The following is a 113,735-nucleotide window of genomic DNA, read 5'->3' on the forward strand; positions in this document are numbered from 1 at the left end:
CTCATGCTGCGGCCCCCTTCAGGTACGCGGTGAGACCCTGGCGCCCGCCTTCGCGGCCGTAGCCGGACTCCTTGTAACCGCCGAACGGGCTCGACGGGTCGAATCGATTGAACGTGTTGGCCCAGACGACGCCTGCGCGCAGACGGTCGGCGACCGCGAGGATGCGGGAGCCCTTGTCAGACCAGATCCCCGCCGACAGGCCGTACGGGGTGTTGTTCGCCTTCGCGATCGCCTCTGCCGGAGTGCGGAACGTGAGCACCGACAGCACGGGGCCGAAGACCTCGTCGCGAGCGATCCGGTGCGACGCCTCGACGCCCGTGAAGATCGTCGGCGCGAACCAGAATCCCTTCTGCGGGATCGCGCAGTCCGCGGTCCAGCGCTCCGCGCCCTCCGCCTCGCCGATGTCGCTGAGCTCCCGGATGCGGGCCAGCTGGGCCGCCGAGTTGATGGCCCCGATGTCGGTGTTCTTGTCGAGCGGGTCGCCGAGACGCAGGGTCGACAGGCGGTTCTTGAGCCGGTCGATCACCTCGTCATGGATCGACTCCTGCACGAGCAACCGGCTGCCCGCGCAGCACACGTGCCCCTGGTTGAAGAAGATGCCGTTGACGATCCCCTCGACGGCCTGGTCGATGGGGGCGTCGTCGAACACGATGTTCGCGGCCTTGCCGCCGAGCTCCAGCGTCAGCTTCTTGTTCGTGCCGGCGACGGCGCGCGCGATGTCGCGCCCCACCCCCGTCGAGCCCGTGAACGCGACCTTGTCGACGTCGGGGTGACGGACGAGCGCAGCGCCGGTGGCTCCGGCGCCGGTCACGATGTTCACGACACCGGCGGGGAGGTCGGCCTGCTGGAGGATCTCGGCGAAGATCAGCGCCGTGAGCGGCGTCGTCTCGGCCGGCTTCAGCACCACGGTGTTGCCGGCCGCGAGGGCGGGCGCGAGCTTCCACGCGAGCATGAGCAGCGGGAAGTTCCAGGGGATGACCTGGCCGGCCACGCCGAGCGCGCGCGGGTTCGCACCGAGGCCGGCGTAGTCGAGCTTGTCGGCCCAGCCCGCGTAGTAGAAGAACCAGGAGGCGACCAGCGGCACGTCGACGTCGCGGCTCTCCTTGATCGGCTTGCCGTTGTCGAGGCTCTCCGCGACGGCGAGCTCGCGAGCGCGCTCCTGCACGAGGCGCGCGATGCGGAAGAGGTACTTGCCGCGGTCGCGTCCACTCATGCGCGACCACGTCTTGTCATAGGCGCGGCGCGCGGCGGCGACCGCACGGTCGATGTCCTCGTCCGTGGCCGAGGCGATCTCGGCGATGCGGGACTCGTCGGCGGGAGAGATCGAGGTGAAGCTCGCGCCGGAGCCGTCGACGAACTCGCCGTCGATGAACAGGCCGTAGCTGTCCTTGAGGTTCAGCACGGCCTTCGACTCCGGTGCCGGAGCGTATTCCAGGAATGACATATCTCGTCCTCAGTCGATCGTGACGTAGTCGGGGCCGGAGTAGTGGCCGGTGGTGAGCTTCTGCCTCTGCAGCAGCACGTCGTTGAGCAGGCTCGACGCACCGAAGCGGAACAGGTGCGGCTGCAGCCACTCCTCCCCCACGGTCTCGGCGACGGTGACCAGGTACTTCACCGCGTCCTTCGACGCGCGGATGCCGCCGGCCGGCTTCACGCCGATGCGCTGCCCGGTGCCGCGGTACCAGTCGCGGACGGTCTCGAGCATGAGAAGCGTGGTCGGCAGGGTGGCCGCGGGCTGCACCTTGCCGGTCGACGTCTTGATGAAGTCGCCTCCGGCCAGGATGCTGAGCCACGACGCCCGCTTGATGTTGTCATAGGTGTTCAGCTCTCCCGTCTCGAGGATCACCTTGAGCGATGCGTAGGAGCCGTCAGCGCGGCGGCAGGCTTCCTTGACCTGCGCGATCTGGTCGAAGACGAGACCGTAACGGCCGGCCAGGAATGCGCCGCGGTCGATGACCATGTCGATCTCGTCGGCGCCGGCGGCCACGGCCTCGGCGGTGTCGGCCAGCTTGATGGCGAGCGACGAACGCCCGCTCGGGAAGGCCGTGGCGACGGCGGCGACGGAGATCAGGCCGTCGTCAGGGTCGCCGTGCATCGCTCCCAGCGCGTCGACGGCGTCCGGCACCATGTCTCCGTACACGCACACGGCGGCGACCTTCGGGGTGGTCTGGTCCGCGGCATCCGGGTTCTTGGCCTTCGCCACCAGCGACCGCACCTTGCCGGGCGTGTCAGCGCCCTCGAGCGTGGTGAGGTCGATCAGCCTGATGATCGTGTCGAGCGCCCATGCCTTCGAGGTCGTCTTGATCGACCGCGTCCCGAGTCCCGCTGCGCGCTGTTCGAGCCCGACGGCGACGCCGGGGAGTCCGTGCAGGAAGCGGCGGAGCGTCGCGTCGTCGGGTTCTCCGCCGAGCACGTCCACCGCCGATCTGCGGCTGAGTTCTTGGGTCGTCATCGTTCCTCCAACAATGCTCGTGCTGTGGTCTCGTCTGTCACCAGGACGCTGCACAGGCCGTTGGCCACGACCGTGCGCGCGATGTCGTGCTTGGCCTCGCCCGCGGTGACGAAGATGGCTCGCTCCGCCTCGCGTAGCCGTGCGAGGTCGACGCCGACCGTGCGCGAGTCGAGCTGCGGGTCGACGATGTTGCCGTCGGCGTCGATGTAGCGCCCGAGCAGGTCGCCGACGGCGCCGCGGCGGGCGAGCTCCTCGACGTCGGATGCCGTCAGGTAGCCGTTCTCGACGTGCGCGGAGCTGGCGTCGCACGGACCGGCGGTGAAGAGGAACGCCTGAGCCTGGCCGGCCTCCTCGAGCACGGTGGCGACGGTGCGGTCTGCTTCGATGGCCTGCTTCGTCTCGACGCGCTCGAGGATCGCGGGGCTCGGAAGCAGCGACACGTGCCCTGAGGCGCGCTGCGCGATCGTGACCGCGAGTCCGGCAGCGCCCCCGGAACGCCGGTTGAGGCTGACTCCCCCGTTGAGCTGCACGACCGTGACGCCGGTCGCCCAGCCGTCGGGCAGGGCCTCCGCGACCGCGCGGAGTGTGCGCCCCCAGCTCACGCCGAGCGTGCGGGGCACGGGGCGCATGGCGCTGAGGTAGTCGGCGGCGGCCTGCGCTACGCGCTCCAGGGTGCCGTCATCGCCGTCGGGTGCCGGGACGACGACGGCCGCGGACAGACCGTACCGCTCGACGAGGTCGCGCTCGAGACCGAGGCGACGGGCGCGCGGGTGGATGATCTCGATACGGACGATACCGCGCTCGCGCGCCTGCGTGAGCAGACGTCCGACCTTCCACCGGGAGAGCTTGAGGAGGGCGCCGATCTCGTCCTGCGTCTTGTCCTCGTCGTAGTACAGCTCGGCGACTCGCACCATGATCAGTTCATCTTCCACGGCATCCTCCTTCCCCGTCCAGGGTACGTCGGAATCACCGTTCGCGCATCCGCGTGCTCATATGAGCAGAAGTGTCGCACCGCTCCGCGCATCCGCAGGAACGAGAAGAGGACGCCGGCCCGTGGGCCGACGTCCTCTCGTGGACGACCGTGGTCAGGCGCGCTTGCGCGAACTGAGCACCTGGTCGACGATGCCGTACTCGTGAGCCTCGGCAGCCGACAGGATCTTGTCGCGGTCGATGTCACGGTTGACCTGCTCGACCGGCTTGCCGGTGTGGCGGGCCATGGTCTCCTCGAGCCAGGTGCGCATGCGAAGGATCTCCGCCGCCTGGATCTCGATGTCGGAGGCCTGTCCGTGGCCGGCCTCGCCCATCGCCGGCTGGTGCATGAGCACGCGGGCGTTGGGCAGCGCGAGGCGCTTACCAGGAGCGCCCGCCGCGAGAAGCACGGATGCCGCGGACGCGGCCTGGCCGAGCACGACCGTCTGGATCTGCGGCGCGACGTACTGCATGGTGTCGTAGATCGCGGTCATGGCCGTGAACGAGCCACCGGGCGAGTTGATGTACATGGTGATGTCGCGCTCGGCGTCCTGGCTCTCGAGCACGAGCAGCTGCGCCATGACGTCGTCGGCCGACGCGTCGTCGACCTGTACGCCCAGGAAGATCACACGGTCTTCGAACAGCTTGTTGTACGGGTCCTGACGCTTGAAGCCGTAGGCCGTGCGCTCCTCGAACTGCGGCAGGACGTAGCGGCTGGAAGGCAGGTCACCGGCGGAGCGGAAGGTGGGTGTGTACATGAAGATTCCTCTCGCTCTCTCAGTTGGCGTCCGTGCCGCCGCCGCCGACGACGTCGGTGGCGGACTCGCGGATGTGGTCGACGAAGCCGTACTCGAGGGCCTCATCGGCGGTGAACCAGCGGTCGCGGTCACCGTCTTCGTTGATCTGCTCGACCGACTTGCCGGTCTGCGCGGCGGTGATCTCGGCCAGGCGGTTCTTCATCGAGACGATGAGCTGGGCCTGGGTCTGGATGTCGCTCGACGTGCCGCCGAAGCCACCGTGCGGCTGGTGCAGGAGCACGCGGGCGTTCGGGGTGATGTAGCGCTTGCCCTTGGTGCCGGCGGTCAGCAGGAGCTGACCCATCGACGCGGCCATTCCGATGCCGACCGTGACGATGTCGTTCGGCACGAACTGCATCGTGTCGTAGATCGCCATTCCCGCGGTGATGGAGCCGCCGGGCGAGTTGATGTAGAGGTAGATGTCCTTTTCCGAGTCCTCTGCGGCGAGAAGTAGGATCTTCGCGCAGATCTCGTTGGCGTTCTCGTCACGCACCTCTGATCCCAGCCAGATGATGCGGTCCTTCAACAGCCTGTCGAAGACGCTCGTCGCGAGGAGGGGTTCTGCAGCCATGTCAGCTCCTGATTCCGTGTTTCAGTGATTCGAATCTACCGGCGACAACACGGCGCCCAGGCCGTGTTCGCCGTCGGCATATCAGGTGTCGAGATCCGCGATCTCATGGGCATAGGCCGTCATCGACCGGTGGTACCGCGGCAGGTGCGCCACCAGCGCGAGCAGCGCCACAGACAGCCCGGTAGCGGGCTTGCCACCACTGGCCAGGACGAGCGCGTGCACCGTCGCGACCGCGTCGCGATACGGGCTGTCTGCCGAGCGCTCCTCCTCGGCCGTGATGACCTCGAGCGCCTCGTCGTACCGGCCGAGGTTGCGCAGTGAGCTCGCGAGCTGGATCACGCACTGCGGACGGTGCTCCTCGTCCAGCCCGAGCTCGAGGGCCCGCCGGTACAGGGCGACCGCTTCCGCGGGGCGGCCGGCGGAGTCGCGCGCGCCGGCGCGCTCGAACTCCGCTCGGGCGTCATCGCTCCCCCGCTCCGCGGCGAGGGCGTCGATCCGGGCGATGGTGTCGTCGCCGACCTCCTCGCCGGATGCCTCGGCCCACACCTCGTCGATCCGCTCATCCCAGCTCTTCATGTCTCCTCCTCGGAAGGTCGTGTGTGACGAGAAAGGGGCGGATGCCGCAGCATCCGCCCCTTTCGAGATCGCGATCGATCACTCGCCCTTGTCGGCAGCCTTCTTGGCCGGAGCCTTCTTGGCGGCGGGCTTCTTGGCCGGCTTCTCGTCGGCCTCGGCGTCGTCGTCCTTCTTGGCGGCCTTCTTCGCGGGAGCCTTCTTGGCCGGAGCCTTCTTGGCCGGCTTCTCGTCGGCGGCCTCGGCTGCCTCGGCCTCGTCAGCGGCGTCGTCGTCGGTCACGATGAAGTCGGACAGGTCGACGGCCTTGCCGTTGGTGTCGACGACCTTCACCTTGCCGAGCGCGATCGCGAGGGCCTTGTTGCGCGCGACCTCGCCGACGAGGGCGGGGAGCTGGTTCGACGACTGCAGCGCCTCGACGAACTCCTGCGGAGCCATGCCGTACTGGGCGGCCGACTGGATGAGGTACTGCGAGAGCTCCTCCTGCGAGACCTGCACGTCGGCCTGCTCGGCGATCGTGTCGAGCAGCACCTGCGTGCGGAACTGCTTCTCGCTCGCCTCGGTGACCTCGGCGCGGTGCACGTCGTCCTCGAGACGCCCCTCGCCCTCGAGGTGGTTGTGCACCTCGTCCTCGATGAGCTGCGGCGGCACGGGGATCTCGATCTGCTCGAGCAGCGTCTCGACGAGCTTGTCGCGGGCGGCGGAGCCCTGCGTGAAGACGCCCTGCTGTGAGACGCGCTCGGCGAGGCTCTCACGGAGTTCGGCGATCGTGTCGAACTCGCTCGCGATCTGCGCGAAGTCGTCGTCGGCCTCGGGGAGCTCACGCTCCTTGACCGCCTTGACCGACACGGCGACCTCGGCCTCGGAGCCGGCGTGGTCGCCGCCGACGAGGGTCGAGCGGAACGTGGTGTCCTCACCGGCGGTCAGCGACTCGATCGCGTCGTCGATGCCCTCGAGCAGCTCGCCGGAGCCGACCTCGTACGAGACGCCCTCGGCGCGGTCGATCTCGGCGCCGTCGATCGTGGCGACCAGGTCGAGCTCGACGAAGTCGCCCTTCGCTGCGGGGCGGTCGACGGGGACGAGCGTGCCGAAGCGTGCGCGCATGTTCTCGAGCTCGGCGTCGAGCGCCGCGTCGTCCGCCTCGACGGCGTCGACGGTCAGCGTGATGCCCGCGTAGTCGGGGAGCTCGATGTCGGGGCGCACGTCCACCTCGATGTCGACGAGCAGGTCGCCCGAGAAGTCCTTCTCGCTCGGCCACTCGATGATCTCGGCCGACGGACGGCCGACGACGCGGAGCTTGTGCTCGGTGGTCGCGTCGCGGAAGAAGCGATCGAGGCCCTCGTTCACGGCGTGCTCGATGACGGCGCCGCGGCCGATGCGCTGATCGATGATCGGGGCGGGAACCTTGCCCTTGCGGAAGCCGGGGATCTGGACGTCCTGCGCGATGTGCTCGTAGGCGTGCGAGATGCTGGGCTTGAGGTCTTCGGGGGTGACCGTGATGCTGAGCTTGACCCGGGTCGGGGTCAGCTTCTCGACGGTGCTGTTCGCCATGCTGGTGTGTTCTCCTTGTGATTTCCGCGCTGAATCGCGGCTGCCAGGCTTTGTCGAGCCGTGTCGGGGCGACAGGAGTTGAACCTGCGACCTCCCGCTCCCAAAGCGGGCGCTCTACCAAACTGAGCTACGCCCCGGGGAATCCGCACGCAGATTCAGCCCCATCGAGTCTAACGGACGGGAGCACCCTCGACCGTCCGCTATGATCGAACAGTCGGTGCACGTCACCGATCGGTCCCGGAGCACGACGACGGGTCCGGGGGTGTAGCTCAATGGTAGAGTCTCAGTCTTCCAAACTGATTGCGCGGGTTCGATTCCCGTCACCCCCTCACTTCGAAGGCCTCCGCAGAGATGCGGAGGCCTTCTTGCTTTTGTTCCCTACCCGTGCGTGTTTCTCTGGCAGAGTCGATGTACGCCGCATCCCTCACCGGAGGTCCCACCGCATGACAGCCCCCCTCGGCAGCCCTGTCTCTCCGTGGGGCGGTCATGAGCTCCCCCAGCACATCGTGGGCGCCTCGCCGACGCGGGCACCGCGAAAGCGCCGTCCTGGGCTCTGGATCGGCCTGGCGGTCGGTGTCGTCGCGATCGGTGCTGTCGCGGCCCTGCAGACGACCGCGAATCTCGGCTACGACGACGCGGCGGCGAACTTCGAGTCCGCTCGCGACAGCGCTCAGGTCTCTGTCGCGAACCTGCAGCAGTCCAGCGATGCGCTGACGGCCACCTCCGAGATCGCGAACCAATTGCTGCAGAGCGACACCGGCGTGCTGACCGACCCCGCGGCGAAGGAATCGCTCGGTGCGGCTGTCACCGAGGCGGGCGACCTCGCCTCCGCCGCATCGGACCACGCCACGGTCTCGCTCCCGGATGCCGAACCGAAGCCGACCTTCTTCTGGGAGCTCTTCGGCGAGGCCGACGAGCTCGACCAGGACGCCGCCGACCTCGATCAGCTCGTCGGCGAGCTGGATGCCGAGGTGCCGGACCTCGCCGACGCCGGGGCCGCCGTGGAGGAGACCGGACTCGGATTTCTCGGCTCCGCTGCCACCGCGGCAGCCGCTTTCGAGGCCGCGCACATCTCCGCGAAGAACCTCGACGTCATCGCGCTCCGGGACGCCGCCTCCGACGCCTCCGCCACCTCTGCCCTGGACGACCTCACCGTGGCCACCTTCGTCTCGCTGCAGGATGCGGCCGCGCAGGTGGTCGCCTCGGAGCAGGCCGAGCTCGCCGAGAAGGCCGGTCCGCTGCAGGGTACGCGTCTGGAGATCGAGGCGTTCGCCCGCTCCCTGGCACCGGGGGTGCTGCTCGAGTTCGACTGGAACCCGATCGTGAACAACGCCGGCGACAACGGCAGCATGGGCGGCCTGACGACGTGGTGGTGGGACGAGCCCGACCGCGCAGTGATCGAGCTGTCGAACTCGGTTGCCGAGCAGTGGCCGGCCGATCGAAGCAAGGCGCTCGTCGCGCACGAGGTCGGCCATGCCATCAGCGTGAAGTGCGAGGACATGTACGACTCATCGACGCAGGACAGCATCGAGAAATGGGCGACCGCGTGGGCGATCGGCATGGGCTTCACCGACGATGCGAACGGCGTCTGGGCCTACGGCTACCCTCCGCAGTCCTACATCGACGCGTCGTACGCCTGTCGCTGACCTCACGCCCGCGCTGTGCACGACAGAGGCCGCCGCGAGGGAACGCGGCGGCCTCTGTGCGGATCAGACGGAGGTCACTGCCCCCGCCGCTCGCGCAGCTGCGCGAGGGCGTCCTCGAGGAGCTGGACAGCTTCCTCGTCGGTGCGACGCTCCTTCACGTAGGCGAGGTGCGTCTTGTACGGCTCGGTCTTCGCGAGAGCAGGAGGATTCTCCTTGTCGCGACCGGCCGGGAGCCCGGACTGCGGGTGGTCGATGATCTCGGGGATCTCGTCTTCAGGGAGACCCGCCGCGAAGTAGCGGACCGTCTCGTTGCCGAGACCGTCCCAGTACGACACGGCGATGCGGTCGGCGTGATAGCCGTGGTCCTGCTCGCCCATAGGTCCGGAACCCACGCGGGTTCCACGGATCGCGTTGCCGCCGGTAGCCATCAGATCACCTCGAACTTCGTGATGAGTCCGAGCGCAACGATCGCCACGAACCACGTCAGGGCGAGGATCACGGTGAAACGGTTGAGGTTGCGCTCGGCGAGGCCGGAGGAGCCGACCGCCGTCGACATGCCGCCGCCGAACATGTCGGACAGGCCGCCGCCGCGCCCCTTGTGGAGCAGGATGAGGAGGGTCAGCAGGACGCTGGTGATACCCAGCACGACCTGCAGGACGAACTCGAGAATTTCCACGAGGAAGAGCCTTTCGCTGGGGCACGACTGCCCCCGTAACGGTCAAGTATACGGTGCGGCGGGACCCGAGCCCCGCCGCACTCGCTCACACTCCGACGTGCTTCTCGAAGCGGATGATCGCGGCGAACTCATCGACGACGAGGCTCGCGCCCCCGACGAGCGCGCCGTCGACATCGGGCTCGCGCATGAAGCTGGCGATGTTCGCCGCCTTGACCGATCCGCCGTAGAGGATGCGCGTGCGTGCCGCCGCATCCTCGCCGAGCACCTTCGCGATCACGCCGCGCAGAGCCGCGCAGACGTCCTGCGCCTGTTGCGGCGTGGCGGCCTGTCCGGAGCCGATGGCCCAGACCGGCTCGTACGCCACGACGATGTCCGCGTCCTTCGAGAGACCCTGGAGAGCCGTTTCCAGCTGACCCACCGGAACGGCGCTCGCGCCGAACTTCTCGAGGTCCTCGGAGGTCTCCCCCACGCAGACGACCGGCACGAGACCGTGCTTCAGCGCCGCCTTGGTCTTCGCCGCCACGACCTCGTCGGACTCGGCGTGGTACTCACGACGCTCCGAATGGCCGATGATGACGTACTTCGCGTCGAGCTTGGACAGGAACGCACCGGACACCTCGCCGGTGTAGGCACCGGAGTCGTGGGCGGAGAGGTCCTGGGCGCCGAGCGCGAACGGGATCTTGTCGGCGTCGATGAGCGTCTGCACGCTGCGGATGTCGGTGAAGGGCGGGAACACCGCGACCTCCACGGATCCGTCCTCATGCTTCGCGTCCTTCAGCGTCCAGTGCAGCTTCTGCACGAACGCGACCGCCTGCAGGTGGTCGAGGTTCATCTTCCAGTTGCCCGCGATCAGCGGGGTCCGGGTGTTCACTGCCATCCGAGTACCTCCAGGCCGGGTAGTTTCTTGCCCTCGAGGAACTCGAGGCTGGCACCGCCGCCGGTCGAGATATGACCGAAGCTGTCATCGTCGAAGCCGAGCTGACGCACGGCCGCTGCGGAGTCTCCGCCCCCGACCACGCTGAGACCGTCGACCTCGGTGAGCGCCTGAGCGACCGCTTTGGTGCCGGCGGCGAACGCGGGGAACTCGAAAACGCCCATCGGCCCGTTCCAGAACACGGTCTTGGAGCTGCGGATGACTTCGGCGAATCGCGTGGCCGTCTCCGGTCCGATGTCGAGACCGATGCCCGAAGCGCCGAACGCCGTGTTCTCGATCGCATCGGCCTCGGCGACCTCGTGGTCGGCGTCGGCCGAGAACGCGGACGCCACGACGACGTCCGTCGGGAGGACGAGCTCGACGCCGCGCTCCTCCGCCTCCGCGATGTAGCCGCGGACCGTGTCGAGCTGGTCCTCTTCGAGGAGGCTGGAGGCCACGGCGTGGCCCTGCGCCTTCAGGAAGGTGAAGAGCATCCCGCCGCCGACGAGGATCCGGTCCACGCGCGGCAGCAGATGCGAGATCACGCCGAGCTTGTCGCTGACCTTCGAACCGCCGAGGACGACCGCGTACGGTCGCTCGGGGTTCTCGGTCAGGCGGTCCAGCACGTCGAGCTCGGCGGCGATCAGCAGTCCGGCGGCCGAAGGGATCCGCTCGGCGAGGTCGTACACGCTCGCCTGCTTGCGGTGCACCACGCCGAAGCCGTCGGAGACGAGCACGTCACCGAGCTCGGCGAGCTGCGCGGCGAACGTACCGCGCTCGGCGTCGTCCTTCGAGGTCTCCCCCGGGTTGAATCGCAGGTTCTCGATGACGACGACGCCGCCGTCCTCCAGCGAGGCGACGGCCTCGTGAGCCGACTCGCCGACCGTGTCGCGCGCGAACGCGACCGGCTTGCCGAGCAGCTCGGACAGACGCTGCGCGACCGGCTCGAGGCTGTACTGCGGGTCGGGCGCGCCGTCGGGACGACCGAGGTGCGAGCACACGACGACGCGGGCGCCCGCATTGATGAGGGCGTTGAGGGTCGGCAGCGAGGCGCGTACACGGCCATCGTCCGTTATGACCCCGTCCCGCAGGGGGACGTTCAGATCACAACGGACGATGACGCGCTTGCCCTCGAGCGGACCCAGTGAATCCAGGGTGCGCAGAGTCATGGGAGATGTCTCAGAGACGCTCGGCCACGTACTCGGTGAGGTCGACGAGACGGTTGGAGTAGCCCCACTCGTTGTCGTACCAGCTGGAGACCTTGACCAGGTTGCCGCTGACGTTGGTCAGCGTCGAGTCGAAGATCGACGAGTGCGGGTTGTGCACGATGTCGCTCGACACGATCGGGTCCGCGTTGTACTGCAGGTACCCGGCGAGGCGACCGTCGGCCGCGGCCTTCTTGTACGCCTCGTTGACCTCGTCGACCGTGAGGTTCTCGCGGTCGGTGATGAGGGTGAGGTCGACGATCGAGCCCGTGGGGACCGGAACGCGGTACGACGAGCCGCTCAGCTTGCCGTTCAGCTCCGGGAGCACCTCGCCGATGGCCTTAGCGGCACCGGTCGATGCGGGGGTGATGTTGATCGCGGCGGCGCGGGCACGACGGAGGTCGCTGTGCGGGCCGTCCTGCAGGTTCTGGTCGGCCGTGTAGGCGTGCGCGGTCATCATGAAGCCGCGGTCGATGCCGAACTCGTCGTTGAAGACCTTGGCGAGCGGTGCCAGGCAGTTCGTCGTGCACGACGCGTTCGAGATGATGTGGTGTGCGGCGGGGTCGTAGGTGTCCTCGTTCACACCCATGACGAAGGTCGCGTCGACGCCGGTGCCCGGAGCCGAGATGAGAACCTTCTTCGCGCCGGCGTCGATGTGCTTCTTCGCGGCCTCGGCCTTGGTGAAGAAGCCGGTGGACTCGATCACGATGTCGACGCCCAGCTCGCCCCACGGGAGGTTGGCGGGGTCGCGCTCAGCGAACGCCTTGATGGCCTTGCCGTTGACCGTGATGCTCTCGTCGTCGTAGCTGATCTCGGCGTCGAGGACGCCGCCGACCGAGTCGTACTTCAGCAGGTGCGCCAGGGTCTTGTTGTCGGTGAGGTCGTTGACCGCGACGATCTCGAGGTCAGCGCCCTGCGCGAGAGCCGCGCGGAAGTAGTTGCGTCCGATGCGGCCGAAGCCGTTGATACCGATCTTGACAGACACTCAGGTCTCCCTGTTTCTCGTGCGCTGTGCGCAGCAATCGTGCATGCGCGATGCGCGGGGGTTTTTGGCTGAGATGGCGTCCCGACGAGACCAGGCCCGTCGGGACGCGACCCGATTACGACAGTACCAGCAGGCCGTTCGTCTTCTCGCGGGCGACCTCGAGGCGCTGAGCGACGTTCTCCCAGTTGGCGATGTTCCACGCGGCCTTGACGTAGTCGGCCTTCACGTTGAGGTAGTCGAGGTAGAAGGCGTGCTCCCACATGTCGAGCTGGAACAGCGGGATCGTGCCCTGGGCGGTGTTCGCCTGCTGGTCGAACAGCTGCTGGATGATGAGGCGCTGGCCGATGGAGTCCCAGCTGAGCACGGCCCAGCCGGAGCCCTGGATGCCGGTGGCAGCGGCGGTGAAGTGGGCCTGGAACTTCTCGAACGAGCCGAAGTACTCGTCGATGGCCGCCTTCAGCTCGCCCTCGGGCTGGCCGCCGCCGTTCGGCGACAGGTTGGTCCAGAAGATGGAGTGGTTGACGTGACCGCCGAGGTTGAACGCGAGGTCCTTCTCGAGCTTGTTGACGTTGGCGAGGTTGCCGCTCTCGCGAGCCTCGGCGAGCTGCTCGAGCGCGGTGTTCGCGCCGGCGACGTAGGTGGCGTGGTGCTTATCGTGGTGCAGCTCCATGATCTTGCCGCTGATGTGCGGCTCGAGGGCTGCGAAGTCGTAGGGAAGGTCGGGGAGCGTATAGGTCGCCATGTCGCTTTCATCCAATCCGCGCCGCGCCGCGGCGCTTGCCGATCCTCCGCGCTGCCGAATGCGGTGCGGAGCAGACGTAACTCATCCTAGTGAGGACAACACATCGTCACCCCTGATCCTTCCGCCGTATGACGAAGAGAGGCGACCCCTTGACAGGGATCGCCTCTCTTCTCTTTCGCTCGGTCAGACGTCGAGTCCGGCGGGCACGGCGGCTTCGGTGCCGGGGATGCCCTCCTGCTGGGCGCGCTTGTCCGCCATCGCGAGGAGGCGGCGGATGCGGCCGGCGACGGCGTCCTTCGTCATGGGCGGATCGGCGTGATGGCCGAGCTCGTCGAGGCTCGCGTCGCGATGGGCGAGGCGCAGCTCTCCGGCGACCCGCAGGTGCTCCGGCACGTCGTCGGCGAGGATCTCGAGCGCGCGCTCGACGCGGGCGCAGGCGGCGACAGCGGCCTGCGCGGAGCGACGCAGGTTCGCGTCGTCGAAGTTCACGAGACGGTTCACACCGGCGCGGACCTCGCGACGCTGACGCATCTCCTCCCAGGCGACGGCGGTCTTCTTGGCGCCCATCTCGGCGAGGATCGTGCGGATGGCCTCGCCCTCGCGCACGACGACGCGGGGCATGCCACGGACCTCGCGGGCCTTCGCGGCGACACCGAGGCGGTGCGCGGCGCCGACCAGAGCCATCGCGGCCTCGGACGACGGGCAGGCGATCTCGAGCATCGCCGACCGGCCGGGCTCGCTGAGCGTTCCCGCGGCGAGGAAGGCTCCGCGCCAGAGACCTGCGACCTCGGCACGTGAGCCGGTGGTGAGGCGATTGGGCAGGCCCCGGACGGGGCGGCGGCGCTGATCGAGCAGGCCGGTCTGCCGGGCGAGGGTCTCCCCTGCAGCGATCACCCGCACGGCCCACCGGGCACCGTCGTTCGCAGTGCTCGATTGGACCTGGGCGATCTCGGGACGGACGCCGTAGATCTCCGCGAGGTCGCGTGCCACGCGTTGCGCCAGCACTTCGGCATCCACCTCCGCCTCGACGGCGACGCGCCCGGCGATCGAATGCAGCCCACCCGCGAATCGCAGGATGGATGTGACCTCCGCGACACGCACAGTGGGGGGTGCATTGCGGATGCTGACCAGCTCAGCCTTGACGTCGGTGGTTAGTGCCACGACACTCCTCTACGCTCACGCGCCGGATCGCGACGCAAACCTCCAGCCTACTCTGGCGGAGGTGCCTGCTATTCCCTGCCGAGGTCGCGATGACGGACGTTGACGGCCACGCCGGGCACCGCCGCGAGCCGGCGCGCCAGCTCCTCCACCATCGCGACCGACCGGTGCTTGCCGCCCGTGCAGCCGACCGCCACGGTCGAGTGGCTCTTGTTCTCGCGCTGATAGCCCTCGAGCACAGGGGTCAGCGCAGCCGTGTATGCGTCGAGGAACTCCGCGGCACCGTCGCGCGACAGCACGAAGTCCCTGACCTCTTCGTCCTTCCCCGTCAGTCCGCGCAGCTCCTCGTTCCAGAACGGGTTCGGGAGGAAGCGCATGTCGGCGACGAGGTCGACGTCGGTGGGGAGCCCGTACTTGAACCCGAAGCTCATGAGCGTCAGGCGGTGGCGAGGCGCACCCTCCTCGGCGAACAGCTCGGATACCTGGGTGGCCAGCTGGTGGATGTTCAAAGCCGACGTGTCGATCACGATGTCGGCGGCTTCGCGGATCGGGGCGAGACGCGACCGTTCGCCGCGGATGCCGTCGAGCAGCGTTCCGTCCTCCTGAAGCGGGTGCGGACGCCGCACCGACTCGAATCGCCTCACGAGCACGTCGTCGGAGGCGTCGAGGAACAGCACGCGCACGGAGCCGCGCGAACGCAGCGCTCTGGCCACGCCCGGGAAGTCGTCGAACAGATTGCGGCCGCGCACGTCGACCACGGCCGCCACCTTGGGGAGCGCGTTGCCGCCCATGTCGGTGAGGTCGAGCAGCGGGCGCAGGATCTGCGGCGGCAGGTTGTCGACCACGTACCAGCCCAAATCCTCCAGAGCATTGGCGACGGTCGTCCGACCGGCGCCAGACATGCCCGTGACGATGAGGAACTCGCCCTTGTCCCCGTCAGTCATCTTTACCCCTTCTCCCCGCCGCTTCCAGCCTAGCGAGAACGGGACTACCGGGTGGCGAGATGCGTGTGGATGTTCTGGGCCAGGACGGGACCGATGCCCTGCACCTGTTCGATCTCGCCGGGGGCTGCGGCGCGGAGCGCGGTGACCGAACCGAAGTGCTTGAGCAGCACCTTGATGCGCGAGGCTCCGAGCCCCGGCACTTCGGCGAGCACGGTGGTGATGTCGTTCTTGCGGCGCTTGCGCTGATGTGTGATCGCGAAGCGGTGCGCCTCGTCGCGGAGCCGCTGCAGGAGGTACAGCGCCTCGCTGGTGCGAGGAAGGATCACGGGGAAGTCGTCGCCGGGGAGCCAGATCTCCTCGAGCCGCTTGGCGATGCCGCAGACGGCGATCTCGGTGTGACCCGAGTCGCGCAGAGCGCGCGCCGCGGCCTCGACCTGAGGCTGGCCGCCGTCGACGAGCAGGAGCTGCGGGGGGTAGGCGAAGCGCGGCCGCCGCTTGACGGTGGCCTCGCCGACGTCCTCCCCCACGATCTCGTCGGTCGTCGGGTCGATGACCTCCGTCTCGTCGGGCTTGTCGAGGTAGGCGAGGCGGCGGGTGAGCACCTGGTACATGGAGTCGGTGTCGTCGGTCGTCTCCGCGATGTTGAACGAACGGTACTGGTCTTTTCGCGGCAGACCGTCTTCGAACACCACCATGGATGCGACGACGTTGGTGCCGCCGAGGTGCGAGATGTCGAAGCACTCGATGCGCAGCGGGGCCTCGGACATGCCGAGTGCCTCCTGCAGATCGGTCAGCGCCTGGGTGCGGGCGACGTAGTCGCTCGTACGACGGGTCTTGTGCCTGATGAGCGCCTGCTGCGCGTTGATCATCGCGGTGCGCATGAGGTCGGCCCGCTGTCCGCGCTGCGCGACAGCGATCTCGACCTTCCTCCCTCGTCGCTCGCGGAGCCACTCCTCGAGTTCGGCTGCGTCGTCGGGCAGTGTCGGCACGATGATGCGACGCGGCACGTCCTGCGCATCGCCGTAGGCGCGCTGCAGGACCTGGTCGACGAGGTCGGCCGAGGAGATGTCGATCTCCTTCTCGATCGTCAGCGCCCGCACACCGCGCACGCGCCCGCCGCGGATGACGAAGTGCTGCACCGCTGCGGCGAGCTCGTCTTCCGCGATGCCGAACAGATCGGCGTCTTCGTCGGCGGCGAGCACGAGCGCGCTCTTGCCCAGGACGGCTTCGATGGCCGACAGCTTGTCGCGGAACTTCGCGGCTGCCTCGTAATCCATCGCGGCCGATGCCGCCAGCATCCGCTTCCGCAGATCACGGGTGAACCGCTCGTCGCCACCGGCCATGAAGGCGACGAAGTCGTCGACCATCGCCCGGTGCTCCTCGATCGTGACCGTCATCGAGCAGGGTCCGCCGCACTTGCCGATCTGTCCGGGGAAGCAGGGTCGCCCCGTCTGCATGGCGCGCTTGTAGCTCGCGTCGCTGCAGGTCCTGATCGGGAACGCCTTGATCATCAGGTCGATGGTCTCGTGCACCGCCCAGACCTTCGGGTACGGGCCGAAGTACCGCGCGCCGGGGATCTTGCGATTTCGCGTCACGATCACGCGCGGGGCCTCGTCGCCGAGCGTCACCGCCATGAACGGGTAGGACTTGTCGTCGCGGTAGCGGACGTTGAAGGGCGGATCGAACTCCTTGATCCACATGTACTCGAGCTGCAGCGAATCGACGTCGGTCGGCACGACCGTCCACTCGACGGAGGCCGCCGTGGTGACCATCCGTCGAGTGCGCTCGTGCAGAGTGCGCAGCGGAGCGAAGTAGTTCGACAGCCGCTGGCGCAGGTTCTTCGCCTTGCCCACATACAGCACACGCCCATCGGCGTCGCGGAAGCGGTACACGCCGGGATCGGTGGGAATCTCACCGGTCCTCGGCTTGTACGGGAGGACGTCGGCCATCAGCTGGCCTTCCGCGCAGAGCGCCCCTCATCCAGGATCTCGGCGAGGAACTGTCCGGTGTGGCTCTCGGCGACGCGAGCGATCTGCTCGGGGGTGCCGGTCGCGAGGATCTCGCCACCGCCCGAACCGCCCTCCGGTCCGAGGTCGATCACCCAGTCGGCGGACTTGATCACGTCGAGGTTGTGCTCGATCACGATCACGGTGTTGCCTTTGTCGACCAATCCATTCAGCACCTCGAGCAGCTTGCGCACGTCTTCGAAGTGCAGACCCGTGGTCGGCTCGTCGAGCACGTAGATGCTGCGTCCGTTGCTGCGGCGCTGGAGCTCGGTGGCGAGCTTCACGCGCTGCGCCTCACCGCCGGAGAGCGTCGTCGCCGACTGACCGAGCCGAACGTACCCGAGGCCGACGTCGACGAGCGTCTTCATGTAGCGGTGGATCGCCTGGATGGGCTCGAAGAACTCCGCGGCCTCCGCGATCGGCATCTCGAGGACCTCGGCGATGTTCTTGCCCTTGTAGTGCACCGCCAGCGTGTCGCGGTTGTACCGCTTGCCGTGGCAGACCTCGCAGTCGACATACACGTCGGGCAGGAAGTTCATCTCGATCTTGATGGTGCCGTCGCCGGAGCACGCCTCGCAGCGGCCGCCCTTGACGTTGAAGCTGAAACGGCCGGGCTGGTATCCCCGCACCTTCGCCTCGGGCGTCTCACTGAACAGCGACCGGATCCGGTCGAACACCCCCGTGTAGGTGGCGGGGTTCGACCGTGGGGTGCGGCCGATCGGCGCCTGGTCGACGTGCACGACCTTGTCGAGGTTGTCGAGTCCGGAGACCCGCGTGTGCTTGCCCGGAACCGTCCTCGCCCCGTTGAGTCGCGAGGCGAGCACCTGGTAGAGGATGTCGTTCACGAGCGACGACTTGCCCGAGCCGCTCACGCCGGTGACGGCGGTGAGCACTCCGAGCGGGAAGTCCACGCTCACGTTCTTGAGGTTGTTCTCGCGCGCCCCGACGACGCTGACCTTGCGCTTCTTGTCGATCTTGCGGCGCTTCGTCGGCGTCGGGATCTCGCGGGCGCCGGACAGGTACTCGCCCGTCATCGAGTCCGACTCGTTCAGCAACGCCGAGTACGGGCCGGAGTGCACGACCTCGCCGCCGTTTACACCGGCACCGGGGCCGATGTCGACGACCCAGTCGGCGGCCTCGATCGTCTCTTCGTCGTGCTCGACGACGATGAGCGTGTTCCCGAGGTCGCGGAGCTTGAGGAGTGTGTTGATGAGCCGGCGGTTGTCGCGCTGATGGAGGCCGATCGACGGCTCGTCGAGCACGTACAGGACACCGGTGAGGCCGGAGCCGATCTGCGTGGCGAGCCGGATGCGCTGCGCCTCACCGCCCGAGAGCGACCCTGCCGAACGGCTGAGGTTCAGGTACGACAGACCCACCTGCAAGAGGAAGTCGAGACGCAGACGGATCTCGCGCAGCACCTGCGCGGCGATCTTGGCCTCGCGGTCGGTGAGCGTGAGGGTCTCCATGAAGGCGCGGGCGTCGGCGAGGCTCAGGTGCGAGACCTCGGCGATCGAGTGCCCGTGCACCTGCACCGCGAGCACTTCGGGCTTGAGACGGTCGCCGTTGCAGACAGGACACGGGACCTCGCGGAGGTACTCCCCCCAGCGGGCGCGCTGCGTGTCGGACTCGGCCTGGGCGTACTGCCGCTCGATGTAGGGCACGACGCCCTCGAATCCGGAGGCGTATCGCATCTCGCGGCCGTAGCGGTTCTTCCACTTGACGGTCACCTTGTAGTTGTCGCCGCGGAGGATCGCATCCTGCACGTCGACCCTGAGGTCCTGCCAGGGCGTGTCGAGCGAGAAGTTGAGGTCGGCGGCGAGCCCCTCGAGCAGGCGTTCGTAGTACTGGAACAGTCCCTTGCCCTGGGTGGTCCAAGGGATGATCGCGCCCTCGCGGATCGAGAGCTCCTCGTCGCCGAGCATGAGGTCGACGTCCACCGACATGCGCGTACCGAGACCCGAGCAGGCCGGGCAGGCGCCGAACGGGGCGTTGAACGAGAACGTGCGGGGCTCGATCTCGGTGAGGCTGAGCGGGTGCCCGTTGGGGCACGCGAGCTTCTCGGAGAACGACTGCCACGCGGCGTCGCCCTCCTCGTCGACGTAGTTGACCTGCACGACGCCGCCGGCAAGACCGAGGGCGGTCTCGACCGAGTCGGTCACGCGGCCCAGGATGTCGTCGGAGGCCACGAGGCGGTCGACCACCACCGCGATGTCGTGCTTGTAGCTCTTCTTCAGCGTCGGCGGTTCCGCCAGCTGAATGAGGTCGCCGTCGACGATCGCTCGCGAGTAGCCCTTGGCGCCGAGCTCGCGGAACAGGTCGACGAACTCGCCCTTCTTCTGCGACACGATCGGCGCGACGATCTGATAGCGCGTGCGCTCGGGAAGCGTCATGAGCTGATCGGCGATCTGCTGCACGGTCTGACGCTGGATTCGCTCGCCGCACTCGGGACAGTGCGGGACGCCGATGCGCGCCCACAGCAGTCGCATGTAGTCGTAGATCTCGGTGATCGTGCCGACGGTCGATCGCGGGTTGCGGTTCGTCGACTTCTGGTCGATCGACACCGCTGGGCTGAGGCCCTCGATGAAATCGACGTCAGGACGGTCGACCTGACCGAGGAACTGGCGCGCGTAGGCACTCAGCGATTCGACGTAGCGCCGCTGTCCTTCGGCGAAGATCGTGTCGAACGCGAGGCTCGACTTTCCCGACCCGGACAGGCCGGTGAACACGACGAGCGAATCACGCGGGATGTCGATGTCGACGTTCTTCAGATTGTGGACGCGAGCACCGCGAACACTGAGTTTTCCTGGGGATGCGACGGGGACGATTGGCACCGGTCAAGTCTACGAGGGGCCACGGACATTGGCTCCGCCGAGGGGGCCTGCGGGGCTGGGAAGCGACCGAGACTCGGCGTCCGCCCTCCTCAGAGCCGCCAGCGCCACAGCCAGTCCGACGGCGAGCGAACCGGCGGCCGCGGGGGCGAGCCAGCTCGCGGTCGCCCACCCCGATGCGCCGACGAGCAGCGGCACTCCAAACGCGGTGGGCTGGGCGATCAGCTGCACGACCGCGAACCGCAGGGCGCTCGGGCCGAGCACGAGAAGCGCGACCCGCGAGCGGGCCGGGATCACCAGCGCGAGCGACGCGACGACGTGGATCGCGTGCACGAGCAGCACCGCGAGGGCCGTGCGCGTGGCCGACGGCTCGGTCACCAGCAGCCCGAACGGGAGGCAGGCCGCCGCCGCCCAGGCCGCGAGCGACGCCGGGACGAAGACCGCCGCGACCGCCATGACGATCGCGATCCCCTGCCAGAGCGCGTACGGCATCAGCAGCAGCACCCCTGCGGCGACGAGGGCGACGACGAGGAGCCGGAGCGCGATGCCGGGCACCGCCGCCGGAACGCGGAGCGTATGCGAGCGCGCGGTCATCGCCGACCCGCCCTCTCCCGTCGTTGCCTCATCGCCGCGAGACGCATTCCCACCTCGCGGTCGGACGACGACCAGGGCACGACCTCGATGCCCGCGTGCTGCAGGTCGGCCAGCACCTCTGTGCGCTCGGCCAGCAGGGTCCGCATCGCCACGCGCTGCTCGACGGTGAGACGCGCGGTGTCGAGCTCGGGAAGCACGTCCACCGCCACCACTGCATGCCCGGCGGCTCGCCAGCGTGTCGCCTGCACGGCGGCGATCCCGTCGGAGAACGTGGAGAGCACGAAGACGATCGACCCGTTCGGCACGACCGGCGTCCGTCGCAGGTGGGCATCCTCTCCGCCGACCCCGGTCGCCGCCACGACACCGCGCAGGCGCGCGAGGTGACGGGAGCCACCGCCCGAGCGCAGGCTCCGGCCGCCGGGGGCGAGCGCGTGGAACGCGACCCGATCACCCGACCCGATCGCGGCTGCGGCGATCGAGAGCGCCGCCTCGCGCCCGAGGTCGAGCGAGGTCACGCCGGAGCGATCAGGGTCGGATCGCCCCCAGCTCGCCACCACCGCGCCGAGGTCGTCTGCCGTGTCGAGGGCGATCACGACCGAGGAATCGCTGAGCGAGTCGTACCGGCGGACCAGCAGATCGCCCCGCCTCCGCGCCGCGCGGGCCGTGGCGCGCCAGTCGATGCGCCGCAGTTGATCCCCCGGCGCGAACGGATGGATGTCGCGGAAGTCGCCGCCGTCGCCCGGACGCGACCCCTCATGCGTGCCATGGATCCCCCGAAGACGCCGACCGGTCGGCACGACCCCCGGCTCACGGATCTCCGGCGGCGTCCGCCAGCCGAGCGCGACACGCTCGCTCACATCCGACAGCCACGCGCCGTCCATCGTCACTGCGCGAGCCGTGACAGCGAGGAGCTCGACCGGGCCCGAATGCCGCAGCACGGCCGTCGATCGGGCGACCGCGCTCCCCCGACGGACCTCGGCGAGCGCGGAACGACGTCCGTCCTGATCGATCGCGAGCTGCATCCAGTCGGCCTCGGTGTCGACGTCGATCGAGCCCCGTGCAGCCGCCGTCGCCCCGCGCTTCCGCGATGCCGCGCGCAGGGCGATGAGCGCCGTGCCGTCGCTCGGCCGGCGAAGCAGCATCCAGGCCGCCCCGAGGGCGAGCGGGAGGCCGGTCGCGATCACATCGGGGCGCGAGAGCGCAAGACCGACCGCCGCCAGCAGAACGGCCCCCGCCACGGCGATCGCGAGCACGGGACCTCGTCGCCACCGCAGCGGCATCCGCAGGCTCGAGCGGGCGTCGTCGCTCATCGGGCGGCGGCGATGGTCGGGGGCACCGGCGTCTGGGCGACGGCCGTCTCGACCACTGCCGCAGGGTCGGCCCCCTGAGCCCATGCCTGCGGCGTCAGAGTGAGCCGGTGCGCGAGCACGGGCACCGCGATGCGCTTGATGTCGTCCGGTCGGACGTATCCGCGCCCGTCGAGCGCGGCGAGAGCACGGCCGAGCAGGACCAGCGCCTGCGATCCGCGCGGCGAGGCGCCGACCGCGACGTTGGCCGCTCGCCTGGTCGCGCGCGTCAGCTCGACGCAGTACGCGACGACATCCGGGTCGACGTGAATGCGCTCGACGGCAGCCTGGATGCCGCGCAGACGCGCCGCGTCGATCACCGGGGCGACGCGGGCGTCGGCGGTCTGTCGACGCATCCGCTCGATCACGATGCGCGACTCGTCCTCGGCCGCGGGGTACCCGACCGAGAGCCTCACCATGAATCGGTCGAGCTGCGCCTCGGGGAGCGCGTATGTGCCCTCGTACTCGATCGGGTTCGAGGTCGCGATGACGTGGAACGGCGAGGGAAGTGCGAAGCGGTTCCCCTCCACGGTCACCTGCGCCTCGGCCATCGCCTCGAGCATGGCCGACTGCGTCTTCGGCGTCGTCCGGTTGATCTCGTCGGCGAGCAGCAGGCCCGTGAACAGCGGGCCCGGGCGGAACTCGAACTCACCCGTCGCAGGCACGTACACGTACGACCCCGTGACGTCCCCGGGGAGCATGTCGGGCGTGCACTGCAGACGCCGCAACTCGAGCCCGAGCGCCGAGGCGAGGCTGCGCGCCGCCAGCGTCTTGCCGAGGCCGGGGACGTCTTCGAACAGCACATGCCCGCCGGCGAGGATCGTGGCCAGTGCGATGGTCAGGGGTTCGTCCATCCCCACGACGGCGGTGCGGACGCCGTCGAGGATGCGCTGCCCGGCCTCGGCGATGGTGGCGGTGTCGTCTGTCATCGGTTCGTCTCCTGAGGTCGAGTAGGTAGGTGATCCAGCGCGTCGAGCACGCGTTCGATGTCGGTGCGCCGCACTTCGCGACGCAGGAGGAGAGTGCGCACGTCCTCGCCGACCAGCAGGTCGATGCCGTCGTGATGGTCGGGATCGTCGGGGTCGAGACCCCACCGGGCGAGGCGTCGGCGGAGGACTCGGTCGATCCGTCTCACGACGGCATGGCCGGCGATCCCCGTCCGGGAGTTGATCGACCAGGCGAGGCGCGCGACCTCCGAGCCGCGCACGGGCTGCGACGGCGGCGGGGGCGGCCATGAGGCGCTCTCGTCCGTGAACGCCTGCCGCGTCACCGTGATCAGGACCACGACGATCAGCGCCCAGGAGAGCGCGAAGTCGAAGGGCACTCCGAACATCGACAGCAGCAGCGGCACCGACACCACGAGCAGGGCTGCGAGCCCGATGACGACAGCCCGCTTCCTCACCGCCACCCCTCCTCGATCGCCCGCAGGCAGCGGATCGCGGTACGCCGGTCCGCTTCGTCCGCCACGCGACCCCCGAAACGGACGTCCTCGAAGAGGCGCAGCAGCGTCGCGACCTCGCCCGACGTCGATGGACGATGCGCGAGGATCCGCACCGTGAACTCGGCGGCCGTCTCGCTGCGTGCTCGCACGACTCCCGCGTCGGCCGCGGTCTCTTCGAGCCCCTGCCAGGCCGCGGTGATGCTGTCGCCCGGCTCGGCTCCGTCACCGATCGCGTCGAGAGCCTGCGCCACGCCGCGGCGCACGACCTCCGCCTCGGGCTCCGACGACGGCGCCTCGGTCTCCGCAGCCCCCACGGCGACCACAGCGGCGACGCGGCGTGCGAGGGGCCGATCACGCCACAGGCCGCGCAAGGTGCGGACCAGAAGACGGATGCCGAAGAACAGCATCATCAGGATCGCGGCACCGATGATCACCGCCACCACGATCGCGATGGCCGTGAGAACCGGCGAATCCTCCTGCGGCGGGATCTCGGGAAGCGGTCCCTGCGTCATCTCGGGCTGCGGCTCGGGTGTGACGGTGACGGCGGGGCCCGACTCCTGCCCAGGCGCGAAGACCGGATACCCCTGCAGCGCGGAGGCGAACATCAGCAGGGCGAAGAAGCCGGCGATCGAGACGAGTCCGAGCAGGACACCGCCGAGCGGACGGCGCTGTCGCGTGGCCTCAGCCTCTTCTCGGACGGCGCGCAACATGCCTCCACCCTAGAGTGGGGGCACCGGTGGGGCGGGATGCCGAGAGGAATGTCCGGTGCGGGTCAGGCGTCGACCCGGCGCCCGGCGAACGGCGCGAGACCGTCGCGCAGATCGGCGATCCCCGCGGCATCCATCCCGACGGCCTCCATCACCTGGCGCGGCACATCGAGGGCGCGCTCGCGGAGCGCCCTCCCCGCGTCGGTCAGCGTGATGTCGAGGCGACGCTCGTCCTCCGCACTTCGGAGGCGCGCGATGAGACCGTCGGCCTCGAGACGCTTGACGAGCGGCGATGCGCTCGCGGGCTCGAGCGCAAGGTCCGACGCGAGGTCGTTCAGCGACCGCGGAGCGCGCTCCCACAGTGCGAGCATCACGAGGTACTGCGGGTGAGTGAGACCGAGCGGTTCGAGGATCGGCCGGTAGATCGCGACGACGTTGCGGGCCGCCGTGACGAGGGCGAAGCAGAGTTGGTTCTCGAGTCGCAGGAGGTCGTCGGAGGTCGCCATGCCGCCACTATACAAGACCACGAATAGTTAGTACACTAACGAACATGACGAACCCCGAGCGTGCTCCCCTCCGCGACCGCATCCGCGCCGCCGGCGGCCTCTACTCGTGGGTCAACTCGAACCTGATCCGCTTCGCCGGGCCGGCCTCGGTCGGCCCATACGAGAAGACTCCACCGCCGAGCGCGGCCGAGCGCGCCGAACGTGCCTGCCCGCTGTGCGGTGCCCCGATGAGCACTCACGTCATCGATCGATCCGGACCGAAGACCCTCGTGCACTGCCCCTGAACAGAACACTCGCCGTTCGGCCGCGGCCTCGGCCTCGGCATTCAGGGGCGCGCGCCAGTCACTCCTGTCGGTCGGCGTCCCCCCGCGCGACGTCCAGCCAGAACGCGAGCGCCTCGTCGTCGGCGGTCGCCTCGGGTGCCACGTCGAGCCAACCTGTCCCCATCGTGCGCGGTCCCATCACCGCGGTCGTCACACCGGGTCGCGCGACCAGCGCCGCGCCGGTCTCTTCGCGCACGCGGACTAGCAGCACTCCCGCCGAGCGCGCACCGACGAGGATATGGCCGTCGATGAGAAACGCACGGGTCCCGAACATCCGCTTCTCCTCGACGTCGCCGCCCAGCGTCAGCAGCGCCCGCACCCGGTCGGCGAGCTCTTCTCCGGCCGCATCCATCGTCAGACGCCCTTCGCTCAGGCGTGCCCGGCACGCTCCATGGCCCGCAGCTCCTTCTTCAGGTCCTGCACCTCGTCTCGCAGGCGCCCCGCGAGCTCGAACTTGAGCTCGGCGGCTGCGGCGAGCATCTGGTTCGACAGATCCTCGATCGTCGCCTCGAGCTGCTGAGCGCCCTCTGCGGCGATACCGGTGCGACGCAGGTTGGGCGTCGGCGACTTGCCCTTGCCCGATGCCTTGCCGCGCCCGGCCAGCATGTCGGCGGTGTCTGCGCCCTCTCGGGCCAGGACCTCGGTGATGTCGGCGATGCGCTTGCGCAGCGGCTGCGGATCGATGCCGTGTTCCTTGTTGTAGGCGATCTGCTTGTCTCGGCGCCGATCGGTCTCCTCGATGGCCTTGGCCATCGAATCCGTCATGTTGTCGGCGTACATGTGCACTTCGCCGGAGACGTTTCGCGCGGCACGACCGATCGTCTGGATCAGCGACGTGCCGGAACGCAGGAAGCCCTCCTTGTCAGCGTCGAGGATCGCCACCAAAGACACCTCCGGCAGGTCCAACCCCTCCCGCAGGAGATTGATGCCGACGAGTACGTCGTAGACGCCCGAGCGCAGCTCGCTCAGGAGCTCGACCCGGCGCAGGGTGTCGACATCGGAGTGCAGATAGCGCACCCGCACGCCGTGCTCACCGAGGAAGTCGGTGAGCTCCTCCGCCATCTTCTTCGTCAGTGTCGTGACGAGGACGCGCTCGTCGCGTTCGACACGGACTCGGATCTCTTCGAGCAGGTCGTCGATCTGTCCCTTCGACGGCTTGACGACGATGTGCGGGTCGACGAGGCCCGTCGGGCGGATGATCTGCTCCACCACCCCGTCGGCGATGCCCATCTCGTACTTGCCGGGCGTGGCCGACAGATACACGGTCTGCCCCACGCGGTTCTTGAACTCATCCCACCGCAGCGGCCGGTTGTCCATGGCGCTCGGCAGCCGGAACCCATGGTCGACAAGAGTGCGCTTGCGAGAGGCGTCACCTTCGTACATCGCGCCGATCTGCGGAACGGTCACATGCGACTCATCGATCACCAGCAGGAAGTCGTCGGGGAAGAAGTCGAGCAGCGTATGCGGGGGCTCACCCGGCATCCGACCGTCCATGTGCCGCGAGTAGTTCTCGATGCCCGAGCAGAACCCGAGCTGCTGCAGCATCTCGAGATCGAACGTGGTGCGCATGCGCAGGCGCTGCGCTTCGAGCAGCTTGCCCTGGCGCTCGAACTCGGCCAGACGCTCTTCGAGCTCGTGCTCGATCGTGCCGATGGAGCGCTGGATCACGTCGGTGCCCGCGACGTAGTGAGACGCAGGGAAGATCGGGACGGAGTCGAGCTTCTCGATCACCTCTCCGGTCAGCGGGTGCAGCGAGTAGAGGGCCTCGATCTCGTCCCCGAAGAGCTCGATGCGGATCGCATGCTCCTCGTACACCGGGATGATCTCGATGGTGTCGCCGCGCACGCGGAAGTTCCCGCGCGAGAAGTCCACGTCATTGCGGTTGTACTGCATCGCGATGAACTGCCGGATGAGGGCGTCGCGGTCGTACCGCTCCCCCACCTGGAGCGCGACCATGGCGCGCAGGTACTCCTCCGGCGCACCGAGTCCGTAGATGCACGACACGGTCGACACCACGACCACGTCTCGTCTGCTCAACAGAGAGTTGGTCGTCGAGTGCCGAAGGCGCTCGACCTCGGCGTTGATCGACGAGTCCTTCTCGATGAAGGTATCGGTCTGCGGGACGTACGCCTCGGGCTGGTAGTAGTCGTAGTACGAGACGAAGTACTCGACGGCGTTGTTCGGCATGAGCTCGCGGAACTCGTTCGCCAGCTGCGCGGCGAGGGTCTTGTTGTGGGCCAGGACGAGCGTCGGGCGCTGCACCTGTTCGACGAGCCAGGCGGTCGTCGCCGACTTTCCGGTACCGGTGGCTCCGAGCAGCACGACGTCGGTCTCGCCGGCGTTGATGCGCGACGCGAGTTCGGCGATCGCCTGCGGCTGGTCTCCGGCCGGGGCGTATTCGCTGACGACCTCGAAGGCGCGGACGCTGCGGGTGGTGTGCATACCTCCAGCGTAGGCCGGGCCACCGACATCGGGGTCGTAAAGGCCCAGGGAGGGCCGTTCCGGTCAGCGGTTCTCCTCGAAGGGCCGGGCGCCGGTCGTCCCGCTCAACGCGGTGGCCGCCAGAGCCACGGCGACCGCGCAGAGGGCGACCACGGCGATGACGAACCACGTCCAGTCCGCCGAGCCGAACACGATGCCGAGGGCCCAGCCGAACAGGCTCGACCCCGCGTAGTAGCCGAAGTAGTAGAGCGAGGAGGCCTGCGCGCGGGTCGTCGGGCCTGCCGCGACAGGCGCCCAACCCGACGCGACGGCATGCGCGGCGAAGAACCCGGCGGTGAACAGCAGGAGCCCGATCAGGACGACCCAGGCCATTCCCGCCAGCATGGTCAGAGCACCGGCCGCCATCAGCGCCGTCGCGCAGAGCAGCACCGGATAGCGCCCGATCCGCGAGGCCAGCGCGCCCGCCCACGGCGACGAGAGGGTACCGGCGAGGTAGGCGAGGAACAGCAGTGTCACGAGCCACGCCGGCAGCGCGAACGGCGGAGCAGCGAGGTGGAAGCCGAGGTAGTTGTAGACCGCCACGAAGGCGCCCATGAGCAGGAAGCCCTGGGCGTAGAGCGCGAGCTGGGCCCCTGATCGCAGCGGCGTCACCAATCGAACCAGGACTCCTGTGACATCCCCTCCCGCCCGGAGCCGACCGGGCACGAACCCCTGCGCCCTCGGCGTGAGCCAGAGGAACAGGACGGCGGCGATGACGCAGACGGCGGCGACGGTCCACAGCCCCGCCCGCCAGCCCGCCGGCTCGCCGACGATCCCCGACAGCACTCGTCCGACCAGTCCGCCCACGGTCGTGCCTGCGATGTAGCTGCCGGCGGCGGCCGCCGCACTGCGCGCCGTGACCTCCTCACTCAGGAACGCCAGAGCGACCGCGGGAATGGCTCCCAGCGCGATGCCCTCCAGCAGCCGCAGCAGAAGCAGCATCTCGAGAGCGGAACTCAGCGGGGCGAGCAGTCCGAACACCGTCGCGGCGATCACGCCGACCGCCATGGCCTGCACCCGGCCGACGCGGTCGGCGACGAGCGACCAGGGGACCACCGCAGCAGCGAGCCCCAGTGTCGCCGCCGAGACCGTGAGCGCCGCGGTCGCCGGCGACACCTCGAGGTCGGCCGCGAGCTGCGGCAGCACGGCCTGCGGAGAGTACAGCTGGGCGAAGGTCGCGATCCCCGCGAAGAACAACCCGACGATCAGCCGGCGGTACGAGGACGACCCCGGCGCGTGACCGGTGAAGCTCACCGCGCGCGGATCCGCTGCCAGAGGGCGTCCGTCTGCGCGACGGTCTCCTCCAGCGTGCCGGAGGTGTCGATCACCTCGTCCGCGATCGCCAGCCGTCGCTCGTCCGACACCTGCGCGTCGATGCGGTCCTGTGCTGCTTCGCGTTCCATGCCTCGGAGTTCGATGAGCCGCTCGAGACGGACGTCCGCGGGGGCGTGCGCCACGACGACCAGGTCCCAGGGGTCGTCGACCCTGGCCTCGACGAGGAGAGGCACGTCGTAGACGACGACCCCCTCGGGGTTCTGAGCGGATGCCGCGTCGAATCGCCGCTGGGACTCGGCGCGCACGGCGGGGTGCACGATGGCGTTGAGCCGCGCGAGCAGGTCGGCATCCGCGAAGACCCGGGCGCCGAGAGCCGCTCGATCGAGCGAACCGTCAGGAGCGATCACCTCGTCGCCGAAGACTTCGGCGATCTCCGTCAGCACCGGGCTCCCCGGCGCCTGCACGTCGCGGACGATCTGATCCGCGTCGACGATCGTCGCGCCGTGCTCCGCGAGCCTGCGGGCGATGGTCGACTTGCCCGAGGCGATGCCGCCGGTCAGCGCGATGAGAGGCATGCCGTCAGTCTAGGCTTCGCTGGTCGAGGCTCAGCGCGACAGCAGCTGCCGCCGCGAGCTGATCACACCGGTGTCGAAGCCGGCGAGATGCAGCCCGCCGTGGAACCGCGCGTGCTCGATCTTGACGCAGCGGTCCATCACGACGGAGAGACCTGCGCTCTGCGCCAGCGTTGCGGCATCCTCGTTCCAGGATCCGAGCTGCAGCCACAACGCCTTCGCGCCGACGTCGATCGCCTCCTGGGCGACGCCTGGCAGGTCTTCGTGACGGCGGAACACATCGACGAGGTCGGGCACCACGGGCAGGTCGGCGAGAGACGAGTACACCGGCTGGCCGAGGATCTCCGTCTCCCTCGGATTCACCAGGTAGACGTCGTACGGCGTGCTCGAGAGCAGGTACGTGGCGACGAAGTACGACGCGCGGGCCGGGTTGTTCGACGCGCCGACGATCGCGATGGACTTCGTACGGCGGAGGATCGCGAACCGCTCCTGCTGTCCTGGACCGATCCAGGTGCGCCCGGCAGGCTCGGGTGCGGCGCCGGGCAGCGCGCAGGCCGCCGCGTCCTGCGGGGCGGGAACGGCGCAGCTGTCGCCGGCCAGGGTCGTGTCGCTCATCGGTTCTCCCCCGTCGCGATCGTGAGGGCCTGGTCCAGGTCCCAGATGATGTCTTCGGCGTCTTCGAGGCCGACCGAGATGCGGATGAGATCCGAGCGCACGCCCGCCCCGACCAGCTGCTCGTCGGTGAGCTGCCGGTGCGTCGTCGACGCGGGGTGGATCACGAGGGTCCTCGCGTCTCCGATGTTCGCGAGGTGCGAGGCGAGCTGCAGGTTCTCGATGAGTCTCTCCCCCGCGACGCGGCCGTCGTCGGCTTTGACGCCGAAGGCGAAGACCGGCCCAGGGCCGAGCGGCAGGTACTTCGCGGCCCGCTCGTGATGCGGATGCTCCTCGAGCCCCGCCCAGGTCACGTAGGCGACCCGAGGGTCGGCGGCGAGCCATTCCGCGACGACCCTCGCGTTCGCGAGGTGGGCGTCGATGCGCTGCGGCAGGGTCTCGATGCCCTGCAGCAGGTTGAACGCGGCCTGCGGGCTCAGCGCCGGGCCGATGTCGCGGAGCTGCTCGGTGCGCAGCTTCGTCAGGAACCCGTACTCCCCGAAGTTGTCCCACCACTTGATGCCGCCGTACGAGGCGACCGGCTCGGTCATCTGCGGGAAGCGGCCGTTCCCCCAGTCGAACGTGCCCTTCTCGATCACGATGCCGCCGAGGGTCGTGCCGTGCCCGCCCAGGAACTTCGTGACCGAGTGGATGACGATGTCGGCGCCGTGCTCGAGCGGGCGCGCGAGGTACGGCGTGGCCAGGGTCGCGTCGACGACGAGCGGGACGCCCGCCGCATGGGCGACCTCGGCGAGACCCTCGATGTCGGCGATCTCACCGGAGGGGTTGCCGATCATCTCGACGTACACGACCTTGGTCTCCGGCCGGATCGCCGCCGCGAAGTCTGCCGGATCGGTCGAGGCGACGAACGTCGTGTCGACGCCGAAGCGGCGCAGGGTCACGTCGAGCTGAGTCACGGTGCCGCCATACAGTTGGGCGGCGGCGACGACGTGATCGCCGGCACCCACGAGCGCGGCGAACGTGATGAACTCGGCGCTCATGCCGGATGCCGTCGCGACGGCACCGATCCCGCCCTCGAGCGAGGCGAGGCGCTCCTCCAGCGCGGCGACCGTGGGGTTGCCGATGCGCGAGTAGATGTTCCCGTACTTCTGCAGGGCGAAGAGGTTGCCCGCGTCGGCGGCGTCGTCGAAGACGAATGACGTGGTCTGGTAGATCGGCACGGCGCGCGCGCCGGTCGACGCGTCCGGCGTGCCTCCGGCGTGCAGCGCTCTGGTGCGGAATCCGAATCGGTGCTCTTCCGTCATGCTGTCCTCAGTTCGACGTTCGTGAGCGCGGCGGCGATGTCGTCGACGGCCCAGGGGTTCTGCAGAGAAGTGGTGTCGCCGAGCGGCGGCGCCTCGCGGCCGGCTCGTCGGTCCTGCTCGGCCTCCCACAGCTGTGCGAGCAGGCGGCGCATGATCTTGCCGGAGCGGGTCTTGGGCAGGTCGGGTACCACGACCACATGCTTGGGTTTGGCGACCGGCCCGATGGCGCGCGCCACCTCGCTGCGGAGGTCGGCCGACGAGACCGCGGATCGCCCGGACGGCGTCACGAAGGCGACCACGGCCTGTCCGGTCACGGGGTCGGAGACTCCGGCTGTGCCCGCCTCCCCCACGGTGTCGTTGGCCACGAGCGCCGACTCGATCTCGATCGTCGAGAGGCGGTGCCCCGAGACGTTCACCACGTCGTCGAGGCGTCCGAGGATCCGGATGTATCCGTCGTCATCACGTGTGGCTCCGTCTCCCGCGACGTAGTAGCCGCCCCAGTCGCCGTGCCCCGCGTACGCCGCCCAGTACGCGGACCGGTACCGCGCCGGGTCACCCCACACCGTCCTGGCCATTCCCGGCCAGGGGCGGCGCACCACCAGGGTGCCCGAGCGGCCGGGTGCGACCTCGACGCCGTGCTCGTCCACGACGGTCGCGTCGATGCCGGGGAGCGGGACGGACGCCGAGCCGGGCTTGAGGGTGGTCACCCCCGGAAGCGGAGCGATCATGGCAGCGCCCGTCTCAGACTGCCACCAGGTGTCGACCACCGGGAGCTCGTCGCGTCCGAAGTTGCGACGGAACCACACCCACGCCTCCGGGTTGATCGCCTCGCCGACCGTGCCGAGCAGGCGCAGCGTCGAGAGGTCGTGCCCCGCCGGGAGGTCGGCCCCGAACCAGGTCATGAAGGTCCGGATGAGCGTGGGAGCCGTGTAGTAGACGGTGACGCCGTAGCGCTCGATGATCTCGAGGTGGCGTTCGCGGTGCGGCGTGTCCGGCGTTCCCTCGTAGATGACCTGCGTCAGCCCGTTGGAGAGCGGACCGTATATCTCGTACGTGTGGGCCGTCACCCAGGCGAGGTCGGCCGTGCACCAGTGCACATCGTCGGGCTTCGCATCGAAGTGCGCCCAGTGCGCCCAACTCGCGTGCGCGAGGTAGCCGCCCGACGTGTGCACGAGGCCCTTCGGCTTACCGGTCGTGCCGGAGGTGTAGATGATGAAGAGCGGATGCTCGGAATCGAACGCCTCTGCCACGTGGTCGGTCGACGCGGCCTCCACGACGTCGTGCCACCACACGTCGCGCCCTTCGGTCCAGGGCACGTACTGCCCGGTGCGCCGCAGGACGAGGACGTGCTCGAGGTCGGGGAGGTCGGCGGCCGCGACGTCCGCCGTGGTCTTGACCTCCGTCGCCGTGCCCCGACGGAACTGGCCGTCGCTCGTGACGAGGAGCTTGGCTCCCGTGTCGGCGAGGCGGAACCGGACGGCCTCGGCGGAGAAGCCTCCGAAGACGAGGGAGTGCACGGCGCCGATGCGCGCGCACGCGAGGGTGACGACGATCGTCTCGACGAGGACGGGCAGGTAGATCACCACGCGGTCACCCGCCCGGATGCCGAGCGCGATGAGTGCGTTCGCGGCCTGCGCCACCCGGCGCTGCAGGTCGGCGTAAGTGACCGCGGTGCGGTCGCCCGGCTCGCCCTCGAAATGCAGAGCGACCTTGTCGCCCCGCCCTGCGTCGACGTGGCGGTCGACGCAGTTGTAGGCGACGTTGAGTCGTCCACCCGTGAACCATCGCGCGGAGGGTCCCGCTTCTGCCGTCGGCGGCTGCCAGTCGAGCGGCGTCTCCCAGGGCTTCGCCCAGTCGAGTCGGCGCGCAGCCTGCTCCCAGAACGCGATCGGGTCGCTCTCCGCCTCCGCATAGGCCTCGGCCGTCACGTTCGCGGTGGCGGCGAGACGGGCCGGCGCCGGATAGGTCCGCTCCTCGACCAGTCGCGCCTCGTCCACCGTCACGCCCACCGCCGCAGCAGGTACTTCTCGACGAGCGCGAGGATGCCGTTCGTGATCGTCCCGAGCAGCGCGAGCAGGATGATCGACAGGATGATGCGGTCGACGCGACCATTGCTCTGCGAGTCGGTGAGGAGGAATCCGAGACCCATCGACGAGGCGATGAGCTCCGCAGCGACGAGGAAGAGCCAGGCCTGCGCGAGTGCGAGGCGAAGGCCCGCGACCACGGACGGCACGACCGCGGGGAGCTGCACGGTGCGGAACAGCGACCACCCTCGGAGGCTGAAGGATCGCCCTGCCTCCACGAGCTGCGGATCGACGTGCCGGAGCGCGGAGGCGACGGTCGTGTAGACCGGGAAGAACGCGCCGATCGCGATCAGAGTCACCTTCGACGACTCGCCGATCTGCATCCACAGGATCAGCAGCGGCACCCAGGCGAGCGAAGGCACCGCACGGACGGCGGCGAGAGTGGGGCTGAGCAGGATGTCGCCGAGCTGTGACAGCCCGACGATGCCTGCTGCCGCGAGACCGATGACCGAGCCGATCGCGAACCCCAGCAGCACCCGCTGGACGGAGATCGCGATGTGGGTGTACAGGGCGCCTCCCTCGGCGAGCTCGACACCCGCGGCGAAGACGGATGCCGGTGTGGGCAGCCGATAGGGCTCGACCATCCCGCTGGTCGTCGAGATCTGCCACGCCGCGACGATGAGGATCGGCAGCAGCACACCCCCCGCGATGCGCACCACCGGGCGCTCCCATCCGCGGCGGGCTCGCCGCTGGGAGGGGCGGTACTGCCCCTTCGCCGCATCGAGCGCGTCGCGTGCGTCTGCGGGCACGACCACGCGCTGGTCGAGGTCGGTCACTCTCCGCCGACCGCCTTCGTGGCGAACGTGTCGTTGACGATGGACTCCAGCGCCTTGTCGACGGACTCCTTGCCGCCCTGCACATCGCCCGAGTCCACCAGCACCGGAGCGATCTTCTCGAGGACCGCGATCTGGTCGTCGCCGGGGACGCCGCTCACGTCGAGGTTCGAACGCTCCTCGATCACGGTCGTCGCGACGGCGGGGTCGATGCCCGCGACCTCGGCGAGCAGTGCGGCGGTCTCCTCGGGGTTCTCCAGCGCCCACTCGCGGGCCTGCTCGTACGCGTCGACGACGGCTTGGGCGAGGTCGGCGTGATTCTCGATGAAGTCCTCGGTGGCGTTCAGGAAGCCGTAGGAGTTGAAGTCGACGTTGCGGTAGATCAGCTTGTCGCCGGATTCGACTTCGGCGGCGGCCATGATGGGGTCCAGCCCCGACCAGGCGGCCACCGATCCGCCGTCGAGGGCAGCGCGTCCGTCGGCGTGCTGCAGGTTCTGCACCTCGACGTCGTCGATCGACAGCCCTGCCTCCTCGAGCGCCTGCAGGAGGAAGAAGTAGGGGTCGGTGCCCTTGGTCGCGGCGACCGACTTGCCCGCGAGATCCTCGACCGAGGTGATGTCGCTGTCGGGTCCGACGACGATCGCCGCCCACTCCGGCTGCGAGTAGATGTCGATCACCTGGATCGGAGAGCCGTTGGCGCGCGCGAGCAGGGCGGCCGAACCCGCCGTCGATCCAACATCGATCGATCCGGAGCGCAGCAGCTCGTTGGCCTTGTTCGAACCGGCGGACTGCACCCACTCGACTGTGACGTCGTCGCCGAGGATCTCCTCGAGCAGTCCCTGGTCCTTCACGACGAGGCTGAGCGGGTTGTACGTGGCGAAGTCGAGGGAGATCGTGTCGGACGACCATTCGCCGGATGCGGCGGTGTCGGCCTCCGCGGTGTCGGCGGGGGCGTCCTCCCCTGCGACGCAGCCCGTGGCCACGAGCATCATCGTGCCCGCGATCGCGATCGCAGGGATGATTCGGCGGGTGATGGTGCTCATCGGTTCTCCTCGGGGGACGTGCGGTGGTGGGTGTCGACGCCGAGTCCTTCGAGGAGCTCGGCGCGGAGGTCTGCGAGGCCGCGGTCGGCGCGGTCCCGGGGACGCGCGCCCGGAACCGTGACGATGCGGGCGATGGATGGAGCCGCGGCATCCGTGTCGCTCGTGAGGGTGCGCAGCAGGAGGACGCGATCAGCCAGGTAGAGAGCCTCCTCGACGTCGTGCGTCACGAGGAGGACGGTGGTCGGCTCGGCGGCATGGATCTTCAGGAGCAGGTCGTGCATGCGCAGCCTGGTGAGGGCGTCGAGTGCGCCGAACGGCTCGTCGAGCAGCAGCACGCCGGGGTTCCTGGCGAGAGCGCGGGCGAGGGATGCGCGCTGCGCCATTCCGCCCGACACCTCGCGCGGGCGTTGCGCGGCCGCGTGCTCGAGGCCGACGAGGTGGAGCAGCTCGTCGACGCGCTCGCGGCTTTCACGGCGGGGCGTGCGCCGAGGGAGTCCGAGCTCGACGTTCTGGGCGAGGGTCCGCCACGGCAGCAGCCGGGGCTCCTGAAAGGCGACAGCGGTGCGCTCATCGGCATCGGCGACGGCCGCGCCGCCGAGTTCGATCCGGCCGCGGCTCGGGGTGTCCAATCCGCCGATCAGCCGCAGCAGTGTGGACTTCCCGCAGCCCGAGGGCCCGACGACGGCGACGATCTCCCCTGCGGCCACGTCGACATCGACGCCCCGCAGGACTTCCCGCCGCCCGGTCGCGAGCGGGAACGAGCGCTCGACCGCGTCCAGTCGCACGGATGCGGCGGCGCCGGGCGCCCCCGGAGCGCGCGACGCTGCGGGCGCGTTCAGCAGGGAGGTCATGCCTTCATGCTGTCCGAGAGCGTACCCGTGTCACGAACCGCTTCGTAATGTTCGGTCACGTAAGCCCGGGTCCGACTTCAACGCCCAATCCCCGGAGACGCGGAACGGGCCGCCACTCCGAAGAGTGACGGCCCGTTCCGGTGAGAATCGATGCTCAGGAGTTGCCGCCCGAGAGCTTCTCGCGCAGAGCCGCGAGAGCCTCGTCGTCCGCGAGCGTGCCCGCACCGGCGGCCTCGCTCGAGAAGGACTGACCACCGAAGTCGTCGCCGGCCGCAGCCTCGGCCTCGGCCGCCTTCGCGACCTGGGCCTTGTGCGCCTCCCAGCGAGCCTGGGCCGCAGCGTACTCCTGCTCCCATGCCTCGCGCTGGGCGTCGAAGCCTTCCTTCCAGGCACCCGTCTCGGCGTCGAAGCCCTCCGGGTACTTGTACTCGCCGTTCTCGTCGTACTCCGCGACCATGCCGTACAGGGCCGGGTCGAACTCGGTGCCGTTGGGGTCGACCGACTCGTTGGCCTGCTTCAGCGACAGCGAGATGCGACGACGCTCGAGGTCGATGTCGATGACCTTGACGAAGACCTCTTCGCCGACCGACACGACCTGCTCGGCGAGCTCGACGTGCTTGCTCGAGAGCTCCGAGATGTGCACGAGGCCCTCGATGCCGTCTGCAACGCGCACGAACGCGCCGAACGGAACGAGCTTGGTGACCTTACCCGGCGTGACCTGGCCGATCGCGTGGGTGCGGGCGAAGACCTGCCACGGGTCCTCCTGCGTCGCCTTCAGCGACAGCGAGACGCGCTCGCGGTCGAGGTCGACCTCGAGGATCTCGACGGTGACCTCCTGGCCCACCTCGACGACCTCGGAGGCGTGCTCGATGTGCTTCCAGGACAGCTCGGAGACGTGCACGAGACCGTCGACGCCGCCGAGGTCGACGAACGCACCGAAGTTGACGATCGACGAGACGACGCCCTTGCGGACCTGGCCCTTGTGCAGGTTGTTGAGGAACGTGGTGCGCGACTCGGACTGCGTCTGCTCGAGCAGGGCGCGGCGCGAGAGCACGACGTTGTTGCGGTTCTTGTCGAGCTCGAGGATCTTGGCCTCGATCTCCTGGCCGAGGTACGGCGTGAGGTCGCGGACGCGGCGCAGCTCGATGAGCGAGGCCGGCAGGAAGCCGCGGAGGCCGATGTCGACGATGAGTCCACCCTTGACGACCTCGATGACCGTACCGGTGACGACGCCGTCGTTCTCCTTGATCTTCTCGACGTCTCCCCAGGCGCGCTCGTACTGCGCACGCTTCTTGGAGAGGATCAGGCGGCCTTCCTTGTCCTCCTTCTGGAGAACGAGAGCCTCGACCTCGTCGCCGACCTTGACGACCTCGTTGGGGTCGACGTCGTGCTTGATGGAGAGCTCGCGCGAGGGGATGACACCCTCGGTCTTGTAACCGACGTCGAGCAGGACCTCATCGCGGTCGATCTTGACGATCGTGCCCTCGATGATGTCGCCGTCGTTGAAGAACTTCAGGGTCTTCTCGACCGCGGCCAGGAAGTCCTCAGCAGATCCGATGTCGTTGATGGCGACCTGCTTGGTGGCCGGGGCGGTCGTTGCGGTAGTCATGTAGTGGGTTGTCCTTGTTGAATGGGAACTCGGGCCGGAAGCCGCGACCGCGCACGGTCATGTGCATGCTTCACAGCGGTTGGATTGTGATTTCTGTCACGAGGGCATGCGAGACACGCCACGAGTGACAGTTGAGACTATCAGACCGGGAGCCCGACCGCTTCCCCCGAATATCGGTCGGCAGGCGACTCCCCTGCCAGACTGTCCCCATGCCAGATCGCGCCGACAAGCTGCTCCTGCTCGACACCGCCAGCCTCTACTTCCGCGCCTTCTACGGCGTGCCGGACAAGGTGACGGCCCCCGACGGCTCGCCCATCAACGCGGCTCGCGGCCTGCTCGACATCATCGCCAAGCTCGTCGCGCTGTACGAGCCGACGCATGTCGTGGCCTGCTGGGATGACGACTGGCGCCCGCAGTGGCGCGTCGACCTGATCCCGAGTTACAAAGCTCACCGCGTGGTCGAGGTCGTTCCGGCGGGGCCGGACGTCGAAGAGGTGCCCGATCCGCTGGAAGCGCAGATCCCGCTGATCCGCGAGACCCTGACCGCGCTGCGCATCCCGATCATCGGCGTCGCCGAGCACGAGGCGGACGACGTCATCGGCACCCTGGCCACCCACGCGACGATGCCGGTCGACATCGTGACGGGCGACCGCGACCTCTTCCAGCTCGTCGACGACGAGCGCGATGTGCGCGTCGTCTACACCGCGAAGGGCATGAGCAATCTCGAGATCGTGACGGATGCCGTCGTCGTCGCCAAGTACGGAGTGCTGCCCGCGCAGTATGCGGACTTCGCCACGATGCGCGGCGATGCCTCCGACGGACTCCCCGGGGTCGCCGGGGTCGGCGAGAAGACCGCGGCGACGCTGCTCAAGGAGCACGGCGACCTCGCCGGCATCCGAGCTGCCGCCGAGGCGGGAGAGGGCATGAGCGCCGGGGTGCGGGCCAAAGTGCTCGCCGCCTCCGCCTACCTCGACGTCGCTCCGACCGTCGTCGAGGTGGCGAAAGATCTCGACATCACCGCACCCGCCGAGCCGCTCCTCCCCCTCGGACCCGACGAGGTCGATGCTGCCCTGGCCCTGGCCGAGACGTGGAACCTCGGCGGATCGATGGCGCGAGCCGTCGCCGCGGTCGGCACGACCGCCGACTGAGGGTCAGCCCGCCCAGGCGAGCAGGCGCTCGAGCCCCCAGGTCGTGATGATCCGGGACGCAGGGACCCCGGCGCGCTCCGCGCGCTGCGCCCCGTGGTCGAGGAGCGAGAGCTGCCCCGGCGCGTGCGCGTCGCTGTCGATCGAGAACAGGCACCCCGCCTCCAGCGCGATCGCGATGAGCTCGTCCGGAGGATCCTGACGCTCGGGCCGGGAGTTGATCTCGACCGCGACGCCGTTCTCCGCGCAGGCCGCGAACACCGTCTCGGCGTCGAACTGCGACTGGGCACGCGTCCCTCGGTCCCCCTGCACGAGACGCCCGGTGCAGTGTCCGAGGACGTTCACCCGCGGGTGCGCGACGGCCGCGAGCATCCGCGCGGTCATGGGACGCGCATCCATTCGCAGCTTCGAGTGCACGGACGCGACGACGATGTCGAGTTCCGCGAGGAGGTCGTCCTTCTGGTCCAGGGCGCCGTCCTCGAGGATGTCGACCTCGATGCCGGCGAGCAGGGTGAAGCCGTCACCCGATTCCGCGCGCACCTGGGGGATCTGCTCGCGCAGCCGCTCAGCGGACAGCCCGCGGGCGACCCTCAGGCGCGGCGAGTGGTCGGTGATCGCCTGATACTCGTGTCCGAGAGCGCGCGCGGCAGCCGCCATGACGCCGATCGACGTCGTCCCGTCCGACCATTCCGTGTGGGCATGCAGGTCGCCGCGGAGCTTGGAGCGGAGCTCCGACATGATCTCCGGCTCGACCTCCCCGCGCAGTTCGACGAGGTAGTCGGGCACCTCACCCGCCTGCGCCTGGCGGATCACAGAGAACGTCGACTCGCCGATCCCCTTCGCCGCACGAAGTCGCGTCGGATCTGAGCGCACGTCCTCCGGGAGCTGCTGGAGGGTGGCGGCCGCCTGTCGGAAGGCCTTGGCCCGATATCGCGACGCCCGTTCGCGCTCGAGCAGCGAGGCGATCTCGAGGAGTGCGGCGATCGGGTCCATGGCTCCCCCTAGGCGGTGGCCAGCTCCCGGCTGACGCCGATCCACTGGTCGAGCTTGGCGGCGGCCCGACCGTCGTCGACGGCCGCAGCGGCCCTGTCGTAGCCCGCCCGGAGCCGCTCGACGATCGGGAGGGTGGCCTGCGTCGGGTCCTGCGAGAGCTCGAAGGCGACGATGCCGGCCGCGGCGTTGAGCAGCACGATGTCGCGGACGGGGCCCTGCTCCCCGGCGAGGGTGCGCCGCAGGATCTCGGCGTTATGCGCCGGCGTGCCGCCGATGAGGTCGGAGAGGTCGGCGAGCGGGATGCCGAGATCGCGCGGGTCCAGGTCGTGTTCGTGGATGTCGCCGCGCGTGACCTCCCAGATGCGGCTGTGCCCGGTCGTGGTCAGCTCGTCGAGGCCGTCGTCGCCGCGGAACACGAGCGCGGTCGCGCCGCGGGTGCGGAAGACGCCGGTGATGAGAGGCACGCGCTCCATCTGGGCGACGCCGACGGCGTTGGCCTCGGCGCGAGCGGGGTTGCAGAGCGGGCCGAGCATGTTGAAGACGGTCGGCACGCCGAGCTCCGCACGCACGCCGCCCGCGTGCTTGAACCCCGGGTGGAAGGCGCCGGCCCACGCGAACGTGATTCCCGTGCGGTCGAGGATCGACGACACTGCCGAGGGGTCGAGTGTCAGTTCGAGGCCCAGCGCACTCAGCACGTCGGAGGAGCCGGATGCCGAGCTCGCCGCGCGGTTCCCGTGCTTCACGACGGGAATCCCGGCCGAGCCGATGATGATGGCGGCCGTGGTCGACACGTTGACGGTGCCGACCCGATCCCCGCCGGTACCGACGATGTCGAGCACGTCGGGAGACACCGGCAGAGGGACCGCAGCCTCGAGGATGGCGTCGCGGAACCCGACGATCTCGTCGATGGTCTCGCCCTTCGCGCGCAGCGCGACGAGGAAGCCCGCGAGCTGGGCCTCCGTGACATCGCCGCGCATGATCCGACGCATGGCCCAGGTGGACTCCCAGACACTGAGGTCACGACGTTCCAGAAGAGTGGTGAGCACGTCGGACCAGGTCAGCGTTTCAGGCATGTGAGCGATCCTATCGGCGGGAACGAACTGCTCGAATGGTTATCGAAGCGAGGGCGCGGACGCGGCATCCGCTGTTCCTCAGGGATTCACCGTGGATTCGCAGCGTTTTCTTAGGGTCCCCTTAGTCCCCGGAGGGCTATCTGGAGCCCCGCGGTGCGAGAATCATGCCCGCGGATCGGCCATAATGGAAGGGTGACGACCTCAGCGACGTATGCCCCGGCGGCGAGAACCATCAAGCGGCCCAACCCGGTAGCTGTCGGCACCATTGTGTGGCTCGGCAGCGAGGTGATGTTCTTCGCGGGACTCTTCGCGATCTACTTCACCCTCCGCAGCACCTCACCCGAGCTGTGGGCCGACCGCACCGAACTCCTGAACGTGCCGTTCGCCTTCGTGAACACGGCCATCCTGGTGCTCTCCTCCTTCACCTGCCAGATGGGTGTCTTCGCCGCTGAGGACCTGCAGCCGTACCGACTCCCCAAGGGCCAGAAGAACGGTGCCGGTCGTCGCCGCCTGTTCGGCTGGGGCATGGTCGAGTGGTTCTTCCTCACCTTCGCACTCGGCGCGATCTTCGTGTCGGGCCAGGTCTGGGAGTACGCGCAGCTCGTCGCCGAGGGCATGCCGATCAGCGCCGACTCCTACGCATCGGCGTTCTACATCACCACCGGCTTCCACGCCCTGCACGTCACCGGCGGACTCATCGCGTTCCTGCTCGTCATCGGACGCGCGTACGCCGTCAAGAACTTCCGGCACAAGGAGGCGACCTCCTCGATCGTGGTGTCCTACTACTGGCACTTCGTCGACGTCGTCTGGATCGTGCTGTTCGTCGTTATCTACTTCCTGAAATAAGAGCGGAGCTGATCCCCGAGATGGCACGAGAGAAGAAGCGCCGTTCTAACGGCCGCCGCAGCCCCCTGGCAGCAGCGGCCCTCATCGGAGCAGGCCTCATGATCACCGGTGCCGTGTACGCCGGTGCATCCGCGGCGTTCGCCGCGACCGACACCCAGACCGCCGCGTCGAGCACGCTGACGGTCGAGGACGGCGAGAAGCTGTTCCAGGCGAACTGCGCCACCTGCCACGGCCTCGACCTGCAGGGCACGCCGAACGGCCCGAGTCTCTACGGCGTCGGCGAGCTGGCTGTGGAGTTCCAGGTCTCCACCGGGCGCATGCCGCTGCAGATGCAGGGTCCGCAGGCTCCCCAGAAGGAGCCGCAGTTCACCGAGGAGCAGATCCTCGCGATGGCCTCGTACGTGCAGGAGACGGCTCCCGGCCCGACCTTCCCGAAGGACGAGATCCTCGACGGCGAGGGGGATGTCGCGCACGGCGCCGAGCTCTTCCGCGTCAACTGCGCCATGTGCCACAACGTGGCCGCCGCCGGTGGCGCGCTCACCGAGGGGAAGTACGCCCCTGCCCTCACCGAGACCAGCGCGCTGCACATCTACGCCGCCATGGTCACCGGCCCCCAGAACATGCCCGTCTTCGGTGACATGAACCTGTCCGACGAGGACAAGCGCGACATCATCTCGGCTCTGCTGTTCCAGCAGCAGTCCGTGCAGGTCGGCGGCTTCTCGCTGGGCTCGCTCGGTCCTGTGTCCGAGGGCCTGTTCGCCTGGATCTTCGGAATCGGCGCCCTGGTCGCCATCACCGTGTGGATCACGGCGAAGTCCAACTGACGCTTATTCATCGAAGAGGAACGTACGAGGAGCACCATGGCACACGACGACGACTCGCAGGCTCTTGACAGGGCCTACCAGCCCTCTCCGGGGCTGGGTGTCGCAGTCAGCGACCCTGTGCAGAACCCGGGGCTGCCGCCGCACCGCGCGCGGATGACCGACAAGGATCCGCGCGCCGAGAAGACCGCAGAGCGGACCGTCTACACGCTGTTCTACCTGTCGCTCGCCGGAAGCATCTGGGCCGTCGCCGCCTACATGCTGTTCCCGATCGAGAGCGGCGCTCTGATCGACATCCGACAGAACAACCTCTTCATCGGTCTCGGGATCGCGCTCGCGCTCCTCGCCCTCGGCATCGGAGCAATCCACTGGTCCAAGGCGCTGATGAGCGACAAGGAGCACATCGAGCACCGCCACCCCACCCGGGGCAAGGACTCGACACGCGAGGCCACGATCCAGGCGTTCGCCGCTGCGAACGAGGAGTCCGGCTTCGGACGCCGCACGATGATCCGCAACTCGCTGTTCGCGGCGATCGTCGCATCGATCATTCCCGGCGTCACGCTCTTCCGTGGCCTCGCGCCGCACAGCACGCCCGACGACCCCACTGCCGGCGACCCGGTCGCGCTGCTCAAGCACACGATGTGGGAGAAGGGCGCGCGCCTGGTCCGCGATCCCGACGGCACGCCTATCCGCGCCGCGGACGTCACTCTCGGCTCCGCCTTCCACGTCATCCCGGAGGAGCTCGCGACGCTGAGCCACCACGACGGGTACCTCGAGGAGAAGGCCAAGGCCATCGTCCTCATGATGCGTCTCCGCCCGGAGCAGCTCATCGAGGCCGAGGACCGCAAGGACTGGTCGTACGACGGCATCGTCGCGTACTCCAAGGTCTGCACTCACGTCGGCTGCCCTGTCGCGCTGTACGAGCAGCAGACGCACCACCTCCTCTGCCCCTGCCACCAGTCGCAGTTCGACGTCACGGATCACGCCAAGGTCATCTTCGGCCCGGCCGCGCGTCCGCTGCCGCAGCTGCCCATCACCGTCGACGACGAGGGATACCTCGTCGCACGCAGTGACTTCACCGAGCCCGTCGGCCCGAGCTTCTGGGAGCGCCATTGAGCACCGCAACGCTGTCCAAAGAGGACAAGGACACCAAGGCGCCTCTCGGCGGCCGCTTCGTCGGCGCCGCGTCGAACTACCTCGACGAGCGCACCAGCCTCTCCGGCTTCGTCAAGGAGCTCGGACGCAAGATCTTCCCCGACCACTGGTCGTTCATGCTCGGCGAGATCGCGCTGTGGAGCTTCGTCGTCGTGTTCCTCTCCGGGACCTTCCTGACGTTCTTCTTCCAGGCGTCGATGGTCGAGACGCACTACACCGGCGCCTACGCCCCGATGCGCGGTATCGAGATGTCGGCGGCCCTCGAGTCGTCGCTGCACATCTCGTTCGACCTGCGCGGCGGCCTGCTGGTCCGTCAGATCCATCACTGGGCTGCTCTCGTGTTCATCGCCGGCATCGGCGTGCACATGCTTCGCGTGTTCTTCACGGGCGCGTTCCGCAAGCCGCGCGAGCTCAACTGGGTGATCGGCTTCATCCTGTTCATCCTCGCGATGGCGGAGGGCTTCACCGGCTACTCGCTCCCCGACGACCTGCTGTCCGGTAACGGTCTCCGGATCATCGACGGCATGATCAAGGGTCTGCCGCTGATCGGCACCTGGACCTCGTTCCTCCTCTTCGGCGGCGAGTTCCCCGGCACGGACATCGTCGGACGCCTGTACACCCTGCACATCCTGCTGCTCCCGATGATCGTCATCGCGCTCATCGGTCTGCACCTGATGCTCATGATCATCAACAAGCACACGCAGTTCGCCGGCCCGGGCCGCACGAACGACAACGTCGTGGGCTACCCGATGATGCCGGTCTACATGTCGAAGATGGGCGGCTTCCTGTTCATCGTCTTCGGCGCCATCGTGCTGATCGCGACCTTCTTCCAGATCAACCCGATCTGGAACTACGGCCCGTACGACCCGTCCCCCGTGTCGGCAGGTACGCAGCCGGACTGGTACATCGGATTCGCTGACGGCGCTCTTCGTCTGGCTCCGTCGAACTGGGACGTCGTGTTCCTCGACCACACCTGGTCGTTCGGCATCCTCGCACCGGTTGCCGTCCTCGGTCTGTTCATCGTCGTCGTCGCGATCTACCCCTTCATCGAGGCCTGGATCACCGGTGACAAGCGCGAGCACCACATCGCCCAGCGTCCGCGCAACGCCGCCACTCGCACCGCCATCGGCGTCGCCGGTGTCGTCTTCTACGCGGTCCTGTGGGCCGCGGCATCCTCCGACCTCATCGCGACGCACTTCATGCTGACGATGGAGGGTGTGATCCACACCCTGCAGGCCATGCTCTTCGTCGGCCCGGTCCTCGCCTACTTCGTCACCAAGCGCATCGCGCTCGCTCTGCAGAAGAAGGACCGCGAGATCGTCCTGCACGGATTCGAGTCCGGACGCATCGTGCGCCTCCCCGGCGGCGAGTTCATCGAGGTCCACGAACCCGTCGACAAGTACGACCGGTGGAAGCTCATCGACGTCGACGGCTACGAGCCGCTCGTCGTCCGCCCCAATGAGAAGGGCCGCATTCCGTGGAGCGAGAACCTGCGCTCCTCGATCTCGCGCTGGTTCTTCGAAGACCGCCTGGCCCCGCTCACGCAGGCCGAGGTCGACGAGGCGGATGCCCACCAGCACCACGTCATCGCTCAGAACGAGGAGACGGAGCTGGCGGAGATCCAGGGCGCTCACGAGCGCGCGGGCTTCCCCGAGGCACCTCTCACGGCGGAGGAGAACCACGTCGACGAGACGGCGAACACTCCGAGCACCGTGATCGCGACGGATCCTCCCAAGCATCCTCGTGACAAGAAGTCGGAGGAGGACGCGGAGTAGTCGCTCCGCTCCCCCACCAGGGCCCTGTCCGTCCGCGGACAGGGCCCTTTTACGTGCGCATGGGAGGATCGTCGCATGAGCTCCGTCGTCCGTCTCATCCGCTCCGACTCTCTCGCCACGGCTCCGTACGCGTACGCGGCCACCGCCCCGGCAGACGCCCGCCTCATCTTCCTGGCCGGCGCGTGTCCGCTCGCCGACGACGGGACGACGGTCGCGCCCGGCGACTACGCCGCCCAGGCCGCGCGCTGTGTGGAGACCCTGCAGCACGCTCTCGACGCCAGCGGAGCCCATCTGACCGATGTCGTCAGCACTCGGGTCCTGGTGGCCTCAACCGAGCAGCGGGACCTCATCGCCGCCTGGGACGTGATCCATGCCGCCTTCGGCGCCCACGACGTACCCAGCACGCTCCTCGGAGTGACCGTGCTCGGCTATGACGATCAGCTCGTCGAGATCGAAGCGATCGCGGCCGTGCCGGGAGACCTGCGATGACCACGACGATCCGGGAGGCACGTGCCGAGGATGCCGAGGTCATCCAGACGATCGAGGCCATCGCCGACGCGCTCCTCGTCGAAGCGCTCGGCGCACCCGAGTGGCCGCCGCCGGCAGACGGGACCGAGCGCGTCGGATCGACGGGGTACGTGCTCCTTCTCCAAGAGAACTCGGACTCCTCCCCCGTCGGCTTCGTGCACGTGCTGGATGCCGTCGGCACCGCGCATCTGGAACAGCTCTCGGTTCTCCCCGAGCACGGTCGCCGCGGCCACGGCCGCCGCCTCGTCGAGGCCGCACTGGACGAGGCCCGCCGCCGCGGATACTCCCGCGTGACGCTCCGCACATACGCGGAGATCCCCTGGAACGCCCCCTTCTATGCCTCGTGCGGATTCCAGGAGAGCATCCCCGAGTCCGGATTCCACCGGCAGCTCGTCGAGACGGAGACGGAACTCGGGTTGGACCGGCACGGACGCCGGCTCCAGATGACGATCCTGCTCTGACTCGGAGGCTGTCGGCCACGCTGGCGCGATTCGCATGCACGATCGTCCGGATACGAGCGGCGCTCCGCACCACCCGTCCCTAGGCTGTGATCATGATGGATCGAGCCGCCTACTACGCCACCAAACTCGCCGCAGAGACGGACGCGAGCGATGCCTATGCCGCGCAGCAGCGCGGAGAGGGCATCGTCATCGTCGACGTGCGATCGGACGAGGCCTGGGCTCAGGGTCGCGTGGCGGGAGCAGTGCACATGCACTACAGCGAGATCGCCGCTCGCGCACCTCAGGAGATCGCGAGGGATGCGACCGTGGTCGTGTACTGCTGGAGTCCTGGATGCAACGCCGGAGCCAAGGGCGCCCTGGAGTTCGCGTCGCTCGGCTACGACGTCAAGGAGATGATCGGCGGATTCGAGTACTGGGTGCGGGAGGGTTACCCCGTGGAAGACGCCGACGGCGTCCACCGTCGACCGGTGGACCCGCTCACCGGCATCGCGCGCATCCGCACCCGCAGCTGACACACCTCGAACCTGTCGGGCATAGGAGAAGGGCCCCGAGGATCACTCCCCGGGGCCCTTCTCCGCGCTGCTCAGCGAGCGAAGTTGCCGCGGTAGTACTCGTACACCCAGCCGACGATCGCGACCACGAAGATCGCCAGACCGATCGGGAGCAGGAAGTGTCCGACGGCGAGGCCGACCACAAAGACTCCGGCCGAGGCGGCGAGCACCAGGGGCCACCAGGACCAGGGGCTGAACTCTCCGAGCTCGGGGTCGCCGTCGTCGATGTCGCTCGTGAGGATGTCCTCGGGAAGCTCACCCTTCTGCGCCTTGTGGGTGCGGTCGAGGTAGAACGCGACCATGGCGCCCATGAACGCCGCGAAGAACAGCGCCACGGTGCCCACCCACTCGATCCGCATGGCGAAATTGTCGTTCGGAGTGGCCAGGATGTGCCAGCCGGTGTAAGTGACACCGATCAACGCGAAGAACGCGGTGAGGATCCACCAGAGGATGACGTTGTCGCGCATGGGTCAGTGGCCCTCTCGCTCGCCCGGGGCGGTGGTGGCGAATTCGGCCGCCTCCGGGTGGTTCAGATCGAACGCGGGCCGCTCGCTGCGGATACGCGGGATCGAGGTGAAGTTGTGACGCGGCGGCGGGCACGACGTCGCCCACTCGAGCGACGCACCATAGCCCCACGGGTCGTTGACCGTGACCTTCGGCGCCTTGCGGGCCGTGATCCACACGTTGAGGAAGAACGGCAGCATGGACGCGCCGAGGATGATCGCACCGATCGTGGAGACCTGGTTGCCCCAGGTCCAGCCGTCGGCCTCGGAGTAGTCGGCGTAGCGACGCACCATTCCGTCGACACCCAGCCAGTGCTGAATGAGGAACGTCATGTGGAAGCCGATGAACAGCATCCAGAAGTGCACGTAGCCGAGGCGCTCGTTCAGCATGCGACCGGTCCACTTCGGCCACCAGAAGTAGAAGCCCGAGAACATCGCGAACACGACCGTTCCGAACACGACGTAGTGGAAGTGGGCGACGACGAAGTACGAGTCGCTGAGATGGAAGTCGAGCGGCGGCGCCGCGAGGATGACACCGGTCAGACCGCCGAAGACGAACGACACGAGGAAGCCGAGGGCGAAGACCATCGGGGTCTCGAAGGTCACGGACCCTCGCCAGAGGGTGCCGATCCAGTTGAAGATCTTCACACCCGTCGGCACCGCGATGAGCATCGTCATGAGCGCGAAGAAGGGCAGCAGGACCGAGCCCGTGACGTACATGTGGTGCGCCCACACGGCGACGGAGAGGGCGGCGATGGCGATCGTCGCGTAGACCAGCGTCTTGTACCCGAAGATCGGCTTGCGGCTGAAGACCGGGAAGACCTCGGACACGATGCCGAAGAACGGCAGCGCGATGATGTACACCTCGGGGTGGCCGAAGAACCAGAACAGGTGCTGCCAGAGGAGCACCCCGCCGTTCTGCGGGTCGTAGATGTGAGCGCCGAGCACACGGTCTGCTCCGGCGGCGAAGATCGCGGCGGCGAGCACCGGGAACGCCATGAGGATCAGCAGGCTCGTGATGAGTGTGTTCCACGAGAAGATCGGCATGCGCCACATCGTCATACCCGGAGCGCGCATCGTGATGATCGTCGTGATGAAGTTCACCGCGCCGAGAATCGTGCCGAAGCCCGAGATGCCGAGTCCCAGCATCCAGAGGTTTCCGCCGGCGCCTGGCGAGAACGACGCGCTGGCGAGCGGCTGATAGGCGAACCATCCGAACGATGCCGCGCCCTGCGGGGTGAGGAAGCCGGCGACGGCGATCGTCGAGCCGAAGAGGAACAGCCAGAACGCGAAAGCGTTGAGACGCGGGAACGCGACGTCGGGCGCGCCGATCTGCAGCGGCAGAATCGCGTTCGCGAAGCCGGCGAACAACGGCGTCGCGAACATCAGCAGCATGATCGTGCCGTGCATCGTGAACAGCTGGTTGTACTGCTCCTTCGTCGGCACGATCTGCATGCCGGGCGCGAAGAGTTCAGCGCGGATGACGAGCGCCATCACACCGCCGAGGAGGAAGAACAGCACCGAGGCGATGAGGTACATGTACCCGATCGTCTTGTGGTCGGTGGAGGTGATCCACTTGACGACGATGTTGCCCTTCTGCTCGACACGCGACGAGCTCATGAGAGCGGCCTGGCGCGCGGGCAGAGTGGTGGGACGGGAGCGAGGGGCCTCGTCGGTGCGGGGTGCTTCAGTGGTCGACATGGCTTACTCCTCTCCTTCCTCGGAGTCGTTCTGACCGGCGGTGCCCGGCAGGTTCGACAGACGGTCGTAGGCGTCGGTGATGTCGCCGGTGTTGCCTTCCTCCTCGAGAGACTGGAGGTAGGCGTCGTATTCGTCCTGCTCGACGACCTTCACGTTGAAGAGCATCATCGAGTGGTACTCGCCGCAGAGCTCGGCGCACTTGCCGGAGTACTCGCCGACACGGGTCGGGATGAAGGACCAGGAATTGTCCTTCCCGATGTACATGTCCTTCTTGTACAGGAAGTCGATGATCCAGAAGGAGTGGATGACGTCGCGGGACTGCAGGTTGATGGTGACCTTCTGGTCGACCGGCAGCACCAGGGTCGGGAGCTGATCCTGGTCGATGTTGCCGGCGGCGTCCGGCTGCGCCTGGATGCCCATCGTCCACACGGCATCGGAGTTGTCGTCCTCGTCGCCGTCGTACTGGAAGTCCCATGCCCACTGCTTGGCGATCGCGGTGATCTCGACGTCGGGGTCGTCCCACTTCGTCTCGATCGCCGCCTGGTCACGTGCCGTGAAGAAGAACATGCCGAGCACGAGGATCAGCGGCACGACCGTGTAGAAGATCTCGATCGGCATGTTGTACCGCATCTGCACCGGAAGACCGGTCTGACCCTTGCGGCGGCGGTACGCGATCGCGGCCCAGGCCATGAGCGCCCAGGTGATCACGCCGACGGCGAGAAGCACGATCCAGGAGTTGACCCACAGGCCCGAGACACGCTCGGTCTGGTTGGTGACGGCCGGCTCACCCTCCACGAAGCCCGGGAGGTAGCCGTTCAGCTCGGTGGCAGTACATCCCGCCAGGGCCACGGCTGTCGCTACTCCCAGGGGAAGAGCGACCCAACGAAGGCGGCGTTTCGAGGGCACGATGCACCTTTCAGATTGCGGACAGGGCACACCCCAAGTCTAGGGCAACCTCACACCTGATTCATGCCAACCGTGCAGGTTGGCGGGCGTGATCCGATCAGTGGAAGCTGTCGCCGCACGCGCAGCTGCCTGCAGCGTTCGGGTTGTCGATCGTGAAGCCCTGCTCCGAGATCGTGTCCTTGAAATCGATCGACGCACCGTCGAGGTAGGGCACGCTCATGTTGTCGACGATGACCTCGACGCCGTCGAAGTCGACGGTCTCGTCGCCCTCGAGGAAGCGCTCGTCGAAGTACAGCTGGTAGATCAGTCCGGAGCATCCGCCGGGCTGCACCGCGACGCGCAGACGGAGGTCGTCGCGCCCTTCCTGCTCGAGGAGATTCTTGACCTTGGTCGCGGCGGCGTCGGTCAGCTTCACGCCGTGCGCCTGGGTGGTCTCTGCGGGGGTGAGTGCGGTGTCGCTCATGTCGCTCCTTGTGACGGGCCGCGTTCGCACACGGCTGGTGTCTCGATTTTACCTTCGCCCCGGCCCGGGCGGGTCCGTTTCGCCCGGGCAGTCGGCGTCGGGATTCGCGCTCAGATGACGATGTCGTTCATGCGCGACAGGAGGAGTGCCTCGGTCGCGACGGCATGACGGAAGGTGTCGAGGTGCAGCGATTCGTTCGGGCTGTGGGCGCGGGAATGCGGGTCCTCGACGCCGGTGACGAGGATCTGCGCCTCAGGGAACTCGCGGACGAGGTCGGCGATGAACGGGATCGACCCGCCGACGCCGAGGTCGATCGGCGCAACGCCGTAACCGTCGCGCATCGCGTCGCGGGTGAGCGCCACCGCCCAGCCGGTCGTGTCGACGAGGAATCCGTTTCCGAGGTCGACGTCGGAGAACGTCAGCTCGGCGCCGAACGGCGCATGAGCGCGCAGGTGCGCTTCGAGCGCTGCATACGCGTCCTCGCCGGACTGCCCGGGGGCGACGCGGGCACTGATGACGACCGTGACCTCGGGCGACAGCGTGTTCGACGCCGCAGCCACGCTCGTGGCGTCGATGCCGATGACGGTGACCGACGGCTTGTTCCAGATTCGGCTGAGGATCGAACCGTCGCCGATCGGAGTCGTCGTGGGCAGGAGCCCCGCTTCGTCGCGCAGGGTCTCCTCGGTGTACTCCGGGGTCGGGGCGTCGCGCTCGGTCATCCCCTCAACAGCGACCGAACCGTCCTCGTTCCACAGGGTCGAGAGCATCGAGATCGTGGCCATCATGGCGTCGGGCACCGCTCCCCCGAACATGCCGGAGTGCGAGGCGTGGTCGAGCGTGCGGACGCGGACGGTGAAGCGGGCGTTGCCGCGCAGCGAGACCGTCAGGCCCGGGGTCACGGAGTCCCAGTTGCCGGAATCGGCGACGACGATCGCGTCGGCACGCAACGCATCCTTGTTGTCGGACAGGAACTGCGCGAAGGATCGCGAGCCGTACTCCTCCTCGCCCTCGATGAACAGCGCGATGCCGAGCTCGAGATCGTCGCCGACGACCTCGGCCACGGCGCGGATCGACGCGATGTGCGCCATGATGCCCGCTTTGTCATCGGCGGCGCCTCGACCGTAGAGGCGCCCGTCCCGCACGGTCGGCTCGAAGGGAGGGGTCTCCCACAGCGCGTCGTCTCCGGGGGGCTGCACGTCGTGGTGGGCGTAGAGGAGGATGGTGGGCTTGCCGCCCCGCGCTGCACGGGTGGCGAGCACGGCCGGCTGGCCGAGCTCGTCGGTGCCGGGGATCGCCGCGCGGAGGACGCGCACCTCGTCGAAGATCCCCGTGCCCTCGGCGAGAGCGGCGACTGCCTCGGCGCTGCGCTCCAGCTGGGTCTGATCGAAGGCCGGCCAGGCCATGCCCGGGATGCGCACGAGTGCGCCGAGGTCGCTCAGCGCGGCGGGAAACCCGGTCGACGCGGCTTCGAGGAGCGCCGGCTCGCGGTCGCTGGAGAGGTTCTGGTCGCCGGGGTGGGCAGGAGATGTCATGCGAGTAATCTTAAGGTGATCCTTTTCACCCGAACCGAGGAACCTCGTGGCCATTTCCCCCGCATCCCCTCCGACGAACGACGACGCCGCCGACAAGCCCGCCGCGGGCAAGGGACGTGCGACGCCGACCCGGGCGGAGCAGGAGGCCGCCCGCCGCCGCCCTCTGGTGGCGAACACCAAAGAGGCCAAGGCCGCCGCGCGCGCCGAGCTGAACGAGCGCCGCGCTCGCGCGCAGGCTGGTCTCGCTGCCGGCGATGAGAAGTACCTCCCCGCCCGCGACAAGGGGCCGCAGCGCCGCTGGGTGCGCGACTACGTGGACGCCGGCTGGCACCCCGCCGAGTTCGTGATGGGCGTCATGGTGCTCGTCATCCTCATCTCCCTCCTTCCGCCGAACCTCGCGATCGGCGGGTTCGCCATCGCCGGCTGGGCGTACCTCGTTATGATGGCGTACCTCGTGCTCGCGATCGGCGGCATGATCTTCCTTGCGATCCGGGTCAAGCGCAAGGTGTCCGCGAAGTTCGGGGCTGAGCGGATGGAACGCGGCCTCGGCTGGTACGCAGCCATGCGATCCTTGCAGATGCGGTTCATGCGCCTGCCGAAGGCTCAGGTCAAGCGGGGACAGTACCCCGCCTGACACGTCCGATTCGAAAGAGGGCCCCTGCCGAATTCGGTGGGGCCCTCTTCGTCTCGATCCGGTGCGGCAGCGGGCGTAGAGGCTCAGCCTCGCCGCAGCCGGAGCAGGCCGCGGTTGATCTCACGACCCCAGAAGGGTCCACGGTAGAGGAACGCGGTATAGCCCTGGACGAGTGTCGCGCCGGCGTCGAGACGCTCCTGGACGTCCTCCGGCGTCTCCACTCCTCCGACGGCGATCACACAGAAACCCGTCGGGACGGCCTCGCGCACGAGGCGCAGGACCTGCAGTGACCGCTCCTTGAGTGGCGCGCCGGAGAGCCCTCCCGCGCCCGCGGCCTCGACCGTCGCGTCATCGGTGAGGAGACCGTCGCGGCTGATCGTCGTGTTGTGCGCGATGATTCCCGCGAGCCCCTCGGCGACGGCCATTCCGGCGATCGCCGCGATCTCGTCGTCGGGCAGGTCGGGAGCGATCTTGACGAGCAGCGGGGTGGACCCTGACGCCTCCTTCACGGCGCGGAGCAGGGGGGCGAGCGTCTCGACCGCCTGCAGCCCGCGAAGGCCAGGAGTGTTCGGGGACGACACGTTGACCGCGAGGTAGTCGGCGAGCGGCGCGAGACGCCTCGCTGACGCGACGTAGTCCTCGGTCGCGTCCTCGACATCGACGACGCGGCTCTTGCCGATGTTGACTCCGATCACCGTGTCCGGAGCTCCACGCCGCAGACGAGCGAGGCGCCGCGCGGCGGCATCCGCTCCCCTGTTGTTGAAACCCATACGGTTGATGACGGCCCGGTCCGCCACGAGGCGGAAGAGGCGCGGCTTCGGATTGCCCTCCTGCGGGATGGCGGTCACCGTGCCGACCTCGACGTGGCCGAATCCCAGAGCCGCGAGTCCGCGCACGCCGACGGCGTTCTTGTCGAACCCCGCGGCGACGCCGAACGGCGACGGGAACGTGATTCCGAGCGCGTCGACCCGGAGTGACGGGTCCGGCTTCGTGAGCGCGCGGGTGACGCCGGAGAACGGCGGCACTCCGAGCACGCGGATCACCGCCATGCCGGCGTGATGGGCGAACTCGGGGTCGAAGCGCGACAGGACGGCGCGGAAGAGCAGCGGATACATCCCTGCCAGGTTACCGGTCGACCGGCTCCCTCTTCGCGTGGTCGGCCCTGAGGTCGGTGATGGCGGTCTCGAAATCGTCGAGGGAGTCGAAGGCCTGGTACACGCTGGCGAACCGCAGGTAGGCGACCTCGTCGAGGTCCCGTAGCGGGCCCAGGATGGCGAGGCCGATCTCATTGGTGTCCAACTGCGAGACTCCCGTCTGCCGGACGGCCTCCTCGACGCGCTGCGCGAGGATCGCCAGATCGGCCTCGGTGACGGGGCGGCCCTGGCACGCCTTGCGGACACCCGAGATGACCTTCTCGCGACTGAAAGGCTCCATCACGCCGGAGCGCTTGATGACGTTGAGGCTCGCCGTCTCGGTCGTCGTGAAGCGTCCCCCGCATTCGGGACACTGACGCCGACGGCGGATGGAGAGTCCGTCGTCGCTGGTGCGCGAATCGATCACACGCGAGTCGGGGTGACGGCAGAAGGGGCAGTGCATCTGACCGATCCTACGCGGTGAACCGCGCCTCGATCGCCTCACCGTGCGCGGGCAGCACTTCGGTGTTCGCGAGCGCGACGACGCCCGCACGCACGACCGCGAGAGCATCGCGGTCGTAGGTGATGACCTGCTGCGGACGGAGGAACGTGTACGCCCCGAGTCCCGGCGCGTAGCGCGCCTGACCGCCCGTCGGGAGCACATGGTTGCTGCCCGCCATGTAGTCGCCCAGGCTCACCGGGGTCTGATCGCCGACGAACACGGCGCCCGCGCTGGTGAACGAGTCCGACGCCGACTCGGCATCCGTCAGGTGCAGCTCGAGGTGCTCCGGAGCGTAGGCGTTGCTGAACGCAGTCGCCATCGCGAGGTCGTCGACCAGGACGATCGCCGATTGCGGACCGGACAGGGCTGCGGCGACCCTCGCCGCGTGGCGGGTCGCTGCCGCCTGCCTCTCGACCTCCTGCGCCACCGCGCCGGCGAGCTGCTCGGAGTGGGTGACGAGGACCGCCGACGCCTGCTCGTCGTGCTCGGCCTGGCTGATGAGATCGGCGGCGATGAGGCGCGCGTCCGCCTCGGCGTCGGCCACCACGAGGATCTCGGTGGCACCTGCCTCCGAGTCGGTGCCGACGACTCCGGCGACCGCGCGCTTCGCGGATGCGACGTAGTTGTTCCCGGGGCCCGACACGACATCGACCGGGTCGAGCCCGACACCGGCGACACCGTGCGCGAAGGCGCCGATCGCCCCCGCGCCGCCCATCGCGTAGACCTCGGTCACACCGAGGAGCCCCGCGGCGGCGAGGATCGTCGGGTGGATGCGGCCGTCCTGGTCGCTCTGGGGCGGCGACGCGAGCGCGATCTGCGCCACGCCCGCCACCTGGGCGGGGACGACGTTCATGATGACGCTCGACGGGTAGACCGCCTTGCCGCCGGGAATGTAGACGCCGACGCGCTGCACGGGCTGCCACCGCTGCGTGATCGTCGCCCCCGGCCCGATGCGCGTGACCCGGGGCGCCGGAACCTGAGCCTCCGAAGCCGTGCGGACCCGGCGGATCGCCTCTTCCAGGGCAGCCCGCACCTGGGGCTCGAGTCCCGCCAACGCCTCGTCGATGTGCGAGGCAGGCACTCGGAGGTCGTGCCCGGTGACGCGGTCGAACCGCTCTGCCTGCTCGCGGAGCGCCGCCTCACCGCGCTCGCGGACGTCATCGACGATTCGTGCGGCGGTATCGAGAGCCTCGGCTCTCGCTTGAGCAGCCCGGGGTACGGCTGCGAGCATGTCTGCGGGCGAGAGCTCGCGCCCCCGCAGATCGATCGTGCGCAAGGTCAGCCCTTCGTGATGTCAGCGATGTCGTGCAGATACCCGATCCGTCCGTCGTCATGGCGCACGACATAGGCACCGCCGCGGTCCTCGATCACGAGCGCCCACGCCGACGGGCCGATGCGGAAGATCGGCTCGCCCAGCTCGTCGTGCACATCGCGCTCGGTCGGCGCGAGGATCCAGAACGGCTGCGCGGCCGGGGCGGGGTCACGCGGGTTGGTCGCATCGAGGTCGGCCTCGTCGATCGCCGAGAACGCGTGTGTCTGCGGTGCCGCATCGACGTCCTGCGCGCGGGCTCCAAGCATCGCCTCGATGCTGCCGGTGTCCGACACCACTTCGGGTTCGCGCTCCCACGAGCTGCGGGAGTAGGACGGGGTGTAGGTCTCGTCGCTGGTCGCCTGCTCGGTACCGGTTCCCCCGCCCGAGGCGTGCGACGACAGCGGGACCTGCTCGGCCACGTCGAGTCGCGCGACCTCGTCTGTCGCCTGCTGCCCGGTCAGCTCGGTGTCGAGCCCGCTCGCGGGAACGGTGACCTGTGTGTTCGGCGCGAGGTAAGGGGCGGGAGCGTACCCAGCAGGCGTCGCCGTCTCGTCTGAGCCGGTGGCAGACGTCGCTGCAGCCGGCGGCTCGGGCCGCTCCGGCCGCGGACGTGCGATGACCGGACGGACCGGATTCGCGTTGCGGTGAGCGAGGGTCACCAGGCGGCCGCGGAAGTCCTCCTTGATCCCCGGGATCAGCGGGGCGAACACCGTGAGCGCGACGAGGGCGAGCGCGACGATGAACTGCACCCAGGGGACCCAGACGACCGCGTCGACGTCGGCGCGGATGACGAGCGCGACGTAGTCCCAGAGAACCTGCGCCCACCAGACGGCCGCGACGGAGAAGGCCACGGAGGCGAACTGGTCGATGCCGAGCGACCCGACACGACGGATGCCGTCGGGCGACAGGCGCCGGAGCACGAGGAGGAAGACGGCGACGGTCGGGACGCCGATCGGCAGGATCCACGAGATCCCCTGCGCCCAGAGGGCTGGCGACCAGCCGAGCGGGAAGAAAGACAGAACGAACAGAACGAGCCAGGCGCCCACGATGATCAGCTCCCGAAGGGTGAATCCGAGGATGCCGTATTCGGGTGTGACCTCCTCGTCGTACAGTACGCCGTCGTCGTCGGAGAAGTCCTCGTCGGCCGGGGAGAAAGCGGGTGCCGACGTCGCATCATCGGCGGGATCACTGTTCAGGAAGGGGGATTCCGCGCTCATGGGTGGTCCTTTCGTCACGGTGCGGAGTTCGGACGCCTCGCACCCAACGGGTCATGATCCTACCCGGTGCCCCGGGGAGGCGTGCAGGGAGAGACGCCCGATGACAGGTCGTCAGCCCAGGCAGGTCGGTCCGAGCAGCGACTTGAGGTCGCCGAAGAGATCGGCCGAGACCTTCACCGGCATCGGCACGTCGAACACCTTCGCCGTACCCCCGCGATGAACCCGTAGCACGACCTCGGTGTCGCCGTTATGCCGTCGCAGCACGTCGGCGAGCTCCTGCATGACCCGCTCTGTCGCACGCTGCTCGGCGAGCACGAGCGACAGTGGACCGGCAGCATCGAACGATCCCACGTCGGGAGCGAACGCCGACTGGGCATGCAGGTTCAAGCCGTCGTCTCGCCGCGACACCCGGCCGCGGACCGCGAGGATGGAGTCCTGCTGAAGGGTGTGCTGGAACTCGGTGTAGGTCTTCCCCATGAACATGACCGTCACCTCGCCGTTGAAGTCCTCGATCGTGATCATGCCGTAGGGGTTGCCGCTGGCCTTGGCCACGCGGTGCTGCACGCTCGTGACGAGCCCCGCCACCGTGACCTGGTCTCCGTCTTGAAGATCCTCCGAGTTGTTGAGGTCGTGGATCGAGATGGAGGCATGCTTGGCGAGCGGTACTTCGAGGCCGGCGAGCGGGTGATCGGAGACGTACAGCCCGAGCATCTCCCTCTCGAAGGCGAGCTTGTCCTTCTTGATCCACTCGGGACGCGCCGGGACCTTCGCGGGCGCCGCTTCCTCCATGCCGTCGTAGAGACTGTCGAAGTCGAAGCCGATGGCTCCCTGAGCCTCGTTGCGCTTCCGGTCGACGGCCGCCTCGACGGCATCCTCGTGTATCTCCATGAGCGCACGACGGGTGTCGCCCATGGAGTCGAACGCGCCGGCCTTGATGAGCGACTCGACCGTCCGCTTGTTCGAGACGTGCAGGGGGACCTTGTCGAGGAAGTGGTGGAACGAGGTGAAGCGCTCGTCCTTACGCGCTTGCACGATTCCGTCGACCACGTTGCTGCCGACGTTGCGGACGGCTCCCAGTCCGAAGCGGATGTCATCTCCGACGGCGGCGAAGAAGTTGATCGATTCGGAGACGTCGGGCGGCAGGACCTTGATTCCCATCCGTCGGCACTCGTTGAGGTACAGCGCCATCTTGTCCTTGGAGTCGCCCACGCTGGTGAGCAGCGCGGCCATGTACTCGGCGGGATAGTGCGCTTTGAGGTAGGCCGTCCAGTACGACACGACCCCGTACGCCGCGGAGTGGGCTTTGTTGAAGGCGTAGTCCGAGAAGGGCAGCAGGATCTCCCAGAGCGCGTTCACGGCTCCGTCGGAGTATCCGTTGGCGTGCATGCCGGCCTGGAAGCCCTCGAACTGCTTGTCGAGCTCGGACTTCTTCTTCTTGCCCATGGCACGCCGCAGGATGTCTGCTTGGCCGAGAGAGAACCCGGCCACGCGCTGGGCGATGGCCATGACCTGCTCCTGGTAGATGATGAGACCGTAGGACTCTTCAAGGATGTCGGCCAGGGACTCCGTGAACTCCGGGTGGATCGGCGTGATCGGCTGCATGCCGTTCTTGCGCAGCGCGTAGTTGGTATGGGAGTTCGCCCCCATGGGACCCGGGCGGTACAGCGCGATGAGGGCCGAGATGTCACCGAAGTTGTCGGGCTTCATCAGTCGCATGAGAGAGCGCATCGGCCCGCCGTCGAGCTGGAACACGCCGAGGGAGTCGCCGCGGGCGAGAAGGTCGTAGGCTCCGCGGTCGTCGAGCGCGAGGTGCTCGAGATCGAGCTCCTCGCCACGGTTGGTGCGGATGTTGTCGAGCGCGTCGGAGATGATCGTGAGGTTGCGGAGCCCCAGGAAGTCCATCTTGATGAGACCGAGCGACTCGCACGACGGGTAGTCGAACTGCGTGACGATCTGGCCGTCCTGCTCGCGGCGCATGATGGGGATGATGTCGAGCAACGGCTCGGACGACATGATCACGCCGGCGGCGTGCACGCCCCACTGACGCTTGAGTCCCTCGAGTCCGAGCGCCCGGTCGAAGACGGTCTTCGCCTCGGGGTCGGTCTCGATGAGGGCGCGGAACTCGCTCGCCTCCTTGTAGCGCGGGTGCGCGGAGTCGAACATGCCGCCGAGCTCCATGTCCTTGCCCATGACGGGCGGCGGCATGGCCTTCGTGAGGCGCTCCCCCATGCTGAACGGGAACCCGAGAACACGTCCGGCGTCTTTGAGGGCTTGCTTGGACTTGATCGTGCCGTACGTGACGATCTGGGCGACGCGCTCCGAGCCGTACTTCCTCGTCACGTACTCGATGACCTCGCCGCGGCGACGGTCGTCGAAGTCGACGTCGAAGTCGGGCATGGAGACGCGATCGGGGTTGAGGAAGCGCTCGAAGATGAGACCGTGCTCGAGCGGGTCGAGGTCGGTGATCTTCATGGCGTACGCGACCATGGAGCCCGCCCCGGATCCGCGGCCGGGACCGACGCGGATGCCGTTGTCCTTGGCCCAGTTGATGAAGTCGGCGACGACGAGGAAGTACCCGGGGAACCCCATCTGCAGGATGATGCCCGTCTCGTACTCCGCCTGCTTGCGCACCTTGTCGGGGATGCCGTTGGGATAGCGGTAGTGCAGGCCGGCCTCGACCTCCTTGATCAGCCAGCTGTCCTCGGTCTCACCGTCCGGAACCGGGAACCGCGGCATGTAGTTCGCGGAGGTGTTGAACTCGACCTCGCAGCGCTCGGCGATGAGGAGGGTGTTGTCGCAGGCCTCGGGGTGGTCGCGGAAGAGCTGCCGCATCTCGGCGGCGGTCTTGATGTAGTACCCGTCGCCGTCGAACTTGAAGCGGTTCGGATCGTCGAGCGTCGAGCCCGACTGCACGCAGAGCAGCGCCTCGTGCGCATCGGCCTCGTGCTGGTGCGTGTAGTGCGAGTCGTTCGTTCCCACCAGCGGGATGCCCAGATCCTTCGCGAGCCGGATCAGGTCGGTCATGACGCGTCGCTCGATGGAGAGCCCGTGATCCATGATCTCGGCGAAGTAGTTCTCCTTGCCGAACAGGTCCTGGAACTCCGCGGCCGCCGCGCGCGCCGCGTCGTACTGCCCGAGCCGCAGTCGGGTCTGGATCTCGCCCGACGGGCATCCCGTGGTGGCGATCAGCCCCTTGCCGTAGGTCTGCAGCAGCTCGCGGTCCATGCGGGGCTTGAAGTAGTAGCCCTCCATGCTCGACAGTGAGCTGAGCCGGAACAGGTTGTGCATGCCCTGCGTGCTCTCGCTCCACATGGTCATGTGGGTGTACGCGCCGGATCCCGAGACGTCGTCGCTCTTCTGGTCGGGCGAGCCCCACTGCACGCGCGACTTGTCGCTGCGGTGGGTCCCCGGCGTCACGTAGGCCTCGAGGCCCACGATGGGCTTGATGCCCGCGGCCTTCGCCGCCTTGTAGAACTCGAACGCCGCGAAGGTGTTGCCGTGGTCGGTGACGGCGATCGCCGGCATCCCGTAATCGGCGGCTGCCTGCGTCATCGAGGCGATCTTCGCCGCACCGTCCAACATCGAGTACTCGCTGTGCACATGGAGGTGGACGAAGGAGTCGGATGCCATGGTTCGAGTCTACTTTCGGCGTCCGACATCGGGATCGCGTCGCGAGCCGCGCCGACCCACTCAGGGGAGCGCGCTGACGACAGGCTCCGAGTAGGTTGTGCGGATATCCGGGACGTCGACCGGCACGACGCCGCTTTCGCCGAGTTCCGAGGTGTGGGTTGTGCTTGTGACGATACCCGTCTTCATGTTCACAGTTACGGTGAACCTCGTGGTCGACTCGCCGCCGTCCCACGCCAGCGCGGAGTCGAAGGTGATGGTCCGCTGGCCACCCTGCAGTTCGCCAACGGTGGAACCCGGGAGAGTGCCGAGCGCACGATAGATCGCAGCCCGCGCTTCGGAGGGTCCGGCATTCTGCGCGAGCAGCCTGATCATCACCCAGCCCACCTTTCCATCCACCCAACCCGGTGCATCGTCTCCGAGGTGCGAGCGTATCCATTCGACCATCGCCGCGGACTCCAGCGGCATGGCTGAGTAGAACTGCGCGAGGTCGGACACTCCTTCGACGTCCAACGGTGGACTGAGTGGGCTCCAGAAGGACATCGGCGAGTCGAACCCGAGTCGCCCGACCTGCTGGCGCCCCCGCTCTTCGGCAACACTGGTGTCACCGAAAGACGCACCGAGGTCTGCGGGCTCGGTCTCGGTGTACACGTCCTGAGAGAGGTCAGCCGGGGTGTAGCTCGTTCCCGATATCCGCATCGTCCAAGCGCTCGTGGCGGTGGTGCGGATGACGCCCATTCCCGGTTCGCTCTCGCCGACGCTCTCGTTGAACAGATATAGCTCCTCCGTCGTCCATTCCTGGCGCAGATACTGTCCGGGTGCGAGGGCGGGTGCCTGATAGGACTCCGCGGCCGTCGCCGCGCCTCGCAGAACTTGTGCCGCGGTCTCCGGTGTGGGTGTGGGCATCGGGAGCGGTGAGGACGCAGGCACAGGCAGCGCGCCCGAGTCCCTGGCGGGCACCGCCTCCACCCGAGGGTCCGGCGTCGTGAGCTGACCGACCACCATGACCGTTGCAGTCGCCGCCGCGACCCCCGCGACGGCTCCCGCGATGAGGAACATCGGCCGGCGACTCACGCGCTTGCGCGCGGTCATCATGCCTGCGTCGATGCCCTCGAGAAGTCGGGCTCGCGCCCCGGCGATCCGCTCGTCGGTGATGCTCACCCCCGTGTTGACCTCACGCACGCGCTCGAAAACGTCCATCGACTTCTCCTTCCTTCTGCTTCACGATTCGGGTGCGACTGGCGCCGCGATGCGGATCCAACCGGGTGCGCACGCGGTTGATGCGGGAGCGCACCGTGCCCACCGGAACGCCGAGGGCCGCGGCGACCTCCTCGTACGTCAGGTCCCCCCAGGCGTACAGCAGGAGCGTCTCCCGATCCTTCGCCGACAGCGATGCGATCCGCGGGGCGAGCTCGCGGGTCGAGATCTCGGCATCCAGCCGGGCGATCGTGGTCTCCAGGTCGTCGTGCGAGATGTGCTCGTCACGCTGGGCAGACTCGATACTGGACCGGAGGTGCTTGGCCTCCGTGGACCGATGCTTCCTGATCAGACGGGAGGCGATCCCGAACAGCCACGGCAGCGCGGTGTCCCATGTCGTATCGAATGCCGTGCGGCGCGCGAAGGCGACGAGGAACGTCTCGCTCAGGATGTCCTCTCCGGCATCCGCTCCGAGGCGTCGAGCGGCGTACCGTGCTATCACTCCGGCATGTCTGTCGAAGAGTTCCGCGAACGCTCGGGGTGCCCCGAGCGACCGCTGAATGATCTCGCTGTCTGTGCTCACACTATGTATTGCCTCAGAAGGAGAAAGTGGTTCATTAAATCTCCAATCTCCTCGAACGGGTTGCGCTCAGCTCAGATCGAGCCGCATCAGGACGCGGGGGAATCCGTCCAGTACCGAGCCCGTCTCGGCCGCCTTCTCGAACCCGGCGGCTTCGAAGAGCGCGCGCGTCCCGACGTACGCCATCGTGAGGTCGACCTTCTCGCCACGGTTGTCGACCGGATACCCTTCGACGGCTGGCGCACCGCGATCGCGCGCGTAAGCGACGGCACCGTCGATCAGCGCGTGCGAGATGCCCTGCTTCCGGTATCCCGGACGCACCCGGAAGCACCAGAGCGACCAGACGTCGAGATCATCGACGTGCGGGATCAGCCGGTTGCGGGCGAAACTCGTGTCCCGCCTCGGATGCAGCGCCGCCCAGCCGACGGGCTCGTCTTCGAGGTAGGCGATCACGCCGGGCGGCGGGTCCCGGTGGCACAGCTCGCGCACGCGCGCCGCCCTCGCCGGACCCCTGAGTGACTGGTTCTCGACGCTGCCGATGCGGTAGCTCAGGCAGAAGCACACGTTCGATGTGGGCTTCTTGGGTCCGACGAGCGTGGTCACATCCTCGAACACGGTCGCCGGTCGCACCTGGATGCTCATGTGCCCAGTGTGGTGTACACCGACGACATCGCGATGGCTAGTCGGCGCGCAGCACGTCGAGAGCGTGCCGGAAGTCGGCGGGGTACGCGGACTCGAACTGCACCCACTCCCCCGTGGTCGGGTGCGTGAAGGCGAGCTGGTGCGCATGCAGCCATTGGCGGGTGAGGCCCAGGCGCGCGGAGAGGGTCGGGTCGGCTCCGTACAGCGGATCGCCCACGCACGGATGCCGGTGAGCGGCCATGTGCACGCGGATCTGATGCGTGCGCCCCGTCTCGAGGTGGATCTCGAGCAGTGAAGCGCCCGGGAACGCCTCGAGGGTCTCGTAGTGGGTCACCGACGGTTTACCGTCGGGGACGACGGCGAACTTCCAGGAGTGATTCGGATGCCGTCCGATCGGCGCGTCGATCGTGCCGACCAGCGGGTCGGGATGCCCCTGTACCACCGCGTGATAGATCTTCTCGACGGTGCGTTCCTTGAAGGCACGTTTGAGGGCCGTGTAGGCGGCCTCCGTCTTCGCGACCACCATGAGACCGCTGGTTCCGACGTCGAGCCGGTGCACGACGCCCTGCCGCTCCGGAGCGCCGCTGGTCGCCACCCTGAACCCGGCCGCCGCCAGGGCGCCGACCACGGTCGGACCGTCCCAGCCGAGCGAAGGATGGGCGGCGACGCCGGTCGGCTTGTCGACCACGACGATGTCGTCGTCGTCGTGGACGATGCCGAGCTCGGGGACCGCGATCGGTACGATGCGCGGCTCTTCCTTCGGCTGCCATTCAACCTCGAGCCAGCCACCGCCGCGAAGACGGTCCGACTTGTCGAGGGTGGTGCCGTCGAGACGCACCCCGCCCGCCGCGGCCACATCGGCCGCGAACGTGCGGGAGAACCCCAGCATCTTGGCCAGCGCCGCGTCGACGCGCACTCCATCCAGCCCGTCGGGGACGGGAAGGGTCCGGAACTCCACGATCAGCGCCCGTCGGCAGTCGCGGGGCCGGAGGAAGACCCCGCCGCGTCGCTAGCCGAATCATCGGAGTCGGCCCTGTCGTGTACGACCGCCTCAGCCACAGCCACGGCCTCCGCTTCTTCGTCGGTCTCGACGACCGCGTGGTCGCGCTCGCGCGAGCCGTCGAATCGCAGACCGAACACGACGAGCAGCGCGACGGAGATCATGCCCGTGACGATGAAGATGTCGGCGACGTTGAAGATCGCCGGCATCATCCACGGCATCGAGATCATGTCGACCACATGCCCCATGGGGAAGCCGGGGTCGCGGAAGAGCCGGTCGGTGAGGTTGCCGAGCACGCCGCCCAGGAGCCCGCCCAGCACCACGGCCCAGAGGCGCGAGCGGAGGCCGAAGGCCTTCCACACGATCACGCCGGCGACCACCGCGAGGGCGATCGTGAAGATCCAGGTGACGTCCGAGCCCAGCGAGAATGCGGCACCGGGATTGCGGACGTAGTACAGCTGAAGGAACTCACCGAGCACGGGCACCGGCTCCTGCAGGGGCAGGTTCTCGATGGTGAGGTACTTCACAAACTGATCGGCGGCCAGCACGACGGCTGCGAGAATCGCAACGATCGCGCCGGCCGCCGACCGACGAAGAGGACGGCGTCCTGGCAAGAGGACGACCTACAGTCCGATCGCGGAGACCGGGGTCGAGTCCGTCGACGCCGACTTCTCGTCGAGGTCACGGAGCTGACCCTCGATGTAGCCGCGCAGCTGCGAACGGTAGTCGCGCTCGAAGTTGCGGAGCTCGGTGATGCGGGCTTCGAGCGTGTTGCGCTCGCGCTCGAGGCGTGCGGACTCCTCGCGCTGCTTGGCCTCGGCCTCAGAGCGGATGCGGTTGACCTCGCCCTCCGCTTCGGCGATGAGCTGGGCGCGCTTGGCCTCACCCTCGGCGACGTGCTCGTCGTGCAGGCGCTGCGCGAGCTCGATGATGCCGGCGGTGGCGGTCGCAGAGCCCGAGGGAGCCGGCTCGGCGGGCGTCTCGACGGGCGCCGGAGCAGCGGGCGCTTCGGCAGCAGGAGCGGGAGCGGCGGCCGGGGCGGCACCCGACTCGTACGCGGCCAGCTTCGCCTTCAGCTCGGCGTTCTCCTCGAGGGCCTTGCGCCACTCGATGACGATCTCGTCGAGGAAGTCGTCGACCTCGTCCGGGTCGAAGCCGTCCTTGAAGCGGACGTGCTGGAACTGCTTGGTGACGACGTCATCCGGGGTAAGTGCCATGGTGGCTCCTTCGATGAGTTCGGTTGCCAGTTTCGAGAATGGCGCGGTCGTGATGTGGCGCGAACCCGGGGCGCGCACCTGGGAGCCAAGCATAGTCCCCGAGTCTGTCCGCCGCGATGCCGCGACACCCGACCCTGGGGAACTCGCCCGGTGTCAGCGGAAGATGCCCACGATGTTCATGAGGATCAGCACGATCAGGATGGTCAGCGAGAATCCGAAGTCCAGAGACAGCGAGCCGATCCGCAGCGGGGGGATGATCCGCCGGAAGAACCGGATGGGCGGATCGGTGATCGTGTAGACGATCTCTGCGGCGACGAGTCCGGCGCCCTTGGGACGCCACTCGCGGTTGAACATCGGGATGTAGTCGAGGATCAACCGCGCGAAGAGGACGAGCAGGTACAGCAGCAGCGCCGTGTGGACGATGCTCGCGAAGACGGAGACGAGCCCCACGGGTTACGACTGGTCGAAGCCCGCGGACTCCGCGTCCGCGTGCGCGATGCCCCCGTGACCCGAGATGTTGATGTTCTCCGGCGAGAGGAGGAACACCTTCGAGGTCACGCGCTCGATGCGGCCGTAGAGGCCCAGCGAGAGACCGGAGGCGAAGTCGATCAGCCGGCGGGCGTCCGCATCGCTCATCTGCGAGAGGTTGATGATGACCGGCACGCCCTCGCGGAAGCTCTCGGCGATGAGCTGCGCATCGCGGTACTGCTTGGGGTGCACGGTGAGAATCTCGTTCACTGCCCCTCCTGCGGGCTGTCGCACCGCGACGGGACGACGCAGCGGGGTGATCGGGGCGGGGGCCGGCTCGTCGCGTTCGCGGTCACGCTCTCGGTGGGCACGGGCCGGGGCCTGCTGCTCCTCCTCGTAGACCTCTTCCTCGTCGGCGAGGCCGAGATACACCATGGTCTTCTTCAGCGGGTTACCCATCGTGTCCTCCGGTTCGAACGTGTCGGGCTGGTCTTGCTTAGAGGTTAACCCCGGTCGGGGCGGGGTCCTGTGATTGCGGAGCCGATCCGAAGGTGTGTCGCACCCGCAGAGATCGCCTCGACGAAGTCGCCGGTCATCCCGGCGGAGATCCACGCAGCTGAAGGGTCGACTGTCCGGACATCGTCGGAGATCGCACGCAGCCGCGCGAAGGCCGGGGCAGGGTCCTCGTCCAGGGGCGCAACGGCCATGACCCCGCGCAATCGCAGGGTGGGCAGGGAGAGCACGTGCTCCGCCAGCGCGCGCGCCGCATCGGGCGCGACGCCGCCGCGCCCGGGGTCGTCTGTGAGATTCACCTGGACCAGGACGTCGAGGATGCCGTCATCCTCCGCCGCCCCGTGCAGCGCGTCGGCGAGGCGCTCGCGGTCGACGGAGTGCACAGCATCCGCGCTCCGTCTGATCGCGGCCGCCTTGTTGGTCTGCGCCTGTCCGATGAAGTGCCACCGGACGCCGACACCCTCGAGCTCGGCCGTCTTCGCAGAGAGTTCCTGTTGCCGATTCTCCCCCACATCAGTCACGCCGAGAGACGCAAGCTCCCGAACGAGCGGTGCGGGGTGGAACTTGGTGACGACGATCCGCGTGATCTCCTGCGGGTCGCGGCCGGCCAGGCGCGCGGCGTCGGCGATCCGCTCATCGATCGCCGACAGCCGTGCCGCCAGGTCGGTCACTTCAGGAATTCGGGGATGTCGATGTCGTCGTCTGCGAACGCCGGCTCGATGCTCGTCGCGGTGACGCGCTGCGGAGCCGGCTCGTTCTTCTCGGCCTGCTCGGATGCGGCGGGCGCGCTCTCCTCGTCCTTCGAGAGCGTCACCTCGGGCAGCGTGCTGGCCGCAGCCGGCCGCGTGACCACCATCGGGTCGAGGCGCAGCGAGGGCTCGCCACCGTCGAATCCGGCCGCGATCACCGTGACGCGCACCTCGTCGCCGAGGGTGTCGTCGATGACCGTACCGAAGATGATGTTCGCCTCGGGGTGCGCGGCCTCCTTGACGAGGTCGGCGGCGTCGTGGATCTCGAAGATGCCGAGGTTCGACCCACCCTGGATCGACAGCAGCACACCGTGCGCTCCCTCGATGCTCGCCTCGAGCAGCGGGGACTCGACCGCGAGCTCGGCGGCCTTGATCGCCCGATCAGCGCCCCGCGCGGATCCGATGCCCATGAGCGCGGAACCCGCACCCTGCATGACGGACTTCACGTCGGCGAAGTCGAGGTTGATGAGACCGGGGGTCGTGATGAGGTCTGTGATGCCCTGCACACCGGCGAGGAGCACCTGGTCGGCCGTGGCGAACGCCTCGATCATCGAGATGCCGCGGTCGCTGATCTCCAGCAGTCGGTCATTCGGCACCACGATGAGGGTGTCGACCTCTTCCTTGAGCTTGGAGACACCGGCCTCGGCCTGGCTCTGGCGACGACGACCCTCGAAGGAGAACGGCTTGGTGACGACACCGATGGTCAGAGCGCCGATCGACTTCGCGATACGGGCGACCACGGGGGCGCCGCCGGTGCCGGTGCCGCCTCCCTCACCCGCGGTGACGAAGACCATGTCGGCACCGGTGAGCGCCTGCTCGATCTCCTCGGCGTGGTCCTCGGCGGCGCGACGGCCAACCTCGGGGTCGGCGCCGGCACCGAGTCCGCGCGTGAGCTCGCGGCCCACGTCGAGCTTGACGTCCGCGTCGCTCATGAGGAGCGCCTGGGCGTCGGTGTTCACGGCGATGAACTCGACTCCGCGGAGACCGAGTTCGATCATGCGGTTGACGGCGTTGACGCCGCCACCGCCGACGCCGACGACCTTGATCACGGCGAGGTAGTTCTGGTTCTGGCTCATGGCCGGCCTCCGAATAATCGAGCCTGTTCGATGGAGAGCCACCCCCGCCGGTTGAACCTTAAACCTCAACTAGAGGTGTAAAGTATTTCCCGGCAATGGTTTCTCTTGTTCGAAGGTAAGCGCCGCATGGGTGCGCGCGCGCAGCGACACGGGCGTGTCGTGTGTTTGCCGCGCGAACTCAGCCCACGACGACCGCGTGCGGCGAGGTCACGTCGATCGACGACGCCCCCGGCACGGAGAGCAGCGTCTTCGCGAGGACCTCGCTCTTCAGAGGCGAGTTCTCGGAGTTGCCCCACACGATCGTCAAGCCTGTGCTCAGCGTCAGAGTGACGTCGTCGGGCGTCGTCGCCGTGACGTCGGTGAGCGCCGCCCGCAGATCCGCCGGGACCGAGCGCACCACGAGCCCCGCAGACTCGAACGTGGCGGAGTCGGTGCCTCCGGTGATGTTGAGGATCGGCTGACCCGCCGGCTGGTCGGAGGTCGTCGACAGCGCGACGCCCGCGGCATCCACCAGCGTGTACCCCGCGTCGGAGCGCATGACTCCGACGGGAGTGCGCTCGACGATGCGCACCGTGAGGTCGTGCGGCGGTTTCGCCTCGAGCGCGTAGGTCTCTATGAGCGGGAACGCGAGCAGCGATGCCTTGACCTCGCTCGAATCCACGAGCGCGAGCGGGGTGCCCAGCTGATCCGCGAGCGCGGCCTCGAGGCTGGCGGGGTCGAGCGTCGTCGCGCCGACCACGGTGATCTTCTCGACGGCGAACAGCGGACTGTACGCCGCGGCGACGCTCCCGCCCACGACCAGCACAGCGGCCCCGACCACGCTCAGCCAGACGATCCTGCGGCGACGGGACCGCTGCGTGAACCGCCGGATCTCCGCACGAAGCGCCTTCCGCCGCGCTCGCGCGGCACGCCAGACGTCACGCGCAGACATCTCCCGGTCGTCATCGACGGCCTCCGTCAGAGGGATCTCCGAGATCGTCCCCGGTGCCGCTCCGCCTCGTTCGACGACGCCCTGTCCGGCCGCGGTGTTCGGGCGACGTCGCGCGGGCGCGTTCTCCGCGGATTCACCGGCAGGCGTCGGGAGCGGGGGCGGGCGGCGCATGCGCTACGCCTCGGTGGTCCGCAGCGACTCGAGCACCTGCGGGATGATCTGGTAGACGTTGCCGCACCCCAGCGTGATCACGTAATCGCCCTCTCGGGCGACGGATGCGGTGTAGTCGGCAGCCTGCTGCCAGTCGGCGACGTAGTGCACATGGGACGGGTCGCGGAACGCGCCGCTCACCAGTTCGCCGGTGACCCCGGGGACCGGGTCCTCCCGGGCGCCGTACACGTCGAGCATCACCGTGTGATCGGCATACGTCTCGAGCACGTCGGCGAACTCGCGGAACATGTGCTGCGTGCGCGAGTAGGTGTGCGGCTGCTGGATCGCGATGATGCGTCCGTCACCGGAGATCGACCGCATCGCCTCGAGCGCCGCGCGCACCTCGGTGGGGTGGTGAGAGTAGTCGTCGAAGACCGCGACCCCTCGCTCGACGCCGTGCTTCTCGAGGCGTCGAACGGTGCCGGCGAAACCCTCGACGGCTCGCGCCGACTCCTCGAGTCCGAATCCCAGGGCTCGAAGCACGGCGACGGCACCCGCCGCATTCACGGCGTTGTGCACGCCCGGCACGGCCAACTGCAGGCGGACGCTCTCGTCGCCGTGCGTGAGGGTCGCGGCCACCGGGCCCGCGGCGACGATGTCGGTGATGCGGAGATCGGAGACCTCGGCCTGGCCGAAGGTCACGACGTTCGGGTGCGAGAGACCCGCACCCACGCGCAGCGCGCCCGCGTCGTCGCTCGAGATGACGACGGCCTCCGTCGCCGCGTCCGCGAAGCGCACGAACGCGTCGTGGAATGCCTCGTCCGATCCGTAGTGGTCGAGGTGGTCGGGGTCGACGTTGGTGATGAGGGCGACGGCGGTGTCGTAGAGCAGGAACGTGCCGTCCGACTCGTCGGCCTCGATCACGAACAGCTCGCCCGAGCCTGAGGCGCTCGAGACTCCGAGCTGCTCGATCACGCCACCGTTCACGAAGTTCGGGTCGGCGCCCAGCTCCTGGAGCGCCGTCACGATCATGCCGGTCGAGGTCGTCTTGCCGTGGGCTCCGGCGACCGACACGAGACGGCGGGAGCCGATCAGCCAGTGCAACGCCTGCGAGCGGTGGATGACGTGCAGGCCGCGCTCCTTCGCCGTGACGAACTCCGGGTTCTCGGGCCAGATCGCTCCGGTGTGCACGACCGTGTCGGCGTCGCCCAGATGTGCGGCGTCGTGTCCGACGTGGACGGTCGCCCCCGCGGCGGCCAGGGCGCGCAGGTTGTCGCTGTCGGCCCGGTCGCTGCCGGAGACGCGGATGCCCGCGTCGAGGAACATGCGCGCAAGGCCGCTCATGCCGGATCCGCCGATGCCGATGAAGTGCGCGGAGGAGATCGACTCGGGGATCGGGAGGGAGAGGTCAGGTCTGATCATGTCGGGTTCAGTCTACTTTTCGGGTCGGACGGAGCGGCGCAGTGCGACGCCGGTCACACGGAGGCGAGAGCGCGGTCGACGAGCGCGATGAGGTTCTCCGTGCCGCTGCGGGTCCCGACCGTCGACGCAGCCGCCGACATGGCGGCGAGGCGGTCGGGATCGCCCAGGAGCGGGACGACGATCCGTCGCACGGCGTCGCCGTCGAACGTCGCGTCGTCGAGGAGCTTCGCAGCGCCGGCGGCGACCGCGGTGGCGGCGTTCAGGCGTTGCTCTCCGTTGCCGACCGAGTACGGCACGTACAGAGCGGGGATGCCGAGGGCGCTGATCTCGCTGACGGTGGCGGCTCCGGAGCGCGACACGATGAGATCCGCCAGGGCGAACGCGAGGTCCATGCGGTCGACGTACCGCACGAGCGCGTAGCCGGGAACGCCGGGATCGGCGAGATCGCTGCGTTCACCCGTGACATGCAGCAGCTGCCACCCCGCCGCGAGCACATCGCCCCACGAATCGGCCAGAGCGTCGTTGAGGCGCTGGGCGCCGAGCGATCCGCCGAAGACGAGCAGCACGGGCCGCGACGCATCCAGTCCGAAATGCGCGGCCGCCTCGTCGCGCGCCGCTGCACGATCGAGCTCGATGACCTCTCGCCGCAGGGGCATTCCGACGACTTCGCCGCCGCGCAGCGGCGTGCCTGCGAAGGCCAGACCGGTCGCGGCGGCACGACGAGCGCCGAGCACGTTCGCGAGGCCGGGGCGCGCGTTCGCCTCGTGCACGACGAACGGGACCCGCTCGCGACGCGCGGCGACGTAGGCGGGCGCCGAGGCGTAGCCGCCGAATCCGACGACCACATCGACGCCGTGAGCGCGGATGTGGTCGCGCACCTGGGCGACCGCTCGACGGAACCGCAGCGGGAACCGCGCGGCCTGCGCGTCGGGACGCCGCGGGAACGGCACCTTGTCGACCACGAGGAGCTCGTAGCCGCGGGCGGGCACCAGTCGGGACTCCAGTCCCTCCGCCGTGCCGAGCACAAGCACCGCCGCGTCCGTGTCGCGGGACCGCAGGCCGTCGGCGACGGCGAGCAGAGGGTTGACGTGACCGGCGGTTCCCCCGCCGGCGAGAAGGTATGTGGTCACCGAGAGACCCTACCCCGCCCGGCCGAGGGCCCCCGTCCAGCCGAGGGCGCCCGCCCCGGCGAGCCTGCCCGCTCAGCAGCGCGCGTCTCAGCAGCGGGGATCGTCCTGGCGAAGGCGAGGAGCACGCCGCAGGCGATGAGCACGGCGAGCAGCGCCGTTCCTCCCTGCGACATGAAGGGCAGCGGCACGCCCATGACCGGGAACACCCCGATGACGACGCCGATGTTCAGGACGGCCTGGCCCGTGATCCACACCGTGACGCCGCCGGCGGCGATGCGGATGAACGGGTCGGCGGTCTTGCGGATGATGTGGAAGGCACCGACCGTGAACAGTGTGAAGAGCGCGAGCACGACCACGCAGCCGATGAGGCCGAGCTCCTCCCCCACGATCGCGAAGATGAAGTCGTTGCCCGCCGCGGGCAGCCAGCCGTACTTCTCCTGCGAGTTGCCGAGGCCGACGCCGAACACGCCGCCAGAGGCCATGCCCCAGATCCCGTGGATCGACTGGTAGCAGTCGCCGGTGTAGGCGGACATGTCCGAGCACGTCGCGGTGATGCGCCGCATCCGGTCGGGGCTGGTCACCGCAAGGGCGATCACCGAGGCGATGCCGAGCAGCACCGGGAGGATGAAGAGCCGTAGCTTCACTCCCGAGAAGAACAGGCAGCCCAGGAGGACGAGCACGAGCACCATGGCTGTACCGAGGTCCTTGCCGGCGAGGACGGTGCCGATCGCGAGCGCGCCGACGGGCACGACGGGGATGAAGACCTGGTGCCACGTGCCGAGCATCGTCTGCTTGCGCATCAGCACGTAGCCGATCCACAGCGCGAGCGCGAGCTTGAGGAACTCCGAGGGCTGCAGGGTGAAGCCGGCGATCTTGATCCAGTTCCGGTTTCCGCCGTCCTCGATGCCGAGGGGGGTGAAGACGAGCAGCTGCAGCGCGATCGCGCCGAACAGCGCCGGCCAAGCCATGCGCTTGAGGAAGCGGACCGGCATCCTCGAGATGAGGAACATCAACGGAACGCCGAGCACCGCGAACACGCCCTGCCGCAGAGCGCCATCCATCGGGTTCTCGCCTCGGGAGACGGCGGTGGCGCTCGTCGCGGACAGCACCATCACGAGCCCGAAGATCGTCAGCAGCAGCGCCGCAGAGGCGATCATGAGGAACTCGGTCGAGAGCGGGGTGAAGCGGCGACCGAGCGAGACGCGCGCCGCGAGGCCGCCCGAGGATCCCGACTCAGAGCGCGGGGGGCGTGCGACCTGTGTCATCGGCGCTCCCCCGGTCGATCCAGTCCTGCACCGCTTCGGCGAAGCGGCGGCCCCGATCCGCGTAGCTCGTGAACTGATCGAAGGATGCCGCCGCGGGAGCCAGCAGCACCGTGCCCTCGCCGTCGACGATCCCCGCAGCGATCTCCACCACGCGGTTCATGACCTCACCAGTCTCGCCAGCATCCACCTCGAACACGGGCACCGTCGGCGCGTGTCGCTCGAATGCCGTCACGACCTCGGAGCGCTCGACGCCGATGATGACTGCTGCGCGGGCGGACGCGCCGGCGGTGGCGACCAGGTCGGCGATGTCGACGCCCTTCAGGTCCCCGCCGACCACCCACACGGCTCCAGGGTATGCGCGCAGCGACGAGGCCGCGGCGTGCGGGTTCGTCGCCTTCGAATCGTCGACCCAGGTGATGCCGGCATGGCGGGCGACGACCTGGATGCGATGGGCATCGAGACGGAAGCTCTGGAGAGCGTCGTGGATCGCCTCGGGGGCGACGTCGAGCGACCGCGCGAGCGCACTCGCCGCGAGGATGTTCTGCACGATGTGCGGCGCGCTGAGCCCGGCGGTCTCGAGATCCGCGACGGTCGTGAGCTCGAGCGCGCTGCGTGCGCGATCGTCGAGGAACGCGCGATCGACCAGGAGTCCCTCGACGACGCCGAGATCGCTGGGTCCGGGGATGCCGAGATCGAAGCCGATAGCGCGCGCCCCCTCGACGACCTCGGCGTCCTCCACCATCAGACGGGTCGCCTCATCGCCCTTGTTGTACACGCAGGCGACGCGGGTGTTGCGGTAGACGAGCGCCTTCGCGTCGCGGTAGGCGCGGGCGCTGCCGTGCCAGACGAGGTGGTCGTCGGCGAGGTTCAGGCAGACGGAGGAATGCGGGTACAGCTCGCCCTCGGGCTCTGCGAGGCCGAGGTACCAGAGCTGATGACTCGACAGCTCGACGACCAGCACGTCGAAGCCGGAGGGGTCGCGCACGGCATCCAGCACCGGCACGCCGATGTTGCCGCACGGCGCCGCGCGCAGACCGCCCTCGACGAGCAGACTCGCGGTGAGCTGAGTGGTGGTGGTCTTGCCGTTCGTGCCCGTGATGAGCACCCAGTCGGCCGGGGTTCCGTCGGCGCGCACGACCTTGTCGCGAACCCGCCAGGCCAGTTCGACGTCGCCCCACAGGGCGATGCCCGATTCCTGCACCCAGCGGATGACGGGGTGCGAGGGCGCGAACCCTGGCGAGGCGATCACGACCTCCGCGTCGAAGTCGACGAGCGTCTGCGGCACGTCGCTCAGCGAACCGAGCTCCAGCCGCGCGCCGACGACGGGGACGAGCTTCGCGTACTCCTCATCCGCCGATTCGCTGAGCACGAGCACCTCGGCGCCGAGCTCCGTGAGGGTGTCGGCGACCGAGAACCCCGTCGTGGACAGGCCGAGCACCGCGACCCGGAGGCCGGCCCAGTCGGCGTTCCAACTGGTGAGCGACGCCAGCCGGGACTCAGTCGACACGGGTCAGCCATTCCACGTAGAAGAGGCCGACCGCGGACACGGCGAGGAGTCCGGCGATGATCCACATCCGCACCACGATCGTCACCTCGGACCACCCGCGCATCTCGAGATGGTGGTGGAAGGGGCTCATGAGGAAGAGCCGCTTGCCGCGGGTGATCTTGAAGTAGGCGCGCTGCAGGATGACGGAGCCCGAGGCGAGCACGAACACGCCGGCGATCACGAGCAGCAGCAGCTCCGTGCGCGTGAGGATCGCCATGGCGGTGATGACGCCGCCGATGGCCATCGAGCCGACGTCGCCCATGAAGACCTTGGCCTTGGGGGCGTTCCACCACAGGAAGCCGATGAGGCTGGCGGCGAAGGATGCGGCGACGATGGCGAGGCTGAACGGATCGCGCACCTCGTAGCATCCGCCGATCGCCGCCTTCTCGACCCCCTCGCCGACGCACGACTGCTTGAACTGCCAGAAGGCGATGAGGCTGTAGGCGCCGACGACGATCACGCCGGCCCCGGCGGCGAGGCCGTCGAGTCCGTCGGTGAGGTTCACGCTGTTCGAGGTCGCGACGCCGATGATCGAGATCCACAGCAGGTAGAGGACCCAGCCGACGACGACGGTGAACGCGAACAGGTTCAGCCACGGGATATCGCGGAAGAGCGAGATGGATCCCGAGGCGGGCGTCTGGTCGAACTTGTTCGGGAAGTTGAGGGCGACGATGCCGAACGGGATCATGACGATCAGCTGCCCGATGATCTTGCGCCATCCGGAGAGACCGAGGCTGCGCTGGCTGCGCACCTTCATGTAGTCGTCGATGAAGCCGACGGCGCCGAAGCCCACCATGAGCCAGATGACGAGGATCGCCGACAGCGCTGGTGTGCCTCCGCCGACGAGGACGCCGGTGAAGTATCCGACCATGGTGCCGGCGATGAAGATGACCCCGCCCATCGTCGGGGTGCCGCGCTTCGCCTCGTGGCTCGGATTCTCGAGCGCTTCGGGGGTGCGGATGACCTGACCCCATCCCCACTTGCGGAAGAGCCGGAGGAAGACGGGAGTCAGGAAGAGAGTGAAGGCGAGCGAGATGGCCGCCGCCATGATGAGTGACCTCACGAGAACAATTCTCCCAGACGATCACCGAGGTGCCGGAGCCCGACCGAATTGGAGGACTTCACGAGCACGCGGTCGCCGTCACGGAGCTCCTCGCGCAGATAGTCGAAAGCCGCGTCCTGATCGGGGAAGAAGACGGCTTCGCTGTCCCACGACCCTTCGCCGATCGCGGAGATGTAGAGGCGGCGCGCTTCCGGCCCGACCACCACGATGCGTTGGATGTTGAGACGCACGGCGAGCAGGCCGATGCGGTCGTGCTCTTCGCCGGCACTCTCGCCGAGCTCGCTCATCGCGCCGAGCACGGCCACCGTGCGCTCGTCGGGGCCGGTGATCTGCGCCAGCGTGCGCAGGGCTGCCGCCATCGAGTCGGGGCTCGCGTTGTAGGCGTCGTTGATGATGCGGACACGGTCGTTGCCGAGTGGCTGCATGCGCCAGCGCTCGGCGATCTCCACGGTCTCGAGTCGCTCGACGGCATCCGCCGTCGAGACGCCGAGTACCCCGGCGGCGGCGATGGCCGCGAGGGCGTTGTTGATGTGGTGCGCTCCGAGGACGCGGAGGTGCAGCGGCACCCGCGCCCCGGCTGCCTCGATCACACACGAGGTACCGGATGCCGTCACCTCGAGTCCCTCGGCCCGCACCTGCGCCGCAGTGCCCTGACCGAACCCGACGACGCTCATCCCCCGCGACTCGGCGAGCTCACGCATCGCCGCGACCCGTGGATCGTCGATGTTCAGCACGGCCGTTCCGGTCGGGGTGGCCGCCGCGACGAGTTCCGACTTCGCCTTCGCCGTGGCCTCGATGCCGCCGAAACCGCCGGCGTGCGCCAGCCCGACCATGAGCACGACGACGACGTCCGGTTCCACCAGCCCGGCGAGATGGGCGATGCTGCCGGGCGCGTCCGCTCCGAACTCGCTGACGAGGAAGCGCGTGTCGTACGTGACGCGCAGCATGGTGACCGGGGCGCCGACCTCGTTGTTGTACGAGTTGATGGGAGCCACGGTGGCTCCCTCGTCCGACAGGATCCGAGCGAGGAAGTTCTTGGTCGTGGTCTTGCCGTTCGATCCGGTGATGCCGACGATCTTCAGCGAACCGGCAGCACGGACCCGCGCGACGACTTCTCGGGCGAGGTCTGCCAGCGCGCGAACCGCGTCCGGAACGACGATCTGGGTGATCTCCACGTCGATCTGCCGCTCGACGATCGCGAGCGCGGCGCCGGACGCGAGAGCCGATCCGACGAAGTTGTGACCATCGGTCGCGGTGCCGGGCTTCGCGACGAAGATCGAGCCGGGACCCATGTTCCGCGAGTCGGTGTCGACGACGCCGTCCACCACGGTCTCGGCCGTGGCGGCTCCCGCGAGTCGCAGATCGCCCCCCAGGACGGCGGCGATCTCAGCTAGCGACAGGGCGATCATGACATCTCCAGGCGCGCGGCGCGCCGATCATTCGAACTTGGGAAGCAGTGCGTCCATCGGGGTGGAGGACGGCATCACGCGGTACGTCTTCATGGTCTGCGTCACCGCCTTCTGGAAGGCCGACGCGGTCGCCGCGGATGATGTAACTCTAGTCGGCTCATCGAGAGTCACGACGACGACGTACTGCGGATCGTCGACGGGCGCGAAACCCACCATGCTCGTGTAGTACACGCCCTGCTTGTAGCCGCCGTTGCCGTCCGGGATCTGCGCGGTACCGGTCTTGCTGGTCACGCGATAGCCGGGAACCTGGATGCGCTCGGCGTTCCCACCCTGCACCGCGACGTTCTCGAGCATCCGGGTGAGATCCGCCGCCGTCTGAGGCTGGATGATCTGCTCACGACTCGGTGCGTCGGGGGTGACCACCGAGCCGTCCGGCGCCGTGCACGACTCGACCAGCGAGAGGCCGATCTTCTCTCCGCCGTTCGCGATCGCCTGGTAGGCGCCCGCGAGCTGCGGAGCGGTCACGGTGAAGTACTGCCCGAAGGTCGTCGTGTACAGCGACTGGTTGTCCCACTGATCCGTGGGGTGCAGGAGGCCGGACGATTCGTCGGGGAAGCCGACGGTCGTCTCGCCGACGCCGAAGCGCTGCAGATAGTCGTGGCGCACATCGGGGCTCACCATGGTGCCGAACTTCGACAGTGCCACGTTCGACGAGTCGATGAGCGCGCCCGCGAGCGTGTACTGGAACGTCGGATGCACGAATGCGTCGTTGATCACGGCGCCGTTCGGGAACTTCTCCTTCGAGGATGCGGAGACGGTCGGACTCGTCATCGTGACGCCCCCGTTCTCCATGACGGCTGCCGCGGTCACGGCCTTGAAGGTCGATCCCGGCTCGAACGGGTAGGTGAAGAGCTTGCTGCCCCAGGTGTCCGAGCTCGAGGCGTTGAGATCGTTCGGGTCCATGGTCGGCCACTCGGCGGCGGCGCGGATCTTGCCCGTCGAGACCTCGACCACCGTGACCGTGCCGCCCTTGGCGCCCTGCGTCTGCGCCTCCTCCGCGATCATCTGCTGCATGTACCACTGCAGGTCGCTGTTGATCGTCAGCTGCACGGTGCCGCCGTCGACGGCATCCGTCCGACTCTCACTGCCCGGGATGATGACTCCGTCCTTGCCGGTGCGGTAGCTCTCCTCGCCGTTCGTCGGCGCGAGGCACCTGTCGTCCATCTTCTCGACGCCTGCCTGCGCCGCCCCGGTGCCGTCGAGGAAGCCGACGACGTTGCCGGCGACCGCGCCGTTCGGATACACCCGGGTCTCGCGCTCCTCGAAGTGCAGATACTTCACGCCCTCCGCCTTGAGCTCCTTGAGCTGGATGTACTGCTCGGCGTTGAGGCCCGTCTTCACCTGGTACCACTGCGACTCGGGGTCGGCGGCGTGCTGCGCCTCGACTCCCGTGCGGAGAGCCTCGGCGTCCACGCCCGTGATCTCGGCGATCCGCTGCGCGGCTTCCGCCCATGGGATCTTCGGCGGATTCTTGTCGTCCGTCTCGAGCAGGTTCATGACCTTCGGGTCGACGTTGGCGTCGTACACGGCCACGCTCTCGGCCAGCACGTTGCCGTCCGAGTCCACGATCGACCCACGGTCACCGTAGATCGTGGTGCCGTGCGAGATGAACTCGAGCGACTGCGACACGTGTTCGTCGGCGCGGACGATCTGGATGTCGACGAGGCGCACGATGAACGCGGCGAGGATCGAGAGGATCACGGCCAGTGCGACGACCGTGCGTCGCCGCGGCGTCCGGGTGGCTCGTGTCGTCATGGACTCTCTCCGTCAGATCGTGGTGGTGGATTCAGCGCGTCGTGGGGCTGGGAAGGCCGTCTGTGATCGCCGGTGGCAGTTCCTGCTGCGTCTGTCCCGCCGCGGCGTCGGAGGCGGCATCATCCGTCGCCGTCTCGGTGACGGGGGCCTGGAGCAGCGCGTTCCCGACCGCTCCTGCGCCGTTGGGGTCGATCGTCGACATGCCGCCGGCGCCCGTCCCCTGACCGAAGATGGCGCCGTCGCTGAGACGGAGATACGAGGGGGTGCCTGCGACGACCATCCCGAGCGATGCCGCCCCCGTCGCCAGCGCCTGCGGAGAGCTGAGACCCGTCAGGTCCTCCTGCAGCGCGTCGGTGCGGAGGTCGAGGTCGTGCTGCTGCGAGGTGAGGCTGGCGAGCAGGAACGAGTCCTGTGTGATGGCCAGCGACAGACCGATCTGCGCCGCGCCGATCGCCATGGCGCCGGCGAGGGCGACGAGCGCGTACGCCAGCTTGGGCTTACGACGCCTCGGCGCGCTGGTGACGGGCTGGAGCTGTCGACGCGGAGCGCGTGCCGGCGACTCCCTCTCGACGGTCCGTGGCCGGGCTGCTGCGGGAAGACTCATGCGTCACGCACCTTCTCCGCGGCACGCAGGCGCACGGGGATCGCGCGGGGATTGCGTGCCCGCTCGTCGTCGTCGGCCAGTTCCGCTCCGCGGGTGATGATGCGGAAGCGCGGTGCGTGCTCGGGCAGCTCGACCGGGAGGCCTTTCGGCGCCGTGGAGGCGGCGCCCGCCGCGAACGCCTGCTTCACGAGTCGGTCCTCGAGGGACTGGTACGACATCACGACGATCCGGCCTCCGAGCGCGAGGGAGTCCATGGCGGAGGGGATCGCGTCTGCGAGCACGCTGAGCTCGCTGTTGACCTCGATCCGCAGGGCTTGGAAGACGCGCTTCGCAGGATGGCCGGCACGCTGCGCAGCGGCGGGTGTCGCCGCGATGAGAATGTCGACCAGCTCTCCCGATCGCGTGATGGGCTTCTGCTGACGAGCCTCGATGATGAAACGGGCGTAGCGGCCGGCGAGCTTCTCCTCGCCGTAGCGCTCGAAGATGCGGCGCAGGTTGCCCTCGCTGTACAGGGCGATGACCTCGGCTGCGGTCAGGCCCTTGGTCTGATCCATGCGCATGTCGAGCGGGGCATCCTTCGAGTACGCGAATCCGCGATCCGCCTCGTCGAGCTGCAGGGATGAGACACCGAGGTCGAAGAGGATGCCGGACGCTCCCTGCGCGTGGAGTCCGATCTCGTCGTACACGGTGTGGACGAGGGTGATGCGATCGCGGAAGCGCGCGAGACGCTCCCCCGCGATGCGCAGGGCGTCGGTGTCGCGGTCGAGGCCGACGAGACGGATGTTCGGGAACCGCTCCAGGAGCGCCTCGGAGTGCCCTCCCATGCCGAGAGTGGCATCGACGAGGATCGCCCCGTCGCGCTGGAGGGCGGGGGCGAGCAGCTCGATGCAGCGTTCGAGCAGGACCGGGGTGTGGATGTCGCGGAGGTTCATGATCTTTCTCGGGTGACCTCTGTCTCGGAGACCAGGGCCCTGATCCCCCTCCGCTTCTCGACCCGGCACCGGGGAAGTGTGTCGGGGCGGGAGCGGCGGGGCATCACAGCCGTGATCAGAACAGTCCCGGAATCACCTCCTGCTCCAGGTCGGCGTAGGACTCCTCGCCGGCGGCGAGGTAGGCGTTCCAGCTCTCGGCATCCCAGATCTCGGCGTGCGCGCCGACTCCGGTGACGATGAGCTCCTTCTGCAGGCCCGCGTACTGCCGGAGGTGCGCGGGGATGGTGATGCGGTTCTGGCTGTCGGGCATCTCCGCACTGGCTCCGGAGAGGAACAGGCGCATGAAGTCGCGCGCCTGTTTGTTGGCGAGCGGTGCCTGACGGATCCGCTCGTGCATCGCCTCGAACTCGGCCGTGCTGAAGACGTAGAGGCAGCGCTCCTGGCCACGTGTGACGACGATGCCGCCACCGAGGTCTTCGCGGAACTTCGCAGGGAGGATGACCCGCCCTTTGTCGTCCAGCTTCGGAGAGTGCGTACCCAGCAGCATCGGCCATCACCCCCTCTTCGTCCGGCCAACTTCGAGGTGCGCCCCACTTTACTCCACTTTCCTCCACAAACCTATGGGGAATTGTCCGGAGAGGTCGCGAAAGCGCGCAGGAGCCTCAGGGCACGGCGAGAGGGACGCGGAATGACGCGGGAATCGTGGAGTGGAGGACGGTGGAGGACAAGTGGAGGAGATTCCACGACAGCGTCCGGAAATGACGAAGGCCCGGATGCTCAGAGCATCCGGGCCTTCGAGAAGGAGACGAGGTCAGCGACCGTCTTGGCGGCGATCCCAGCGATCGTTCATGCGGTCCATGAAGGAGGCCGATCCGCGCGCCCTCTTCGGGGCGCGCTCGGTCGGCGTCGATGAGGTCGAGCGTCGCACGGGGGTGACGGCGAGCATCACGCCCCCCAGCATGGCGGCGAAGCCGATGACTCCCACCACGACACCCCATACGTCGCCGAGGATGACACCCACGATCAACCCGCCGACACCGGCGAGGAGCAGAAGCGCCCCGTAGACGAGATTGCGATAGCTGAGTGCTCGGTCGCCTGACGGCGCACTCACGACATCGGCGTCGTTGTGGAGGAGATGGCGCTCCATCTCGTCGAGCAGACGCTGCTCCTGTTCGGAGAGTGGCATTTCGTCCCCCTCGGGTATGGTCTCCTCATTCTACGCGCGGTATGAGGTCGCGGGCTAGTGAGCGGGCCCCTCATTGGCTTTACGTATGCTGGGAGTCGTGCCGACCCCTCCCCTCGTGCCCGATGCGGTGGCCGCCCGCCTGCAGACGTTCCTCGACAGGATGCGCGCGGAGGCGATCGTCTACGGACCGGATGCCGCGGCCCTCGTCGAGTCCGGTGCCGACACCCTCGTCGGCGGGAAGCGGCTGCGTGCGCGTTTCTGCCACGCGGGGTGGCGAGCTGTGGCCCGTCACCGCGACCGTGGAGCGGGCGAGCACGATCCGCTCTGGGACGTGTGCGCGGCGCTGGAGATCTTCCAATCCGCCGCGCTCGTGCACGACGACATCATCGACAACTCCGACACCCGTCGCGGACGTCCGGCGGCGCACCGCGCGCTGGAGGCGTCGCACCGCGCGGCCGGATGGACAGGCGACGCCGCTGCGTTCGGCCGCTCGTCGGCGATCCTGCTCGGCGATCTGCTCGTCGCCTGGAGCGACGATCTGTTCGAGGAGGCCGTCGCCTCCCTTCCGCATGCCGCGACCGTGCGCCGAGAGTATGCCCGCATGCGGCGCGACGTCACGGTCGGTCAGTTCCTCGACATCGCCGAGGAGTCGGCATGGAGTGTGAACGCCACCGAGTCGCACGTCGAACGCGCCCTGCGGGTGGTGTCGCTGAAGTCGGCGAGATACAGCATCGAGCAGCCGCTCGTGCTGGGCGCGGCGGTGGCGGAGGCCGATGCGAAGCAGCTGCGCGCGCTGCGTTCGTTCGGGCACCCGGTGGGCATGGCGTTCCAGCTCCGCGACGACGTGCTCGGGGTGTTCGGCGATGCGGCCGTCACCGGGAAGCCGGCCGGAGACGACCTCCGGGAGGGGAAGCGCACGGTTCTCGTCGCGCTGACCAGGCAGACGCTCGACATCTCTGCGCGCAACCTGTTCGACGAGATGCTCGGCGACCCCGAGCTCACCCCCGAGCAGATCGGCTTTCTGCAGGCGACGATCTCCGAGTCCGGAGCCCTCGAGCGCGTGGAGGCGATGATCGACGACTACGCGAAGGAGGCCGACCGTGCGCTCTCGGGCGCACGTCTCGACAACGCCGCCGTCGGAGACCTGCGCGACCTCGCCCGCGCGGCGACGGTGCGCGCGGCCTGATCCCGAGAAGCCGACGACCTCACGCCGCGGGTCAGGCGAGGGTGCGCGCGATGCGACGGACCTCGCTCTTATGGCCGGCGAGCAGCGCGGCGATCGGCGAACGACCGAGGGTGTCCTCGTCGGCGAGGAGCCAGTCGACGACCTCGTCGTCGGTGAAGCCCGCATCCTGGAGCGCGATGACGGTCCCGCGGAGCGACGAGAGCGGGTGACCGTCCACGATGAACACCGACGGCACGGCGAAGACGCCGGAGCGGCGCGACCCGATGAGGTAGTGCTCGTCGATGAGCCGACGGACGCGGCCGAGCGGCTCGCCGAGTACTTCGACCAGGTCGGGCATCGTCAGCCACTCGGTCGGGGTGGCGCCGTTCTCGGGAAGGTGGTTCTCAGACTGCTCAGACACGCTGTTCACTATCTCATCTCCTCGAGCCGGCCGCTCGCGCACTGTCAGAATCACTTCCGTCACATGCGTCACTCTTGTTGACTTCTGTCTACACCCGTGTCAGCGTAGGCAGACGCCGAACAAGGGGGAAGCCTTGAGACAGCCACTCGCACGCCGTCGCGCCCGATATCTGCAGATCGGGGTGCCCGCCGCGGTGATCGGATCCCTCACCGGACCCCTCGCGGTCGTTCCGGCGCAGGCCGACACGACCGTCCCGATAGAACGGATGCAGGGTCCCGGCCGGATCGTCCCCGCGACCACGACGCCCGCCAGCTACGTGGTACAGCCCGGCGATACCGTCTCGTCGATCGCTCGACAGCACGGTCTCCGCACGGTCGACGTCCTCGCCTGGAACGGGCTCACCTGGCGATCGGTCATCTACCCCGGCCAGTCGCTGACCCTCAGCGGGACGACCGCCGCCCCTGCGGCTCCGGTGTCGGTCACCACCGCGCCCGCGGGCGCCTCGCACGTCGTCGTCAGCGGCGACACGGTCTACGGCATCGCGCAGAAGTACGGCACCACGGTCGACGCCGTGCTCGCGGCGAACGGCCTCACGCACTCCTCGATCATCCACCCCGGCCAGACTCTCGCGGTCTCCGGCGCCCCCGCGCCCGCCGCCGCACCGCCCGCGACTCCCCCGCCTCCGGCCGCGACGCAGACCCATGTCGTGGCCGCGGGAGACACGCTGTTCGGCATCGCCCAGAAGTACGGCACGACCACGGCCGCGCTGTTCGCCCTCAACGGCCTGTCCACGGGGTCGATCATCTATCCCGGGCAGAGCATCGCCGTCGCCGGAGCCCCGGCGCCGGCACCGGCGGCAACTCCGGTGCCGGCGCAGGCCGCGTCCTCGCAGTCCGCTGCGGCGCTGGACGCCGAGCAGGTCGGAAACGCAGCCCTGATCATCCGCATCGGCAGAGAGCTCGGCGTCTCGGATCGCGCGATCGCGATCGGACTCGCGACCGCGATGGTCGAGTCGAGCATGCGCAACCTCTCCTGGGGTGACCGTGACTCGCTCGGCCTCTTCCAGCAGCGCCCGAGCACCGGATGGGGGTCTGCGGAGCAGATCCTCGACGCCGACCGCAGCACACGCGTGTTCTTCGGCGGCGCCGGCGACCCCAATGGTCAGTCAACTCGCGGCCTGCTCGACATCCCCGGCTGGGAGTCGATGCGCTTCACGGATGCCGCGCAGGCCGTGCAGATCTCCGCCTACCCCGAGCGCTACGGACTCTGGGAGACCCAGGCGTACCAGTGGCTCGCGCAGTACGGATGAGCCTGTTCCGGGCAAACGCGCAGGAGCAGAGGGCGAGCCGCTCCCCGAGCTTTCAGGCAGTCATCAATAGAATCTTGACGTGACGACCAATCAGCAGGCCGACCCCCTCATCGGGCGGCTTGTCGACGGTCGGTACCGGGTCCGCGCTCGGATCGCCCGCGGCGGCATGGCCACCGTGTACGTCGCGACCGACCTGCGTCTCGAGCGTCGCATCGCCCTCAAGGTGATGCACGCGCACCTCAGCGATGACTCGTCGTTCCAGAGCCGCTTCATCCAGGAGGCTCGGGCTGCCGCCCGTCTTGCCGACCCGCACGTCGTCAACGTCTTCGATCAGGGGCAGGACGGCGAGCTGGCCTACCTGGTCATGGAGTACCTTCCGGGCATCACTCTGCGCGAGCTGCTCCGCGAGCAGAGGCGGCTGACGGTTCCGCAGACGATCACCATCATGGACGCCGTGCTCGCGGGACTGTCCGCCGCGCACCGCGCCGGCATCGTGCACCGCGACGTGAAGCCCGAGAACGTGCTCCTCGCGGAGGACGGCCGCATCAAGATCGGCGACTTCGGTCTCGCCCGCGCGACCACCGCCAACACGGCGACCGGCCAGCAGCTGCTCGGCACCATCGCGTACCTCGCGCCCGAGCTCGTCACCCGCGGCACGGCCGACGCCCGCAGCGACATCTATGCCCTCGGCATCATGCTGTACGAGATGCTCGTCGGCGAGCAGCCGTACAAGGGCGAGCAGCCCATGCAGATCGCGTTCCAGCACGCGACGGAGTCGGTCCCCCGACCGAGCGTCCGGAACCCGGCCGTACCCGAGCAGCTCGACGAGCTCGTGCTGTGGGCCACCGAGAAGTCGCCGGACGAGCGACCGGACGACGCCCAGCAGATGCTCGAACGCTTGCGCGACATCGAACGCGACCTGGGTATCGCCCCCGCGGTCGCGGCGGCGACCGCGCCTCAGCGCTCGCAGGCGGATTCCGCTGAGCTCACCAAGATCATGCCGAGCACGATGGTGCTCTCCGACCCCGCGGCACCGACCCCGCAGGCGGTCGACAACGCGACGCTGCTGCGCCGGCGCTCGTCGCGCCGACGCGCACGTGGCGCGCTGCTCCTCACCCTCGTGCTGCTGCTCGCCACCGTCGCGGGCGGCGTGGGCTGGTGGTTCGGCTCCGGCCCCGGCTCTCTCGTCGCCGTGCCCGATGTCGCGGGACTCACCTATGACGAGGCGGCGTCGACTCTCACCGAGGAGGGCTTCGTCCCGGTCCGCGGTGAGGAGAATTCGATCGAGGTCGCGAGAGACCAGACCATCCGCACCGACCCCGAGGAGGGTCAGCGTCTCGACAAGGGCGCCGAGGTCACGGTGATCATCTCGATCGGCCCGGCCAGTCATACCGCCGAAGCCCTCAACGGCAAGACCGAGCAGGAGGCGCGGGACTACCTCGCCGACATCAAGGTCAACGTCGCGGACCAGCCCCTCCTCCTCTTCTCCGACGCCGAAGCCGGGCGGGTCATCAACGCCTTCGTGACCCCGCGCGACGGCGGAGAGGTCTACGGCTGCGGCGACGGCTGCGATCTGCTCGAAGACGACTCCGTCGAACTCTACGTCTCGGCCGGCCCGTTCCCCGACGTCAGCGGGATGTCGGTCGACCAGGCGACGACGACACTCACGGACAAGCAGCTGCAGGTCTCGCCTGAGATCGTCTACGCGTTCAGCGAGAAGCTACAGAAGGACCTCGTCATCGGAGTGTCCGACCGTGCGGAAGAGGGCAACTGGCGTCCCGGCGACACCGTGCAGCTCATCGTCTCGAAAGGCCCGGAATTGTTCCCGGTACCGGATGTCACCGACAAGACGCTGGTCGAGGCCAAGCGGATCATCGAGGGCGCCGGTTTCACCGCGACCTATGCCGCCTGGGGTGACCTGCCCGGATTCGCCGATCTGGCGAAGGTCACGGCGCAGGATCCAGGGGCCGACAAGCAGCTCCCCCGCGGCGGCACGGTCAAGCTCTCCATCCAGCTCAGCGGCTGAACGGCATCCATCGTCCACGACAGACGACCAAGGCCCTCCCCGATCCGGGGAGGGCCTTGGTCGTGTGGATGCTGTCGTCAGCGCTTCTCAAGCTCCTCGGCCACGAGGAACGCCAGCTCGAGCGACTGCATGTGGTTGAGACGCGGGTCGCAGAGGCTCTCGTAGCGAGTGGCCAGCGCAGCCTCGTCGATCTGCTCGGAACCGCCGAGGCACTCGGTGACGTCGTCGCCCGTGAGCTCGACGTGGATGCCGCCGGGGAACGTGCCCACTGCGCGGTGCGCCTCGAAGAAGCCGCGGACCTCGTCGACCACGTCGTCGAATCGACGCGTCTTGTAGCCGGTCGGGGTCGTGATGCCGTTGCCGTGCATGGGGTCGGTGACCCAGAGCGGCTGAGCCCCGGAGTCGCGAACGGCCTCGAGCAGCGGCGGCAGCGCGTCGCGGATCTTGCCCGCACCCATGCGCGTGATGAACGTCAGCCGGCCGGGCTCGCGGTTCGGGTCCAGCTTGTCGATGAGCGCGAGCGCCGTCTCGGGCGTGGTCGTGGGGCCGAGCTTCACACCGATGGGGTTGCGGATCTTCGAGAAGTAGTCGACGTGCGCCCCGTCGAGTTCACGCGTGCGCTCTCCGATCCAGAGGAAGTGAGCCGACGTGTTGAACGGGGTGTCCGTGCGCGAGTCGATCCGGGTCATCGGACGCTCGTAGTCCATCAGCAGGCCCTCGTGGCCGGTGAAGAACTCGACGCGCTTGAGCTCGTCGAAGTCGGCGCCCGCGGCCTCCATGAACTTGATGGCACGGTCGATCTCGGCAGCCATGCGCTCGTAGCGCTGGTTGGCCGGGTTCTGTGCGAAGCCCTTGTTCCAGGAGTGCACCTCCCGCAGGTCGGCGAAGCCACCCTGCGTGAAAGCGCGGATGAGGTTCAGGGTCGATGCTGCCGTGTGGTAGCCCTGGAGCAGGCGGCCCGGGTCGGCCTGGCGCGATCCCTCGGTGAAGTCGTAGCCGTTGACGATGTCGCCTCGGTACGCGGGCAGAGTGACGTCACCGCGGGTCTCGGTGTCGCTGGAGCGGGGCTTGGCGAACTGCCCCGCCATGCGGCCCATCTTCACGATCGGCATCGAGGCGCCATACGTCAGCACGACCGCCATCTGCAGCACCGTCTTGATGCGGTTGCGGATCTGGTCGGCGGTGGCGCCGGCGAACGTCTCGGCGCAGTCCCCGCCCTGGAGCAGGAATGCCTGCCCTGACGCGGCGCGCGCGAGCCGATCGCGGAGGTTGTCCACCTCACCGGCGAACACCAGGGGCGGGAGCGCTGCGATCTGAGCGGAGACCTCGGCCACGCGCTCGGCGTCCGGCCACTGCGGCTGCTGCTTGATCGGGAGCGAACGCCACGCGTCGAGCGCGTCGATGTGGTGCTGGAGCATGGCTCCCAGCCTACTGGGCACGAGGGAGCCCAGACGCCTCAGGAGCGTCGTGTGACGCGCGTCGGCAGACGGTCCTTGACGGTCGACGCGTAGACGTCGTCGTACTCCTGCTCGCCGAGTCTCTGCAGCGCGACCATGATCTCGTCCGTGACGGAGCGGAGGATGTACCTGTCGTTCTCCATCCCCGCGTACCGCGAGAAGTCGAGGGGCTCCCCGATGACGATGCCGACGCGCACGACCCGCGGCAGACGCTGTCCGATCGGCATCGCCGTGTCCGTGTCGACCATGATGACCGGGATCACAGGAACCTTCGCCTCGAGCGCCATGCGAGCGAGACCCGTGCGGCCGCGGTACAGCTTGCCGTCAGGGCTGCGCGTCCCCTCCGGGTAGATGCCGAGGAGGTCGCCTCCCCCGAGTACCTGCAGACCGGTGTTGAGCGAGGCCTCGGAGGCCTTTCCCCCTGAGCGGTCGATCGGGATCTGACCGGTGGCCTTCATGAAGAACTTCGTCGCCCAGCCCTTGAGGCCGCGGCCGGTGAAGTAGTCGCTCTTGGCGAGGAACGACATCGACCTGTCGATCATGAGGGGCAGGAAGATCGAGTCCGCGAACGACAGATGGTTGCTGGCGAGGATCGCCGCTCCGGTCCGGGGCACATTGCCGCGCCCCACGATCCAGGGGCGGAACACCGCCTTGACCACGGGGCCGATCACGACGTACTTCATCAGCCAGTAGAACATCGATGTGAAGTCTAGCGCCGCGTCCGCCCCGGTCGGAGTCGGACTTTCACGACGAGCCCGGGGCGACTGAGTTCCATGCTTCATGCGACCCGGTCCCATGCCTTAGACTCGGGGGCAACCCCGTGCCCGACCGGTACCGAAGGAGCTGCCGTGGTCCAGTTTGAAGTCCCCGCCGTCGTCCCCGCCGACCCCGACGCGAACATCTCCGATCTGCTGGTCGAGCGCGTCAAGGCCACCCCCGACCGCCCCCTGTTCGCCGTTCCGGAGAACGGCGGATGGCGCGACATCTCGGCGTCCGACTTCCAGTCAGCGGTGATCGCACTGGCCAAGGGCTTCGTCGCCGCCGGCATCCAGCCCGGCGAGAAGGTGGGCTTCCTCGCACGCACGACGTACGAGTGGTCGCTCGTCGACTTCGCCCTGTTCTACGCGGGCGCGGTCATGGTGCCGATCTACGAGACCAGCTCGCCCGCCCAGATCCAGTGGATCCTCGAGGACTCCGGCGCGATCGCGTTGCTCGTCGAGTCGCCGGAGCACTTCGCCCGCGTCGACGAGGTGCGCGGAGACCTGCCGCTGCTGCGCGAGGTCTGGCAGCTGCACCTGGGAGCGATCGACACACTCACCGCGCAGGGCGCATCCGTGGCCGACGAAGAGATCGAGCGGCTGCGCGGCATCGCCGTCGGCTCCGACATCGCGACCCTCATCTACACCTCGGGCTCCACCGGTCGCCCGAAGGGGTGCGTTCTCACGCACAGCAACTTCGTCGAACTCGCCCGCAACTCCGCCAAGGCTTTGGACGAGGTCGTGCAGACGCCCGGGTCGTCCACCCTGCTGTTCATCACGACCGCGCACGTCTTCGCTCGCTTCATCTCGATCCTCAACGTCCACGCGGGTGTCCGCACCGGGCACCAGCCCGACACGCGTCAGCTGCTCCCGGCGCTCGGCTCGTTCAAGCCGACGTTCCTCCTCGCGGTTCCGCGCGTCTTCGAGAAGGTCTACAACTCCGCCGAGCAGAAGGCCGAGGCAGGGGGCAAGGGCAAGATCTTCCGTGCCGCCGCCGACGTCGCGATCGAGCACTCGAAGCTGCTGGAGCAGGGCAAGAGCATCCCGTTCGGCATGCGCCTGAAGTTCGCCCTGTTCAACAAGCTCGTCTACGGCAAGCTGCGCGAGGCCATGGGCGGCCGGGTCGTCTACGCCGTATCCGGATCCGCACCGCTCGGCTCGCGCCTCGGCCACTTCTTCCACAGCCTCGGAGTCGTGATCCTCGAAGGGTACGGCCTCACCGAGACCACCGCGCCGGCGACCGTGAACCTGGCTGACAAGTCGAAGATCGGCACGGTCGGCCCCGCTCTGCCCGGCGTCGGGGTGCGTCTCGCGGACGACGGCGAGATCGAGGTGCGCGGCATCAATGTTTTCCGCGAGTACTGGAACAACCCCGAGGCCACGGCCGAGGCCTTCAGCGACGGCGGCTGGTTCCGCACGGGTGACATCGGCAGCTTCGACTCCGAGGGTTTCCTGACCATCACGGGCCGTAAGAAGGAGATCATCGTGACCGCCGGCGGCAAGAACGTCGCCCCCGCCGCGCTCGAGGACCCCATTCGCGCCAATCCCATCATCGGCCAGGTCGTCGTCGTCGGCGATCAGCGCCCGTTCATCTCGGCGCTCGTCACCCTCGATCCCGAGATGCTGCCGACCTGGCTCGCCAACAACGGCCTCGACAAGGACATGCCGCTCGCCGAGGCCGCGAAGAGCGAGGCGGTCCGTGCAGAGGTGCAGAGCGCGGTGGATGCCGCGAACACCCGGGTCTCGCGGGCGGAGTCGATCCGCAAGTTCACGATCCTCGAGAGCGAGTGGACGGAGGCCTCCGGCCACCTGACGCCGAAGCTGTCGATCAAGCGCAACGTCATCATGAACGACTTCGCCGACGAGATCGCCGCGATCTACGACGAGCCGGTATCGACCACCAACGTCGCGATCGGCGGCTGATCCGCCGACCCAGCCCCTCACATCCGAACCCGCCCCCTGCATGCTGACCGCAGAGGGCGGGTTCGTTCGTTACGGGGCGGCTCGACGAGGGCCGAGACCTCAGAACCAGGAGCTCTCGCGCACCTCGCGCATCGCTCGCTTGCGGGTCTCGGCGTCGAGCCGGGAGAGGTAGAGCTTGCCGTCGAGGTGGTCGGTCTCGTGCTGGAGCGCCTGAGCGAGCAGTCCCTCGCCCTCGAGCACCACCGGCTCGCCGTCGAGGTCGATGCCCTCGACCCGTGCCCACGGGTGGCGCAGGGCGTCGTGCCAGAGGCCGGGGACGGACAGGCAGCCCTCCCCTGTCGGCACCGGCTCACCGCGGACCTCGGTGAGCACAGGGTTGATCACGTACCCGATGTCGCCGTCGATGTTGTAGCTGAACGCGCGCAGCGCGACGCCGATCTGCGGAGCTGCCACACCGGCTCGCCCTGGCAGCTCGACGGTGTCGACGAGGTCGGCGACGAGCGCACGCACGCCGTCGTCGATCTCCTCGATCGGGGCGCATGCGGTGCGGAGCACCGGATCGCCGAAAACCCGGATCTCACGGACAGTCATCAGGCCGCCTTCGCTCGGAGTCCCTCGACGAGCAGCGCCGCGATCTCCCGCGCCGCCTTCCTCGTCTCCGGCTGCAGGTTCGCGAACACGATCGGGCCGCCGCCGGCGATCTGCGCGTCGTACGGCATCCGCACGACGTGCTTCGCCCGCGTGCGGAAGTGGTTCTCGAGCTCGTCGAGACGCACCAGTGGAGCGCCGGGGTGCGACTGGTTCAGCACGACGACGGCATCCCTCGCCTGCTCGGCATAGCCGTTCGTCTCGAGCCAGGTCAGGGTCTCGGAGGCGAGTCGCGCCTCGTCGACGCTGAGCCCGGACACGATGACGAACTGATCGGCGAGGTCGAGCGTCGCCGCCATCACCGAGTGCACGATGCCCGTACCCGTGTCGGTGAGCACGAGCGAGTAGTAGTGCGCGGCGACCTCCGCGACGTCACGGTAGTCGCTGTCGCTGAAGGCCTCCGCGATGCGAGGATCGGAGTCCGACGCGAGCACGTCGAGGCGCGTGACGTCGCGAGAGACGACCCCCGAGATGTCGTGGTATCCCTTGATGTCGTCGTGGATGCGCACGAGGTCGCGCACCGAGCGGTTGTGCTGCGGGCGCACGACGCGGTCGGCCAGGGTACCGCGGTCGGGATTGGCGTCCACGGCGATCACCCGGTCGTCCCTGGCATCGGCGAGCGCCATGCCGAGCAGTGTCGTCAGAATCGTCTTGCCCACACCACCCTTGCGCGACAGCACGGGCACGAATCGCGCACCACCCGTGAGCGGCGCCGCGATGCGCGACGTGAGCGCCTTGCGCTCGCGTGCGCGTCGACCGTCGCCGATGTTGATGCGTCGTCCGGAGATCGTGTACAGGAAGTGACTCCAGGCTCCCTCGGGCTCGGGCTTCGTGACGCGGTGCGGATCGAGCAGTCGGTCGGCCGTGAGCAGATCGGCGCTCTCGCGCGAGGTATCGCTGAGGTCGTCGAGGCGCTTCGCCGTCAACTGCACGTCGGAGCGCGACGCACGGGCGGCGTGACGGGTCGGCACCGGCTTCTCGGGCTGCTCCACCACGGCATCCTCCTTCGGTCGCACGGCGTCGCTCGCGCGTGTGCGCGAGCGGGTGTCGAGATCGGCACGAGCACGTGCGACGAACACCGCCGCGGCGGCCGCCTCCGCGTCATGATCGAGTTCGGTGGTGAGCTCGGATCCCGTGGCAGTCAGCGCGGGCGCGGCATCCTCGCTCTCCGCAGGTTGCGTCTGTTCGGGGAGCCTGACGTCGTCGGCGCGGTCCGATGCGGCGCCGTCCTCCGACGCGGTCTCGGCAACCTCGCGGCCGACGACCGCATCCGGTTCCGGCGACTCCGACCCGTCCTCGACGTCGGCAGCCTCGCCAAGCTCGCCGGCTCCGTCGGACTCCACGACCATGTCGTGCTCCGCGATCTCGTCGGACTCGTCGACCACGTCGGGCTCGATGGTCTCGTCATCCGGACCGTCGCCCTCGACGTCGTCCTCCGGTTCGATGGACGAATCCTGGTCGACGACCACCCGGTCGGCTCCGACGACGGCGAGCTCCTCGTCCGTGGCATCGGCTTCGGCCTCGGCGTTCGAAACGTCTTCCTCCGCCGTCGGCGCAGCCGGCTTCGCGTCGACCTGCTCTGCGGGCAGCTCGATGATCATCGGTGTCGAGAGAGACACCTCCGAGATCTCGGCAGCCGCCTTCGCGGCGGGGACGGGTTCGTCGACGATGAGGTCGGCGACGACCTCGCCCTCGACGACGCCGTCGTCCTCCAGCGCGTCGTCCTCGTCCTTCGGCAGCTGGACGCTCACCTGGGCGGTGTGTCCGAGGATGCCGATCCCCGTCGTGTCCAGGGATGCGGCATCGTCGAGCACACCGCGGGATTCGTCGTCCGGCGGCTCTGCCACGTTCTTCGGGGTCACGTCGTCACTCCAAGCTCGGTCGGGCCTCGGGAGCGCTGCAGCGAGCGCGGCCCTCGCCCGCACAAGATTAGTGCGCCGGACGGATGACGACCAAAAGGTCTCCCGCGTCGACCTGCTGCGTGCCGCCGATCGCGAGGCGCTCGACGATGCCCGCGATGGGGGCGGTGATGGCCGCCTCCATCTTCATCGCCTCGATCGACGCGACCGGCTCCCCGGCCGCCACCGATGCTCCGACCTCGGTCTTGAGCGTGACGACGCCGGAGAACGGAGCAGCCACCTGACCGGGCACCGAGGTGTCGGCCTTCTCGACCTCGTGCGCGTCGACCGCCACGGATCGATCCCGCACGAACACCGGGCGCAGCTGACCGTTGAGCGTCGTCATGACCGTGCGGATGCCGCGCTCGTCGGCGTCTCCGATCGCCTCGAGTCCGACGTACAGCTGCACGCCGCGGTCGATCTCGACCAGGTGCTCCTGCCCCTGGACGAGGCCGTAGAGGTAGTCGGCCGTGTCCAGCACCGAGAGATCGCCGAACAGCTCGCGCGTCTGCGCGAACTCCCTGGTCGGGGCGGGGAAGAGCAGCGTGTTGAGGCGTTCGCGCCGCTCCGCGCTCTCCCCGGCGAGAGCCCGCTCGTCGTCCGCCGAGATGTCGGTGACACCGGCGCGGATCGAGCGACCGGCCAGCACCTTCGAGCGGAACGGCTCCGGCCATCCGCCCGGCAGGTCCCCGAGCTCCCCCGACATGAAGCCGACGACCGAGTCCGGCACGTCGTACTTCTCGGGGTTCGCCTCGAAGTCCGCCGGGTCGGCCTTCACGGCGGCGAGATGCAGGGCGAGATCACCGACCACCTTCGACGAAGGAGTCACCTTCGGCACCCGGCCGAGGATGCGGTCGGCCGCCGCGTACATGTCCTCGATGAGCTCGAAATCGTCGGCGAGGCCGAGCGCCTTGGCCTGCTGGCGCAGGTTCGAGAGCTGACCGCCGGGGATCTCGTGGTGGTACACGCGCCCCGTAGGTCCCGGAAGGCCGGACTCGAACGGCGCGTACTGGCGCCGCACCGCCTCCCAGTACGGCTCGAGGTCCGAGACCCCCGCGAGATCGATGCCGCTGTCCCGCTCGGTGTGGGCGAGAGCGGCGACGAGCGACGACAGCGACGGCTGGCTCGTGGTGCCGGAGAGCGGAGCGGATGCCGCGTCGACGGCATCCACGCCCGCGGCGCTCGCGGCGAGCAGCGTCGCGAGCTGTCCTCCGGGGGTGTCGTGGGTGTGCAGATGCACGGGCTGGTCGAAGCGCTCACGCAACGCCGTGACGAGCTTCGCTGCGGCCGCCGGCCGGAGGAGCCCGGCCATGTCCTTGATGGCGATGATGTGCGCGCCGGCGTCGACGATCTGCTCGGCGAGGCGCAGGTAGTAGTCGAGCGTGTAGAGGTTCTCGGCGGGGTTCAGCAGGTCACCCGTGTAGCACAGCGCGACCTCCGCCACCGCCGTGCCCGTGCTGCGCACAGCGTCGATCGCCGGACGCATCTGACCGACGTCGTTCAGGGCGTCGAAGACCCGGAAGATGTCGATGCCGCTCGCGGCTGCCTCCTGCACGAACGCGTCCGTGACGGCTTCAGGGTACGGCGTGTACCCGACCGTGTTGCGCCCTCGCAGCAGCATCTGGATGGCGATGTTCGGCAGCGCCGCCCGGAGCTTGTCCAGGCGCTCCCACGGGTCCTCGCCGAGAAAGCGCAGCGCGACGTCGTAGGTCGCCCCTCCCCAGGCCTCGACGGAGAGCAGTCCCGGAGTCAGGCGAGCAAGATACGGCGCGGCGGCGACCAGGTCGCGGGTGCGGACCCGGGTGGCGAGCAGCGACTGGTGCGCATCGCGGAACGTCGTGTCGGTGATCGCAAGAGCGCTCTGCTCGCGCAGGCTGCGCGCGAATCCCTCCGGACCGAGCTCGAGCAGTCGCTCGCGGGATCCGGCGACCGGCTCCACCGAAAGGTCGATCGTCGGGAGCTTGACGCGCGGATCGATCACGCCGGGATGCGCGCCGTGCGGCTTGTTGACGGTGACGTCGACGAGCCAGTTCAGGATCTTCGTGCCGCGGTCCTTCGACGCCCGGCCGCGCAGCAGCTCCGGACGCTCGTCGATGAACGACGTGCTGACGTCGCCCGCGACGAACGCGTCGTCGTCGAGCAGGGCCTGCAGGAAGGGGATGTTCGTCGAGACGCCGCGGATGCGGAACTCGGCGAGGGCGCGACGTGCCCTGGCCACCGCCGCGGGGAAGTCCCGTCCGCGACAGGTCAGCTTCGCGAGCATCGAATCGAAGTGCGGGCTGATCTGCGCGCCCTGATGCACCGTGCCGCCGTCGAGACGGATGCCGGCGCCACCAGGCGAGCGGTACGTGGTGATCTTCCCGGTGTCGGGGCGGAAGCCCTGCGTGGGGTCCTCCGTCGTGATCCGGCACTGCAGCGCCGCGCCGCGCAGGTGCAGGTGCTTCTGCTGCAGGTCGAGGTCGGCGAGGGTCTGTCCGGCCGCGATGCGCATCTGACTCTGCACGAGGTCGACGTCGGTCACCTCCTCGGTTACCGTGTGCTCGACCTGGATGCGGGGGTTCATCTCGATGAAGACGACCTCGCCGGCCCGCTCCCCCGCCGTCTCGAGCAGGAACTCCACCGTGCCGGCGTTCTCGTAGCCGATCGACCGGGCGAAGGCGACCGCGTAGCCGTGCAGGGCGGCACGCACGTCATCGTCCAGGTTCGGAGCCGGTGCGATCTCGACGACCTTCTGGTGTCTGCGCTGCACCGAGCAGTCGCGCTCGAACAGATGGACGGTCTCGCCGGTCTTGTCTGCGAGGATCTGCACCTCGATGTGCCGTGGCCGCACCACGGCCTGCTCGAGGAACATCCGCGGGTCGCCGAACGCGCTCTGCGCCTCGCGCATCGCCTCTGCGAGCGCAGGTGCGAGCTCCGGGAGGGCCTCGACGCGGCGCATGCCGCGGCCACCGCCCCCGGCCACGGCCTTCGCGAAGAGGGGGAACCCGATCTCCTCGGCCTGCGCGACGAGCGCGTCGACGTCGTCCGACGCCTCGGTCGACCGCAGCACGGGCACTCCGGCCTCGACCGCGTGCCGTTTGGCCTCGACCTTGTTGCCGGCCATCTCGAGCACGGACGCCGGTGGGCCGATGAACGCGATGCCGTGCGCCGCGGCCTTCTCGGCGAGGTCGGGGTTCTCCGACAGGAACCCGTAACCGGGGTAGATCGCGTCGGCACCCGCCTCCTTGGCGACCCGGATGATCTCGTCGACGTCGAGGTACGCCCGGACCGGATGCCCTCGCTCGCCGATCTCATAGGCCTCGTCGGCCTTCAGTCGATGGACCGAGCCCCGGTCCTCGTGCGGGAAGACGGCCACCGTCCTCGCTCCGACCTCGACTGCCGCACGGAAGGCACGGATCGCGATCTCGCCGCGGTTCGCCACCAGGATCTTCTGGAACATGCACACCTCTGAGAGCTCGATGCGCGACGTGATCGGCGCGCATGGGGCGGGGCTGAGTGTGCACCCAGCCTAGGGGAAGGTAACGTGGAGTCCGTGCACGTACTCAGCGTCAGCTCTCTCAAAGGAGGCGTCGGCAAGACGACCGTGACACTCGGACTGGCCTCAGCGGCCTTCGCCCGCGGTGTCCGCACTCTCGTCGTAGACCTCGACCCGCAGTCGGATGTGTCCACCGGAATGGACATCCAGGTGGCCGGTCGGCTCAACATCGCCGACGTCCTCGCCAACCCCAAGGAGAAGGTGGTCCGTCAGGCGATCACCTCCAGCGGCTGGGCCAAGGTGCACCCCGGCACCATCGACGTGCTGATCGGCAGCCCGTCGGCCATCAACTTCGACGGCCCCCACCCGAGCGTCCGCGACGTGTGGAAGCTCGAGGAGGCCCTGGCCGCCGTCGAGGCCGACTACGACCTCGTGCTCATCGACTGCGCGCCGTCGCTGAACGCCCTCACCCGCACGGCGTGGGCGGCCAGCGACCGCGTCATGGTCGTCACGGAGCCGGGGCTCTTCTCCGTCGCCGCGGCCGACCGGGCCCTGCGCGCGATCGAGGAGATCCGCCGCGGCCTCTCCCCTCGTCTCCAGCCGCTCGGCATCGTCGTGAACCGGGTGCGGCCGCAGTCCATCGAGCACCAGTTCCGCATCAAGGAGCTCCGCGACATGTTCGGCCCGCTCGTCCTCTCGCCCCAACTGCCGGAGCGCACATCACTTCAGCAGGCACAGGGCGCGGCAAAGCCGCTGCACATCTGGCCCGGAGACTCCGCTCAGGAACTCGCCGCCGATTTCGACTCGCTGCTCGACCGCATCATCCGCACCGGCCGCATCCCCGTCTCGGAGTCGGGCGCGCAAGCCTGATCGCCACGACCCCGAGTCCGGCACAGACGCGAAACGCCCGCTCATCGAGCGGGCGTTCTCCGTCTGTCGCTGCGGTTCAGCGCGACTCAGGCCGAGCGCTTGGCGCGCCGGGCGCTCAGCTCATCCACGGGGTCCGGCGCGGTCGGGTCGAACTCGACCAGCGTCGACTCCACCTCGCGGAGCACCTTGCCGACGGCGATGCCGAAGACTCCCTGGCCGCGGCTCACGAGGTCGATCACCTCGTCATTGGAGGTGCACAGGTAGACGGACGCACCGTCGCTCATGAGCGTGGTCCCGGCCAGATCGCGGATGCCCGCTCGGCGCAGTTCGTCGACGGCCGTGCGGATCTGCTGCAGCGAGATGCCGGTGTCGAGAAGGCTCTTCACGAGCTTGAGCACGAGGATGTCGCGGAACCCGTACAGACGCTGCGAGCCGGAGCCGCTCGCGCCCCGCACGGTGGGCTCGACGAGCTCGGTGCGGGCCCAGTAATCGAGCTGACGGTAGGTGATGCCGGCGGCCCGGGCGGCGACCGCACCACGGTAGCCGACCTCGTCGTCCATCGCCGGCAGACCGTCGGTGAAGAGGAGTTCGGTCACGAACCGCGGGTCGTCTGCACGCTCGTCCGCATTCATCTGAATTCCTCTCTGGAGCCGTTACCTCCACGGTAGAGCAGGCCCCCGGCAGCGGCAACGACATCCGCGACACCCCGAAGGTGTGTCGCAATCAGTTCGTTACGAAAGCAGTTTCGCGATCGCTTCCTTCACGAAGTGCGAGCGCACCTCGTCGATCTTGGCGGCGAGACTCGGCGCCATCTCCCCCGCTTTACCGCGGGAGGCGGCATCGGTCCGCCGCAACAGCGCCGACAGGGCCGACTCGATCAGCGCCACCTCGCGGTCGGCACTCTGTCGCAACGAGCGGAGGTGGCGCGGTTCGATACCGTGCCGGTCGAGAGCGACCAGACCGCGCAGCAGAGTCACCGTCGATTCGGGATAAGTCTCCTGCGCGGTGACGACGCCGGTGCTGATCGCGTCGTTGAGCAGCTGCGGCCCTGCTCCTGCGGCAGACAGCAGCTCGTCGCGACGGTACCGCCGCGGGGTCGGGGCGATCGACGGAGGGGCGGTCAGCGCGGCATCGCCGCCGGCCTCCGCCTCATCGAGCTGCGCACGGATCACGCTGAGCGGGAGGTAGTGGTCGCGCTGAAGCGTGAGGCCGAGCCGGAGGCGCTCGATGTCGGCCTGCGAGAACTTGCGGTACCCCGATTCGGTGCGAGACGGGGTGACGATGCCCTGGACTTCGAGGAAGCGCAGCTTGCTCGACGTGAGATCGGGGAACTCCGGCGTGAGCCTCGCGAGCACCTGACCAATGCTCAGAAGGCCCGCGGACGCCGAGCGTTCACGGGCGGGGGACGCCGCCATCAGGCGTTCGCCGCTGGGCGATCGACCGGGGAGACGAAGAAGTTCAGCCGGAACTTGCCGACACGCAGCTCCGAGCCGTCGACGAGGACGCTGCGGTCGACCCGCTCGCCGTTGACGTATGTGCCGTTGAGCGAGCGCTGATCGATGATCTCGAAGGTCGACCCGCTACGGGTGATCTCGGCGTGACGCCGCGACACCGTCACGTCGTCGAAGAAGATGTCGGCCTCGGGGTGACGCCCGACCGTGGTGACGTCGGTGTCGAGGAGGTATCGGGCTCCCGCGAGAGCGCCGGAGCGCACCAGGAGAAGGGCCGACCCCGCGGGGAGGGCTGCGATGGCACTCTGCTCGACGTCGGTCAACTCCACGCCGAACGGCACGAACGAGAGGTCTGAATCGTGCCCGAACGTCTGCGTCACGTCGTGCCGCTGCTCGCCGGAACGGTGGATCGCGGCGTCGTGGGCCGGTCGGCTGTCGCTGTCTGTCACTGTGCCCTCCTCGTCGTCCAGACTAACTGATCGGCGGGCGCTCGCGGGAGGGCCGAGCGCCACTCAGCCGTCGTATATCGGACGCTCCTAGGCTGGGGAGCGTGAAAACCGTCGCCCGCCGCCGTTCCCTCGTCCCCGTCGCCCTGGCCGCCGCGCTGCTGACGGGATTCCTCCTCCTGATCGCCCCGCTGTCGGCATCCGCCCACGACAGCCTGATCGCGTCCTCCCCGGAGGCCGACAGCGCGGTCGAGACGCTCCCCGCCGCACTGACCCTGACCTTCAGCGCGAAGCTCATCGACGGCGACGGCGCGACGGAAGTGGTCGTGACCGACGCCTCGGGCGCGTCGGTCACCGACGGAGCAGCGAGCGTGGACGGCGCGATCGTCACCCAGCCGCTGGTCGCCGAGGCGGCAGCGGGTGGCTACCACGTGATCTGGAAGATCGTCTCGAGCGACGGTCACCCCACCTCCGGCGAGTTCGACTTCACGGTCGCGAACAGCACGGTCACGGCCCCCGCTCCCGGCCCGAGCGCGACGCCGGAGGAGACGCCCACCGCGGAGGCGACCGCCGCTCCGGCCGCGACGCCGACGCCGCAGCCGTCGGAATCCGCGGAGGACGGGTCCTCGGCCACCACCTGGATCTGGCTCCTCGCGATCGCCGGCGTGCTCGCCGCCGCCGTCGCGGGCGTCATCGCCGTCGCCCTGAAAGGCCGCGCTCGCGATGCCGAGACCGCCGTCGCAGACCCCTCCGATCCCGATTCCGACGCCCCGATGGAGCGATAGGCTGGAGCCATGCCTCACTACGATGTCGTCATCCTCGGTGCCGGTCCTGGTGGATACGTCGCCGCCGTCCGCAGCGCGCAGCTCGGCCTCTCCACGGCCATCATCGAAGAGAAGTACTGGGGCGGTGTCTGCCTCAACGTCGGCTGCATCCCCTCCAAGGCGCTTCTCAAGAACGCGGAACTCGCGCACACCCTGAACCACAAGGCCGACTTCTTCGGCATCTCCGGCGAGTTCTCCATCGACTACGGCAAGGCGTTCGATCGCAGCCGCGTCGTCGCGGACGGCCGCGTCAAGGGCATCCACTTCCTGATGAAGAAGAACAAGGTCACCGAGTACGACGGTCGCGGCACCTTCACCGGTCCGAAGGCCATCTCGGTAGCCAAGTCCGACGGCACGACCGAAGAGGTCACGTTCGACAACGTGATCATCGCCACCGGCTCGAAGGTCCGTCTGCTTCCGGGCGTCCAGCTCAGCGACAACGTCGTGACCTACGAGGAGCAGATCCTCAGCCGCGAGCTCCCGAAGTCGATCGTCATCGTCGGCGCCGGCGCCATCGGCATGGAGTTCGCCTACGTCATGACGAACTACGGCGTGAAGGTCACGATCATCGAGTTCCTCGACCGCGCTCTCCCCAATGAGGACGCGGACGTGTCGAAGGAGATCGCCAAGCAGTACAAGAACTACGGCGTCGACATCCTCACCTCCACCAAGGTCGAGAGCGTCGTCGACAACGGATCCTCCGTCACGGTCTCGTACACGGGCAAGGACGGCCAGCAGTCGTCGATCGAGGCCGACAAGGTGCTCATGTCGGTCGGATTCGCCCCGAACGTCGAGGGCTTCGGCCTCGAGAAGACGGGCGTCAAGCTCACCGAGCGCGGTGCGATCGACATCGACGACCACATGCGCACGAACGTCGAGGGCATCTACGCCATCGGCGACGTGACGATGAAGCTGCAGCTCGCACACGTCGCGGAGGCGCAGGGTGTGGTCGCGGCCGAGACCATCGGAAAGGCCGAGACCCAGACGCTCGGCGACTACCGCATGATGCCGCGCGCGACGTTCTGCTCGCCGCAGGTCGCATCGTTCGGTCTCACCGAGCAGCAGGCCAAGGACGAGGGTCGAGAGATCAAGGTCGCCACCTTCCCCTTCATGGCGAACGGCAAGGCGCACGGCCTCGGCGAGCCCGTCGGCTTCGTCAAGCTGATCGCCGACGCGGAGCACCTCGAGCTCATCGGCGCCCACATGATCGGCCCCGACGTCTCGGAGCTTCTGCCCGAGCTGACCCTCGCGCAGAAGTGGGACCTCACCGCGCTCGAGCTCGCCCGCAACGTGCACACGCACCCGACGCTGTCCGAGGCTCTGCAGGAGGGCTTCCACGGTCTCGCGGGTCACATGATCAACTTCTGATCGCGACGTCTCGAAGGCCCGGTCCGCTCACGCGGCGCCGGGCCTTCGTGCGTCCGGTCACAGACCGCGCATGGTGATCAGCCCCGCTGTCCATCCTCGGATCGGACGCGTGCCGAGCGCCGACATCAGGGCCTCGCGGGCGATGAGACGCGTGCCGGTGGCCGGAGCGCCCATCGACATGTAGAAGGCCGACCGGCGCTGGGCGCGCCGAGCCGACCGCCGGGCGTCCCGCGCGTAACCCTCGAGGTCGGGACGACGCCGGGAAGAGCGACCAACGATGTCGGCCAGGGCGACGGCATCCGACCAACCGAGGTTCATCCCCTGCCCTCCGATGGGGCTGATCTCGCGGGCCGCATCGCCCAGCAGTGCGATGCGTCCCTGTGCGAACCGCTCGGCGACGTGCTGCGAAGCCAGGAACCGCGCAGGCTGCGTCCCCGGGTCGATCGACAGCCGGATGCCGGTGCGCTGGGCGATGCGGGCTCGGAAGTCCGCTGCATCGATCGCCGTGGGGCGGTCTTGACGCAGCACCCATCGGCGGCGCCCTCCGGGCAGCGGGAACGACTCCACCAGTCCCTCCGGTTCGCAGTGCAGCACGGCCACGCGATCGGGTTCGGGGTCGTCGGCATCCAGCATCGCGTACGGCGCCGCCCCCGGCGTTCGCCGCCAGCCCGCTCCGAGCGCCCGCCGGAGACCGCTGTGCACTCCGTCGGCCACGACGGCCAACGCCGCCGAGACCTCGCGCGCGCCCTCGGCGCCCTCGACCTGCGCGGTCACCTCCCGACCGTCATCGCGCAGCGACCTCACCGTGCGTCCGGGTCGCAGCGCCTCAGGGGAAAGCTCTCGCAGTCGCGCGCGCAGCAGGGCGTCCGTGCGCGGCTGGGCGAGGACGTGAACAGGCCTGTCCGCGTCGAAGCGCACGGCCGCGAGCAGACGGCGTCGACTGCGCACCTCGCCGCCGTCGAGCTCCAGGGCCTCCGACCGCAGGGCTGCGCCGATTCCCGCCGCGTCGAGAGCGTCGAGGCCCGGCGGATGGATGCCGATCGCCCTCGTCCTGGTGTCCGTCTCGCCTCGCCGCTCGAAGACCACGGCGTCCATGCCCTGCTGGAGGAGCAGGGTGGTGAAGAGGAGCCCGACCGGGCCGCCTCCGACGACCATCACCTCATGGGCGGGCATCGACCGCCTCCCACCTCGCCTCGAGTCGGGCCGGGAGCCCGGATTCCACCCGCCATCCCTCCGGGACGGCTGCAGCGAGCTCCCGGCGCGTGTACGAGCGACGGATGCTGATCAGGCCGTCCTCGCGGATGAAGGAGCCACGGAGGAGACTGCCTGCGAAGGGCCGGGTCGCCGCGGCGAACAGCGCGTAGGCGGTCGCACTGCGGGCGATGTCTCGGTGCACGGCGATTCCGCCCGGCGCGAGGAGACGCCGGGAGTCGTCGAGGATGCCCTGCAGCTCGCCGTCGTCGAGGTGATGCAGCACGTGGTTGGAGAAGATCACGTCGAACGTCGCTCGTTCGGCGACGAGATCCGATGACAGGGCGTGCCGGTACTCGATGCCTGCGCCGTCGTCGTGTCGAGCTGCCCAGTCGATCGCCCGCGCATCCGCATCGAGTGCCGTGATCGAGCCGGTGAGTCCGTCGCGCCGCAGACGGGCCGCGAGCAGACGGCACGCATCGGCACCCCCGGCGCCGATGTCGAGGACGCGCACGGGTCCGCGCCGTGCGCGTGGACGGATGTCCCTCCGATAGAGCCGTCCGGGTCGGGAGACGAGTGCGTTCACCAGTCCGAACCGCTCGTAGGTGCGCTCCAGCATCCGGAGATCGGCGTCCGCCTCGTCCATGAGCTCGCGCACCCGGACGTCGCGGACGGAGAGATCGTGCCTCATGCGGCGTCAGGCGCGACCACGGTCATCAGCGCGCTCTCGGCGGTGAGTCCAGGGCCGAAGGCCATCGCCGCCACGCGCGACCCGTTCCGTGCGCCCCCGTCGAGGATGCGCTCGAGTACGAAGAGGATGGTCGCGCTCGACATGTTGCCCTTCTCACGCAGCGTCTCGCGTGCGGGCATCATCTGCTCGTCGCTGAGATGCAGCCGGTCCTGGATGCGGTCGAGGATGCTGCGACCGCCCGGGTGGATGGCCCAGTGCTCGACGCGATCGCCGACGCGCCCCTCGTCGAACGCGTCGGCAAGGTCCTCGTCGCGGGCGTAGAGGGGGCGGATGGCGCCGATGATCGTCTCGCCGATGATCTGCGGCACGGCCGTCGACAGGATCATCTCGAAGCCGCTGTCGCCGATGGTCCACGCCATGTCCTTCTCGCCCTCTTCGGCGATCGCGGTGTGGAAGCCGTCGAGCACCACTCCGCGCTCCCCCGCCGGCAGCTCGCGGGCGGTCACGATGCCGGCGGCGGCGCCGTCGGCGAAGAGCGAGCACGCGACGATGAGGTCGGGGTCCTCCGACGACCGCAGGTGCAGCGTGCACAGCTCGACGCTCACCACCAGCACGACCGCATCCGGGTCGGCCGCGCAGAACTGACTCGCCGCCTTCAGCGCGGGCATCGCGGCGTAGCATCCCATGAAGCCCAGATGGTAGCGCTGCACGCTGTCGCGCATCCCCAGCGCCCGGACGATCTCGTATTCCGGCCCCGGGGCGTGGAAGCCCGTGCAGGAGACCGTGATCACGTGGGTCACGTCCGAGGCCTGCACGTCAGGGGACGCGTCGAGCGCACCCCGGGCCGCCGCGATGAAGAGCGGGGTCGCCTGCTCCACGTAGAACTCGTTGCGGACCTTGGTGCCCGGAGCGAGAAGTCTGCCGGATTCGCGATCGAAGAACGTCGGGTCATCGGTGTGGGTGGCGAGCGAGAGCTCGTCGATGACCGTGTGGCGCGTGTCGATGCCCGACCCGTTGAACGATGCTCCGATGAGACGCTGGCCGAGACGGCCGACGTCGGGTTGCGACGCGAACACGTCGCGCACCTCGTTCTGCCGGAGGACGGTGTCGGGGACGATCGTGTGCAGCGATCGGAGTACAGCGGGACGGCTCATGCTGTCACTCAAGCATGAGCCGTCCCGGCGCGGGAAGGGGGTTGCGCTCCCTCAGAACCCGAGTGCTCTGGCGAGCTTGGAGTCGGATGCCGCTGCGCGTGCGCCCGCGGCGGAGATCGCCGCTTCGGCTGCCGCGAAGAAGGCGGCGCGGGCGGCAGCCCCGGTCGGCGCCGCGGGCCCGAGTTCGAGCTCCCACTCGCGCCATTCGCGCTGCACGTCATGGCGCAGGTCCGTGGCCCTGACGTGGTCGTCGACGAACTCGGCGATCACACCGTGCGGCCCGGAGAGCAGGTAGGCGGTGCGACGGTTCTCGATACGTGCCAGCGGCGACAGCTCGTCGGTGGTCCAGCGCGCGAGCGCGTCGACGATCGCCTGCGGAACGGAATCGTCGTCTCCGAGCGGCCAGCCCATCTCGAGGCGCCCGTCGCCCTCACGAGGACCCTTGATGTGCCAGCCGGCGTCGGGGCCGCCGGTGCGGCGGCGGAGCGCCACGCCGGAGCGCGACAGCGCGACATCGGCGGTGTCCAGGTAGCGGGCGTCGAGCTCGCGCACCTCGCCCTCCGACACCGCGTCGACTCCGGGGAGGCCGTGCCAGTCCGGCAGCGGCGTTCCCGGATCGACGTCGTACTTGCGCTCGACCTCGACGACGCGCGACGGCTCGGCGGGGTCGTGCGCGTCAGTCATCCGAAGGGTTGATTTCCTCGAGGGACTCGTCGTACCAGTAGTCCAGTTCGGTCGGGCCGTCGGAGTCGCCGGTGTTCTGCGCGTCTCCGCGACGGTTGTACACCACCTGCGTCTCGCTGTAGGGGACGATCAGCTTGTCGTCCGCGTCGTCGTCGAGAGGGATGATCTGCCCGTCGAGCGGGCCTCCGTGAAGTCGTGCGAGTGCCATGCCCTCACCCTAGCGCCGTCGCCTCGGTTGCGTTCTCAGCCCACGGCGAGACCGAGCACCGCTCCGGCGATCATCCACGGCCCGAAGGCGATGCGGGTGGCTCCGTCCGCTCGACGGAGGAGCATCAGTGCGCAGGCGAAGAGGGCCCCGAGCACGAAGGCGGCCGCCGCGCCGACGACGAGTTCCTGCCAGCCGTGCCAGCCGAGCACCAGGCCGATCGTGGCCGCGAGCTTCACGTCTCCCCCGCCCATGCCGTCGCGGCTGATCAGGCGCAGCAGTGCGTAGAAGCCGCCGAGGATCAGGAGCCCCGCCACGCCTCGGATCAGCGGGGCCGTGTCATGCGTGAGCGCCGCGTCGACGACGGCGAGGAGGAGTAGCACGCCGAGGGTCGGGAGCACGATCCGATCGGGCAGTCGGTGGCTGCGGAGGTCGATCACGACGAGTCGGGCGGCGACGACGACGAGGCCCAGATGCACGAGGACGATGAGCACGGGACGCGGATCCATCCGGGAAGGCTAGGGAATGCCCGGATGCCGTGCGCCGCCGGGTGTGGATAACCCGCGGCCTGTTCAGAGATCGATGATGTCGAGGTCGACGAGCACGACGTCACCCTCGGTGATGCCCTGCGCGTCGCGGATCGCCTTCTTGAGCGGGAGTACGAATGCAGCCCCGTCGAAGAAGATCGAGGTGCTCCAGAGGGACGAGCCGATGCGCGCTCGCACTCGCAGGGATCCGAATCCCCGCTGCGGCGCGGGAAGCTCGCGGATCTCGAGCGAGATCTCCTCCGGCATGGTGGCGAAGAACCAGTCGTCGACGCGCTTCTCCCAGCGGGTGACAGAGCTCTCGAACTCGATCTGCATGGGCGACAGCGTATCCAGGATCTCCGACATGACCGTTCGCGAAGGGATGTCGGAGGTTCGAACTATCGTCATCTGATCCAGTTGATTTATTCGTACATAGCTTCGAGGATGGATGCATGGGGTTCGATGCGGTGTCGACGATCTCCCCGGCGGGTGATTCCCGTGCCGGGGAGGTGCTCCGGCTGCGCCGGGAGATCAGCCGCATGCAGCGCCGCCGCAGCGATCTCCCCCTGCTCCCGATCGACGAGGCACTCGCCCCGCTGCTCCCCGATCAGGGTCTCCAGGCCGGCGCCGCGTACACGGTGTCCCCGTCCCCCAGCCTCGTGCTCGCTCTGCTCAGCGCTTCCTCCCGACGCGGTCTCTGGTGCGCCGTGGTCGGCATGCCGACGCTGGGCGTCGAGGCGGCCTCGGCGTTCGGGATCGAGCTTCCCCGGCTGATCCTCGTCCCCGATCCCGGAGACCGCTGGCTCGCCGCCGCCTCCGCTCTCGCCGAGGTCGTGCCCCTCATCGCCGTGCAGCCGGGAGGACGGGTGCGCGATGCCGATGCCTCCCGCCTGAGCGCCCGACTGCGCGACCGCGGCACCACACTGCTGGTCACCGAGTCCGAGCACTACGGGGCATGGCCGCAGAGCGAGGGCGCCATCCGCCTGCACGACCAGCAGTGGGAGGGCATCGGCGAGGGCTGGGGACTGATCGAGGGATCGACGGCGACCGTGACCGCACGCACCAGGCACACCCCGACGGGTGCGAGCGTGCGGGTGCGGCTCCCGGGAAGCCACGGTGCCGTCGAGGCGATCGCGGAACAGGCTGCCGCGGAGACGATCACCGAGCTGACCGCGCTGCCGGCCCTGCGCGAGGGAGACGCGAGCCCACCCGAGTACCCGCTGGCGGTGGCCGGATGAGCGCTCCCCTCCGCGTCCTGGTCCTCTGGTTCCCCGACTGGCCGCTCCGGGCGGCCCTGGGCGGAGCGCCGCCGCATCCTCCCACCGCGATCGTTCACGCGAACACGGTGGTCGCCTGCACAGCGTCGGCGCGAGAGCACGGCGTGCGCGCAGGCCAGCGCCGCCGCATCGCGCAGGGGCACATCTCCTCGCTGCGGGTGATCCCCCACGACCCGGCGCGGGACGAGCGGGCATTCCTGCCCGTGCTGCAGCTCATCGAGAAGCACGCGCCGGGTGCCGCCCTGCTGCGCCCCGGCCTCGCCGCGCTGCGCGCACGGGGCATCTCCCGCTACCACGACGGCGAACCGGAAGCCGGTCATGCCCTGATCCGCATCCTCGCCGAAGCGGGGTATCCCGAAGTGCGCGTGGGGATCGCCGACGGCCCCTTCACCGCCGAACTCGCCGCCCGCGGTTCCGGGCCCTGCACGGTCGTCCCGTCCGGGCGCGCCGAGGAGTTCCTGCACCCGCTCCCCGTCGGGGTGCTGCGCGACGACCAGCTCACCGGACTGCTCACCCGCCTCGGAGTGCGCACCCTCGGCGAGTTCGCCCGGCTCGATGCGATCGAGGTGCGCGACCGCTTCGGCGAGCGCGGAGCTCGGCTGCACGCCCTCGCCGCCGGCGCCGACTCCCGGGCGGTCGTGCCCCGACCGCCCGACCCGGAGCTCGTGCGCTCCATCGAGTTCGAGACCCCGCTGGCAGGTGCCGACCAGGTGGCCTTCGCAGTGCGGCAGACCTCGGACGCGGTGATGCTCGCCCTGGCTGATGCCTCGGTGGTCTGCACGGAGGTGCGCATCGACCTCACCGACGACGACGGTCGCGTGTACTCCCGCACCTGGCTGCATCCGACCTGCTTCGATGCGGCGGATCTCGTCGACCGCGTGCGCTGGCAGCTCGAGGCGCTGGCCGCCGAGTCGGCGAAGGAGCCGGTCGGCGAGGCGCGGGCCTTCGGCGGCATCGCGATGGTGCGCATCGCGCCGACGGCCGTCGACGACGCCGCCCATCACCAGCCGGGACTCTTCGGCTCCGGCACCGACGAGCGCCTCCACCACGCCGTCTCGCGTGTGCAGACGATGCTGGGCCATCAGGGCGTGGTGACGGCCGCGCTCTCGGGCGGTCGCTGGCTCGCCGACCGGCAGGTGCTGACCCCGTGGGGCGAGCGATCCGTCGCGCCGCGCGACCCCGATCAGCCCTGGCCGGGGAGTCTTCCCGACCCGCTCCCCGCCGAGGTCTTCCGTCCTCCTCGACCCATCGGCGTGCAGACTCCGGACGGAGAGTCGGTGCAGATCGATGAGCGAGGAGCACTCTCCGCGGTCCCCGCACGGATCGACGGCGTCGAGGTGCGCGCCTGGGCCGGCCCCTGGCCGATCCACGAGAGACGGTGGGAGAGCTCGGGCGGCAAGAGAGGGCACCGACTGCAGATCGTCGACGGTCACGATCGTGCGTGGCTGGTGTTCTCCGCCGGCGACCGCTGGTGGGCCGAGGGACGGTATCGCTGATGGGATGGCACAACCCTCCGCAGACCTGGCGCGAGCTCGAACGCACCCTGAGCGGCGAGGAGTCGCCGTATCCGATCGGCGGCCCCGAGCCCCGCCTCGACCGCCCCGACCCCGGACCGGTCAGCACCCGGAAGAAGCGGAACCCGCCGACGGCGGTCACCCGTCCGACCGACCCCGTGCCCTATGCCGAACTGCACGCGCATTCGTCGTACTCCTTCCTCGACGGGGCATCGTCACCGGAAGACCTCCTCGCCGAGGCCGAACGGCTCGGCCTCTCGGCGCTGGCCCTCACCGACCACGACGGCTTCTACGGCGCGGCGCGCTTCGCCGAGGTCGCGGAGCTGATGGAGGTGCAGGTGCAGACCGTGTACGGCGCCGAGCTCTCCCTCGGACTCGACGGGCCGCAGCGCGGGGCGGCCGATCCGGTCGGCGATCATCTGCTCGTGCTCGCCGACGGCCTCGAGGGGTACCACCGCCTGTCGGCATCGATGACGGGAGCGCACCTCCGGGGCGGCGAGAAAGGACGGCCGGTCTACGACATCGACGAGCTCGCGGCGACGGCCGCCGGGCACTGGACGGTGCTCACAGGATGTCGCAAGGGCGCTGTCCGCCGAGGGCTCGAGGCCGGCGACGCGATGACCCCGTTGCGTCGGCTCGTCGACCTCTTCGGTCGGGATCGCGTGGTCGTCGAGCTCTTCGACCACGGCGACCCGCTGGACACCCGCCGCAACGACGCCCTCGCCGACCTCGCCCGTCGGCTGCGGCTGCCCGTGGTCGCGACGAACAACGTGCACTACGCGACACCCGACAGGGCCGCCCTCGCCGAAGCGGTCTCCGCGGTCCGGGCGGTGCGCAGCATGGACGAGCTCGACGGCTGGCTGCCCGCACACGGCGGGGCGCACCTGCGCAGCGGCGCCGAGATGGCAGCGCGGTTCCGCCGCTACCCCGGGGCGATCTCCTCCGGGCTCGAGATCGCCGCGGCATCCGCCTTCCCGCTGCGACGCGCACGGCCGGCTCTCCCGAAGCAGGAGGTGCCGGAGGGGCACACGCCCATGACCTGGCTGCGGCACCTCGTATGGGAAGCGGTGCCGACGAAGTATCCCCGCCTGGACGACGACGGCCGGCGACGCATCCACCGCGAGCTCGACGTCATCGAGGAGAAGGACTTCCCCGGCTACTTCCTCATCGTGCACGGCATCGTGGCCGAGGCGCGGCGACGCGGCATCCTGTGCCAAGGCCGCGGCTCGGCTGCGGCGAGCGCTGTCTGCTATCTGCTGGGGATCACCGCGGTCGACCCCATCCTCTACCGACTCCCGTTCGAGAGGTTCCTCGCGACGACCCGCTCGGAGGAGCCGGACATCGATGTGGACTTCGACTCCGACCGCCGCGAGGAGATCATCCAGTGGGTCTACCGCGAGTACGGGCGGGAGCGCGCGGCGCAGGTCGCGAACGTCATCCAGTACCGCCCCAAGAACGCCGTGCGCGACATGGCGAGAGCACTCGGGCACTCGGTGGGCCAGCAGGACGCCTGGTCGCGTCAGGTCGACGGCTGGAGCACGAGGCTGGAGGTCGCCGACGAGCACGACATCCCCGCGAACGTGCTGGAGTACGCCGGCGAGCTGCTGAAGGCGCCGCGGCACCTCGGCATCCATTCCGGCGGCATGGTGCTCACGGCGAGACCGGTGGGCGAGGTCGTCCCCGTCGAGCACGCCCGCATGGAGAACCGCACCGTCATCCAGTGGGACAAGGACGACGCGGCCTGGATGGGACTGGTGAAGTTCGACCTGCTGGGCCTCGGCATGCTCGCCGCCCTGCAGCACTGCTTCGACCTGATCCGCGATGCCACCGGGGAGGAGTGGACGCTGGAGACGCTGCCGAAGGAGGAGCCGGCCGTCTACGACATGCTCTGCCGCGCCGACTCGATCGGCGTGTTCCAGGTGGAGTCTCGAGCGCAGATCGGTCTGCTCCCCCGCCTGCAGCCGCGCCGCTTCTACGACCTGGCGATCCAGATCGCGTTGATCCGCCCCGGCCCCATCCAGGGCGGGGCTGTGCATCCGTTCGTCCGCCGGAAGATGGCGAAGGACGCCCTCGACGAGGAGAACCGCGCCCGCGCCACCAGGGGTGAGGAGCCGGTGCTGCTGGAGGTCCCGTATCCGCACGAGGATCTCAAGCCGATCCTGGAGCGAACACTCGGCATTCCGATCTTCCAGGAGCAGCTGATCCAGATGGCCACGGCGATCGGCGACTGCACGGCGGACGAGGCCGATCTGCTGCGACGCGCCATGGGTTCCAAACGCGGTCTCGAGAAGATCGAGAAGGTGCGCGACAAGCTCTACTCCGGGATGACGCGGCGCGGCCTCTCGAAGGAGCAGTCCGACCGGATCTACGCGCAGATCCAGGCGTTCTCGAACTTCGGCTTCGCGGAGTCGCACTCCCTCTCGTTCGCGTTGCTCGTCTATGCGAGCTCCTGGTTGAAGCTGCACTACCCCGCGGCGTTCCTCGCCGGTCTCCTGCGCTCTCAACCCATGGGCTTCTACTCGCCGGCGACCCTGACGGCCGATGCCCGCCGTCACGGCGTGGAGGTGAGGCGGCCGGATCTGCACGCGTCGGCGGCCACCGACTCGCTCGAGCCGCTCTCCGAGGCGACGGAGCGGATGCCGACGGGCCTCGACTCCTGCCGTGAGGCCGACCAGCCGGACACCCCTCGCTTCGACCGCACACTGCCCGACGAGTCGGCGGCTCACCGGCGTGACGGCGGGTATGCGGTCAGGCTCGGCCTCAGCGGCGTCCGCGGCATCGGGCTCCCCCTCGCTGAACGGATCGTCGCGGAGCGCGAGGCGCACGGGCGGTACCGCGACCTGCACGACCTCGTGCGGAGGACCGATGCCACAGCCGCGCAGCTGGAGGCTCTGGCCACGGCCGGCGCGTTCGAGTCGCTGGGTCTGCAGCGGCGGGAGGCGATGTGGCTCGCGGGAGCGGCCGCCGAGGACCGATCTCGGTTCCTGCCCGGCACCGTCGTCTCGGTGCAGCCGCCGCTGTTCGCCGATCAGTCGAGCTACGAGCAGCTGTCATCGGACCTCTGGGCGACAGGAGTCTCCACCGACGATCACCCGATGGCGCACTTCCGTGCGGCGCTGGCCGATCGCGGCGTGCTCACCTCCCGTGACCTCCAATCGCACGAGACCGGCCGCCGGGTCGAGGTCGCGGGGCTCGTCACGCATCGGCAGCGGCCGGCGACCGCGGCGGGCGTCACGTTCCTGAACCTCGAGGACGAGAGCGGCCTGGTCAACGTCATCTGCTCGACCGGGGTGTGGGCGCGCTACCGGCGGATCGCTCGTGATTCGCCGGCGCTCATCATCCGCGGCATCCTGGAGCGCTCGCCCGAGGGAGTGATCAACATCCTCGCCGATGCGTTCGAAGACCTGCGGACGGGCGTCTCGCACCGTTCGCGGGACTTCCGCTGAGTCGACGGGGGCGGCACCTCACCAGAAGCGGTCGGTCTCCGGCTCGGGCACTCCCTCTGACCCGCCCCACCGGTCGGCCTCGGCCTTGGCCGCCTCGACGGCGGCGTCGGCGCCGAGCAGCGCCGCCCGGGCGTTCGTCTCCCCAGCGCCACCTCCCTCGACATCGATCGTGAGCACTGTGCGCGCGTCGGAGCCGACGGTCACTGTGCAGTCCGACACCCGACCAGACCAGCGCACGATGTCACCGCGCGTGCCCTCATCTCGTACGTAGCGGACGCCGCTGTCGAGGTCCACGATCTGCAACACCGATGCTCGTCCGCTCTCCTCGTCGACGGCCTCCATGACGTCAACGCGATGCCCCCGCGCGACGGCGAGGTGGGCGTTCAGCACGAGCCTTCTGTCCATGGATCCACTTTAGGAGTGCGGATGCCGAAGGCAACCCCGGGTGCGATTCTCACCGAGTGCCCAAAATTTGGAAGAAACATTCGTACATTTCTTTGTCCCCCAAATGGCGGACAAAGACGATTAGCGATATTCTGCTCAGAGTAGCGGGGGCTACCGGCTGACTTATGGGGAGAACAGCCGACGAGAGCAGCGAGATCTTCGCCGCCCTCCCCTTCCGTCCGGGCAGGACGGTGGGCCCTCTCGAGCGATCTGAACTGGGGCGGATGACTCGAGAGGGCAACCAGTCCCGATGTCGCGCCGCCGTCTCGTAGTGTGCCGTTCGGCGTCCGTCAAGCCCGATCCTCGCGGACTGCGCACGTCGTAGCGTCCATCCTTCAAGGAGGATCGTGCACCAATGAACGCAGCCCGGCCGAACGGCCGCATCCGCATCGGCGTCTCCGGGTGGAAGTACGCGAGTTGGCGAGGCGACTTCTACCCGAAGGGGCTCGCGCAGCGCCGTGAGCTCGAGTACATCGGCGAGCACTTCTCCAGCGCGGAGCTCAACGGGTCGTTCTACTCGCTGCAGCGTCCGGAGAGCTATCGCCGATGGCGGTCGGAGGTGCCGGAGGACTTCATCTTCGCCGTCAAGGGCTCCCGTTACGTGACGCACATGCTCCGGCTGCGCGACACTGAGCAGGGGCTGGCGAATTTCTTCGCGTCAGGCGTGCTCGCCCTCGGCGCCCAGCTCGGACCGATCCTCTGGCAGCTCCCCGAACGGCAGACGTTCGACGCCGAGCTGGTCGAGGCGTTCCTCGCGGGGCTGCCGTCGACCACAGGTGAGGCGCTCGATCTCGCAAGGCGGCACGACGAGCGACTCGACGGCCGCGCCTGGCTGCAGATCGAGGAGGACCGGCCGTTGCGCTACGCGCTCGAGCCGAGATCCGATACTTTCGCCGACGCGGAGGCGCTTCACCTCCTGCAGAAGCACGGCGCCGCGCTCGTCGCCGCCGACACCGCCGGCCGGTGGCCTCGATTCGACGTCCTCACCAGCGACTTCGCGTACGTCCGGTTGCACGGGGCGCAGATGCTGTATCACAGCGGATACACGGCGGCGGAGCTGGCGGAATGGGCCGGTATCGTAAGCGCCTGGGCCGACGGATCGGGCGCGAGCGACGGACTCCCCCGCGACGTCTACGTATACTTCGACAACGACGCCCGCGGGCACGCACCGCACGACGCCGAAGGGCTGGCGACGCTCGTGGGGGCGCTCGTCTGAGGCGCTCCGCCGAGCCCCCTGTTGCTGTCGGCCTTCC

108 protein-coding genes and 2 tRNA genes (1 of these 110 only partly in view) are annotated in these 113,735 nt (G+C 68.8%); 23 read left to right on the forward strand and 87 right to left on the reverse strand.

The features are described 5' to 3' along the window. From M3195_RS14850 to M3195_RS14890, 9 genes are all read right to left on the reverse strand, one after another. Positions 1–5, reverse strand: the 5' portion of a protein-coding gene (locus M3195_RS14850) for an aldehyde dehydrogenase family protein (RefSeq protein ID WP_251588736.1). Its footprint begins 847 nt before the window's first position; 5 of the gene's 852 nt are visible here — the first part of the coding sequence; its start codon is at positions 3–5; the stop codon falls past the left edge of the window. Next, on the reverse strand, positions 2–1,444 hold the full coding sequence (locus tag M3195_RS14855; RefSeq protein ID WP_251588738.1) for an aldehyde dehydrogenase family protein: 1,443 nt from the start codon (positions 1,442–1,444) through the stop codon (positions 2–4). Before M3195_RS14855 ends, M3195_RS14850 begins: the two co-directional genes overlap by 4 nt. Positions 1,445–1,453: 9 nt before the next feature. Next, positions 1,454–2,452, reverse strand: coding sequence for a deoxyribose-phosphate aldolase (deoC, locus tag M3195_RS14860; protein ID WP_251588740.1), 999 nt, complete (start codon positions 2,450–2,452; stop codon positions 1,454–1,456). Continuing rightward, positions 2,449–3,384, reverse strand: coding sequence for a sugar-binding transcriptional regulator (locus tag M3195_RS14865; protein ID WP_251588742.1), 936 nt, complete (start codon positions 3,382–3,384; stop codon positions 2,449–2,451). Before M3195_RS14865 ends, deoC begins: the two co-directional genes overlap by 4 nt. 153 nt (positions 3,385–3,537) lie before the next feature. After that, positions 3,538–4,179 carry an ATP-dependent Clp protease proteolytic subunit gene (locus M3195_RS14870; protein ID WP_096715614.1) on the reverse strand — a complete coding sequence of 214 codons (642 nt, stop codon included), beginning with the start codon at positions 4,177–4,179 and terminating at the stop codon, positions 3,538–3,540. Positions 4,180–4,198: 19 nt separating this feature from the next. Continuing rightward, on the reverse strand, positions 4,199–4,789 hold the full coding sequence (locus M3195_RS14875; protein ID WP_096715615.1) for an ATP-dependent Clp protease proteolytic subunit: 591 nt from the start codon (positions 4,787–4,789) through the stop codon (positions 4,199–4,201). An 81-nt stretch (positions 4,790–4,870) separates the two neighbouring features. Further along, entirely contained in the window at positions 4,871–5,365 is a 495-nt protein-coding gene (locus tag M3195_RS14880; protein WP_251588743.1) for a tetratricopeptide repeat protein, read from the reverse strand. 78 nt (positions 5,366–5,443) lie between these two features. Further along, entirely contained in the window at positions 5,444–6,913 is a 1,470-nt protein-coding gene (gene tig / locus M3195_RS14885) for a trigger factor (protein WP_251588744.1), read from the reverse strand. A 63-nt stretch (positions 6,914–6,976) separates the two neighbouring features. Then, a tRNA-Pro gene (locus tag M3195_RS14890) sits at positions 6,977–7,050 on the reverse strand. A 121-nt stretch (positions 7,051–7,171) separates the two neighbouring features. Here M3195_RS14890 and M3195_RS14895 point away from each other — a divergent pair. After that, a tRNA-Gly gene (locus M3195_RS14895) sits at positions 7,172–7,242 on the forward strand. Between the two features lie 114 nt (positions 7,243–7,356). After that, positions 7,357–8,559, forward strand: a complete 1,203-nt coding sequence (locus tag M3195_RS14900) for a hypothetical protein (RefSeq protein WP_251588745.1) — start codon at positions 7,357–7,359, stop codon at positions 8,557–8,559. 74 nt (positions 8,560–8,633) lie between these two features. Here the strand turns inward: M3195_RS14900 and M3195_RS14905 are convergent, their stop codons facing one another. From M3195_RS14905 to M3195_RS14980, 16 genes are all read right to left on the reverse strand, one after another. Beyond that, positions 8,634–8,987, reverse strand: a complete 354-nt coding sequence (locus M3195_RS14905) for an RNA polymerase-binding protein RbpA (RefSeq protein ID WP_251588746.1) — start codon at positions 8,985–8,987, stop codon at positions 8,634–8,636. Continuing rightward, positions 8,987–9,235: a preprotein translocase subunit SecG gene (gene secG, locus M3195_RS14910; protein WP_096715620.1), complete on the reverse strand. Its 249-nt coding sequence runs from the start codon at positions 9,233–9,235 to the stop codon at positions 8,987–8,989. Before secG ends, M3195_RS14905 begins: the two co-directional genes overlap by 1 nt. An 85-nt stretch (positions 9,236–9,320) precedes the next feature. After that, positions 9,321–10,112, reverse strand: a complete 792-nt coding sequence (gene tpiA / locus M3195_RS14915) for a triose-phosphate isomerase (RefSeq protein ID WP_251588747.1) — start codon at positions 10,110–10,112, stop codon at positions 9,321–9,323. Beyond that, positions 10,103–11,317, reverse strand: a complete 1,215-nt coding sequence (locus M3195_RS14920) for a phosphoglycerate kinase (RefSeq protein WP_251588749.1) — start codon at positions 11,315–11,317, stop codon at positions 10,103–10,105. Before M3195_RS14920 ends, tpiA begins: the two co-directional genes overlap by 10 nt. Before the next feature lie 10 nt (positions 11,318–11,327). After that, positions 11,328–12,338, reverse strand: coding sequence for a type I glyceraldehyde-3-phosphate dehydrogenase (gap, locus tag M3195_RS14925; RefSeq protein ID WP_096715623.1), 1,011 nt, complete (start codon positions 12,336–12,338; stop codon positions 11,328–11,330). 115 nt (positions 12,339–12,453) lie between these two features. Beyond that, complete coding sequence (locus M3195_RS14930) at positions 12,454–13,080, reverse strand: superoxide dismutase (protein WP_251588751.1); 627 nt, start codon at positions 13,078–13,080, stop codon at positions 12,454–12,456. A gap of 183 nt (positions 13,081–13,263) precedes the next feature. Continuing rightward, positions 13,264–14,241 carry a DNA-binding protein WhiA gene (gene whiA / locus M3195_RS14935; RefSeq protein ID WP_251588753.1) on the reverse strand — a complete coding sequence of 326 codons (978 nt, stop codon included), beginning with the start codon at positions 14,239–14,241 and terminating at the stop codon, positions 13,264–13,266. A 68-nt stretch (positions 14,242–14,309) separates the two neighbouring features. After that, positions 14,310–15,182, reverse strand: coding sequence for an RNase adapter RapZ (gene rapZ / locus M3195_RS14940; RefSeq protein WP_251588755.1), 873 nt, complete (start codon positions 15,180–15,182; stop codon positions 14,310–14,312). A 44-nt stretch (positions 15,183–15,226) separates the two neighbouring features. After that, entirely contained in the window at positions 15,227–17,131 is a 1,905-nt protein-coding gene (uvrC, locus tag M3195_RS14945) for an excinuclease ABC subunit UvrC (protein ID WP_251588757.1), read from the reverse strand. Then, positions 17,131–20,019: an excinuclease ABC subunit UvrA gene (gene uvrA / locus M3195_RS14950; RefSeq protein WP_251588758.1), complete on the reverse strand. Its 2,889-nt coding sequence runs from the start codon at positions 20,017–20,019 to the stop codon at positions 17,131–17,133. Before uvrA ends, uvrC begins: the two co-directional genes overlap by 1 nt. A gap of 9 nt (positions 20,020–20,028) precedes the next feature. Further along, positions 20,029–20,610, reverse strand: coding sequence for a hypothetical protein (locus M3195_RS14955; RefSeq protein WP_251588759.1), 582 nt, complete (start codon positions 20,608–20,610; stop codon positions 20,029–20,031). Next, on the reverse strand, positions 20,607–21,920 hold the full coding sequence (locus M3195_RS14960) for a DUF58 domain-containing protein (protein WP_251588760.1): 1,314 nt from the start codon (positions 21,918–21,920) through the stop codon (positions 20,607–20,609). The genes M3195_RS14955 and M3195_RS14960 overlap by 4 nt, the downstream gene beginning before the upstream one ends. Further along, the gene (locus M3195_RS14965) at positions 21,917–22,885 is read right to left on the reverse strand and encodes an AAA family ATPase (RefSeq protein WP_251588761.1); all 969 of its coding nucleotides are present in this window, start codon (positions 22,883–22,885) and stop codon (positions 21,917–21,919) included. Before M3195_RS14965 ends, M3195_RS14960 begins: the two co-directional genes overlap by 4 nt. Then, a complete protein-coding gene (locus M3195_RS14970; protein ID WP_251588762.1) occupies positions 22,882–23,358 on the reverse strand; it encodes a hypothetical protein in 477 nt (158 codons plus the stop codon). Before M3195_RS14970 ends, M3195_RS14965 begins: the two co-directional genes overlap by 4 nt. Then, positions 23,355–24,107: a DUF4129 domain-containing protein gene (locus M3195_RS14975; RefSeq protein WP_251588763.1), complete on the reverse strand. Its 753-nt coding sequence runs from the start codon at positions 24,105–24,107 to the stop codon at positions 23,355–23,357. The genes M3195_RS14970 and M3195_RS14975 overlap by 4 nt, the downstream gene beginning before the upstream one ends. Positions 24,108–24,169: 62 nt before the next feature. Continuing rightward, a complete protein-coding gene (locus M3195_RS14980) occupies positions 24,170–24,610 on the reverse strand; it encodes a MarR family winged helix-turn-helix transcriptional regulator (RefSeq protein ID WP_251588764.1) in 441 nt (146 codons plus the stop codon). Positions 24,611–24,654: 44 nt separating this feature from the next. On the opposite strand from M3195_RS14980, the gene M3195_RS14985 reads away from it, so the two are divergent. Then, positions 24,655–24,894 (forward strand): hypothetical protein, encoded by a 240-nt coding sequence (locus tag M3195_RS14985; protein ID WP_251588766.1) that lies wholly within the window; start codon positions 24,655–24,657, stop codon positions 24,892–24,894. 58 nt (positions 24,895–24,952) lie between these two features. Here the strand turns inward: M3195_RS14985 and M3195_RS14990 are convergent, their stop codons facing one another. The 11 genes from M3195_RS14990 to rpsA form a co-directional block, all read right to left on the reverse strand. Then, positions 24,953–25,285 carry a TfoX/Sxy family protein gene (locus M3195_RS14990; RefSeq protein WP_251588768.1) on the reverse strand — a complete coding sequence of 111 codons (333 nt, stop codon included), beginning with the start codon at positions 25,283–25,285 and terminating at the stop codon, positions 24,953–24,955. Between the two features lie 17 nt (positions 25,286–25,302). Continuing rightward, positions 25,303–27,375 carry an excinuclease ABC subunit UvrB gene (gene uvrB, locus M3195_RS14995; RefSeq protein WP_251588770.1) on the reverse strand — a complete coding sequence of 691 codons (2,073 nt, stop codon included), beginning with the start codon at positions 27,373–27,375 and terminating at the stop codon, positions 25,303–25,305. Positions 27,376–27,438: 63 nt separating this feature from the next. Next, positions 27,439–28,668: an MFS transporter gene (locus tag M3195_RS15000; protein WP_251588772.1), complete on the reverse strand. Its 1,230-nt coding sequence runs from the start codon at positions 28,666–28,668 to the stop codon at positions 27,439–27,441. Beyond that, positions 28,665–29,264, reverse strand: a complete 600-nt coding sequence (coaE, locus tag M3195_RS15005; protein WP_251588774.1) for a dephospho-CoA kinase — start codon at positions 29,262–29,264, stop codon at positions 28,665–28,667. Before coaE ends, M3195_RS15000 begins: the two co-directional genes overlap by 4 nt. A gap of 30 nt (positions 29,265–29,294) precedes the next feature. Then, a complete protein-coding gene (locus tag M3195_RS15010; protein ID WP_251588776.1) occupies positions 29,295–29,876 on the reverse strand; it encodes a CoA-binding protein in 582 nt (193 codons plus the stop codon). Continuing rightward, positions 29,873–31,177, reverse strand: coding sequence for an O-acetylhomoserine aminocarboxypropyltransferase/cysteine synthase family protein (locus tag M3195_RS15015; protein ID WP_251588778.1), 1,305 nt, complete (start codon positions 31,175–31,177; stop codon positions 29,873–29,875). The genes M3195_RS15010 and M3195_RS15015 overlap by 4 nt, the downstream gene beginning before the upstream one ends. After that, positions 31,174–33,186: an acetate--CoA ligase gene (gene acs / locus M3195_RS15020; protein ID WP_251588780.1), complete on the reverse strand. Its 2,013-nt coding sequence runs from the start codon at positions 33,184–33,186 to the stop codon at positions 31,174–31,176. Before acs ends, M3195_RS15015 begins: the two co-directional genes overlap by 4 nt. Next, the gene (locus M3195_RS15025; protein ID WP_251588782.1) at positions 33,177–34,037 is read right to left on the reverse strand and encodes an ABC transporter permease; all 861 of its coding nucleotides are present in this window, start codon (positions 34,035–34,037) and stop codon (positions 33,177–33,179) included. Before M3195_RS15025 ends, acs begins: the two co-directional genes overlap by 10 nt. Further along, positions 34,034–35,077: an aliphatic sulfonate ABC transporter substrate-binding protein gene (locus M3195_RS15030; protein WP_251588783.1), complete on the reverse strand. Its 1,044-nt coding sequence runs from the start codon at positions 35,075–35,077 to the stop codon at positions 34,034–34,036. Before M3195_RS15030 ends, M3195_RS15025 begins: the two co-directional genes overlap by 4 nt. Further along, a complete protein-coding gene (locus M3195_RS15035) occupies positions 35,074–35,928 on the reverse strand; it encodes an ABC transporter ATP-binding protein (RefSeq protein ID WP_251588784.1) in 855 nt (284 codons plus the stop codon). The genes M3195_RS15030 and M3195_RS15035 overlap by 4 nt, the downstream gene beginning before the upstream one ends. 154 nt (positions 35,929–36,082) lie before the next feature. Next, complete coding sequence (gene rpsA, locus M3195_RS15040; protein ID WP_096715640.1) at positions 36,083–37,537, reverse strand: 30S ribosomal protein S1; 1,455 nt, start codon at positions 37,535–37,537, stop codon at positions 36,083–36,085. Between the two features lie 209 nt (positions 37,538–37,746). On the opposite strand from rpsA, the gene M3195_RS15045 reads away from it, so the two are divergent. Then, positions 37,747–38,685: a 5'-3' exonuclease gene (locus M3195_RS15045; RefSeq protein WP_251588785.1), complete on the forward strand. Its 939-nt coding sequence runs from the start codon at positions 37,747–37,749 to the stop codon at positions 38,683–38,685. Between the two features lie 3 nt (positions 38,686–38,688). On the opposite strand, the gene M3195_RS15050 is transcribed toward M3195_RS15045, so the two are convergent. Beyond that, positions 38,689–39,675 (reverse strand): PHP domain-containing protein, encoded by a 987-nt coding sequence (locus tag M3195_RS15050; RefSeq protein ID WP_251588786.1) that lies wholly within the window; start codon positions 39,673–39,675, stop codon positions 38,689–38,691. Positions 39,676–39,683: 8 nt separating this feature from the next. Then, the gene (gene trpD / locus M3195_RS15055; RefSeq protein WP_251588787.1) at positions 39,684–40,748 is read right to left on the reverse strand and encodes an anthranilate phosphoribosyltransferase; all 1,065 of its coding nucleotides are present in this window, start codon (positions 40,746–40,748) and stop codon (positions 39,684–39,686) included. 192 nt (positions 40,749–40,940) lie between these two features. On the opposite strand from trpD, the gene ctaE reads away from it, so the two are divergent. The 7 genes from ctaE (at position 40,941) to M3195_RS15090 (ending at position 46,846) form a co-directional block, all read left to right on the forward strand. Continuing rightward, positions 40,941–41,594 (forward strand): aa3-type cytochrome oxidase subunit III, encoded by a 654-nt coding sequence (gene ctaE, locus M3195_RS15060; RefSeq protein WP_096715644.1) that lies wholly within the window; start codon positions 40,941–40,943, stop codon positions 41,592–41,594. A gap of 20 nt (positions 41,595–41,614) precedes the next feature. Further along, positions 41,615–42,418 (forward strand): cytochrome bc1 complex diheme cytochrome c subunit, encoded by an 804-nt coding sequence (qcrC, locus tag M3195_RS15065; protein WP_251588788.1) that lies wholly within the window; start codon positions 41,615–41,617, stop codon positions 42,416–42,418. Positions 42,419–42,454: 36 nt separating this feature from the next. Next, the gene (gene qcrA / locus M3195_RS15070; protein ID WP_251588789.1) at positions 42,455–43,531 is read left to right on the forward strand and encodes a cytochrome bc1 complex Rieske iron-sulfur subunit; all 1,077 of its coding nucleotides are present in this window, start codon (positions 42,455–42,457) and stop codon (positions 43,529–43,531) included. Beyond that, a complete protein-coding gene (gene qcrB / locus M3195_RS15075) occupies positions 43,528–45,345 on the forward strand; it encodes a cytochrome bc1 complex cytochrome b subunit (protein WP_251588790.1) in 1,818 nt (605 codons plus the stop codon). Before qcrA ends, qcrB begins: the two co-directional genes overlap by 4 nt. A 75-nt stretch (positions 45,346–45,420) precedes the next feature. Then, positions 45,421–45,834, forward strand: coding sequence for a RidA family protein (locus M3195_RS15080; protein ID WP_251588791.1), 414 nt, complete (start codon positions 45,421–45,423; stop codon positions 45,832–45,834). Continuing rightward, the gene (locus M3195_RS15085) at positions 45,831–46,334 is read left to right on the forward strand and encodes a GNAT family N-acetyltransferase (RefSeq protein ID WP_251588792.1); all 504 of its coding nucleotides are present in this window, start codon (positions 45,831–45,833) and stop codon (positions 46,332–46,334) included. Before M3195_RS15080 ends, M3195_RS15085 begins: the two co-directional genes overlap by 4 nt. Positions 46,335–46,426: 92 nt before the next feature. After that, positions 46,427–46,846, forward strand: a complete 420-nt coding sequence (locus tag M3195_RS15090; RefSeq protein ID WP_251588793.1) for a rhodanese-like domain-containing protein — start codon at positions 46,427–46,429, stop codon at positions 46,844–46,846. A 71-nt stretch (positions 46,847–46,917) separates the two neighbouring features. Here the strand turns inward: M3195_RS15090 and M3195_RS15095 are convergent, their stop codons facing one another. From M3195_RS15095 to M3195_RS15115, 5 genes are all read right to left on the reverse strand, one after another. Next, positions 46,918–47,352: a cytochrome c oxidase subunit 4 gene (locus M3195_RS15095; RefSeq protein ID WP_251588794.1), complete on the reverse strand. Its 435-nt coding sequence runs from the start codon at positions 47,350–47,352 to the stop codon at positions 46,918–46,920. Between the two features lie 3 nt (positions 47,353–47,355). After that, positions 47,356–49,089, reverse strand: coding sequence for an aa3-type cytochrome oxidase subunit I (ctaD, locus tag M3195_RS15100; RefSeq protein ID WP_186307518.1), 1,734 nt, complete (start codon positions 49,087–49,089; stop codon positions 47,356–47,358). 3 nt (positions 49,090–49,092) lie between these two features. After that, the gene (gene ctaC, locus M3195_RS15105) at positions 49,093–49,995 is read right to left on the reverse strand and encodes an aa3-type cytochrome oxidase subunit II (protein ID WP_251588797.1); all 903 of its coding nucleotides are present in this window, start codon (positions 49,993–49,995) and stop codon (positions 49,093–49,095) included. 97 nt (positions 49,996–50,092) lie between these two features. Continuing rightward, on the reverse strand, positions 50,093–50,458 hold the full coding sequence (gene erpA, locus M3195_RS15110) for an iron-sulfur cluster insertion protein ErpA (RefSeq protein WP_096715651.1): 366 nt from the start codon (positions 50,456–50,458) through the stop codon (positions 50,093–50,095). A 110-nt stretch (positions 50,459–50,568) separates the two neighbouring features. Next, positions 50,569–51,990: a dipeptidase gene (locus M3195_RS15115; protein ID WP_251588798.1), complete on the reverse strand. Its 1,422-nt coding sequence runs from the start codon at positions 51,988–51,990 to the stop codon at positions 50,569–50,571. 46 nt (positions 51,991–52,036) lie between these two features. Here M3195_RS15115 and M3195_RS15120 point away from each other — a divergent pair, with 46 nt between their 5' ends. Continuing rightward, positions 52,037–52,624, forward strand: a complete 588-nt coding sequence (locus tag M3195_RS15120; protein WP_251588800.1) for a DUF3043 domain-containing protein — start codon at positions 52,037–52,039, stop codon at positions 52,622–52,624. Positions 52,625–52,707: 83 nt separating this feature from the next. Here the strand turns inward: M3195_RS15120 and M3195_RS15125 are convergent, their stop codons facing one another. The 27 genes from M3195_RS15125 to M3195_RS15255 all read right to left on the reverse strand — a co-directional run bounded on the left by M3195_RS15125 (position 52,708) and on the right by M3195_RS15255 (position 81,310). Then, entirely contained in the window at positions 52,708–53,739 is a 1,032-nt protein-coding gene (locus tag M3195_RS15125; protein WP_251588802.1) for a quinone-dependent dihydroorotate dehydrogenase, read from the reverse strand. A gap of 10 nt (positions 53,740–53,749) precedes the next feature. Next, on the reverse strand, positions 53,750–54,220 hold the full coding sequence (nrdR, locus tag M3195_RS15130; RefSeq protein ID WP_251588804.1) for a transcriptional regulator NrdR: 471 nt from the start codon (positions 54,218–54,220) through the stop codon (positions 53,750–53,752). Between the two features lie 10 nt (positions 54,221–54,230). Beyond that, a complete protein-coding gene (hisD, locus tag M3195_RS15135) occupies positions 54,231–55,535 on the reverse strand; it encodes a histidinol dehydrogenase (protein ID WP_251588806.1) in 1,305 nt (434 codons plus the stop codon). Positions 55,536–55,537: 2 nt separating this feature from the next. Further along, positions 55,538–56,788 (reverse strand): hypothetical protein, encoded by a 1,251-nt coding sequence (locus M3195_RS15140; protein ID WP_251588808.1) that lies wholly within the window; start codon positions 56,786–56,788, stop codon positions 55,538–55,540. A gap of 111 nt (positions 56,789–56,899) precedes the next feature. Then, positions 56,900–60,418, reverse strand: a complete 3,519-nt coding sequence (dnaE, locus tag M3195_RS15145; RefSeq protein WP_251588810.1) for a DNA polymerase III subunit alpha — start codon at positions 60,416–60,418, stop codon at positions 56,900–56,902. Positions 60,419–60,478: 60 nt separating this feature from the next. Further along, positions 60,479–61,615, reverse strand: coding sequence for a hypothetical protein (locus tag M3195_RS15150; RefSeq protein WP_251588811.1), 1,137 nt, complete (start codon positions 61,613–61,615; stop codon positions 60,479–60,481). Next, entirely contained in the window at positions 61,590–62,195 is a 606-nt protein-coding gene (locus tag M3195_RS15155; protein WP_251588813.1) for an RNA polymerase sigma factor, read from the reverse strand. Before M3195_RS15155 ends, M3195_RS15150 begins: the two co-directional genes overlap by 26 nt. A 66-nt stretch (positions 62,196–62,261) precedes the next feature. Next, on the reverse strand, positions 62,262–62,834 hold the full coding sequence (locus tag M3195_RS15160; RefSeq protein ID WP_251588814.1) for a GNAT family N-acetyltransferase: 573 nt from the start codon (positions 62,832–62,834) through the stop codon (positions 62,262–62,264). 37 nt (positions 62,835–62,871) lie between these two features. Further along, on the reverse strand, positions 62,872–63,792 hold the full coding sequence (locus M3195_RS15165; RefSeq protein ID WP_251588815.1) for an RluA family pseudouridine synthase: 921 nt from the start codon (positions 63,790–63,792) through the stop codon (positions 62,872–62,874). Between the two features lie 2 nt (positions 63,793–63,794). Continuing rightward, positions 63,795–64,361 (reverse strand): signal peptidase II, encoded by a 567-nt coding sequence (locus M3195_RS15170; protein WP_251588816.1) that lies wholly within the window; start codon positions 64,359–64,361, stop codon positions 63,795–63,797. Positions 64,362–64,457: 96 nt separating this feature from the next. Continuing rightward, positions 64,458–65,051 (reverse strand): DivIVA domain-containing protein, encoded by a 594-nt coding sequence (locus M3195_RS15175; RefSeq protein ID WP_251588817.1) that lies wholly within the window; start codon positions 65,049–65,051, stop codon positions 64,458–64,460. A gap of 153 nt (positions 65,052–65,204) precedes the next feature. Continuing rightward, on the reverse strand, positions 65,205–65,501 hold the full coding sequence (locus M3195_RS15180; protein ID WP_096715666.1) for a YggT family protein: 297 nt from the start codon (positions 65,499–65,501) through the stop codon (positions 65,205–65,207). Positions 65,502–65,504: 3 nt separating this feature from the next. Then, complete coding sequence (locus M3195_RS15185) at positions 65,505–65,978, reverse strand: cell division protein SepF (protein ID WP_251588818.1); 474 nt, start codon at positions 65,976–65,978, stop codon at positions 65,505–65,507. Positions 65,979–66,022: 44 nt separating this feature from the next. Further along, positions 66,023–66,703, reverse strand: coding sequence for a YggS family pyridoxal phosphate-dependent enzyme (locus M3195_RS15190; protein ID WP_251588819.1), 681 nt, complete (start codon positions 66,701–66,703; stop codon positions 66,023–66,025). Next, on the reverse strand, positions 66,700–67,857 hold the full coding sequence (gene ftsZ, locus M3195_RS15195; RefSeq protein WP_251588820.1) for a cell division protein FtsZ: 1,158 nt from the start codon (positions 67,855–67,857) through the stop codon (positions 66,700–66,702). The genes M3195_RS15190 and ftsZ overlap by 4 nt, the downstream gene beginning before the upstream one ends. A 178-nt stretch (positions 67,858–68,035) precedes the next feature. Next, positions 68,036–68,959: an FtsQ-type POTRA domain-containing protein gene (locus M3195_RS15200; RefSeq protein WP_251588821.1), complete on the reverse strand. Its 924-nt coding sequence runs from the start codon at positions 68,957–68,959 to the stop codon at positions 68,036–68,038. Positions 68,960–68,962: 3 nt separating this feature from the next. Beyond that, positions 68,963–70,360, reverse strand: a complete 1,398-nt coding sequence (gene murC, locus M3195_RS15205; protein WP_251588822.1) for a UDP-N-acetylmuramate--L-alanine ligase — start codon at positions 70,358–70,360, stop codon at positions 68,963–68,965. A 53-nt stretch (positions 70,361–70,413) separates the two neighbouring features. Continuing rightward, the gene (locus tag M3195_RS15210; RefSeq protein WP_251588823.1) at positions 70,414–71,490 is read right to left on the reverse strand and encodes a UDP-N-acetylglucosamine--N-acetylmuramyl-(pentapeptide) pyrophosphoryl-undecaprenol N-acetylglucosamine transferase; all 1,077 of its coding nucleotides are present in this window, start codon (positions 71,488–71,490) and stop codon (positions 70,414–70,416) included. Further along, the gene (gene ftsW / locus M3195_RS15215; RefSeq protein ID WP_251588824.1) at positions 71,487–72,755 is read right to left on the reverse strand and encodes a putative lipid II flippase FtsW; all 1,269 of its coding nucleotides are present in this window, start codon (positions 72,753–72,755) and stop codon (positions 71,487–71,489) included. Before ftsW ends, M3195_RS15210 begins: the two co-directional genes overlap by 4 nt. Further along, positions 72,724–74,262, reverse strand: coding sequence for a UDP-N-acetylmuramoyl-L-alanine--D-glutamate ligase (murD, locus tag M3195_RS15220; protein ID WP_251588825.1), 1,539 nt, complete (start codon positions 74,260–74,262; stop codon positions 72,724–72,726). Before murD ends, ftsW begins: the two co-directional genes overlap by 32 nt. Then, positions 74,252–75,364 carry a phospho-N-acetylmuramoyl-pentapeptide-transferase gene (gene mraY, locus M3195_RS15225; protein ID WP_251588827.1) on the reverse strand — a complete coding sequence of 371 codons (1,113 nt, stop codon included), beginning with the start codon at positions 75,362–75,364 and terminating at the stop codon, positions 74,252–74,254. The genes murD and mraY overlap by 11 nt, the downstream gene beginning before the upstream one ends. Continuing rightward, a complete protein-coding gene (locus tag M3195_RS15230) occupies positions 75,361–76,773 on the reverse strand; it encodes a UDP-N-acetylmuramoyl-tripeptide--D-alanyl-D-alanine ligase (RefSeq protein WP_251588828.1) in 1,413 nt (470 codons plus the stop codon). The genes mraY and M3195_RS15230 overlap by 4 nt, the downstream gene beginning before the upstream one ends. A 27-nt stretch (positions 76,774–76,800) precedes the next feature. Next, positions 76,801–78,588, reverse strand: coding sequence for a peptidoglycan D,D-transpeptidase FtsI family protein (locus M3195_RS15235; protein ID WP_251588829.1), 1,788 nt, complete (start codon positions 78,586–78,588; stop codon positions 76,801–76,803). 31 nt (positions 78,589–78,619) lie between these two features. Continuing rightward, positions 78,620–79,192, reverse strand: a complete 573-nt coding sequence (locus M3195_RS15240) for a hypothetical protein (protein WP_251588830.1) — start codon at positions 79,190–79,192, stop codon at positions 78,620–78,622. After that, positions 79,189–80,124: a 16S rRNA (cytosine(1402)-N(4))-methyltransferase RsmH gene (rsmH, locus tag M3195_RS15245; RefSeq protein ID WP_251588831.1), complete on the reverse strand. Its 936-nt coding sequence runs from the start codon at positions 80,122–80,124 to the stop codon at positions 79,189–79,191. The genes M3195_RS15240 and rsmH overlap by 4 nt, the downstream gene beginning before the upstream one ends. A 115-nt stretch (positions 80,125–80,239) precedes the next feature. After that, positions 80,240–80,671 (reverse strand): division/cell wall cluster transcriptional repressor MraZ, encoded by a 432-nt coding sequence (gene mraZ, locus M3195_RS15250; protein ID WP_067120554.1) that lies wholly within the window; start codon positions 80,669–80,671, stop codon positions 80,240–80,242. A gap of 264 nt (positions 80,672–80,935) precedes the next feature. Further along, positions 80,936–81,310 (reverse strand): DUF3040 domain-containing protein, encoded by a 375-nt coding sequence (locus M3195_RS15255; RefSeq protein WP_251588832.1) that lies wholly within the window; start codon positions 81,308–81,310, stop codon positions 80,936–80,938. Between the two features lie 85 nt (positions 81,311–81,395). Between M3195_RS15255 and M3195_RS15260 the strand changes: the two genes are divergently transcribed. Then, the gene (locus M3195_RS15260; RefSeq protein WP_251588833.1) at positions 81,396–82,496 is read left to right on the forward strand and encodes a polyprenyl synthetase family protein; all 1,101 of its coding nucleotides are present in this window, start codon (positions 81,396–81,398) and stop codon (positions 82,494–82,496) included. A gap of 31 nt (positions 82,497–82,527) precedes the next feature. Here the strand turns inward: M3195_RS15260 and M3195_RS15265 are convergent, their stop codons facing one another. Beyond that, on the reverse strand, positions 82,528–82,896 hold the full coding sequence (locus M3195_RS15265; RefSeq protein WP_374209332.1) for an Rv2175c family DNA-binding protein: 369 nt from the start codon (positions 82,894–82,896) through the stop codon (positions 82,528–82,530). A 133-nt stretch (positions 82,897–83,029) separates the two neighbouring features. On the opposite strand from M3195_RS15265, the gene M3195_RS15270 reads away from it, so the two are divergent. Both M3195_RS15270 and pknB read left to right on the forward strand, forming a co-directional pair. Beyond that, complete coding sequence (locus M3195_RS15270) at positions 83,030–84,205, forward strand: muramidase family protein (RefSeq protein WP_251588835.1); 1,176 nt, start codon at positions 83,030–83,032, stop codon at positions 84,203–84,205. A 79-nt stretch (positions 84,206–84,284) separates the two neighbouring features. Continuing rightward, on the forward strand, positions 84,285–86,231 hold the full coding sequence (gene pknB / locus M3195_RS15275; RefSeq protein ID WP_251588836.1) for a Stk1 family PASTA domain-containing Ser/Thr kinase: 1,947 nt from the start codon (positions 84,285–84,287) through the stop codon (positions 86,229–86,231). 77 nt (positions 86,232–86,308) lie between these two features. Here pknB and M3195_RS15280 read toward each other — a convergent pair whose 3' ends face one another. Both M3195_RS15280 and M3195_RS15285 read right to left on the reverse strand, forming a co-directional pair. Continuing rightward, positions 86,309–87,649 (reverse strand): class II 3-deoxy-7-phosphoheptulonate synthase, encoded by a 1,341-nt coding sequence (locus tag M3195_RS15280; RefSeq protein WP_251588837.1) that lies wholly within the window; start codon positions 87,647–87,649, stop codon positions 86,309–86,311. Between the two features lie 38 nt (positions 87,650–87,687). Continuing rightward, on the reverse strand, positions 87,688–88,386 hold the full coding sequence (locus M3195_RS15285; RefSeq protein ID WP_251588838.1) for a lysophospholipid acyltransferase family protein: 699 nt from the start codon (positions 88,384–88,386) through the stop codon (positions 87,688–87,690). Positions 88,387–88,536: 150 nt separating this feature from the next. On the opposite strand from M3195_RS15285, the gene M3195_RS15290 reads away from it, so the two are divergent. After that, positions 88,537–90,369: an AMP-dependent synthetase/ligase gene (locus M3195_RS15290; RefSeq protein ID WP_251588839.1), complete on the forward strand. Its 1,833-nt coding sequence runs from the start codon at positions 88,537–88,539 to the stop codon at positions 90,367–90,369. Between the two features lie 99 nt (positions 90,370–90,468). Here M3195_RS15290 and def read toward each other — a convergent pair whose 3' ends face one another. The 3 genes from def to M3195_RS15305 form a co-directional block, all read right to left on the reverse strand. Next, positions 90,469–90,960, reverse strand: a complete 492-nt coding sequence (gene def / locus M3195_RS15295; RefSeq protein ID WP_251588840.1) for a peptide deformylase — start codon at positions 90,958–90,960, stop codon at positions 90,469–90,471. Next, complete coding sequence (locus M3195_RS15300; RefSeq protein ID WP_251588842.1) at positions 90,960–92,879, reverse strand: MinD/ParA family ATP-binding protein; 1,920 nt, start codon at positions 92,877–92,879, stop codon at positions 90,960–90,962. The genes def and M3195_RS15300 overlap by 1 nt, the downstream gene beginning before the upstream one ends. Positions 92,880–92,946: 67 nt before the next feature. Further along, positions 92,947–96,354, reverse strand: a complete 3,408-nt coding sequence (locus tag M3195_RS15305) for a pyruvate carboxylase (RefSeq protein ID WP_251588844.1) — start codon at positions 96,352–96,354, stop codon at positions 92,947–92,949. Positions 96,355–96,447: 93 nt separating this feature from the next. Here M3195_RS15305 and M3195_RS15310 point away from each other — a divergent pair, with 93 nt between their 5' ends. Beyond that, positions 96,448–97,260 (forward strand): ParA family protein, encoded by an 813-nt coding sequence (locus tag M3195_RS15310; RefSeq protein ID WP_096715767.1) that lies wholly within the window; start codon positions 96,448–96,450, stop codon positions 97,258–97,260. An 86-nt stretch (positions 97,261–97,346) separates the two neighbouring features. On the opposite strand, the gene M3195_RS15315 is transcribed toward M3195_RS15310, so the two are convergent. The 3 genes from M3195_RS15315 to M3195_RS15325 all read right to left on the reverse strand — a co-directional run bounded on the left by M3195_RS15315 (position 97,347) and on the right by M3195_RS15325 (position 99,160). Beyond that, positions 97,347–97,892, reverse strand: coding sequence for a MerR family transcriptional regulator (locus M3195_RS15315; protein ID WP_096715689.1), 546 nt, complete (start codon positions 97,890–97,892; stop codon positions 97,347–97,349). 99 nt (positions 97,893–97,991) lie between these two features. After that, the gene (gene ftsR, locus M3195_RS15320) at positions 97,992–98,675 is read right to left on the reverse strand and encodes a transcriptional regulator FtsR (protein WP_251588846.1); all 684 of its coding nucleotides are present in this window, start codon (positions 98,673–98,675) and stop codon (positions 97,992–97,994) included. Next, positions 98,675–99,160 carry an FHA domain-containing protein gene (locus tag M3195_RS15325; RefSeq protein ID WP_251588848.1) on the reverse strand — a complete coding sequence of 162 codons (486 nt, stop codon included), beginning with the start codon at positions 99,158–99,160 and terminating at the stop codon, positions 98,675–98,677. Before M3195_RS15325 ends, ftsR begins: the two co-directional genes overlap by 1 nt. A gap of 101 nt (positions 99,161–99,261) precedes the next feature. Here M3195_RS15325 and M3195_RS15330 point away from each other — a divergent pair, with 101 nt between their 5' ends. Together M3195_RS15330 and lpdA are read left to right on the forward strand one after the other, a co-directional pair. Further along, positions 99,262–99,942: a copper resistance CopC family protein gene (locus M3195_RS15330; RefSeq protein ID WP_251588850.1), complete on the forward strand. Its 681-nt coding sequence runs from the start codon at positions 99,262–99,264 to the stop codon at positions 99,940–99,942. A 9-nt stretch (positions 99,943–99,951) separates the two neighbouring features. Continuing rightward, on the forward strand, positions 99,952–101,349 hold the full coding sequence (gene lpdA, locus M3195_RS15335) for a dihydrolipoyl dehydrogenase (RefSeq protein ID WP_251588852.1): 1,398 nt from the start codon (positions 99,952–99,954) through the stop codon (positions 101,347–101,349). 57 nt (positions 101,350–101,406) lie between these two features. On the opposite strand, the gene M3195_RS15340 is transcribed toward lpdA, so the two are convergent. The 7 genes from M3195_RS15340 to M3195_RS15370 all read right to left on the reverse strand — a co-directional run bounded on the left by M3195_RS15340 (position 101,407) and on the right by M3195_RS15370 (position 106,137). Next, positions 101,407–102,522 carry an FAD-dependent oxidoreductase gene (locus M3195_RS15340; protein WP_251588853.1) on the reverse strand — a complete coding sequence of 372 codons (1,116 nt, stop codon included), beginning with the start codon at positions 102,520–102,522 and terminating at the stop codon, positions 101,407–101,409. Further along, a complete protein-coding gene (locus M3195_RS15345) occupies positions 102,509–103,231 on the reverse strand; it encodes a methyltransferase domain-containing protein (protein WP_251588855.1) in 723 nt (240 codons plus the stop codon). Before M3195_RS15345 ends, M3195_RS15340 begins: the two co-directional genes overlap by 14 nt. Beyond that, a complete protein-coding gene (locus M3195_RS15350) occupies positions 103,228–104,385 on the reverse strand; it encodes a type III polyketide synthase (protein ID WP_251588856.1) in 1,158 nt (385 codons plus the stop codon). The genes M3195_RS15345 and M3195_RS15350 overlap by 4 nt, the downstream gene beginning before the upstream one ends. 51 nt (positions 104,386–104,436) lie before the next feature. Continuing rightward, the gene (locus M3195_RS15355; RefSeq protein ID WP_251588857.1) at positions 104,437–105,069 is read right to left on the reverse strand and encodes a CYTH domain-containing protein; all 633 of its coding nucleotides are present in this window, start codon (positions 105,067–105,069) and stop codon (positions 104,437–104,439) included. Beyond that, entirely contained in the window at positions 105,062–105,277 is a 216-nt protein-coding gene (locus M3195_RS15360) for a response regulator (RefSeq protein WP_251588858.1), read from the reverse strand. Before M3195_RS15360 ends, M3195_RS15355 begins: the two co-directional genes overlap by 8 nt. A 35-nt stretch (positions 105,278–105,312) precedes the next feature. Further along, entirely contained in the window at positions 105,313–105,783 is a 471-nt protein-coding gene (locus M3195_RS15365; RefSeq protein ID WP_251588859.1) for a prepilin peptidase, read from the reverse strand. Between the two features lie 63 nt (positions 105,784–105,846). After that, a complete protein-coding gene (locus tag M3195_RS15370) occupies positions 105,847–106,137 on the reverse strand; it encodes a DUF1905 domain-containing protein (protein WP_251588860.1) in 291 nt (96 codons plus the stop codon). 116 nt (positions 106,138–106,253) lie between these two features. Between M3195_RS15370 and M3195_RS15375 the strand changes: the two genes are divergently transcribed. Genes M3195_RS15375 through M3195_RS15385 form a run of 3 tightly spaced genes read left to right on the forward strand, consistent with a single transcriptional unit; the run spans position 106,254 to position 112,038 of the window. After that, complete coding sequence (locus M3195_RS15375) at positions 106,254–107,039, forward strand: hypothetical protein (RefSeq protein WP_251588861.1); 786 nt, start codon at positions 106,254–106,256, stop codon at positions 107,037–107,039. Continuing rightward, entirely contained in the window at positions 107,036–108,574 is a 1,539-nt protein-coding gene (locus M3195_RS15380; RefSeq protein ID WP_251588862.1) for a DNA polymerase Y family protein, read from the forward strand. Before M3195_RS15375 ends, M3195_RS15380 begins: the two co-directional genes overlap by 4 nt. After that, complete coding sequence (locus tag M3195_RS15385) at positions 108,574–112,038, forward strand: error-prone DNA polymerase (protein WP_251588864.1); 3,465 nt, start codon at positions 108,574–108,576, stop codon at positions 112,036–112,038. The genes M3195_RS15380 and M3195_RS15385 overlap by 1 nt, the downstream gene beginning before the upstream one ends. An 18-nt stretch (positions 112,039–112,056) precedes the next feature. Here the strand turns inward: M3195_RS15385 and M3195_RS15390 are convergent, their stop codons facing one another. Beyond that, positions 112,057–112,443, reverse strand: a complete 387-nt coding sequence (locus M3195_RS15390; protein WP_251588866.1) for a hypothetical protein — start codon at positions 112,441–112,443, stop codon at positions 112,057–112,059. Between the two features lie 394 nt (positions 112,444–112,837). Between M3195_RS15390 and M3195_RS15395 the strand changes: the two genes are divergently transcribed. Next, positions 112,838–113,698 carry a DUF72 domain-containing protein gene (locus M3195_RS15395; RefSeq protein ID WP_251588867.1) on the forward strand — a complete coding sequence of 287 codons (861 nt, stop codon included), beginning with the start codon at positions 112,838–112,840 and terminating at the stop codon, positions 113,696–113,698. The last annotated feature ends 37 nt before the right edge of the window (positions 113,699–113,735 follow it).

The sequence above is a fragment of the Microbacterium hydrocarbonoxydans genome (assembly GCF_023715885.1).
Taxonomy (GTDB): Bacteria; Actinomycetota; Actinomycetes; order Actinomycetales; family Microbacteriaceae; genus Microbacterium; species Microbacterium hydrocarbonoxydans_C.

Excerpts from the sequence above, each read along its gene's own strand:
- M3195_RS14855 (WP_251588738.1), bottom strand. The coding sequence starts at position 1,444 with ATGTCATTCCTGGAATACGCTCCGGCACCGGAGTCGAAGGCCGTGCTG.
- deoC (WP_251588740.1), bottom strand. The coding sequence starts at position 2,452 with ATGACGACCCAAGAACTCAGCCGCAGATCGGCGGTGGACGTGCTCGGC.
- M3195_RS14870 (WP_096715614.1), bottom strand. The coding sequence starts at position 4,179 with ATGTACACACCCACCTTCCGCTCCGCCGGTGACCTGCCTTCCAGCCGC.
- M3195_RS14875 (WP_096715615.1), bottom strand. The coding sequence starts at position 4,789 with ATGGCTGCAGAACCCCTCCTCGCGACGAGCGTCTTCGACAGGCTGTTG.
- M3195_RS14880 (WP_251588743.1), bottom strand. The coding sequence starts at position 5,365 with ATGAAGAGCTGGGATGAGCGGATCGACGAGGTGTGGGCCGAGGCATCC.
- tig (WP_251588744.1), bottom strand. The coding sequence starts at position 6,913 with ATGGCGAACAGCACCGTCGAGAAGCTGACCCCGACCCGGGTCAAGCTC.
- M3195_RS14900 (WP_251588745.1), top strand. The coding sequence starts at position 7,357 with ATGACAGCCCCCCTCGGCAGCCCTGTCTCTCCGTGGGGCGGTCATGAG.
- M3195_RS14905 (WP_251588746.1), bottom strand. The coding sequence starts at position 8,987 with ATGGCTACCGGCGGCAACGCGATCCGTGGAACCCGCGTGGGTTCCGGA.
- tpiA (WP_251588747.1), bottom strand. The coding sequence starts at position 10,112 with ATGGCAGTGAACACCCGGACCCCGCTGATCGCGGGCAACTGGAAGATG.
- M3195_RS14920 (WP_251588749.1), bottom strand. The coding sequence starts at position 11,317 with ATGACTCTGCGCACCCTGGATTCACTGGGTCCGCTCGAGGGCAAGCGC.
- M3195_RS14930 (WP_251588751.1), bottom strand. The coding sequence starts at position 13,080 with ATGGCGACCTATACGCTCCCCGACCTTCCCTACGACTTCGCAGCCCTC.
- rapZ (WP_251588755.1), bottom strand. The coding sequence starts at position 15,182 with ATGACTGACGGGGACAAGGGCGAGTTCCTCATCGTCACGGGCATGTCT.
- uvrC (WP_251588757.1), bottom strand. The coding sequence starts at position 17,131 with ATGGCCGACGTCCTCCCGTACAAGCCGAGGACCGGTGAGATTCCCACC.
- M3195_RS14955 (WP_251588759.1), bottom strand. The coding sequence starts at position 20,610 with ATGACCGCGCGCTCGCATACGCTCCGCGTTCCGGCGGCGGTGCCCGGC.
- M3195_RS14960 (WP_251588760.1), bottom strand. The coding sequence starts at position 21,920 with ATGAGCGACGACGCCCGCTCGAGCCTGCGGATGCCGCTGCGGTGGCGA.
- M3195_RS14965 (WP_251588761.1), bottom strand. The coding sequence starts at position 22,885 with ATGACAGACGACACCGCCACCATCGCCGAGGCCGGGCAGCGCATCCTC.
- M3195_RS14975 (WP_251588763.1), bottom strand. The coding sequence starts at position 24,107 with ATGTTGCGCGCCGTCCGAGAAGAGGCTGAGGCCACGCGACAGCGCCGT.
- M3195_RS14980 (WP_251588764.1), bottom strand. The coding sequence starts at position 24,610 with ATGGCGACCTCCGACGACCTCCTGCGACTCGAGAACCAACTCTGCTTC.
- M3195_RS14985 (WP_251588766.1), top strand. The coding sequence starts at position 24,655 with ATGACGAACCCCGAGCGTGCTCCCCTCCGCGACCGCATCCGCGCCGCC.
- M3195_RS14990 (WP_251588768.1), bottom strand. The coding sequence starts at position 25,285 with ATGGATGCGGCCGGAGAAGAGCTCGCCGACCGGGTGCGGGCGCTGCTG.
- uvrB (WP_251588770.1), bottom strand. The coding sequence starts at position 27,375 with ATGCACACCACCCGCAGCGTCCGCGCCTTCGAGGTCGTCAGCGAATAC.
- coaE (WP_251588774.1), bottom strand. The coding sequence starts at position 29,264 with ATGCCTCTCATCGCGCTGACCGGCGGCATCGCCTCGGGCAAGTCGACC.
- M3195_RS15010 (WP_251588776.1), bottom strand. The coding sequence starts at position 29,876 with ATGAGCGACACGACCCTGGCCGGCGACAGCTGCGCCGTTCCCGCCCCG.
- M3195_RS15015 (WP_251588778.1), bottom strand. The coding sequence starts at position 31,177 with ATGACGGAAGAGCACCGATTCGGATTCCGCACCAGAGCGCTGCACGCC.
- M3195_RS15030 (WP_251588783.1), bottom strand. The coding sequence starts at position 35,077 with ATGAGCACCATCACCCGCCGAATCATCCCTGCGATCGCGATCGCGGGC.
- M3195_RS15035 (WP_251588784.1), bottom strand. The coding sequence starts at position 35,928 with ATGACCTCCCTGCTGAACGCGCCCGCAGCGTCGCGCGCTCCGGGGGCG.
- rpsA (WP_096715640.1), bottom strand. The coding sequence starts at position 37,537 with ATGACTACCGCAACGACCGCCCCGGCCACCAAGCAGGTCGCCATCAAC.
- M3195_RS15045 (WP_251588785.1), top strand. The coding sequence starts at position 37,747 with ATGCCAGATCGCGCCGACAAGCTGCTCCTGCTCGACACCGCCAGCCTC.
- M3195_RS15050 (WP_251588786.1), bottom strand. The coding sequence starts at position 39,675 with ATGGACCCGATCGCCGCACTCCTCGAGATCGCCTCGCTGCTCGAGCGC.
- trpD (WP_251588787.1), bottom strand. The coding sequence starts at position 40,748 with ATGCCTGAAACGCTGACCTGGTCCGACGTGCTCACCACTCTTCTGGAA.
- qcrC (WP_251588788.1), top strand. The coding sequence starts at position 41,615 with ATGGCACGAGAGAAGAAGCGCCGTTCTAACGGCCGCCGCAGCCCCCTG.
- qcrA (WP_251588789.1), top strand. The coding sequence starts at position 42,455 with ATGGCACACGACGACGACTCGCAGGCTCTTGACAGGGCCTACCAGCCC.
- M3195_RS15080 (WP_251588791.1), top strand. The coding sequence starts at position 45,421 with ATGAGCTCCGTCGTCCGTCTCATCCGCTCCGACTCTCTCGCCACGGCT.
- M3195_RS15085 (WP_251588792.1), top strand. The coding sequence starts at position 45,831 with ATGACCACGACGATCCGGGAGGCACGTGCCGAGGATGCCGAGGTCATC.
- M3195_RS15090 (WP_251588793.1), top strand. The coding sequence starts at position 46,427 with ATGATGGATCGAGCCGCCTACTACGCCACCAAACTCGCCGCAGAGACG.
- M3195_RS15095 (WP_251588794.1), bottom strand. The coding sequence starts at position 47,352 with ATGCGCGACAACGTCATCCTCTGGTGGATCCTCACCGCGTTCTTCGCG.
- ctaD (WP_186307518.1), bottom strand. The coding sequence starts at position 49,089 with ATGTCGACCACTGAAGCACCCCGCACCGACGAGGCCCCTCGCTCCCGT.
- erpA (WP_096715651.1), bottom strand. The coding sequence starts at position 50,458 with ATGAGCGACACCGCACTCACCCCCGCAGAGACCACCCAGGCGCACGGC.
- M3195_RS15115 (WP_251588798.1), bottom strand. The coding sequence starts at position 51,990 with ATGACATCTCCTGCCCACCCCGGCGACCAGAACCTCTCCAGCGACCGC.
- M3195_RS15125 (WP_251588802.1), bottom strand. The coding sequence starts at position 53,739 with ATGTATCCGCTGCTCTTCCGCGCCGTCCTGTCGCGCTTCGACCCCGAG.
- nrdR (WP_251588804.1), bottom strand. The coding sequence starts at position 54,220 with ATGCACTGCCCCTTCTGCCGTCACCCCGACTCGCGTGTGATCGATTCG.
- M3195_RS15140 (WP_251588808.1), bottom strand. The coding sequence starts at position 56,788 with ATGAGCGCGGAATCCCCCTTCCTGAACAGTGATCCCGCCGATGATGCG.
- dnaE (WP_251588810.1), bottom strand. The coding sequence starts at position 60,418 with ATGGCATCCGACTCCTTCGTCCACCTCCATGTGCACAGCGAGTACTCG.
- M3195_RS15150 (WP_251588811.1), bottom strand. The coding sequence starts at position 61,615 with ATGGACGTTTTCGAGCGCGTGCGTGAGGTCAACACGGGGGTGAGCATC.
- M3195_RS15160 (WP_251588814.1), bottom strand. The coding sequence starts at position 62,834 with ATGAGCATCCAGGTGCGACCGGCGACCGTGTTCGAGGATGTGACCACG.
- M3195_RS15175 (WP_251588817.1), bottom strand. The coding sequence starts at position 65,051 with ATGGCACTTACCCCGGATGACGTCGTCACCAAGCAGTTCCAGCACGTC.
- M3195_RS15185 (WP_251588818.1), bottom strand. The coding sequence starts at position 65,978 with ATGGGTAACCCGCTGAAGAAGACCATGGTGTATCTCGGCCTCGCCGAC.
- ftsZ (WP_251588820.1), bottom strand. The coding sequence starts at position 67,857 with ATGAGCCAGAACCAGAACTACCTCGCCGTGATCAAGGTCGTCGGCGTC.
- M3195_RS15200 (WP_251588821.1), bottom strand. The coding sequence starts at position 68,959 with ATGCGCCGCCCGCCCCCGCTCCCGACGCCTGCCGGTGAATCCGCGGAG.
- murC (WP_251588822.1), bottom strand. The coding sequence starts at position 70,360 with ATGATCAGACCTGACCTCTCCCTCCCGATCCCCGAGTCGATCTCCTCC.
- ftsW (WP_251588824.1), bottom strand. The coding sequence starts at position 72,755 with ATGACACAGGTCGCACGCCCCCCGCGCTCTGAGTCGGGATCCTCGGGC.
- M3195_RS15230 (WP_251588828.1), bottom strand. The coding sequence starts at position 76,773 with ATGATCGCCCTGTCGCTAGCTGAGATCGCCGCCGTCCTGGGGGGCGAT.
- M3195_RS15235 (WP_251588829.1), bottom strand. The coding sequence starts at position 78,588 with ATGACGACACGAGCCACCCGGACGCCGCGGCGACGCACGGTCGTCGCA.
- M3195_RS15240 (WP_251588830.1), bottom strand. The coding sequence starts at position 79,192 with ATGAGTCTTCCCGCAGCAGCCCGGCCACGGACCGTCGAGAGGGAGTCG.
- rsmH (WP_251588831.1), bottom strand. The coding sequence starts at position 80,124 with ATGAACCTCCGCGACATCCACACCCCGGTCCTGCTCGAACGCTGCATC.
- mraZ (WP_067120554.1), bottom strand. The coding sequence starts at position 80,671 with ATGCTGCTGGGTACGCACTCTCCGAAGCTGGACGACAAAGGGCGGGTC.
- M3195_RS15255 (WP_251588832.1), bottom strand. The coding sequence starts at position 81,310 with ATGCCACTCTCCGAACAGGAGCAGCGTCTGCTCGACGAGATGGAGCGC.
- M3195_RS15260 (WP_251588833.1), top strand. The coding sequence starts at position 81,396 with ATGCTGGGAGTCGTGCCGACCCCTCCCCTCGTGCCCGATGCGGTGGCC.
- M3195_RS15280 (WP_251588837.1), bottom strand. The coding sequence starts at position 87,649 with ATGCTCCAGCACCACATCGACGCGCTCGACGCGTGGCGTTCGCTCCCG.
- M3195_RS15285 (WP_251588838.1), bottom strand. The coding sequence starts at position 88,386 with ATGTTCTACTGGCTGATGAAGTACGTCGTGATCGGCCCCGTGGTCAAG.
- def (WP_251588840.1), bottom strand. The coding sequence starts at position 90,960 with ATGACTGTCCGTGAGATCCGGGTTTTCGGCGATCCGGTGCTCCGCACC.
- M3195_RS15305 (WP_251588844.1), bottom strand. The coding sequence starts at position 96,354 with ATGTTCCAGAAGATCCTGGTGGCGAACCGCGGCGAGATCGCGATCCGT.
- M3195_RS15315 (WP_096715689.1), bottom strand. The coding sequence starts at position 97,892 with ATGAATGCGGACGAGCGTGCAGACGACCCGCGGTTCGTGACCGAACTC.
- ftsR (WP_251588846.1), bottom strand. The coding sequence starts at position 98,675 with ATGGCGGCGTCCCCCGCCCGTGAACGCTCGGCGTCCGCGGGCCTTCTG.
- lpdA (WP_251588852.1), top strand. The coding sequence starts at position 99,952 with ATGCCTCACTACGATGTCGTCATCCTCGGTGCCGGTCCTGGTGGATAC.
- M3195_RS15340 (WP_251588853.1), bottom strand. The coding sequence starts at position 102,522 with ATGCCCGCCCATGAGGTGATGGTCGTCGGAGGCGGCCCGGTCGGGCTC.
- M3195_RS15345 (WP_251588855.1), bottom strand. The coding sequence starts at position 103,231 with ATGAGGCACGATCTCTCCGTCCGCGACGTCCGGGTGCGCGAGCTCATG.
- M3195_RS15350 (WP_251588856.1), bottom strand. The coding sequence starts at position 104,385 with ATGAGCCGTCCCGCTGTACTCCGATCGCTGCACACGATCGTCCCCGAC.
- M3195_RS15355 (WP_251588857.1), bottom strand. The coding sequence starts at position 105,069 with ATGACTGACGCGCACGACCCCGCCGAGCCGTCGCGCGTCGTCGAGGTC.
- M3195_RS15360 (WP_251588858.1), bottom strand. The coding sequence starts at position 105,277 with ATGGCACTCGCACGACTTCACGGAGGCCCGCTCGACGGGCAGATCATC.
- M3195_RS15365 (WP_251588859.1), bottom strand. The coding sequence starts at position 105,783 with ATGGATCCGCGTCCCGTGCTCATCGTCCTCGTGCATCTGGGCCTCGTC.
- M3195_RS15370 (WP_251588860.1), bottom strand. The coding sequence starts at position 106,137 with ATGCAGATCGAGTTCGAGAGCTCTGTCACCCGCTGGGAGAAGCGCGTC.
- M3195_RS15375 (WP_251588861.1), top strand. The coding sequence starts at position 106,254 with ATGGGGTTCGATGCGGTGTCGACGATCTCCCCGGCGGGTGATTCCCGT.
- M3195_RS15380 (WP_251588862.1), top strand. The coding sequence starts at position 107,036 with ATGAGCGCTCCCCTCCGCGTCCTGGTCCTCTGGTTCCCCGACTGGCCG.
- M3195_RS15385 (WP_251588864.1), top strand. The coding sequence starts at position 108,574 with ATGGGATGGCACAACCCTCCGCAGACCTGGCGCGAGCTCGAACGCACC.
- M3195_RS15390 (WP_251588866.1), bottom strand. The coding sequence starts at position 112,443 with ATGGACAGAAGGCTCGTGCTGAACGCCCACCTCGCCGTCGCGCGGGGG.
- M3195_RS15395 (WP_251588867.1), top strand. The coding sequence starts at position 112,838 with ATGAACGCAGCCCGGCCGAACGGCCGCATCCGCATCGGCGTCTCCGGG.